The 113,110-nt window shown below is 66.4% G+C and carries 105 protein-coding genes (1 of these 105 cut by a window edge); 70 read left to right on the top strand and 35 right to left on the bottom strand.

The window, feature by feature from the left end:
• From QW863_RS19440 to QW863_RS19410, 7 genes are all read left to right on the top strand, one after another.
• Positions 1-1,085, top strand: the 3' portion of a protein-coding gene (locus tag QW863_RS19440) for an amidohydrolase (protein ID WP_315712752.1). The gene continues 793 nt to the left of window position 1, outside the view; only the last 1,085 of its 1,878 coding nucleotides appear in the window; its start codon lies off the left edge, out of view; it ends in the stop codon at positions 1,083-1,085.
• Between the two features lies 1 nt (position 1,086).
• Complete coding sequence (locus QW863_RS19435) at positions 1,087-1,512, top strand: DoxX family protein (RefSeq protein WP_315712751.1); 426 nt, start codon at positions 1,087-1,089, stop codon at positions 1,510-1,512.
• A gap of 26 nt (positions 1,513-1,538) precedes the next feature.
• Complete coding sequence (locus tag QW863_RS19430; protein ID WP_315712749.1) at positions 1,539-2,429, top strand: glyoxalase; 891 nt, start codon at positions 1,539-1,541, stop codon at positions 2,427-2,429.
• 30 nt (positions 2,430-2,459) lie between these two features.
• Entirely contained in the window at positions 2,460-3,863 is a 1,404-nt protein-coding gene (locus tag QW863_RS19425) for an alginate export family protein (protein ID WP_315712747.1), read from the top strand.
• 19 nt (positions 3,864-3,882) lie between these two features.
• Positions 3,883-4,575 (top strand): YoaK family protein, encoded by a 693-nt coding sequence (locus QW863_RS19420; RefSeq protein WP_315712745.1) that lies wholly within the window; start codon positions 3,883-3,885, stop codon positions 4,573-4,575.
• A gap of 448 nt (positions 4,576-5,023) precedes the next feature.
• Positions 5,024-6,151 (top strand): HlyD family secretion protein, encoded by a 1,128-nt coding sequence (locus QW863_RS19415; protein ID WP_409977947.1) that lies wholly within the window; start codon positions 5,024-5,026, stop codon positions 6,149-6,151.
• A 12-nt stretch (positions 6,152-6,163) separates the two neighbouring features.
• Entirely contained in the window at positions 6,164-7,747 is a 1,584-nt protein-coding gene (locus tag QW863_RS19410) for a DHA2 family efflux MFS transporter permease subunit (RefSeq protein ID WP_315712742.1), read from the top strand.
• 123 nt (positions 7,748-7,870) lie between these two features.
• Here the strand turns inward: QW863_RS19410 and QW863_RS19405 are convergent, their stop codons facing one another.
• Genes QW863_RS19405 through QW863_RS19390 form a run of 4 tightly spaced genes read right to left on the bottom strand, consistent with a single transcriptional unit; the run spans position 7,871 to position 12,563 of the window.
• Entirely contained in the window at positions 7,871-8,722 is an 852-nt protein-coding gene (locus QW863_RS19405; RefSeq protein ID WP_315712741.1) for a fumarylacetoacetate hydrolase family protein, read from the bottom strand.
• A 9-nt stretch (positions 8,723-8,731) separates the two neighbouring features.
• Positions 8,732-10,054 carry an MFS transporter gene (locus tag QW863_RS19400; protein WP_315712740.1) on the bottom strand — a complete coding sequence of 441 codons (1,323 nt, stop codon included), beginning with the start codon at positions 10,052-10,054 and terminating at the stop codon, positions 8,732-8,734.
• 27 nt (positions 10,055-10,081) lie between these two features.
• Positions 10,082-11,638 (bottom strand): bifunctional 3-(3-hydroxy-phenyl)propionate/3-hydroxycinnamic acid hydroxylase, encoded by a 1,557-nt coding sequence (locus QW863_RS19395; protein ID WP_315712738.1) that lies wholly within the window; start codon positions 11,636-11,638, stop codon positions 10,082-10,084.
• 31 nt (positions 11,639-11,669) lie between these two features.
• Positions 11,670-12,563, bottom strand: a complete 894-nt coding sequence (locus QW863_RS19390) for a VOC family protein (RefSeq protein ID WP_315712736.1) — start codon at positions 12,561-12,563, stop codon at positions 11,670-11,672.
• Between the two features lie 174 nt (positions 12,564-12,737).
• On the opposite strand from QW863_RS19390, the gene QW863_RS19385 reads away from it, so the two are divergent.
• Entirely contained in the window at positions 12,738-13,454 is a 717-nt protein-coding gene (locus QW863_RS19385) for a GntR family transcriptional regulator (RefSeq protein WP_315712735.1), read from the top strand.
• 2 nt (positions 13,455-13,456) lie between these two features.
• Here the strand turns inward: QW863_RS19385 and QW863_RS19380 are convergent, their stop codons facing one another.
• Entirely contained in the window at positions 13,457-14,113 is a 657-nt protein-coding gene (locus QW863_RS19380; protein WP_315712733.1) for a TetR/AcrR family transcriptional regulator, read from the bottom strand.
• A gap of 189 nt (positions 14,114-14,302) precedes the next feature.
• Between QW863_RS19380 and QW863_RS19375 the strand changes: the two genes are divergently transcribed.
• Positions 14,303-14,731, top strand: a complete 429-nt coding sequence (locus QW863_RS19375; RefSeq protein WP_315712732.1) for a CHRD domain-containing protein — start codon at positions 14,303-14,305, stop codon at positions 14,729-14,731.
• Between the two features lie 30 nt (positions 14,732-14,761).
• Here the strand turns inward: QW863_RS19375 and QW863_RS19370 are convergent, their stop codons facing one another.
• From QW863_RS19370 to QW863_RS19350, 5 genes are all read right to left on the bottom strand, one after another.
• Positions 14,762-16,336 (bottom strand): EAL domain-containing protein, encoded by a 1,575-nt coding sequence (locus QW863_RS19370; protein ID WP_315712731.1) that lies wholly within the window; start codon positions 16,334-16,336, stop codon positions 14,762-14,764.
• A gap of 162 nt (positions 16,337-16,498) precedes the next feature.
• Positions 16,499-17,686, bottom strand: a complete 1,188-nt coding sequence (locus tag QW863_RS19365; protein WP_315712730.1) for an MFS transporter — start codon at positions 17,684-17,686, stop codon at positions 16,499-16,501.
• Positions 17,687-17,713: 27 nt separating this feature from the next.
• On the bottom strand, positions 17,714-19,078 hold the full coding sequence (locus QW863_RS19360; RefSeq protein WP_315712728.1) for an NAD(P)-binding domain-containing protein: 1,365 nt from the start codon (positions 19,076-19,078) through the stop codon (positions 17,714-17,716).
• A gap of 48 nt (positions 19,079-19,126) precedes the next feature.
• Positions 19,127-19,444: a metalloregulator ArsR/SmtB family transcription factor gene (locus QW863_RS19355; protein ID WP_315712726.1), complete on the bottom strand. Its 318-nt coding sequence runs from the start codon at positions 19,442-19,444 to the stop codon at positions 19,127-19,129.
• A 103-nt stretch (positions 19,445-19,547) separates the two neighbouring features.
• Entirely contained in the window at positions 19,548-20,027 is a 480-nt protein-coding gene (locus QW863_RS19350) for a hypothetical protein (protein WP_315712725.1), read from the bottom strand.
• A gap of 77 nt (positions 20,028-20,104) precedes the next feature.
• Between QW863_RS19350 and QW863_RS19345 the strand changes: the two genes are divergently transcribed.
• The 4 genes from QW863_RS19345 (at position 20,105) to arsB (ending at position 22,763) form a co-directional block, all read left to right on the top strand.
• Entirely contained in the window at positions 20,105-20,755 is a 651-nt protein-coding gene (locus QW863_RS19345; protein ID WP_315712724.1) for a Crp/Fnr family transcriptional regulator, read from the top strand.
• 92 nt (positions 20,756-20,847) lie between these two features.
• Positions 20,848-21,210, top strand: coding sequence for a metalloregulator ArsR/SmtB family transcription factor (locus QW863_RS19340; protein ID WP_315712722.1), 363 nt, complete (start codon positions 20,848-20,850; stop codon positions 21,208-21,210).
• Positions 21,203-21,730: an arsenate reductase ArsC gene (locus QW863_RS19335; RefSeq protein WP_315712721.1), complete on the top strand. Its 528-nt coding sequence runs from the start codon at positions 21,203-21,205 to the stop codon at positions 21,728-21,730. Before QW863_RS19340 ends, QW863_RS19335 begins: the two co-directional genes overlap by 8 nt.
• Before the next feature lie 4 nt (positions 21,731-21,734).
• A complete protein-coding gene (arsB, locus tag QW863_RS19330; protein WP_315712719.1) occupies positions 21,735-22,763 on the top strand; it encodes an ACR3 family arsenite efflux transporter in 1,029 nt (342 codons plus the stop codon).
• Between the two features lie 33 nt (positions 22,764-22,796).
• On the opposite strand, the gene QW863_RS19325 is transcribed toward arsB, so the two are convergent.
• Entirely contained in the window at positions 22,797-23,090 is a 294-nt protein-coding gene (locus QW863_RS19325; protein ID WP_315712718.1) for a hypothetical protein, read from the bottom strand.
• A 360-nt stretch (positions 23,091-23,450) separates the two neighbouring features.
• Between QW863_RS19325 and QW863_RS19320 the strand changes: the two genes are divergently transcribed.
• The 9 genes from QW863_RS19320 (at position 23,451) to glgX (ending at position 32,285) form a co-directional block, all read left to right on the top strand.
• Positions 23,451-23,756 (top strand): PepSY domain-containing protein, encoded by a 306-nt coding sequence (locus tag QW863_RS19320; RefSeq protein ID WP_315712717.1) that lies wholly within the window; start codon positions 23,451-23,453, stop codon positions 23,754-23,756.
• The gene (locus tag QW863_RS19315; protein ID WP_315712715.1) at positions 23,757-24,422 is read left to right on the top strand and encodes a response regulator transcription factor; all 666 of its coding nucleotides are present in this window, start codon (positions 23,757-23,759) and stop codon (positions 24,420-24,422) included.
• Positions 24,419-25,837, top strand: a complete 1,419-nt coding sequence (locus tag QW863_RS19310; protein WP_315712714.1) for a sensor histidine kinase — start codon at positions 24,419-24,421, stop codon at positions 25,835-25,837. Before QW863_RS19315 ends, QW863_RS19310 begins: the two co-directional genes overlap by 4 nt.
• A 109-nt stretch (positions 25,838-25,946) precedes the next feature.
• A complete protein-coding gene (locus QW863_RS19305; protein ID WP_315712712.1) occupies positions 25,947-26,495 on the top strand; it encodes a cytochrome b in 549 nt (182 codons plus the stop codon).
• Between the two features lie 60 nt (positions 26,496-26,555).
• Positions 26,556-27,251, top strand: coding sequence for a VIT1/CCC1 transporter family protein (locus tag QW863_RS19300; protein ID WP_315712710.1), 696 nt, complete (start codon positions 26,556-26,558; stop codon positions 27,249-27,251).
• Positions 27,252-27,978: 727 nt separating this feature from the next.
• The gene (locus QW863_RS19295) at positions 27,979-28,458 is read left to right on the top strand and encodes a cysteine hydrolase family protein (RefSeq protein ID WP_315712709.1); all 480 of its coding nucleotides are present in this window, start codon (positions 27,979-27,981) and stop codon (positions 28,456-28,458) included.
• Positions 28,459-28,807: 349 nt separating this feature from the next.
• The gene (locus QW863_RS19290) at positions 28,808-29,059 is read left to right on the top strand and encodes a DUF3551 domain-containing protein (RefSeq protein WP_315712708.1); all 252 of its coding nucleotides are present in this window, start codon (positions 28,808-28,810) and stop codon (positions 29,057-29,059) included.
• 653 nt (positions 29,060-29,712) lie between these two features.
• Entirely contained in the window at positions 29,713-29,985 is a 273-nt protein-coding gene (locus QW863_RS19285; protein WP_315712707.1) for a DUF3606 domain-containing protein, read from the top strand.
• A gap of 65 nt (positions 29,986-30,050) precedes the next feature.
• A complete protein-coding gene (gene glgX, locus QW863_RS19280; RefSeq protein ID WP_315712705.1) occupies positions 30,051-32,285 on the top strand; it encodes a glycogen debranching protein GlgX in 2,235 nt (744 codons plus the stop codon).
• Between the two features lie 21 nt (positions 32,286-32,306).
• Here the strand turns inward: glgX and QW863_RS19275 are convergent, their stop codons facing one another.
• Positions 32,307-33,224 (bottom strand): LysR family transcriptional regulator, encoded by a 918-nt coding sequence (locus QW863_RS19275; RefSeq protein WP_315712703.1) that lies wholly within the window; start codon positions 33,222-33,224, stop codon positions 32,307-32,309.
• A gap of 129 nt (positions 33,225-33,353) precedes the next feature.
• Here QW863_RS19275 and QW863_RS19270 point away from each other — a divergent pair, with 129 nt between their 5' ends.
• The 5 genes from QW863_RS19270 to QW863_RS19250 all read left to right on the top strand — a co-directional run bounded on the left by QW863_RS19270 (position 33,354) and on the right by QW863_RS19250 (position 39,360).
• Complete coding sequence (locus QW863_RS19270; protein ID WP_315712701.1) at positions 33,354-34,649, top strand: D-galactonate transporter; 1,296 nt, start codon at positions 33,354-33,356, stop codon at positions 34,647-34,649.
• Between the two features lie 21 nt (positions 34,650-34,670).
• Positions 34,671-35,744, top strand: coding sequence for a tartrate dehydrogenase (locus QW863_RS19265; protein ID WP_315712700.1), 1,074 nt, complete (start codon positions 34,671-34,673; stop codon positions 35,742-35,744).
• Between the two features lie 155 nt (positions 35,745-35,899).
• Positions 35,900-37,318: a pyruvate kinase gene (pyk, locus tag QW863_RS19260; protein ID WP_315712699.1), complete on the top strand. Its 1,419-nt coding sequence runs from the start codon at positions 35,900-35,902 to the stop codon at positions 37,316-37,318.
• A gap of 192 nt (positions 37,319-37,510) precedes the next feature.
• Positions 37,511-38,323 (top strand): UDP-2,3-diacylglucosamine diphosphatase, encoded by an 813-nt coding sequence (locus QW863_RS19255; RefSeq protein ID WP_315712698.1) that lies wholly within the window; start codon positions 37,511-37,513, stop codon positions 38,321-38,323.
• 47 nt (positions 38,324-38,370) lie between these two features.
• On the top strand, positions 38,371-39,360 hold the full coding sequence (locus QW863_RS19250; protein WP_315712697.1) for a threonine/serine dehydratase: 990 nt from the start codon (positions 38,371-38,373) through the stop codon (positions 39,358-39,360).
• A gap of 10 nt (positions 39,361-39,370) precedes the next feature.
• On the opposite strand, the gene QW863_RS19245 is transcribed toward QW863_RS19250, so the two are convergent.
• Positions 39,371-41,050 (bottom strand): caspase family protein, encoded by a 1,680-nt coding sequence (locus tag QW863_RS19245; protein WP_315712696.1) that lies wholly within the window; start codon positions 41,048-41,050, stop codon positions 39,371-39,373.
• Positions 41,051-41,255: 205 nt separating this feature from the next.
• Positions 41,256-42,866, bottom strand: coding sequence for a hypothetical protein (locus QW863_RS19240; protein ID WP_315712695.1), 1,611 nt, complete (start codon positions 42,864-42,866; stop codon positions 41,256-41,258).
• A gap of 75 nt (positions 42,867-42,941) precedes the next feature.
• Here QW863_RS19240 and QW863_RS19235 point away from each other — a divergent pair, with 75 nt between their 5' ends.
• Entirely contained in the window at positions 42,942-44,129 is a 1,188-nt protein-coding gene (locus QW863_RS19235; RefSeq protein ID WP_315712694.1) for an MFS transporter, read from the top strand.
• Here the strand turns inward: QW863_RS19235 and dgcA are convergent.
• The gene (dgcA, locus tag QW863_RS19230; protein ID WP_315712693.1) at positions 44,111-45,106 is read right to left on the bottom strand and encodes an N-acetyl-D-Glu racemase DgcA; all 996 of its coding nucleotides are present in this window, start codon (positions 45,104-45,106) and stop codon (positions 44,111-44,113) included. The two genes, QW863_RS19235 and dgcA, sit on opposite strands and share 19 nt — an antisense overlap.
• A 158-nt stretch (positions 45,107-45,264) precedes the next feature.
• On the opposite strand from dgcA, the gene QW863_RS19225 reads away from it, so the two are divergent.
• The 3 genes from QW863_RS19225 to QW863_RS19215 all read left to right on the top strand — a co-directional run bounded on the left by QW863_RS19225 (position 45,265) and on the right by QW863_RS19215 (position 48,202).
• Positions 45,265-46,398: an ABC transporter permease gene (locus QW863_RS19225; RefSeq protein WP_315713623.1), complete on the top strand. Its 1,134-nt coding sequence runs from the start codon at positions 45,265-45,267 to the stop codon at positions 46,396-46,398.
• Positions 46,399-46,404: 6 nt separating this feature from the next.
• Positions 46,405-47,175: an ABC transporter ATP-binding protein gene (locus tag QW863_RS19220; protein WP_315712692.1), complete on the top strand. Its 771-nt coding sequence runs from the start codon at positions 46,405-46,407 to the stop codon at positions 47,173-47,175.
• A gap of 151 nt (positions 47,176-47,326) precedes the next feature.
• Entirely contained in the window at positions 47,327-48,202 is an 876-nt protein-coding gene (locus QW863_RS19215) for an MlaD family protein (RefSeq protein ID WP_315712691.1), read from the top strand.
• Between the two features lie 287 nt (positions 48,203-48,489).
• Here the strand turns inward: QW863_RS19215 and QW863_RS19210 are convergent, their stop codons facing one another.
• Positions 48,490-54,102 (bottom strand): methyl-accepting chemotaxis protein, encoded by a 5,613-nt coding sequence (locus tag QW863_RS19210; RefSeq protein ID WP_315712690.1) that lies wholly within the window; start codon positions 54,100-54,102, stop codon positions 48,490-48,492.
• A gap of 381 nt (positions 54,103-54,483) precedes the next feature.
• Here QW863_RS19210 and QW863_RS19205 point away from each other — a divergent pair, with 381 nt between their 5' ends.
• Together QW863_RS19205 and QW863_RS19200 are read left to right on the top strand one after the other, a co-directional pair.
• Positions 54,484-54,858: an Hpt domain-containing protein gene (locus QW863_RS19205; protein WP_315712689.1), complete on the top strand. Its 375-nt coding sequence runs from the start codon at positions 54,484-54,486 to the stop codon at positions 54,856-54,858.
• An 83-nt stretch (positions 54,859-54,941) separates the two neighbouring features.
• Positions 54,942-55,262, top strand: a complete 321-nt coding sequence (locus tag QW863_RS19200) for a 2Fe-2S iron-sulfur cluster-binding protein (RefSeq protein ID WP_315707114.1) — start codon at positions 54,942-54,944, stop codon at positions 55,260-55,262.
• A 50-nt stretch (positions 55,263-55,312) separates the two neighbouring features.
• On the opposite strand, the gene QW863_RS19195 is transcribed toward QW863_RS19200, so the two are convergent.
• Positions 55,313-55,777, bottom strand: a complete 465-nt coding sequence (locus QW863_RS19195) for a thioesterase family protein (protein ID WP_315712688.1) — start codon at positions 55,775-55,777, stop codon at positions 55,313-55,315.
• A 174-nt stretch (positions 55,778-55,951) separates the two neighbouring features.
• Between QW863_RS19195 and QW863_RS19190 the strand changes: the two genes are divergently transcribed.
• The 3 genes from QW863_RS19190 to QW863_RS19180 all read left to right on the top strand — a co-directional run bounded on the left by QW863_RS19190 (position 55,952) and on the right by QW863_RS19180 (position 58,219).
• Positions 55,952-56,980 carry an NAD(P)/FAD-dependent oxidoreductase gene (locus tag QW863_RS19190; RefSeq protein ID WP_315712687.1) on the top strand — a complete coding sequence of 343 codons (1,029 nt, stop codon included), beginning with the start codon at positions 55,952-55,954 and terminating at the stop codon, positions 56,978-56,980.
• Between the two features lie 172 nt (positions 56,981-57,152).
• Positions 57,153-57,761, top strand: a complete 609-nt coding sequence (locus QW863_RS19185; RefSeq protein WP_315713622.1) for a DUF2147 domain-containing protein — start codon at positions 57,153-57,155, stop codon at positions 57,759-57,761.
• Positions 57,762-57,838: 77 nt separating this feature from the next.
• Entirely contained in the window at positions 57,839-58,219 is a 381-nt protein-coding gene (locus tag QW863_RS19180; RefSeq protein ID WP_315712686.1) for a DUF3551 domain-containing protein, read from the top strand.
• Positions 58,220-58,422: 203 nt separating this feature from the next.
• Here QW863_RS19180 and QW863_RS19175 read toward each other — a convergent pair whose 3' ends face one another.
• Both QW863_RS19175 and QW863_RS19170 read right to left on the bottom strand, forming a co-directional pair.
• Positions 58,423-60,369: a hypothetical protein gene (locus QW863_RS19175; RefSeq protein WP_315712685.1), complete on the bottom strand. Its 1,947-nt coding sequence runs from the start codon at positions 60,367-60,369 to the stop codon at positions 58,423-58,425.
• Between the two features lie 103 nt (positions 60,370-60,472).
• Positions 60,473-61,564 (bottom strand): YbhN family protein, encoded by a 1,092-nt coding sequence (locus QW863_RS19170; protein ID WP_315712684.1) that lies wholly within the window; start codon positions 61,562-61,564, stop codon positions 60,473-60,475.
• 370 nt (positions 61,565-61,934) lie between these two features.
• On the opposite strand from QW863_RS19170, the gene QW863_RS19165 reads away from it, so the two are divergent.
• Positions 61,935-62,441 (top strand): ferritin-like domain-containing protein, encoded by a 507-nt coding sequence (locus tag QW863_RS19165; RefSeq protein WP_315712683.1) that lies wholly within the window; start codon positions 61,935-61,937, stop codon positions 62,439-62,441.
• Positions 62,442-62,608: 167 nt separating this feature from the next.
• Positions 62,609-64,015, top strand: a complete 1,407-nt coding sequence (locus QW863_RS19160) for an MFS transporter (protein ID WP_315712682.1) — start codon at positions 62,609-62,611, stop codon at positions 64,013-64,015.
• 5 nt (positions 64,016-64,020) lie between these two features.
• Here the strand turns inward: QW863_RS19160 and QW863_RS19155 are convergent, their stop codons facing one another.
• A complete protein-coding gene (locus QW863_RS19155) occupies positions 64,021-64,455 on the bottom strand; it encodes a hypothetical protein (protein WP_315712681.1) in 435 nt (144 codons plus the stop codon).
• A 108-nt stretch (positions 64,456-64,563) separates the two neighbouring features.
• Between QW863_RS19155 and QW863_RS19150 the strand changes: the two genes are divergently transcribed.
• The 3 genes from QW863_RS19150 to QW863_RS19140 all read left to right on the top strand — a co-directional run bounded on the left by QW863_RS19150 (position 64,564) and on the right by QW863_RS19140 (position 66,513).
• Positions 64,564-65,094 carry a hypothetical protein gene (locus QW863_RS19150; protein ID WP_315712680.1) on the top strand — a complete coding sequence of 177 codons (531 nt, stop codon included), beginning with the start codon at positions 64,564-64,566 and terminating at the stop codon, positions 65,092-65,094.
• A gap of 86 nt (positions 65,095-65,180) precedes the next feature.
• Positions 65,181-65,768, top strand: coding sequence for a YdcF family protein (locus QW863_RS19145; protein WP_315712678.1), 588 nt, complete (start codon positions 65,181-65,183; stop codon positions 65,766-65,768).
• 259 nt (positions 65,769-66,027) lie between these two features.
• Positions 66,028-66,513 (top strand): class I SAM-dependent methyltransferase, encoded by a 486-nt coding sequence (locus QW863_RS19140; RefSeq protein WP_315712677.1) that lies wholly within the window; start codon positions 66,028-66,030, stop codon positions 66,511-66,513.
• Positions 66,514-66,566: 53 nt separating this feature from the next.
• Here QW863_RS19140 and QW863_RS19135 read toward each other — a convergent pair whose 3' ends face one another.
• Both QW863_RS19135 and QW863_RS19130 read right to left on the bottom strand, forming a co-directional pair.
• Complete coding sequence (locus QW863_RS19135; protein WP_315712676.1) at positions 66,567-66,992, bottom strand: universal stress protein; 426 nt, start codon at positions 66,990-66,992, stop codon at positions 66,567-66,569.
• A gap of 53 nt (positions 66,993-67,045) precedes the next feature.
• Positions 67,046-67,588, bottom strand: coding sequence for a histidine phosphatase family protein (locus tag QW863_RS19130; protein ID WP_315768218.1), 543 nt, complete (start codon positions 67,586-67,588; stop codon positions 67,046-67,048).
• A 105-nt stretch (positions 67,589-67,693) separates the two neighbouring features.
• Between QW863_RS19130 and QW863_RS19125 the strand changes: the two genes are divergently transcribed.
• The 10 genes from QW863_RS19125 to QW863_RS19080 all read left to right on the top strand — a co-directional run bounded on the left by QW863_RS19125 (position 67,694) and on the right by QW863_RS19080 (position 82,797).
• Positions 67,694-69,121, top strand: a complete 1,428-nt coding sequence (locus QW863_RS19125) for an FAD-binding oxidoreductase (protein WP_315753156.1) — start codon at positions 67,694-67,696, stop codon at positions 69,119-69,121.
• A gap of 97 nt (positions 69,122-69,218) precedes the next feature.
• On the top strand, positions 69,219-69,722 hold the full coding sequence (gene msrB, locus QW863_RS19120; RefSeq protein ID WP_315753155.1) for a peptide-methionine (R)-S-oxide reductase MsrB: 504 nt from the start codon (positions 69,219-69,221) through the stop codon (positions 69,720-69,722).
• A gap of 295 nt (positions 69,723-70,017) precedes the next feature.
• Entirely contained in the window at positions 70,018-71,820 is a 1,803-nt protein-coding gene (locus QW863_RS19115) for a flagellar hook-basal body complex protein (RefSeq protein WP_315712671.1), read from the top strand.
• Positions 71,821-71,864: 44 nt separating this feature from the next.
• Positions 71,865-73,727 (top strand): flagellar hook-associated protein FlgK, encoded by a 1,863-nt coding sequence (gene flgK, locus QW863_RS19110; RefSeq protein WP_315768216.1) that lies wholly within the window; start codon positions 71,865-71,867, stop codon positions 73,725-73,727.
• A gap of 15 nt (positions 73,728-73,742) precedes the next feature.
• Entirely contained in the window at positions 73,743-75,614 is a 1,872-nt protein-coding gene (locus tag QW863_RS19105; RefSeq protein ID WP_315712668.1) for a flagellar protein, read from the top strand.
• Between the two features lie 92 nt (positions 75,615-75,706).
• Positions 75,707-76,513 carry a hypothetical protein gene (locus QW863_RS19100; RefSeq protein ID WP_315712667.1) on the top strand — a complete coding sequence of 269 codons (807 nt, stop codon included), beginning with the start codon at positions 75,707-75,709 and terminating at the stop codon, positions 76,511-76,513.
• Between the two features lie 11 nt (positions 76,514-76,524).
• Positions 76,525-78,153: a hypothetical protein gene (locus QW863_RS19095; RefSeq protein ID WP_315712666.1), complete on the top strand. Its 1,629-nt coding sequence runs from the start codon at positions 76,525-76,527 to the stop codon at positions 78,151-78,153.
• A 52-nt stretch (positions 78,154-78,205) separates the two neighbouring features.
• Positions 78,206-79,396 carry a hypothetical protein gene (locus tag QW863_RS19090; RefSeq protein ID WP_315713621.1) on the top strand — a complete coding sequence of 397 codons (1,191 nt, stop codon included), beginning with the start codon at positions 78,206-78,208 and terminating at the stop codon, positions 79,394-79,396.
• 68 nt (positions 79,397-79,464) lie between these two features.
• Complete coding sequence (locus QW863_RS19085) at positions 79,465-80,901, top strand: aspartate aminotransferase family protein (RefSeq protein WP_315713620.1); 1,437 nt, start codon at positions 79,465-79,467, stop codon at positions 80,899-80,901.
• A 345-nt stretch (positions 80,902-81,246) separates the two neighbouring features.
• Complete coding sequence (locus QW863_RS19080) at positions 81,247-82,797, top strand: flagellin (protein WP_315715995.1); 1,551 nt, start codon at positions 81,247-81,249, stop codon at positions 82,795-82,797.
• A gap of 174 nt (positions 82,798-82,971) precedes the next feature.
• Here QW863_RS19080 and flbT read toward each other — a convergent pair whose 3' ends face one another.
• Positions 82,972-83,397 (bottom strand): flagellar biosynthesis repressor FlbT, encoded by a 426-nt coding sequence (gene flbT, locus QW863_RS19075; protein WP_315715996.1) that lies wholly within the window; start codon positions 83,395-83,397, stop codon positions 82,972-82,974.
• A 388-nt stretch (positions 83,398-83,785) separates the two neighbouring features.
• On the opposite strand from flbT, the gene QW863_RS19070 reads away from it, so the two are divergent.
• The 4 genes from QW863_RS19070 to QW863_RS19055 all read left to right on the top strand — a co-directional run bounded on the left by QW863_RS19070 (position 83,786) and on the right by QW863_RS19055 (position 88,184).
• Positions 83,786-85,333: a flagellin gene (locus QW863_RS19070; protein WP_315715997.1), complete on the top strand. Its 1,548-nt coding sequence runs from the start codon at positions 83,786-83,788 to the stop codon at positions 85,331-85,333.
• A 227-nt stretch (positions 85,334-85,560) separates the two neighbouring features.
• Complete coding sequence (locus QW863_RS19065; protein WP_315715998.1) at positions 85,561-87,132, top strand: flagellin; 1,572 nt, start codon at positions 85,561-85,563, stop codon at positions 87,130-87,132.
• A 371-nt stretch (positions 87,133-87,503) separates the two neighbouring features.
• Positions 87,504-87,869 carry a flagellar biosynthesis regulator FlaF gene (gene flaF / locus QW863_RS19060; RefSeq protein ID WP_315715999.1) on the top strand — a complete coding sequence of 122 codons (366 nt, stop codon included), beginning with the start codon at positions 87,504-87,506 and terminating at the stop codon, positions 87,867-87,869.
• A gap of 156 nt (positions 87,870-88,025) precedes the next feature.
• On the top strand, positions 88,026-88,184 hold the full coding sequence (locus tag QW863_RS19055; protein WP_315716000.1) for a hypothetical protein: 159 nt from the start codon (positions 88,026-88,028) through the stop codon (positions 88,182-88,184).
• A 90-nt stretch (positions 88,185-88,274) separates the two neighbouring features.
• Here QW863_RS19055 and QW863_RS19050 read toward each other — a convergent pair whose 3' ends face one another.
• From QW863_RS19050 to QW863_RS19035, 4 genes are all read right to left on the bottom strand, one after another.
• Positions 88,275-88,661, bottom strand: coding sequence for a hypothetical protein (locus QW863_RS19050; RefSeq protein WP_315716001.1), 387 nt, complete (start codon positions 88,659-88,661; stop codon positions 88,275-88,277).
• Between the two features lie 206 nt (positions 88,662-88,867).
• Positions 88,868-89,353, bottom strand: a complete 486-nt coding sequence (locus QW863_RS19045) for a hypothetical protein (protein WP_315716002.1) — start codon at positions 89,351-89,353, stop codon at positions 88,868-88,870.
• A 56-nt stretch (positions 89,354-89,409) separates the two neighbouring features.
• The gene (gene flgJ, locus QW863_RS19040) at positions 89,410-89,796 is read right to left on the bottom strand and encodes a flagellar assembly peptidoglycan hydrolase FlgJ (protein ID WP_315716003.1); all 387 of its coding nucleotides are present in this window, start codon (positions 89,794-89,796) and stop codon (positions 89,410-89,412) included.
• A complete protein-coding gene (locus QW863_RS19035) occupies positions 89,796-90,920 on the bottom strand; it encodes a flagellar basal body P-ring protein FlgI (RefSeq protein ID WP_315716004.1) in 1,125 nt (374 codons plus the stop codon). Before QW863_RS19035 ends, flgJ begins: the two co-directional genes overlap by 1 nt.
• A gap of 269 nt (positions 90,921-91,189) precedes the next feature.
• Here QW863_RS19035 and QW863_RS19030 point away from each other — a divergent pair, with 269 nt between their 5' ends.
• Positions 91,190-91,603 (top strand): flagellar assembly protein FliX, encoded by a 414-nt coding sequence (locus QW863_RS19030; RefSeq protein WP_315716005.1) that lies wholly within the window; start codon positions 91,190-91,192, stop codon positions 91,601-91,603.
• A gap of 14 nt (positions 91,604-91,617) precedes the next feature.
• Here the strand turns inward: QW863_RS19030 and QW863_RS19025 are convergent, their stop codons facing one another.
• Positions 91,618-91,992, bottom strand: coding sequence for a helix-turn-helix domain-containing protein (locus tag QW863_RS19025; RefSeq protein ID WP_315716006.1), 375 nt, complete (start codon positions 91,990-91,992; stop codon positions 91,618-91,620).
• A 144-nt stretch (positions 91,993-92,136) separates the two neighbouring features.
• On the opposite strand from QW863_RS19025, the gene QW863_RS19020 reads away from it, so the two are divergent.
• The 4 genes from QW863_RS19020 to QW863_RS19000 all read left to right on the top strand — a co-directional run bounded on the left by QW863_RS19020 (position 92,137) and on the right by QW863_RS19000 (position 96,789).
• Positions 92,137-92,748: an NAD(P)-dependent oxidoreductase gene (locus QW863_RS19020; RefSeq protein WP_315716007.1), complete on the top strand. Its 612-nt coding sequence runs from the start codon at positions 92,137-92,139 to the stop codon at positions 92,746-92,748.
• A 228-nt stretch (positions 92,749-92,976) separates the two neighbouring features.
• Complete coding sequence (dksA, locus tag QW863_RS19015; protein WP_170323279.1) at positions 92,977-93,342, top strand: RNA polymerase-binding protein DksA; 366 nt, start codon at positions 92,977-92,979, stop codon at positions 93,340-93,342.
• Between the two features lie 272 nt (positions 93,343-93,614).
• Entirely contained in the window at positions 93,615-95,672 is a 2,058-nt protein-coding gene (locus tag QW863_RS19010) for a sensor histidine kinase (RefSeq protein WP_315716008.1), read from the top strand.
• 325 nt (positions 95,673-95,997) lie between these two features.
• Positions 95,998-96,789, top strand: a complete 792-nt coding sequence (locus tag QW863_RS19000; protein ID WP_315716009.1) for a 2-keto-4-pentenoate hydratase — start codon at positions 95,998-96,000, stop codon at positions 96,787-96,789.
• Positions 96,790-97,146: 357 nt separating this feature from the next.
• On the opposite strand, the gene flgH is transcribed toward QW863_RS19000, so the two are convergent.
• The 4 genes from flgH to flgF are packed head-to-tail and all read right to left on the bottom strand — an operon-like array spanning position 97,147 to position 100,594.
• Positions 97,147-97,926 carry a flagellar basal body L-ring protein FlgH gene (gene flgH, locus QW863_RS18995; RefSeq protein ID WP_315716010.1) on the bottom strand — a complete coding sequence of 260 codons (780 nt, stop codon included), beginning with the start codon at positions 97,924-97,926 and terminating at the stop codon, positions 97,147-97,149.
• Positions 97,927-97,931: 5 nt separating this feature from the next.
• The gene (flgA, locus tag QW863_RS18990; RefSeq protein ID WP_315716011.1) at positions 97,932-98,996 is read right to left on the bottom strand and encodes a flagellar basal body P-ring formation chaperone FlgA; all 1,065 of its coding nucleotides are present in this window, start codon (positions 98,994-98,996) and stop codon (positions 97,932-97,934) included.
• A 22-nt stretch (positions 98,997-99,018) separates the two neighbouring features.
• Positions 99,019-99,807, bottom strand: coding sequence for a flagellar basal-body rod protein FlgG (gene flgG, locus QW863_RS18985; protein ID WP_315716012.1), 789 nt, complete (start codon positions 99,805-99,807; stop codon positions 99,019-99,021).
• 22 nt (positions 99,808-99,829) lie between these two features.
• The gene (gene flgF / locus QW863_RS18980) at positions 99,830-100,594 is read right to left on the bottom strand and encodes a flagellar basal-body rod protein FlgF (protein ID WP_315716013.1); all 765 of its coding nucleotides are present in this window, start codon (positions 100,592-100,594) and stop codon (positions 99,830-99,832) included.
• A 377-nt stretch (positions 100,595-100,971) separates the two neighbouring features.
• Here flgF and fliL point away from each other — a divergent pair, with 377 nt between their 5' ends.
• The 5 genes from fliL to QW863_RS18955 all read left to right on the top strand — a co-directional run bounded on the left by fliL (position 100,972) and on the right by QW863_RS18955 (position 107,800).
• A complete protein-coding gene (fliL, locus tag QW863_RS18975; protein WP_315716014.1) occupies positions 100,972-101,466 on the top strand; it encodes a flagellar basal body-associated protein FliL in 495 nt (164 codons plus the stop codon).
• Between the two features lie 20 nt (positions 101,467-101,486).
• Positions 101,487-102,689 (top strand): flagellar motor switch protein FliM, encoded by a 1,203-nt coding sequence (gene fliM / locus QW863_RS18970; protein ID WP_315716015.1) that lies wholly within the window; start codon positions 101,487-101,489, stop codon positions 102,687-102,689.
• Positions 102,686-103,165 carry a DUF6468 domain-containing protein gene (locus tag QW863_RS18965; protein WP_315716016.1) on the top strand — a complete coding sequence of 160 codons (480 nt, stop codon included), beginning with the start codon at positions 102,686-102,688 and terminating at the stop codon, positions 103,163-103,165. Before fliM ends, QW863_RS18965 begins: the two co-directional genes overlap by 4 nt.
• The gene (locus QW863_RS18960; protein WP_315716017.1) at positions 103,162-103,932 is read left to right on the top strand and encodes a flagellar protein FlbB; all 771 of its coding nucleotides are present in this window, start codon (positions 103,162-103,164) and stop codon (positions 103,930-103,932) included. Before QW863_RS18965 ends, QW863_RS18960 begins: the two co-directional genes overlap by 4 nt.
• Positions 103,933-104,035: 103 nt before the next feature.
• Complete coding sequence (locus QW863_RS18955; RefSeq protein WP_315768211.1) at positions 104,036-107,800, top strand: tetratricopeptide repeat protein; 3,765 nt, start codon at positions 104,036-104,038, stop codon at positions 107,798-107,800.
• A 145-nt stretch (positions 107,801-107,945) separates the two neighbouring features.
• Here the strand turns inward: QW863_RS18955 and QW863_RS18950 are convergent, their stop codons facing one another.
• Positions 107,946-108,353, bottom strand: coding sequence for a helix-turn-helix domain-containing protein (locus QW863_RS18950; RefSeq protein ID WP_315768209.1), 408 nt, complete (start codon positions 108,351-108,353; stop codon positions 107,946-107,948).
• 66 nt (positions 108,354-108,419) lie between these two features.
• Here QW863_RS18950 and QW863_RS18945 point away from each other — a divergent pair, with 66 nt between their 5' ends.
• Complete coding sequence (locus QW863_RS18945) at positions 108,420-109,082, top strand: cation transporter (protein WP_315768207.1); 663 nt, start codon at positions 108,420-108,422, stop codon at positions 109,080-109,082.
• A gap of 64 nt (positions 109,083-109,146) precedes the next feature.
• On the opposite strand, the gene fliP is transcribed toward QW863_RS18945, so the two are convergent.
• Both fliP and QW863_RS18935 read right to left on the bottom strand, forming a co-directional pair.
• Entirely contained in the window at positions 109,147-109,899 is a 753-nt protein-coding gene (fliP, locus tag QW863_RS18940) for a flagellar type III secretion system pore protein FliP (RefSeq protein WP_315716020.1), read from the bottom strand.
• Positions 109,896-110,957, bottom strand: coding sequence for a flagellar biosynthetic protein FliO (locus QW863_RS18935; RefSeq protein ID WP_315768205.1), 1,062 nt, complete (start codon positions 110,955-110,957; stop codon positions 109,896-109,898). Before QW863_RS18935 ends, fliP begins: the two co-directional genes overlap by 4 nt.
• Before the next feature lie 356 nt (positions 110,958-111,313).
• Here QW863_RS18935 and flgB point away from each other — a divergent pair, with 356 nt between their 5' ends.
• From flgB to fliQ, 4 genes are all read left to right on the top strand, one after another.
• Positions 111,314-111,721, top strand: coding sequence for a flagellar basal body rod protein FlgB (flgB, locus tag QW863_RS18930; RefSeq protein WP_315716022.1), 408 nt, complete (start codon positions 111,314-111,316; stop codon positions 111,719-111,721).
• Positions 111,722-111,750: 29 nt separating this feature from the next.
• Entirely contained in the window at positions 111,751-112,176 is a 426-nt protein-coding gene (gene flgC / locus QW863_RS18925; protein ID WP_315716023.1) for a flagellar basal body rod protein FlgC, read from the top strand.
• Positions 112,177-112,192: 16 nt separating this feature from the next.
• Positions 112,193-112,549 (top strand): flagellar hook-basal body complex protein FliE, encoded by a 357-nt coding sequence (fliE, locus tag QW863_RS18920; RefSeq protein WP_315716024.1) that lies wholly within the window; start codon positions 112,193-112,195, stop codon positions 112,547-112,549.
• Between the two features lie 126 nt (positions 112,550-112,675).
• The gene (fliQ, locus tag QW863_RS18915; protein ID WP_008965881.1) at positions 112,676-112,939 is read left to right on the top strand and encodes a flagellar biosynthesis protein FliQ; all 264 of its coding nucleotides are present in this window, start codon (positions 112,676-112,678) and stop codon (positions 112,937-112,939) included.
• Positions 112,940-113,110 lie beyond the last annotated feature (171 nt).

The raw sequence follows: 113,110 nt of genomic DNA, 5'->3' as shown, positions 1-113,110 counted from the left end.
TTACCCAGAAGCCAAAGGGCGAGAGAGACGACTTCCTGCGCTGGACGCAGAGCTCGACCTACAAGCAGGGCAACGACTATTTCCGCCACAACGGCGCCGGCGAGATGCTGGTGTTCTCTGCCGCCGATTTCGAGGATTTTCGCGTACCGCGGCCGGACATGCCGGCCGAGATGGAAGGCGAGCTCGAGGAGGTCGTGCGCATCCTGGTCCAGAACAAGTGGCCGTGGCGGCTGCACGCGACCTATGACGAGACCATTTCGCGCGCGCTCGACGTGTTCGAGAAAGTCAACCAGGATACGCCGCTCAAGGGTCTGCACTGGTTCTTCGACCATGCCGAAACGATCTCGGACCAATCGATCGACCGCATCGCGGCGCTCGGCGGCGGCGTCGCCGTGCAGCACCGCATGGCCTATCAGGGCGAGTACTTCGTCGAGCGCTACGGCTTCGGCGCGGCCGAGGCGACGCCGCCGGTGAAGAAGATCCTCGACAAGGGCGTCAAGGTCTCCGCCGGCACCGACGCGACCCGCGTCGCTTCCTATAACCCCTGGGTGTCGCTGTCGTGGCTGGTGACCGGCCGCACCGTCGGTGGCCTGCGGCTGTATCCGCAGCGCAACTGCCTCGATCGCGAGACCGCGCTCAGGATGTGGACCGAGAACGTCACCTGGTTCTCCAACGAAGAAGGCAGGAAGGGCCGCATTGCGGTCGGGCAGTTCGCCGATTTGATCGTGCCGGATCGCGACTTCTTCTCCTGTGCGGAGGCCGAGATCGCCGACATCACCAGCGACCTCACCATGGTCGGTGGCCGCATCGTCTACGCCGCCGCCGCGTTCAAGCCGCTGGACGACGCGGCTCCGCCGCCGGCCATGCCGGAGTGGTCGCCGGTGCGCCGCTTCGGCGGCTACGGCGCCTGGCTGGAGAAGGACGATCACGGCGGCGTCCGCGCCCAGGCGATGCAGATGTGCGGCTGCGCCAGCGGATGCGGCGTGCACGGCCATGACCACGCGCGGGCATGGTCCTCCAGCCTGCCGGTCTCCGATCTCAAGAGCTTCTGGGGTGCGCTCGGCTGCGCCTGCTGGGCGGTCTGAGATGGCGGGGATGTCCGACACGCCACGGCCGATCGCCGCGGTGCTCGACTGGCGCTGGCTGTGGCACGCGGCGCGGGTCGCGCTGGTTTCAGCCTATCTGATCGGCGGCGTCCAGAAGTTCATGGACTTCCCAAGCGCGATTGCCGAGCAGGCGCATTTCGGCCTGCAGCCGGCGGCGCTGTGGGCGGCGGCCGCGATCGCCGTCGAGCTGATCGGCTCGGTGCTCGTCATCGCGAACCGGTTCGTCTGGCTCGGCGCCGGCGCGCTCGGCGTGCTCACGCTCGTTGCGATGCTCGCCGCCAACGATTTCTGGCACATGTCCGGCCATGACCGGTTCATGGCGCTGAACGCCTTCTTCGAGCATCTCGGCCTGATCGCCGGCCTCGTGCTCGTCTCGATCATCTCCCGGCGCACGCACCGCGCTTGATCCACATCTGCTCATTCGAGGTCGTCATGGTCCGTTCCCGTCATCTGCTCGGCGCCGTCATCGCCACCACGCTGCTCGCCGCGCCCGCTCTCGCCAAGGACGCGCCGCCGCTGATCGGCGTGGGCGCGCAATACGACACCACGCATGTCTATGTCGCGCCGGACGACGTCGAGAAGTTCGTCACCAGCTTCCTCGCCACCTTCGGCGGCCAGAGCACCAAGCAGGTGGTTGCGACGGTGACGCCTGCTCCGAGCAGCACGACCTCGCAGCTGTTGCAGACGCCAGTCGGCACGGTCTCGCTGTTCGGCTTCAAGACCGGAATTCCGTATCCGTTCGGGGCCGAACGCACCGGCTATCTGGTCACCGATCTGGACGCGGCGATCGAGGCGGCCAAGGCCGCCGGCGCCGACGTGCTGGTCGCGCCATTCCCCGATCCGATCGGACGTGATGCCGTGATCCAATGGCCGGGCGGCGTCAACATGCAGCTATACTGGCACACGACCAAGCCGTCCTATCCGGCGTTCGACACCGTTCCGGAGAATCGCGTCTATGTATCAGCCGACCGCGCCGAGACCTTCACGCGCGCCTTCCTGCGCTTCTCCAAGGGCAAGGTCATCTCCGATGACCCAAGGGCGCCGGGCGTCGAGATCGGCCGTCCGAATGATCACTATCGGCGCATCCGCATCGCGTCGGTGTTCGGCCGCATGACCGTGCTCGTCACCGACGGCCATCTGCCGTATCCGTTCGGACGCGAGACGACCGGCTACGAGGTGACTGATCTCAAGGCCACGCTCGACAAGGCAAAAGCAGCGGGCGCCACCGTGCTGGTCGAGCCGTTCAACTCGGACAGACGCGAGCAGGCACTGGTGCAGTTCCCCGGCGGCTATGTCGCGGAGATTCATGCGCCATTGAAGTAGGATGCTGCGGCGATTCCTGAGAGGTCATGGATGGCGTGGCTCCTGAGAAAGACCCTGGTCGCGAGTACGCTGCTCGGCGCGCTGTGTGCAGCCACGCCAGCTTTCGCCGAGGACAACGCCTCGCGTCCGGCGATCCGCACCAACCGCTGGCAGGAGGACTGGTCGGTGCTGGCCGATCCGGCGCTGCGCACGGCGCCATCAGATCCGATCAAGTACATCCCGCTGCAGCAGGACCATCCGCAGAGCTACGTCTCGTTCGGCATGAACCTGCGCGAGCGGTTCGAGAGCCTGGATGCCGCGAGCTTCGGCATCGGTGGAACGCGACCCTATCAGCATCTCCTGCAACGGCTGCAGATCCATGCCGACGCACATCTCAACGAGAACTGGCAGCTGTTCGTCCAGCTGGAGGACGACCGTGCCTTCGGCAAGGCCAAGATCACGTCCGTCGACCAGGACCCGCTCGACCTCCGGCTCGCCTTCCTCGCCTATGTCAATACGACGGACAGCGGCACGTTCAAGGCCCGGGTCGGGCGGCAGGATTTCGACTTCGACCTGCAGCGCTTCGTGTCGTCGCGCGACGGACCGAACGTGCGCCAGTCCTTCGATGCGCTGTGGGCCGACTGGGAAAGCGGCCCATGGCGCTTCATCGGCTTCGTCAGCCAGCCGGTGCAATATAATCTGGTGCGTCCGTTCGACGACACGTCGAACGGATCGTTCCTGTTCCACACCTTCCGCGTCGAGCGCCAGGTGCTCGGCACCAACGAGCTGTCGTCGTATTATTCCTACTATCAGCGCGACAATGCGCGCTTCCTCGACGCAGCCGGCCTCGAGCAGCGCCACGTGCTGGACATCCGCTTCGCCGGCAAGCTCGCGGGCTTCGACTGGGATCTCGAGGCGATGGGGCAGGCGGGCTCGGTCGGGGCGAAGCAGATCCGCGCCTGGGGCGCCGGCGCCCGCGCCGGCTACACCTTCGCCGACCTCGCCTGGCAGCCGCGCATCGGCCTTCAGCTCGACGGCGCCTCCGGCGACCGCCATCCCGGCGACAACAGGATCGAGACCTTCAATCCGCTGTTCCCGAACGGCTATTACTTCACGCTGGCCGGCTTCACCGGCTACACCAACCTGATCCATCTCAAGCCGTCGCTGACGGTGAATCCGACCGCCGCGCTGTCATTCATGGCCGCGATCGGCCTGCAATGGCGCGCGACCAATGCGGACGCGATCTACGTCCAGCCCAATGTCGCGGTCGCCGGCACTGCGGGGCAGGGCAGCTCGTGGTCCGGCGTCTATGCGCAGTTGCGCGCCGACTATCGCTTCAACGCCAACCTCACCGGAGCGTTGGAAGCCGTGCACTATGAGATCGGCGATACGCTGCGCCGCGCCGGCGGCCATGACTCCGACTACATCGGCATCGAATTGAAATACGCGCTCTGAGCAACGAAAGTAGGACGACATGTCGCAATTCGAGTCCCGCAACGTGGTGCCGCTGCTGCTCAGCGTCAACGCCGGCTATGTCGACACCGCCGGGTTCCTGGCGCTGCAGGGCCTGTTCACGGCGCATGTCACCGGCAACTTCGTGACGTTCGGCGCGGCGCTGGCACTCGGGACCTCGGGCGCGATCGCCAAGCTGCTGGCGCTGCCGGTGTTCTGCGTGGTCGTGATCGCGACGCGGCTGGCCGGGACCTTGCTGTCCCGGCGGTGGTCACGCGCCTTCGAGGTCCTGATCGGCGTCAAGCTGGTGCTGCTCATGCTCGGTGCCGTGCTCGCCATCCATTTCGGCCCGTTCCATGACGGCGACAGCCGCGAGGCGATCATCACCGGCATGGTGCTGGTCGCGGCGATGGCGATCCAGAATGCCGTGCACCGGATCCATCTGCCGAGTTCGCCGCCTTCGACCCTGATGACCGGCACCACGACGCAGGTGATGATCGATCTCGCCGACAGGATCTATGTCGGCGACAAGGGCCAAGCGCCGCCGCCGGCGCGGCTCATGCAGATGGCCATCAACGTGCTCGCCTTTGCGCTCGGCTGCGGCGCCGCCGCGCTGCTGTTCATGCGCCTGGGGAGCTGGTGTTTCGTCGTGCCGCCGGTCATTGCCGCGCTGGCGCTCGGCGTGCGCCTCGCGGGGCCGGAGCCGGCGCGCTGAGGACGCCGTCAGGTGCCGGTGCCGCGCCGGCCGGACGTGCGGTGCCGGCGCCGTCGGCGGCAGCCGTGTGCGCGTGTTGTATTTGCCCGAGTTCATCGAGCCATCGCGATGACGTGAGACTGCAACCGCGGCGGCGGAACGCAGTTGACGTTGCTGACGGCGGACCGCGGTGAAGGCGCAGCGGAACGCGCGCCGGCGGCCTTCAATGACGAAAAGTTTAGCCGTCCGCATCGCGGCTCGCCATTGCGTCCCACCTGCCTCACCCCCAATTCTAGAAACGAAACGGTTCCGTTCTATTCAAGGAGACGTGATGACACAGCAAGCTCTGTCATCGGCCGAGGTCCCATCGGCGGCCAACGACGATCCGGCGGTCTCGGCCCGCGATCGGGCCGTGCAGCAATGGCGCGGGCGGGCCTCCGGCGAGCCTCGGCAGCAGGTCGAGGCCAAGATGCCGGCGGCGGAGCCCGGCCCGTCGCCGACGGAGCACGGGCAGCGCCAGGAGAGGTCCCGGAGGAGCCTGATCCGGCGGCATCCGCTTGGGGCAGCGCTGGGTCTCGTGCTGCTGCTCGCCGTCGGCGCCGGCGGCTACGTCTACTACGATGCGGCCGGTCACTATGAGACCACCGACGACGCCTTCATCGCGGCCCGCCAGTTCTCCATTGCGCCGAAAGTCTCCGGCTACATCACCGCCGTCCCGGTCACCGACAACCAGCATGTCAAGGCCGGCGACGTGATCGCGCGCATCGACGATCGCGACTGCAAGACCGCGCTGGCGCAGGCCGATGCGCAGGTGAAGTCGGCGCAGGCGGCGATCCGCAACATCGATGCGCAGATCGACGTGCAGCAGGCGCAGATCATCGCGGGCCAGGCCCAGGTCGAGCAGGCCCAGGCCGGGCTGACCTTCGCAGAGCAGCAGGCCAAGCGCTATCAGGACCTCGCCCGCACCGGCTCCGGCACTGTGCAGAGCGAGCAGCAATACACATCGCAGCTTCAGCAGCAGAAGGCGGCGCTGACCTCGGCGCAGGCCAACCTCTCGGTCGCGCAACGCCAGTTGGAGTCGCTGAAGGCGCAGCACGAGAGCGCCGACGCCAATCTCGCTCAGGCGCAGGCCCAGCGCGACCAGGCCCAGCTCAATCTGTCGTACACGACCGTGACCGCGGCGCAGTCCGGCCGCATTGTCAATCTCAGCGCCGCTGATGGTCAGTTCGCGGCACAAGGGACGGCGCTTTCGATGTTCGTGCCCGATGACGTCTGGGTGACCGCCAATTTCAAGGAAACCCAGCTCGACGAGATGCGGCCCGGCCAGCCCGTGACCCTCGAGATCGACGCCTATCCGGAGCGCGAGATCCGCGGCCATGTCGCGAGCGTGCAGTCCGGCTCGGGCCCGGCGTTCTCGCTGCTGCCGCCGCAGAATGCGACCGGCAACTACGTCAAGATCGTGCAGCGCGTGCCGGTCAAGATCGACATGGACGATCCGCCGACGGACGTCGCGCTCGGCCCGGGCATGTCGGTGGTGCCGACCGTTCGCGTCGATCCCAAGCCGTCGCTCTATGAGCGGCTGAAGGCCGTGCTGTGAGAGAGGTCCGCCATGAGTGAGGCTGCTCCGCTCGCCGCGTCGCGATCCGCAGGCAGTCCGTGGATCATCGCGGTGCTGGTGGCGCTCGCGACCTTCATGGAGGTGCTGGACACCACCATCGCCAACGTCGCGCTGCCCTATGTCGCCGGCGGCATGGGCGTCAGCCAGGACGAATCCTCCTGGGTGGTGACGACCTATCTCGTCTCCAACGCCATCATCCTGACCGCATCGAGCTATCTCGCCAAGCGCTTCGGCCGCAAGACCTTCTTCCTGCTGTGCCTCGGCCTGTTCACCTTGAGCTCGGTGCTGTGCGGCTTCGCCTGGAATCTGCAGGTGTTGTTGTTGTTCCGGATCATGCAGGGCCTCGGCGGCGGCGGCATGGTGCCGGTGGCGCAATCGATCCTCGCCGACTCCTTCCCGCCGGAAAAGCGCGGCCAGGGGTTCGCGCTGTTCGGCGTCGCCGTCGTGGTCGCGCCCGTCGTCGGTCCGACGCTCGGCGGCTATCTCTCCGACAACGTCTCCTGGCACTGGTGCTTCCTGATCAACGGCCCCGTCGGCGTCGCCGCGATGATCCTGATCGGGCTCATCCTCAAGGAACCTGAAGAGGTCACGGCCGAGCGGCGCAAGCAGGCGCATGGCTTTGACGTGGTCGGCTTCGTGCTGGTCGCGACATTTCTCGGCGCGCTCGAACTGATGCTGGACCGGGGCCTGGAGGACGACTGGTTCGACTCGCGATTCATTATGGTGACCGCCGCGGTCTGCGTCGCGGCCTTCATCGCCATGATCCCCTGGGAGATGAACCAGAAAAATCCGACGGTCGATGTCCGCATGCTGGCGTCGCGCCAGTTCGGCGCCAGCTTCCTGGTGATGCTGGCGACCGGCGCGATCCTGCTCGGCACCACGCAGATGCTGCCGCAGATGGTGCAGCAGGATTTCGGCTACACCGCCACCTGGGCCGGCCTCGTGCTGTCGCCGGGCGGCCTCGTCACGATGGCGATGATGTTCGTCGTCGGACGCCTCTCGGGCAAGGTGCAGCCGAAATACATGATCATGACGGGCGCGGCCGTCGTGGCGTTCGCGATGTACGACCTCACCCGGGTCTACGCCAATGTGGATTTCTGGTTCTTCGCCGAATCCCGCATGCTGATCGGAATTGGCCTGCCGCTGATCTTCCTGTCGATCACGACCGCGTCCTACAACGGCATTCCGCCTGAGAAGACCGACCAGGCCTCGGCGCTGATCAACGCCGCGCGCAACACCGGCGGCTCGATCGGGGTGTCGCTGGCCGCCAACATCCTGGCGCATCGAGGGCAGTTCCACCAGAGCCGGCTGGTGGAGAATGCGATTCCGTCCAATCCGGCCTATCAGGACACGCTGCATCAGGTGACCAACTACTTCACCGCGCATGGCAGCTCGCTGGTCCAGGCGCAGCAGCAGGCGCTCGCCTGGATCGGGCAGACCGTGCAGATGCAGTCGTCGCTGCTCGCTTATGTCGACGTCTACTGGGCGCTGATGCTGATCTCGCTGTCGGCGATTCCGCTGGCGCTGACCTTGCGCAAGGTCAAGCTCGGCGGCGGGCCGGCGATGGCGCATTGAGTAGGCACTGTTGTTCGGCTGTCATTCCGGGGCGATGCGCAAGCATCGAACCCGGAATCTCGAGATTCCGGGTTCAGCCCTGGCGGGCTGCCCCGGAATGACGGTCAAGAACATCAGGGGCGCTCACACCGCCTCGTCGGCGATGCCGTTCCGCAACAGTCCGATCTTGTCGATCTCGACCTCGACGATGTCGCCGGGCTTCATCCACAATGGCGGCGTGCGGCGGGAGCCGACGCCGCCTGGCGTCCCCGTGGCGATCACGTCGCCGGGCTCGAGCCGGGTGAACGACGAGCAGTACTCGATCTGGCGCGGGATATCGAAGATCATCTGGCTGATCGTGGCGTCCTGCACCACCTCGCCGTTCAGTCGGGTCTGCAGCCGCAGCGGACCGAGATCGTCGATCTCGTCCGGCGTGACCAGCCACGGGCCGAACGCGCCGGTCGCGGGAAAATTCTTGCCCGGCGTGAACTGGTGGGTGTGGCGCTGGAAGTCGCGCACGCTGCCCTCGTTGTAACAGGCATAGCCGGCGATGTGCTGCCAAGCCTCGCTGCGCGGGATGTAGCGGCCGGGCTTGCCGATGACGACGGCGAGCTCGCCCTCGAAATCGAGATCGGTCGAGACGCGCGGGCGGATGATGTCGGTAAGGTGTCCGGTCTGGCTGTTGGCGAAGCGGCCGAACACCGTGGGGTTCTCGACCTCGGAGCGGCCGGTCTCCTTGCGGTGCGTCTCGTAGTTCAGGCCGATGCAGAGGATCTTGTCAGGGTTCGGGATCACCGGAAGGAAGGTGATGGCCGAGAGCGGATACCGCCTTGCGCCCGAGGCCGCTGCAGCCGCCTCCGTCAGCGCGTCCGCTGCGATCGCCGATTTCAGGTCCGGGAAGCGGTTGCGCAGGATAGCACCGAGATCGGCGATGTCAGTGCCCTCGACCAGTCCCCAGGTCGGCGCATTGTCGATGGTGAAGCTTGCAAATCTCATCCGTTGTCCTCAGGTCGAAACCGCCGCTACGGCGGAGGGAGAAGCCGGTTCTTGCGCCGATTTCGCGAAGCGCGCGATGGTGCGCTCCGGGAAGATCAGCGCGAAGGCCGAGATGGCGCCAACGATCAGCACGCCGGCGGTGAAGGTCATGGCGTGGGCGTAACCAAGCGGCGCGTTGCCGCCGGCCTCGCCGACGATCCAGCCGGTGAGCGCATTCGACACCAGCGCGGATGCCGCGTTGCCGGAATAGATCACGACGATGAGCCGGCCGCGCTGGAGCGCCGGCGCCACGGCGCCGAGCGCGACGGGGCCGAAGATCGTGGTGAGGCTCGGTGCGGCGAAGGCGATCGCGATACAGGCGAGCTGCAGCGGGCCCGAGGTGACGATGCTCAACAGCAGTGCGCAGCCGGCGGCGAGCAGCGCGAGACCGGAGGCGTGGCCGAGGCAGGCACGCAAGCTGAAGCCTTTGCGCTGCAGAACTTGCGTCAGCCAGGAGCCGCCGAGCAGCAGCGGCGACTGGAACAGATAGATCCCTGAGATGATCCAGCCGACATCGACCTGCTTGTAGCCGAGCCCGAGCTGCAGATAGGGCGGCAGCCAGGTCGCGGACATGCCGACGATCCAGTACGACGCGGTCGACATGATGATGACGCCGATCACGGTCGGATCGGCCCACAGCACGCGCGCCGGCAACGCCTTGTCCTTGGCCGCCGCAGCCTCCGGCGCATGGGCGGAGTAGGGTCCTTCGCCGCCGATGAAGAACCAGCCGAGCATCCAGGCCAGCCCGAGCAGGCCGCAGAACAGGAAGCCGGTGCGCCAGCCATAGCTCACGATGACGTAGGTCAGGATCGGACCGCCGGCCAAGAGGCCGACGCTGATGCCCTGCAGCACCACGGCGCTCGGCACGCTGCGCCGGTCGGCGGGAAACCAGTTGTAGCAGGCGTGCAGCGCGGTCGGCAGCCCAGGCCCTTCGCCGGCGCCGAGGATGATGCGGCAGATCACCAGCACGGCGATCGAGCCGGAGAAGAAGATCGGGATCTGCGTCGCCGACCAGACGCCGGCCATGATCAGGAGCAGCCATTTCACCGGGAAGCGTCCGACGACGAACATGCCGACCGCCATGCCCGACAGCGAGAACAGCAGGAAGAAGCTGCTGCCGATCAGCCCGAACTCCTTCGGGCTCAAGCCCAGCTCCTTCATCATCGGCACGGCCGAGAGGCCGAATACCAGCTTGTCGAAGAAGTTCAGCGTCTGGAACAGGAACAGCATGATGAGGACGGCGATCGCGCGTCCTCCCATACTGGATCTAGCGGTGTCCGATGATGTCGTCATGGCGTTTCCCCGTTTGATAGTCTCTTGTTATGATGAGTGCAGTCGTTGGTTCAGCTCGCTCAGCAGCGCGGCGAGCTCTGGCGCGTCCGTCGCGACGCCGTAGACATAATGGTCGGGTCGCACCAGCGCGGCGCCGCAGCCGTGGCGTTCGAACCAGCGTGCGACGACGGCGCTCTCCTCGTGCAGGCCGTGACCGCCGATGGCGATCACACTGATCCCGGCGTCGCGGGTCGCAGCGTCGATCGCGCTCGAGTTCAGCGCACCCCGCCCGTCGAGGACCAGCCGCCATCCGGTGCCGGCCACGGTATCGAGCAGGGCACGCCCGCCATCACCGGCGGTCCAGGGCTGCGGAAACAGCGTGCCATTGGCTGCGTTTGCCTTGGTTGCGAGCAATCCCTGCGTCAGCGGCGGCACGATCTCCTGCCGGGTGATGGTGCGCGGCGCGCCGCCGCCTTCGGCAAGGATACGCGCATCGCGCGCCGCTGCGGCCTCCGGATCCTGCTCGCAGATGACGCGGCCGATCGCCTTGATGCGCGTGGTCAGCTCGCGCACATGCGTGCTGCGCTCGATCTCGTAGCTGTCGAGCAGCGCCGCGGTCGATTGGCCGCGCAACACGCGCGCGAGCTTCCAACACAGATTGGCTGCATCGCGCAGGCCCTGGCACATGCCCTGGCCGATGAAGGGCGGCTGCTGATGCGCGGCGTCGCCGGCGAGCAGGACGCGCCCCTGGCGCCAGCGGCGTGCGACCAGCGCATGGAAGCGATAGCTTGCCGCGCGCCACAGCGTTGCGTCCTCGGGCCTGAGCCAGGGTGAGAGCAAACGCCAGACCTGCTCCGGCTGCTCCATCGCGTGGCGGTCTTCCCCCGCTCGCAGCATGATCTCGAAGCGGCGATGGTTGCCGGGGCCGATGATGTAGGTGGTCGGACGCGCGGGATCGCAGAATTGGGCCGCGGTGGCCGGAAGCTTGCCGACACCGCCGTCATTTACGAGAAGATCGACCACCAGCCACGGCTCGTCGAAGTCGAGATCGTCGAAGCTGATGCCGAGCTGCTGGCGCACGGTGCTGGAGGCGCCGTCACAGCCGATCACGTAGTCGGCGGTGACTTCGCGAACTGTACCGTCCGCCCGCTGCAGCACGACGGTCGCCGCCGTCGCATCCTGCCGGATCGCGACGAGGGTCGTGCCGAGCTCGACCGTGACGGAAGGACAGCGGCGAGCACGATCGCGCATCACCTGCTCGACCGGCGGCTGGGTGAACACCATGCTCGGCGTGTAGCCGAGGGGATAGGGCTCGCCGACCATGTCGATGCGGCGGATCAACTGCCCTTGGGCGCCGAAATGCTCGGACGCCGGGAAGGGCGCGACGTACCGGCTGACTTGTTCGGCGATACCGAGATTGTCGAACAGCCGCATGATCTCGTGATCGAGCGCGATCGCGCGCGGCTTGTCGTAGATCTCGACAGCGCGGTCGATCGCGAGCGTTTTGATGCCCTGCATGCCGAGCAGGCTCGCGGCGATGGCGCCGGTCGGACCGAAGCCGACGATCACGGCCTCGAAATGCTTGTGATCTGACGTGGCGGACATGGATCTGGAAACTCTGGAGTTGGAAAGCGAGTCAGGCGGCGTAGCCGACCGCGAGCTGCGCGGACTTGACGTGCTCGGCCTTGGGCGGAGCGATGCCCCATTGATCGGTGCGGCCGGGCGGCCAGACCCAATGGTCCGGCCCGCGCGCGACGTAGTCGTCGTCGACCTGCAGCACCTCGGCGGTGTATTCGATCACGGTCCCGACGGGATCGATGAAGTAGGCGAAGACATTGTCGCCGGGGCCGTGGCGTCCGACGCCCCAGGCGATCGGATGACCGGCATCGATCATGCGGCCCGCACCGCGCATCACGCCTTCCCAGGTCGGCATCAGGAAGGCGACATGGTTGAGCCCGTTGACCTTCGCCGCAGCGATCACGACGGCATGGTGGTCCGAATTGCAGCGAACGAAGGCCATCGCCGCGGAGCGGTCGGTCAGGCGGAAGCCCAGCGCCCTCTCGTAGAAGGCCGCCGAACGATCGACATCGGTGCTGTTGAGATTGACGTGGGCGAGCCGCTCCGGGAGCTCAGGCCGCGGCGGCCTGGCGTCGTGCCTGATGTCGCCATGCACGAAGCGCAGCACGCCACCTTCGGGGCCGCGCAGGCTCATGATCACGCCGCCGTCGGGGCCGGGGTTCGGCGCCGGCGCTGCGATCAGCGTCGCGCCTTCATGGATGGCGTTGCGGCTGATGGCATCGAAATCACTGGACTCGGCGAGGCGGAAAGTCACCGCCTGCAGCTCGGTGCGCTCGCTCTGGTGCAGCGCCACGACATGATGGTCGCTGCCGGTCGCGCGGAGGTAGACGATGCCGTGGGCTTCCGCGACGCGCTCCAGCCCCCAGGTCTGTCGATAGAACGCTTCCGAACGCGCGAGATCTGGCGTGCCCAGATCGACGCTGCGCAGAGCCGCGACCGGAAACCGGGTCATGAGCGTGTCCTCCTGCGCGATGCCCGGGTGAGGACGCGCGACGTTTCTGTCCCTGGCCGGCGAAACCGGCTCGTCCCTTTTATTACATAAAAAATCGAAATCAATCGGAATTTATAAATTTCATGTTCTGCAGCCTCGCTCTATACATGTCGTCTGATTCAGAGGAGATCGGGCGTGGATGCGGTTTTGGAGGCCGAGGGGCAGGGCCCGTCGACGCAGGCGAGTCATGTTTATGACCGGCTGCGCGAGGACCTGCTGTCCGGCCGGCTGGCGCCGTCGCGCAAGCTGCAGATGCGGTTTTTGACCGAGACCTATCAGACCGGGCAGACACCGCTGCGCGAGGCGCTCAACCGCCTGACTGCCGACGGACTGGTCGAGGTGCGCGAGCAGCGCGGCTTCTACGTCAAGGACATCAGCCGCGCCGAGCTCGCCGAACTGACCAAGACGCGCTGCTGGGTCGAGGCGCTGGCGCTGCGCGAGTCGATGGCGGCGGCGACGCCCGATTGGGAAGAGCAACTGGTGCTGGCGCAGCATCGGCTCAGCCGCGCGCCGCGCTCGCTCAGCGCGACGACGTTCGAGGACAATCCGGAGTGGGAGAGGCTGCACCGGATCTATCATCGGGTCCTGATCTCGAACTGCGGCTCGCAGTCGCTGATCGCGTTCTGCGGCCAGCTTGCCGACCAGCTCTATCGCTACCGCCGGCTGTCGATCCGCAAGGCGTTTCCGTCACGCCCCGTCGGCGACGAGCACGCCGACATCGTGAACGCCGTGCTCGACGCCGACACCGAACGCGCGGTTGCGCTGCTCACGGCGCACTATCAGCGCACCGCGGACGTGATCCTGCAGGACGAGACGATCTTTCCGGAGCTGCGCAAGGACAAAAAGATTTAGGATCACGTCGTCGCGGCGAGGAAGAAGTCGACGCGCTTCTCGACATGCGCCTGGGCTTCCTTCTTCAGGGCGCGCATGTCCTCGCCGAGCAGGCTGCGGATCAGCACGGCGAACACGACGAGATCGAGGAAGATCCGTGCGCTGTCCTCGATGCGGTCGGCCGAGAACGCGCCCTTGCCGGCGAGACCTTCGGCGCGCGCGAGCTCGCCGATCGCGTGGCTCACATTGCAGGTGGCGCGCTTGCGCGCCGTGTCCTGGATCTCGAGCGTCAGCTCGGGAAAGCGCGGACTTTCCGCAATCGCGGTGCGCATCAGGCCGATCGTGTCCTCGACGAAGGCGCGCTCGATCAAGGTGAGCCCGAGGCTGATCAGCCGGGCGCGGAAGGTGCGGCCCTGCGGCACCAGGTTCTCATACTGCGTGTTGCGCGCGGCCTGGCGGCCGATGACGGCCGCGAACAGCACGGCCTTGCTGGGAAATCGCGCGTAGATGGTCGGCTTGCCGGCGCGCGCGGTCTGCGCGATTTCGTCGACGCTCGCGCCTTCGAAGCCGTTTGCGAGGAACACCGTCTTTGCCGCGTCGAGAATGCGCTCCTCAACCTCGCCGGCACGTTCGAGCGGAGGCCGCCCCACCTTGCCGCGCGCCGTCCTGGAAGCAACCATTCGATCCGCCATGGCTTTCTTTCGAGGCCTTTGTGTTCCCGTCCTGTTTGGCACAGGGGTCGGGATTGTTCAATCAACGCGGCCGGGGCCGCTGCTCATGCCTGGGGTGGTAATGCGTTCCACGGAATATCAGCTTGCCCGTGGGGTCTCGAACACTGAAACTGCACATAACGATTTAGGAGGAAAACCATGGGACGGACATTCGTTCATTTGGCGTTGCTCGCCGTCGCCTGGGTCGCGGCCGCGCCGATGGCTCGTGCCGAAACCGTCGTCTTGAAGTCCGAGCTCAAGGCCGCCAACGAGGTGCCGCCGAACGCGTCCGCCGCGTCGGGCGCGGCCGAAGCGAGCTTCGACACCGCAACCAAGACGCTGAGCTGGAAGGTCACCTTCTCCGGCCTCAGCGGGCCGCCGATCGGCGCGCATTTCCACGGTCCCAGCGAGCCCGGCAAGAATGCCGGCATCGTGCTGCCGTTCAAGAGCCCGGAGCCGCCGATCACGGGCTCCGCAGTGATCACCGATGCGCAGGCGGCCGATCTGCTGGCCGGCAAATGGTACGCCAACGTCCACACCCAGGCGAACCCGGGCGGCGAGATTCGCGGACAGATGACCCGGCAGTGAGGCGCGTGCCCGACGCGCGCGGGCTCGCCGTCAGGCGGCCAGTTCCGGCTCGCCGGCCTGGCCGGGAGCGGCCGAGGCCCGGCGCACGTCGAGGAACTGCTTGAAGCGGCCGAGCGACAGCGGCGGCGCGACCAGGTAGCCCTGGCCTTCCTCGACGCCGCAGGCGATCAGCGCATCGACCTGCTCCTGATGCTCGATGCCCTCGGCGACCACGGACATGTCGAGCTCGCGCGCCAGCGCCACCAGCATCTGCACCACCACGATGGCGGACTGGTCGCGGGTGATCGCGTCGACGAAGAACTTGTCGATCTTCAGGATGCGCGCGCCGAGCCGCTGGATATAGGACAGGCCACTATGGCCGATGCCGACGTCGTCGAGCGCGACGCGGAAGCCGAGCTCGCTGAGCTCCTTTACGACATCAGTCGCCTTGGCGAGATCGGCGAGCTCCTCGCGCTCGGTGACCTCGAGCACGACCTGGCGGGTGGAGACCGATGACGACGCGACCGTCTTGCGCAGATCGTCGATGAAGCGGTCGCCGAGCAGATGGCGCGGGGTGATGTTGACGGACAGCTTGAACAGCTTGTCCTGCTTCATCTCCGGCTGCAGTTCGCGCAAGGCGGTCTTGAGAAGCTGCCAGGTCAGCTTCTCGATGCGGCCGGTGGTCTCGGCGAGCGGGATGAAGCTCATCGGCGGGATCAGCCGGCCGTCCGGCTTCTCCCAGCGCGCCAGGATCTCGCAGCCGACGATGTCGCCGGTCTTCAGTCGGAAGGTCGGCTGCACATAGGGCTTGAACTCGTTGGCCGCGAGCGCGCGGTCGAGCTCGGCGACCGGGTCCACCGGCCGGCTGAGATAGCTCGCCAGCAACAGGCCGAACATGCCGCCCAGCGTGCCGGCGGCGAGCATGGTCAGGAGATAAGCGAGGTCGCCGCGGGTGCTCAGGCTCTGCGGCCGCACATGGATCGTGGCCTGCAGCGGATAGCGGTCGGACACGGTGGTGAACGCGACGGTCTGCGCCGGAGACTTGGCGGATGCATCGGGATGATAGCCGGCCACCTGCTCGCCATCGGGCAGGGTCAGGGTGACGTTGCTCTCGGCGCGCAGGCCGACCGGCATCACGTCCAGCAGGTTGCCATCGATGCGCAGGATCGCAGCCAGAGACCGTTGCGCGTCGATGTCGCGCATCACGCCGAACGCGGCGCCGGTGAACTGCTCGACGCGGAACAGCCGCAGCTCGCCGTCGGCGGACTTGAACATCTCGTCGCGCCGCGCCCAGCCATTGTCGAATTCGAGCGTTTCGGAATAGGCCGCACACTCGACCGCGCCGTCGCGGTCGACGGTGCGGATGTCCTTGATGATGGTGCCTTGATAGACGTGAAGGCGCAGCGCCTGCAGCGCGACGGCGCTGCAGTCCATCGGACCTTTCGCGATCAGGCGGTTCAGGATCGATCCGGCCGAGTCGATGGCCGCCTCGGAGCGGCGCAGCGCCACCTTGCTGAGCTCGCTGAGCTGCCGCGCGGTCTGGTTGCCGATCAGCGCGGTCACGGCGAAATCGGCGCCGGCCAGGAAGATCCCGACGCAGGCGGCCACCGCCCCGACGCGAAGCATGTGTTTGCGCTGCAATGCCATCGTGTCGTGAATGACCCCCGTATGACCACGGGTATCCTTCAATCCAACCTTCAACTTTTCGTATATGCGCTCATGGATGCCCGTCCGTAGCGGCACGGTGAGCGGTGGGCGCAGAAAGCTGGTTAAGAAAGGGCTACCGGCTCAAGCCGCCTTGTCGGTGGTGTCGAGCGGCACCGCCGTCTCGGCGCGCTCGGCCGGCAGCAGCATCAGGGCGGCGAGCGCCGACAGGCTGAGGCTCGCCGACACGATCAGCACGCCGCGGCCGAGCCCATCGATCAGCAGGCCGAACAGCAGCGGCGCGAAGGCCTGGCAGATCCGCGACGGCGCCCCGATCAGGCCGAGCCGGTAGGCGTAGTTGACGGGGCCGAAGATGGCGAGCGGCAGGGTGCCGCGAGCGATCGTCAGGATGCCGTTGCCGGAGCCGTGCAGCAGCGCGAACGCCGCCGCGGCGCCCCCGCCGAACAGCCCGATCGTCACGGCGCCGATCGGATGGGTGATGCAGGCGAGCCGCGCCGAGGCGAGCGGATGGAAGCGGCTGAGGAAGCCGGCCTCGAACACGCGCGCGGCGACCTGCGCCGGCCCGATCATCATGCCGGCGAACAAGGCTTGCGCGGGCGTCGCGCCGAACGCCTGCATCAGCCGCGGCAGATGCACCGCCATCGCCGCGGTCACGGTCCAGGCCGCCGCCATCGCGAACGCGATCAGCACCATCGGGCGGTCGAGCGGGATGTTGGGCTTGCCCGTCGGGATATCGCCGGGCGCCATCACGGTCGCCCGCGGCAGCGACAAATTGAGCGGCAGGCCGATCACGAGATGCGCGATCGCCCAGGCGAAGCAGGTCTCGCGCCAGCCGATCGTCGCGAGCCCCAGCGTGCTCAGCGGCCAGCCGACGGTGGAGGCGAAGCCCGCGATCAGGGTGATGCCGGTGATCGCGCCGCGTGCATCCTTGCCATAGATGCGCCCGAGCGCGCCGAACGCGGCGTCATAGAGGCCGAGCCCCATGCCGACGCCGAGCCACAGCCACGCCAGCGCCATCACCCACAGCGAATGCGACAGGCCGAGCAGTGCGAGTCCGATCGCCAGCACGATGTTGGAGGCGCACAGCACCTGGCGGCCGCCGACGCGGTCGATCTGGCGGCCGATGCGCGGACCCAACAGGCCGGAGATGATCAGCGAGGCGGAAAAGGCGGCGAAGAACCAGTTGTTGGACAGGCCGAGATCCCTGGCGATCGGGTCGGCGAGGATGGCGGGAAGATAGTAGCTCGATCCCCAGGCCAGCGTCTGGGCGGTGCCGAGAGCGATGACCACGCCCAGCCGTCTTGCCTGCATTCCCGTCGACCTCTCCTTGGCTCGGCGTCATGAGCAGCCGCGGCCGCTGCGGCCAGCCAGCTTGGCTTTGGCGTCATCGGCACAGCAACTGTCTACGCCCGATGGCGCCGGTCCGCCACAGCAGCCGGGCAGGGCTGCAATGCTCTCCACTCCGCCGCGGGTGCAGACGCCGGTCTCCGGCAGTTTCAACTCGACACGATGCGCGGCGGCCTTGTCCCCGGCGATGTCGGCGGTGATCGAACGGACCTGCTCATAGCCCGTCATCATCAGGAAGTTCGGCGCGCGGCCGTAGCTCTTCATGCCGGCGAGATAGAGCCCGGGCTCATCGGCCTGCGCCAGCTCGCGCGCGCCATGCGGCCGCACCGTGCCGCAGGAATGCTCGTTCGGATCGATCAATGGCGCGAGCGCAACAGTAGCCTCGATCGCGGGATCGAGCCGCAGGCGCAGCTCCGCGAGCAGCGACAGATCGGGGCGGAAGCCGGTGGCGACGATCAGCTCGTCGGCGGTGATGCGGCGGTCGCCGTCCGCGGCGATCCGCAACCGGCCGTCCTCATCGGTGATCCCCGTGACGCCGAAGCCGGGCTCGAGCCGGATGCGGCCCGAACGTACCAGCGCGGCGAAGGCCAGGCCGAGTTCGCCGCGCGCGGCGAGCTGGTCGGCGCTGCCGCCGCCGAACGCCCTCGCGGGATCGTCGCCGCGCAACAGCCAGATCGCCTGCGTGCCCGGCGCGACCTCGGCCAATGCGGCCAGGTCGATCAGGGTGCCGATCGCCGAGTGGCCGGCGCCGAGCACCGCGACCGTCCTGCCAGCATAACGGCTGCGCTGCGCGCCGCGGACGTCCGGCATCGCGTAGGCGATGCGCGCCGCATGCGCGGCTTCGCCGAGCGCGGGCAGTCCGCTATGGCCGGCAGGGTTGGGCGAGAACCAGGCACCGGAGACATCGATGACGGCGTCGGCCTGCAGCGCCGCCTCGCCCTTGCCGTTGTGGATGCGGATCTCGAACGGCGCATCGGCGCGTCCCTTCGACGTGGCCTTGTCGAAGCCGGCCCGGCTGATCGCGGTGACGCGATGCGAGGTCCTGACGACGTCGCGCAGCGCAGTGCGCGTCGCCAGCGGCGCGAGATAGGATTCGATCAGCTCGCGCCCGGTCGGGTAGGCCTCGGGCTCGGGCGAATTCCATCCCGTCGCAGCGAGCAGCCGCGCCGCCGCGCTATCGATGTTGTACTTCCACGGCGAGAACAACTGGACGTGCTGCCATTGCCGCACCGCATGCGCGGCTTCCGGACCCGCTTCCAGCACGACCGGGGTCAGGCCGCGCGCCAGCGCATGGGCCGCTGCCGCCAGCCCGACCGGGCCGGCGCCGATGATTGCGACCGTCTTGGCGTCCGTCATGTACTCCCTCCTATATTTCTAGAAATATCGAATTAATGGGCGAAATCATCAGGCCGCCGGCCTCGCGGTGCCGCAGTCGCGCTCCTCGACGCAGCATTCGGAAACCAGAAAGCCGAGCAGGGAGCGCATCACGTCGTATTCGGCATGGCAGACCAGCGTCGTGCCCTCGCGCATTTGCGAGATCAGCCCGACCGCGACCAGCGTCTTGACGTGGTGCGACAGCGTGGAGGCCGGGACCTTCAGCCGCTCCTGCAGCCGGCCGACCGGCATCCCGGCATGCCCGGCGCGCACCAGCGCGCGGTAGATCTTCAGGCGCGTGGTATTGCCGAGGGCTTCCAGGCGGGCAGCGGCGTCATCGAGCTTCATGATGTGGAGGATGCGGCATGCGGCCCGCCGGAGTCAAACGATATTTCTAGAATATTGGAAATATCCATGAGTGCGCGCCGCGCGCGGTCGGTTGTCCGGCGCGCTATCGCAGCCGGTAGCCGGCATGGCAGCCGACGCAGGCCGCCATCGTCTCGCCGAGCGCCTTCAGCGCCGGCTTGAGGTCGCCGGTCACACCCGCATTCTGCGCTTCGATGGCGAAGCGGCTCGCCGCTTTGTGCATGGCGGTGCCGGCCTCCTGCATGCCCTGGGGCATGAACCCGGCGACCTCAGCGGCGCCGTGCAGACGCAGCGAGCTCATGCCCAGGCGTTGCTCGGCGATCTGGCCGGCTTTGTCCGGCTCGCCCGCCGCAAGCGCGTCGTTGATCTGCTGCAGCGCCAGCAGATGGTCGCGCATGTTGGCGAGGGTGTGCTCGGCGAGATCGGGCGGAAACGCCACCCGCTCGCGCTGGTCCGGCGGAAGCGCCCCATGGCTGCCGTGGTCGTGATGGCCGTGGTGCTGCGCCGCGGCGATGCCGGCGGACGCAACAAGGGCCAGCGTGATGACGGCGAGACGCAGGCGCATGAGGACCTCCATTTCAGCGAACGCGGTGGCGTCTTCCCTAGACCGCGCAGCCGGGCAGCGCATATGATCCTGATCATATGCCGAGGACCTTCCATCTCCCGCCCGAGGGCACGCGCCCGCCGCTCGACTGGCGCGCCCTTGCACGGCTGTCGCCATTGCTTGCCGCGCTGCCGGCGGCCGCGCGGTTGCAGACCCGGCGCATCCAGGTGCCGCGCCAGGGCACGGTGTTCTGCCGGGGGGATCGGCCGCGGGCGATGTTCTTCGTGCTGACCGGCGAGGTGAGGCTGGTGCGCCGCTCGCGCGCCGGCGACGACATCGTCCTGCAGCGGGCCCGCCGGGGCTTTCTCGCCGAGGCCAGCCTCGATCAGTCAACGTATCATTGCGACGCCGTCGCGACACAGGACTCAGCGCTGCTCGCGATCGACCGCAAGGCCTTCGCCGAAGCGTTGCGTCGTCCCGAGATCGGGGACCGATGGTGCGATCATCTCGCCCGCGAGTTGCGCAAGGTCCGGGCGCAGTCGGAGCGGCTCAGCCTGAAGACGGCGCGCGAGCGGATCGTGCATTTCATCGAGACCGAGGGGGAGGGCGTCGAGGTCGAGCTCGGCCGGTCGAAGAAGGACTGGGCCGCCGAGCTCGGCGTCACCCATGAGGCGCTCTATCGTGCGCTGGCACGCATGGAACGGGACGGCGAGCTCACCGTCGATGGCACCCGCCTGCGCTTGCGGTGAGCCTTCGGGCGCCTCGTCTCCCGATCGTCGACACGGACCATTCGAACTCGTCAGCCTTGACGCCGGATCATCATATCGATAGTTCTGGATATATGGAAAACGAGCAAGCCGTTCTGGCCTTGGCGGCGCTGGCGCAGCCGACGCGCCTGCAGGCCTTTCGCACCCTGGTGCAGCACGAGCCCGACGGTCTGCCGGCCGGCGAGCTCGCACGTCTGCTGGAGGTGCCGCAGAACACGCTGTCGGCGCATCTGTCCGTGCTGGCGCGCGCCGGCCTCGTCAGTTCGATCAGGCACAGCCGCTCGATCGTCTACCGGGCCGATCTCACGCAGTTTCAGAAGGTCGCGCTGTTCCTGCTGCAGGACTGCTGCGGCGGCCGGCCGGAGGTCTGCGCGCCCGTCATCGCAAGTCTCACCCCGTGCTGTCCGCCGAAGCGCAAGGAGAAGAGCCGTGTCTGACCGCATCTACAATGTATTGTTCCTCTGCACCGGAAATTCGGCACGCTCGGTGCTGGCCGAGTCGATCCTGCGCAAGGACGGCGCGGGCCGCTTCCACGCTTTTTCCGCCGGCAGCACGCCGAAGGGCGCGGTGCATCCGTTGGCGCTCGAGACGCTCGCGCGCATGGACTATCCGACCGGCGATCTGCGCTCGAAGAGCTGGAGCGAGTTCGCCGCCGCCGGCGCGCCGGCAATGGATTTCGTCTTCACGGTCTGCGACAACGCCGCCGGCGAGGCGTGTCCGATCTGGCCGGGGCAGCCGATGACTGCGCATTGGGGCATCGAGGATCCGGCGGCGGCCGAAGGCACGGAGCTGGCGAAGCTCGCGGCGTTCACGACCGCCTTCCGCTATCTGAAGAACCGGATCGACGCCTTCATCAATCTGCCGCTCGGTCGCATCGATTCGATGTCGCTGGGCACGCGGCTGCGCGAGATCGGGACGGGCGAGGGCGCAACGTCGTTCCGCTCCGACGTGGCCTGATCCGATGACGATCTTCGAGCGCTATCTGACGGTCTGGGTCCTGCTCTGCATCATCGTCGGCATCGGTCTCGGCCATCTGATGCCGGGGCTGTTCGCGGCTGTCGCGTCGGCGGAGGTGGCGCGGGTCAATCTGCCGGTCGCAGCCCTGATCTGGCTGATGATCATTCCGATGCTGCTGAAGATCGATTTCGCGGCGCTCGGCAACGTGAAGGAGCATTGGCGGGGCATCGGCGTCACCCTGGTCGTGAACTGGGCGATCAAGCCGTTTTCGATGGCTCTGCTCGGCAGCGTTTTCATCGGCCACGTGTTCGCGCCGATGCTTCCCGCAGGCCAGTTGTCGTCCTACGTGGCCGGTCTGATCCTGCTGGCGGCGGCGCCGTGCACGGCGATGGTGTTCGTCTGGTCGAATCTGTGCGACGGCGAACCGCACTACACGCTGAGCCAGGTCGCGCTCAACGACGTCATCATGGTGTTCCTGTTTGCGCCGCTGGTGGGCCTGCTGCTCGGCGTCGCCTCGATCTCGGTGCCCTGGACCACCCTGCTGCTGTCGGTGCTGCTCTATATCGTCGTGCCGGTCATCGTCTCGCAACTCTGGCGCCGGGCGTTGCTGCGTAGCACGGACGGGGCATTGGAGCGCACCTTGCGGGTACTGCAACCGGTCTCGCTCGTGGCGCTGCTCGGTACGCTCGTGCTGCTGTTCGGCTTCCAGGGCGAGCAGATCCTGAAGCAGCCGGTCGTCATCGCGATCCTGGCCGTGCCGATCCTGATCCAGGTCTATCTGAACGCGGGGATCGCCTATTGGCTGAGCCGCCGGCTCGGCGTGGCCTGGTGCGTCGCGGCTCCGGCCGCCTTGATCGGCGCCAGCAATTTCTTCGAACTGGCGGTTGCCGCCGCGATCAGCCTGTTCGGGCTCGACTCGGGGGCTGCGCTCGCGACCGTCGTCGGGGTTCTCGTCGAAGTCCCCGTGATGCTCTCGGTCGTGCGCATCGTCAGGGCGACGCGTCGCTGGTACGAAGCGGGACTGCCGGCTTAGCTCCGGTCAGTGCTTCGGCAGAGCCGGTTTGCCTCACCGCCGCGACTCGTCCTGATCGTCGTCGTCGCCTTCGCGCTCCCGGCGGGCCGGCTCGTAGCTCAGCGGCTCGCCTTCGGCCCGCGCATGCAGCGCCGCAAGATGCGGGTAGGCTCCAAGACCAGCTCCAAGACCAACTCCAAGATCAGCTCCAAGACCAGCTTCAAGACCGCCGTCAACGGCACGGGCCACCGGCACCAGCGTGGGCGCTGCGTTCCGGCTGGCTTGTGACATGGCCAAGAGGCCGCCCAGCCCCGCCAGCACGGCTGCCAATGTCATCGTCTTACGCATTCTCGTCTCCGAACTCACCGCGCCCCCGGCTCGCTCCGTCCGGACGCGATGATGTCGCAACGAGCGTGACAGCATCCTGTCAGGTTGAGTCAGCGAGACGTCAGCTTGTCTCGGGCAGGATGCCGATCCCTTGGAGTTTCCCACCCCCGCATCGGCCTGAGCGCAATTCCGACATCGGAAGTTCAAACTAAAATCCGCACCATCTCCTTAGCATTTGCGAACGCTCCGCAAGTCGACCCCCGCAAGTCGACCTCCGCAATTCGAACCCAGTGGCGAGAGCGCAACAAATCACGACGAGCTTTGAAGATCAGAGCGTCAGGCCCCGGGAAGATCATGCATTTGCCTCAAATCGGACGGTTCATGCGCATCACGGTATTTGCGATGCTGATCTCGACGGCGGCATCCGCGGCGACGGTGGCGCGCGAGGATGATCGCGAGCGCCGTGACGCCGTGCGCCGCGCCGTCGAGGCGGGCGACGTCCTGCCGCTATCGGAGATCCTGCCGCGATTGCGCGGCCGGGTCGCCGGCGACGTGATGGGAATCGATGTCGACCGCCAGCGGGGCCGCTGGCGCTATGAGTTTCGGGTGATCGGCCGCGATGGCCGCGTGCGCGAGGTCTATGTCGATGCGCGCAGCGGCGAGATCGAACGGATCGAGGAAAAATAGATGCGAGTGCTGCTGGTCGAGGATGATCCGCGGCTGGCGTCCGACCTGGCCCGGACGCTTCAGGCGGCGGGCTATCTGGTCGAAACGTCCGACAACGGCGAGCAGGCCTGGTTTCTCGGCGACACCGAGGACTATGGCGCCGTGATCCTCGATCTCGGCCTCCCCGGCATGGACGGGTTGTCGGTGCTGAAGCGCTGGCGCGGCGCCGGGCGGCACGTGCCGGTGCTGATCCTGACCGCGCGCGCGAGCTGGGCGGAGCGGGTCGATGGCATCGACGCCGGCGCCGATGACTACCTGCCGAAGCCGTTTCGCAATGAAGAGCTGTTGGCGCGGCTGCGCGCGATCGTGAGGCGCTCCGCCGGCCATGCGGCGCCGGTGCTCTCGTCCGGCGATCTGGCACTCGACGAGCGCCAGATGAAGGTCAGCCTGTCTGGCGTGCCGGTGACGCTGTCGCAGCTCGAATACCGGCTGATCGCCTATCTGCTGCGGCAGAGCGGCCGCGTCGTGCCGCAGCATGAGCTGGAGGAGAACGTCTACGGCCTCGGCCACGAGCACGACTCCAACGCGCTCGAGGTGCTGATCCGGCGCGTCCGCAAGAAGCTCGGCGCCGAGATCATCGAGACCCGCCGCGGCTTCGGCTACATGATCCCGGAGACGGCGGAATGAGGCTCGGCTCGCTGCGGCTGCGGCTGGTGGCGGCGGGCACCATCGCGCTGCTGGTCGCGCTCGGCGTCGCCGGCTTCGGCATGGTCGTGCTGTTCAAGCGCCACGTCGCGCGGACGCTCGCCTCCGATCTCGACATTCATCTGCGCCAATTGCTGAACGGCCTCGAGGTCGATGCGGAAGGGCGCATCGTGGTCGCGCGGCCGCCAGCCGATCCGCGCTTCGTGGTCCCGCTGTCGGGGCTGTACTGGCAGATCTCGGACGATCATGGCCAGTTGCTGCGCTCGCGCTCGCTGTGGGACACCATCCTGCCGCTGCCGATCGACGAGCCCGGACCGAGCGACGTGCATCAGCATGAGCTTGCCGGGCCGGATGGCGAACACGTGCTGGTCGCCGAGCGCGGCATCCTGATGAATCCGGAAAGCCAGATCCGCGTGCGCGCGGCTGTGGCCTACGACCTCGACGGCGCCACCAGCGCGGTGCGGACCTTCGCCAAGGATCTGTCGATCGCGCTCGCCGTGCTGGCCGTCATCCTCGCCGTCGGCACCTCGGTTCAGGTCACGCTCGGCCTGCGTCCGCTCGGCGTGCTGCGCCGTGGCGTCGCCGAGATCCGCAGCGGTCGGCGCCAGCATCTTCCCGTGGACGTGCCGACCGAGGTGGCGCCGCTGGTTGACGAGGTCAACGCGCTGCTCGATGCGCAGAGCCGCGAGATCATGCGCTCGCGCAGCCGTGCGGCCGATCTCGCCCACGGCTTCAAGACGCCGCTCGCCGCACTCGCGGCCGACGCCGCGCGGTTGAGGGAGCTCGGCCAGCTCGAGCTGGCGCGCAATGTCGAGGATGTCGCCGAGGCGATGAGCCGGCAGGTCGATCGCGAACTGGCGCTGGCGCGGCTGCGCGGTAAGGCCCGCGGCGGGCCGGAGGCCGCGACCGAGCTGGCGCCCCTGGTGAATGCGCTGCTCGGGACGCTCGGCCGCACGCCGGCGGCCGCCCATGTCAGCTTCGATGGCCAGGTGCCCCCAAGCCTGCGCGTCGGCATGGATCGGACGGATCTCGCCGAGGTGCTCGGCAATCTCTTGGAGAACGCCGCGCGTCATGCGGCGAGCACGGTTCGCATCGTCGCCAGTGCGACCCCTCTGATCGTCACTGTCGAGGATGACGGTCCGGGCATTCCGGACGCGAAGATCGGCCGCGTGCTCGAGCGCGGCGGCCGCCTCGACGAGCAGGGGCCGGGCAGCGGGCTGGGGCTCGCGATCGTGCAGGACGTGCTCGAAGCCTATGGCTGGCGGCTGCAGATCGGCCGTTCCCAGCTCGGCGGCGCCAGGATCACGATCGCGCCGGCCATCGTCTCGGCACTCCGCTGGCCGCAGCCCGCGACGTCCCAGGCCACCCCGGCGCCGTCCATTCTGACAGCAGGCTGACATCCCGCGTCAGCGGCGCGACGCCCCCGGTCGGCTATTGCCTCCGGCCATGCCACCCCGTGCTCCGGCGTGCCGGCGCGGGATGCCCAATGGTCGAAGGAAGCTGATCATGCGCATTCGAAACTCCGCCAAGACGTATGGCTCCGTCGCGATCGCACTGCACTGGATCGTCGCCGTGCTGGTGCCGGCGGCCTGGATCTCGGGCCATCTCGGCGACATGCTGCCGCGTCCCTCTCATGACACGGGCCTGTTCATGCACGTCTCGCTCGGGCTGGCGATGCTGGGCTTTGCGCTCGCGCGCCTGGCCTGGCGTCTGGCCGATCCGCCGCCGGCGCCTGAAGCGACCAAACTCGGCCCGTGGACGGTTCATGTCGGCGAGATCACGCATCTGCTGATCTACGGCATCATGTTCGCCATTCCGGTCCTCGGCATCGTCACCCAGTTTGCCCGCGGCTACGGCTTGCCGGTGTTCGGCCTGTTCGAGATCGCCTCACCCTGGGTCGGCGACCGCGGCTTCGCCCACGACATGAAGGAGATGCACGAGGCGCTGGCCAATGGCCTGATGATCCTGATCGGCCTGCACGCGGGCGCTGCCTTGCTGCACCATTACTGGCTGCACGATCGCACCCTGCGGCGGATGGTGCCGGGACTGCGGTGATCGCTCCTGTCATCCGGGCCTGCTAAAAGGCCTCCGTCGATCGCGCCATCGGAGGCCGCCATGCCGGCAACGCCGCATATTGAAAAGCACTTCACCGCGTCGGAGGTGGTCCGCGACGTGGTCATCGGCATGGCCGACGGGCTCACCGTGCCGTTCGCGCTCGCCGCCGGTCTTTCGGCGGCGGTCGCCAAGACCGACGTGATCGTCACGGCCGGCCTCGCCGAGGTCGTCGCCGGCGCGATCGCGATGGGGCTCGGCGGCTATCTCGCCGCCCGCTCCGACGCCGAGCATTATGCCGCCGAGGAGACGCGGGAGCACGACGAGATCGAGAAGCTTCGCGGCCGCGAGGTCGAGGAGGTCGCGGCGATCTTTCGCGGCTATGGTCTCGAAGGCCAGGCCTTGACCACCGTGGTCGACGCCATCGCGTCCGATCGCAAGCGTTGGGTCGACTTCATGATGCGCTTCGAGCTCGGTCTCGAACGCCCGGATCCGAAACGTGCGCCGGTCAGCGCCGTGACCATCGGCGGCTCCTACGTGATCGGCGGCCTGATCCCGCTGATCCCCTACATGCTGGCGCCTGACATTTCGTCCGCGCTCCGGATCTCCGTGGTCGCCACCGGCATCGCGCTCCTGATCTTCGGCGCCATCAAGGGCCACTTCACCGGCGTCAACAAGATCAAGTCCGCGCTGCAGACGGCGCTCGTCGGCGGCCTCGCCGCCGGCGCCGCGTTCTGGCTGGCGCATCTGTTCGGGTAGGGCGGGACAGGATTGCGGCTGCGATATTCGCCAGCCCGTCACGGGTCTTAGTGGTTCCGCCTGCCATGCGGCGCAACGCGTCCGCACGTTGCTTTGCCCACGGCAGCGGAGATATCTCCCGATGTCAATCCGGGGCATCGCGAAGCGATGAGCCCGGAATCCATAACCACGAACTGCTGAGGAGTGCGCGACGGCGGCGACGAGCTTCTCGGGCCCTACGGCCATCCTGAGTATGGATTCCTGGCTCGCGCAGACGCGCGCCCCGGAATGACGACGAGGAGAGAGTTGCGAAGCGCACTTGCATCCGTGCGCAGGACCATTCCACGTAGATCGTCAATCCATCGGGGACGAGGAAGCATAGGCGACAGCGCCGCGTCGCATCGCGGCCCACCACATTCGGGCGGTGGCAATGGTGGGCGCGCGCGGCCTGACGGCAGGGCGTGCCATCTCGACGCAAGCGTCAAGAGCGGTGGCACGCTGGATCAACGAGCACGGTGTCGTCGCGGCGAACGCCGGGACCCATAACCCCAGGGAGACCATTCGTCAGCCTTGAATTGGCACAGCTCAGCTTTAGGCCAGAGAGCCGATCGTCTTGGTCGGGATGCGGCGGCTTTGGCCACAAGCGGAATCCTGCTCGGCTTGATGAGACGCTTTCGCATAAGATTGACTCCTGTCAGAATGCGTGCGCGCAGGGCCGTGATGCAAACCGCCGCAAACAGGTGACGAGTTGAATCTCTCGAAGCAAGCATTGCTCGTAGTTGATGTTCAGCCGAGCTTTCATGTGCCCGATGCGATCGTCGCGGGTATCACCGAGCTCACACGGAAGGTTCCTACGATAGCCACCGTGGAACGGCATAACGAGGCCGTCACGCCCTTTCTAGGTCAGTTGGGCTGGACCCCCAGTGCAAACGACAAATGTTTGGTGCCTGCTGACAGGGTCTTTATCAAGCACGGCTATCTTCCGCCTAAGGCCGCCATTGACTATCTAAAGGACCTTGCTGTGGACCGAGTGCTCGTCTGCGGCATACAAGCCGATACCTGCTGTCTGGCTGCGGGCTTCATGCTGTTTGACGCAGGCCTAAGGCCGACGCTCCTGAAGTGGCTCAGCGTAGGGTCGTCCCTCGATCGATCAGCTACCTTAGGAGCTAAGCTCTGGAAACATCATTTTGGATGCGTGCTGAGCGAGCCTAGTGAATTGCAGATCTAGACCACCGCGTTGGAACGGACAAACCGCAAAGTGTTTGGGGGAGCGAGGTTCACTACAACTAACAATACTGAGCGGAGACCATTGCATCACAGGAATACAGGGACGCTCAGACCGACCATGTCTGATTCGGGGCGCTGTCGAGGAAGGCTGGTCGGCTTCACCCAGGACAGCCATACGTCGGCGGGCAGCCCCCCATCAGCTTCGGTCGGCGGGCGTGTGCACCGGAGCAAGAGATGGTCACCTGACAACGCGGATACCGAAACCCGCCGCGCCTGCAGATCAAGCCCGCGTGGACGTGGCCGCGCCGGCAGACCCTTTCGGATTGGTCAGCCTCATGCCATGATGTGTGATGATGCGCGCGCTTCTCCTCATGACTTCGATCATCGTGCTTGCAACCGCTCCGGCCGCAGCTCAGCGGTTCGATGGCAATGATCCGGTGTGCCTCCAGACATGGGAATGGGGCGGTTCCAGCACAATCTCGTGCCAGTATCGGTCGTGGGAGGCGTGTAGAGCGGGGGCTGCGGGCCTTTCGGCCATGTGCTTGCCGAACCCCTATGCACAACGCCCGCCGGAGCCAAGCCGCCGTCGGCCTCCCCGATAGGCGCCGGTTGCGGTCTGACAACACCCCAAGCTTCAACGGAGCTGGCACGTGCCATCCGATGCTTGCTCGGCTGATTGGATCCGGTCTTCATTCTGAGAAAAATAAATCGATTGCTAGTTTTCAGAATACGTGCTTGATTGTCGCCATCCCGTGCTCCTCGAGAGGGGCGCTTCGCGATCGTCACGGAACGTTGGGTGCGGGATGCGGTGGCTGCAGGATGCCGCAGCGTGGGGCGACCCGCGCGGACGAACGGCAGCTTGCGGACGCGAAGTCGCGTGGTCCTGGCGCCCCGATGCTGGCGCCAAGTCGTCGGGCGATGATCCCGAGGGCGACGGTGGCTACCAAGCCGGACACCGGGGAGATCGCGAAGTAAGCGTGAAAACCATCGCGCGGGGAATGCCGGGATGTCTCGGCTGAACCTGTGGTGACTGCCGCCTGCTTTTTTTCTGCAGGCGGGCCATGGGGGCGGCCAGCTCCCGGCATTCCCTGCGCCCTCTGCCTGATCAGGGGGCAACACCGATGACATCACTCGGGCGCATGGCGCCGCGAGAGCAGTGACGCACGTCTTCATGGCGATGCCCAGGGGGGGAGGGAGCCCGTCGCGGGAACCAAATTCCGCAGCCAAGGTTAGCTGGCATGCAGGAGGACTCCCGATGCGCCGTCCGAAGATTCAGCCGTCCCGCAACAAGCTCGACATGACCGATCAGGCCCAGGTCCGCGTGGTGACCAAGCGGCTGAAGATGTCGCCCGGGGAATTGACCGAGATGGTCGAACGCATTGGCAACTCCATCGCAGCCATCACCAAGGAAGTCGCGCAGCAGCGGGCCGCGAAGGCTGCGCCGGAAGGAGCTGTGATCGCCTCGGTGACGGTGACCGAGACCAAGGCGGAAGTCATCGTGCCGGATGAGACGCCAGCGGCAACCTAGCAATCGACGCTGATCATCGAGACCCCCGGCAATCGATCTGGGGAATCGGACGAAGGGGGCAAAGGATGGACCAACGCACCGACCTCGGTGACGCTTTGACGCAGGCGGCGTTCAATCTGCGCAAGACCAGGATCAGCGAAGGCCGTCCGTTTCCTCTCGGCGCGACCTGGGACGGCCTCGGCGTCAACTTTGCGATCTTTTCCGCGCATGCGACCAAGGTCGAGCTGTGCCTGTTCGACGACAGCGGCGAGACCGAGCTCGAGCGCATCGAGCTTCCCGAATACACCGACGAGGTCTGGCACGGCTACCTGCCGGCCGCGCGGCCTGGCACCGTGTATGGCTATCGCGTGCATGGGCCCTACGAGCCCGACGCCGGTCACAGGTTCAATCCCAACAAGCTCGTGATCGACCCCTACGCCAAGCAGCTCGTCGGCAACCTGCGCTGGGGGCCGGAGCTGTTCGGCTATCGGCTCGATCATGCCGACAAGGACCTGTCGTTCGACGACCGCGACAGTGCGCCCTTGATGCTGAAGTGCCGGGTCATCGATCCCGCTTTCACCTGGGGAGGCTCGCGCAAGCCGGAGATTCCGTGGGAGCGAACGATCTTCTACGAGATGCACGTCAAGGGGTTCACCAAGCTGCATCCAATGGTGCCCGAAGCCGATCGCGGCACCTTCGCCGGTCTCGCGCACCAGGACATTCCGGCCTATCTGCGTTCCCTGGGCATTACCTCGGCCGAGCTATTGCCGATCCACGCCTTCATCGATGACAGCTATCTGGTCGAAAAGGGCCTGCGCAACTACTGGGGCTACAATTCGATCGGATTCTTTGCGCCGGAGCCGCGCTATCTGAAGACGCCGTTCGCGACCGAATTCAAGACCATGGTCAACCAGTTCCACGCCAACGGCATCGAGGTCATCCTCGACGTGGTCTACAACCACACCGCCGAAGGCAACGAGCTCGGGCCGACCTTGTCGTTCAAGGGCATCGACAATGCCAGCTACTACCGGCTGATGCCGGACCAGAAGCGCTACTACATCAACGACACCGGCACCGGCAACACCGTGAACCTGTCGCACCAGCGCGTGCTGCAGCTCGTCGCGGACTCGCTGCGCTATTGGGCGACCGAGATGCGGGTGGACGGCTTCCGCTTCGACCTCGCCACCATCCTGGCGCGCGAGCCCTATGGCTTCGACGAGGGCGGCAGTTTCCTGGATGCCTGTCGTCAGGACCCGGTGCTGTCGAGCGTCAAGCTGATCGCCGAGCCCTGGGACATCGGTCCCGGCGGCTATCAGGTCGGCCAGTTTCCGCCGGGCTGGGCGGAGTGGAACGACAAGTTTCGCGACACCGCGCGGGCATTCTGGAAGGGCGACGGCGGCACGCTCGCCGATTTCGCCAAGCGCATCTCGGGCTCGGGCGACCTGTTCAACAAGCGCGGCCGAAGGCCCTGGGCGAGCGTGAACTTCATCACCGCGCATGACGGCTTCAACCTCAACGACCTCGTCTCCTACAACGACAAGCACAACGAGGCCAACGGCGAGGATAATCGCGACGGCCACAGCAACAACCACTCCTGGAATTGCGGCGTCGAAGGACCGACCGACGACCCCGAGATCACCGCGTTGCGGGAGCGGCAGAAGCGCAATCTCCTCGCCACGATGCTGCTGTCGCACGGCACGCCGATGCTGCTTGCCGGCGACGAGTTCGGCCATACCCAGAACGGCACCAACAACGCCTATGCGCAGGACAATGAGACCACCTGGCTCGACTGGATGGGCATCACGCCGCAGGGGCGGGCGTTGCGCGAATTCACGCGCAAGCTGATCGCCATGCGCAAGGCGTTTCCGATCCTCTATCGCAGCCGCTTCCTGATCGGCTCGCACAATGAGGACCTCGGCGTCAACGACGTGACCTGGCTCGACCCGTCGGGCGAGGAGATGACGACGGAGCGGTGGACCGACGATCACGCGCGTTGCTTCGGCATGCTGCTCGACGGCCGCGCCCAGGAGACCGGCGTCAAGCGGCGTGGCTCGGATGCGACGCTCCTGCTGGTCTACAACGCGCATTTCGACGTCGTGAACTTCACGCTTCCGTCCGTGCCCGAAGGCCACAATTGGCTGGCGCTGCTCGACACCAACCAGCCGGATGCTCAGCCGCAGTCGTTCCCGTTCGGCCACGTCTACGCGGTGACCGGGCGATCGCTGCTGGCCTTCGGCCTGTCGTCGGAGCAGCAGCCGATGCGCGGCCTGCGCCATGGCCTCGGCGCGCTGCTCGACGTCGCGGAGGCGCCGCTGGGGTAGGATGTTCGGCGGATCTTGCGGTCAGGCACCGCGGGCGTATTTCGCAAGCCGCGCGTCGAGCACGCCGAGCATGGCCTCGCGCGCCGGATCGCGCGAGCCGCGCAGCCAGACGGCCGCGAGCGGAAGCCGTCCGGCGGTGCTGCCGCGTGTCATCCGCAGCGGCACGAAGCGGACGCCGGAGACCGCGAGCCGCGAGGTCCAGCGCGGCACGATGGCGATGCCGAGCCGCGCGGCGACGAGATGCACGATGGTCTGCTTCTCATCGGCGAACTGCGCGATAGCCGGCGACAGCCCGGCCTGTGCGAACAGCTTCATGGTGAGGTCGTGGCTGTGCGGCCGCGACCGGCGGTCCGGGACGATCAGCGGCTGGTCGGCAATGTCGGCGAGCGAGACCACGGCACGCGAGGCCAGCCGGTGCCGTTGCGGCAGGGCCACCACGGCGCTCTCGCTGAGCAGCGCGCGGAATTCGAGCCTCATATCGGTGCGCTCGGGCGGCCTGACAAAGGCGAGGTCGAGCGCGCCGGACAGGATCCTGGGCAGCAGCCGGATCGTCTTCTCCTCCGTGAGCTGCACCGCGATGTCGGGATGCCGCGCGCGAAAATCGTGCAGCAATTGCGGCAGCAGCCCGGCGGCCGCGCTGTCGATGGCGCCGACGCGCAGCCGCTGCGCCTTCGTGCTTCGGGTACGGCGGCGGAAGCCGGTTTCGACCGCCTCGACACGGGCCAGGATCGCCCGGGCATCGCGCAGCAAGGTCGTGCCGTGCTCGGTCAGCGACACCGCGCGCGTGGTCCTCGCGAACAGCGGGGTCGCGAGATCCTCCTCCAGCAGCTTGATCTGGCGTCCGAGCGCCGAGGGCAGCATCTGCAGCCGCTGCGCCGCCTTGCCGAAATGCAGTTCCTCGGCGGCGGCCACGAAGCAGCGGAGCTGGTGCAATTCCATGGTGGGGTCCTGAAGAGGTGATGGGCCGGATTATATCATTTTTTTGTATAATGATGCGAGCATTGAAGCCGGCCTGGTTCGCCGCCTACGCTTGTCAGATCAACGACAAGACGGGACAGGGAGGTGACGATGGCCGGAGAGCTGGAAACGCGCGTGCTGCGCAGGATCACGTTGCGCATCGTGCCCTTCATCATGCTGCTCTATTTCGTAGCCTTCATCGACCGCGTCAACGTCGGCTTCGCAGCGCTGACCATGAACAAGGACATCGGGCTGTCAGCCTCGGCCTATGGGTTCGGCGCCGGCATCTTCTTCTGGGGCTATTTCCTGTTCGAGGTCCCCTCCAACCTTGCGCTGGACAAGTTCGGCGCGCGCATCTGGATCGCGCGGGTCATGATCACCTGGGGCATCGTCTCCGGCGCGATGGCGTTCGTGCAGGGACCGACGAGCTTCTATGTGCTGCGCTTCCTGCTTGGTGCTGCGGAAGCAGGCTTCTTCCCCGGCATCATCCTCTATCTCTCCTACTGGTTCCCGGCGCGCCAGCGCGCAGCCGTCACCGCGCTGTTCATGGCCGCTGCGCCGCTCTCCACGGTTCTCGGCTCTCCGGTTTCCGGCGCGCTGCTGGAGATGGACGGCATTCTCGGCTTCAAGGGCTGGCAGTGGCTGTTCCTGATCGAGGCGCTGCCGGCGGTGCTGCTCGGCTTCGTCGTGCTCGCCTACATGACCGATCGTCCGGAGCAGGCGCGCTGGCTCGCCGACGACGAGCGCGACTGGCTGGTGCGCACCATGAATGCAGAGGTGGCGAGCAAGGCCGCCACCGCGAGCCACAGCATCTGGCGCGGGCTGGCCGACATCCGCGTGCTGGCGCTCGCGCTGGTCTATTTCGGCACCTCGGCCGGCCTCTACACGCTCGGCGTCTGGGCGCCGCAGATCATCAAGCAGTTCGGCCTGTCGTCCTTCACCGTCGGCTTCCTCAACGCGGTGCCACCGACCGTGGCCGTGGTCGTCATGATCCTGTGGGCGCGCCATTCCGACCGTACCGCCGAGCGCACCTGGCACGTCGTGCTGGCCTGCGTGGCCGCAGCCGTCGGGCTCTGGTTGGCCGGGCTGTCGACCAGTGTCGCCGCCGTCCTCGCTGCGCTCACGCTCGTCAATGTCGGCATCTCCTCCTCGAAGCCTCCGCTGTGGAGCATGCCGACCATGTTCCTGTCCGGCTCGGCCGCCGCGGCGGGCATTGCAACCATCAACTCGATCGGCAATCTCGGCGGATTCGTCGGTCCCGCGATGATCGGCTGGATCAAGGACCAGACCGGCAGCTTCAATGGCGGGCTCTATTTTGTCGCCGGCCTGCTGGTGGTATCGGCGGTGCTGACGCTGTTGCTGTCACGTTCACAAAGTGCGAAGGCCCAAGCAGCCACGCCGTCCTGACCTCATCAACGGAGCTCTTTCATGCGCACCCATTCCATCGCCGCCATTCCCGCCGACGGCATCGGCCCCGAGGTCATCTCCGAAGGCGTCCGGGTGCTCGAGGCGCTCGCCAAGCGCGCGGGCGACATCAGCTTCAACGTCAAGACCTTCGACTGGGGCTCGGACTACTACAAGAAGCACGGCGTGATGATGCCGGCCGATGGACTCGCGGAGCTGAAAAAGTTCGACGCGATCTATTTCGGCGCGGTCGGCGCTCCCGACGTGCCCGACCACATCACGCTGTGGGGCCTGCGGCTGCCGATCTGCCAGGGATTTGATCAGTACGCCAACGTCCGCCCGACCAAGATCCTGCCCGGTGTGGCCTCGCCCTTGCGCAATGTCGGCGTCGGCGATCTCGACTGGGTGATCGTGCGCGAGAATTCCGAGGGCGAATATGCCGGCATGGGCGGCCGGGCGCATCGCGGCCTGCCGGAGGAGGTCGGCACCGAGGTCGCGGTCTTCACCCGCGTCGGCGTCACCCGCATCATGCGCTACGCGTTCAAGCTGGCGCAGTCGCGCCCGCGCAGGTTCCTCACCGTCGTCACCAAGTCGAATGCGCAGCGCCATGGCATGGTGATGTGGGACGAGATCGCCGCCGAGGTGGCGCGGGAATTCCCCGACGTGACCTGGGACAAGATGCTGGTCGATGCGATGACCGTGCGCATGACGCTGCAGCCGAAGAGCCTCGACACCATCGTCGCGACCAATCTGCATGCCGACATTCTGTCCGATCTCGCCGGCGCGCTGGCCGGCAGCCTCGGCGTGGCGCCGACCGGCAACATCGATCCGGAGCGGCGCTTCCCGTCGATGTTCGAGCCGATCCATGGTTCGGCGTTCGATATCACCGGAAAGGGCATCGCCAACCCGGTCGCGACGTTCTGGACCGGCGCGCAAATGCTCGAGCATCTCGGCGAGACGGACGCGGCCGCGCGGCTGATGGCTGCGGTCGAGAAAGTCTGTGCAGCGGGCATCCTGACCCCCGATGTTGGCGGCACGGCGACGACCAAGCAGGTGACCGACGCCGTCATCGACGCGATCCATGGCTCCAACGCCTGAGGCGTGCTGTTCTCTTGCACAATTCTGGCGTGTTCCGTGTCGCGCTTGCAATGGACGCTGCGGGGCGTATATCAGCGCTTCCGCTGCGTCCGCGCATGCCAATCACATGCGTGTCATAGAGACGCGAGACACGGCTTAAGGAGAAAGGACACATCATGCGTCGTCACCGTCGAGCCAAGATCGTCGCGACTGTCGGTCCCGCGAGCAATTCTCCGGAGATGCTGAAAGCGCTGTTCCTCGCCGGTGTGGACACCTTTCGTCTCAATTTCAGTCACGGCACCCAGGCCGATCACGCCAAGGTCCATGCCGCGGTCCGCGCCCTCGAGAAGGAGATGCAGCGGCCGATCGGCATCTTGATGGATCTGCAGGGTCCTAAGATTCGCGTCGGCACGCTGCGCGACAAGAAGATCCAGGTCGAAGCCGGCGAGACGATTCGATTTGTCCTCAACGGCACCGAGGGCGACAAGACATCGATTCCGTTGCCGCATCCGGAAATCTTTGCGGCGGTCGCGCCTGGTCACGATCTTCTGATCGATGACGGCCGCGTGCGCGTCCGCGTCATGGGCCTCGGCGACGACTGGATCGAGGCCAAGGTGATCGTCAGCGGCGCGATCTCCAATCACAAGGGTGTCAATCTGCCCGGCACAATTCTGGAGCTGTCGCCGCTGACGGCCAAGGACCGTTCTGATCTTGCCTTTGGGCTCGACCTCGGCGTCGACTGGGTGGCGCTGTCGTTCGTGCAGAAGCCGTCCGACGTGCTGGAGGCGAGGGGCCTGATCAATGGCCGCGCCGGCATCATGTCCAAGATCGAGAAACCGGCGGCGCTGGAGCGGATCGACGACATCATCCAGCTCTCTGATGCGATCATGGTTGCGCGCGGCGATCTCGGCGTCGAGATTCCCAACGAGGACGTGCCGGGCAAGCAGAAGGAGCTGGTGCGCGCCTGCCGGCTCGCGGTGAAGCCGGTGATCGTCGCGACGCAGATGCTGGATTCGATGGTCGCGACGCCGACGCCGACGCGCGCCGAGGTCTCCGACGTCGCAACCGCGATCTATGACGGTGCGGACGCGGTGATGCTGTCGGCGGAATCCGCCAGCGGGCAATATCCGCGCGAGGCGGTGGCGATGATGGACAGCATCATCAAGGCCACCGAAGGCCACAAGATGTACCGCTCGATCGTCGAGGCGACGCAGCCGGGCGAGGAGCAGACGCCGCCGCATGCGGTGGCGACCGCAGCGGCCGATCTCGCCTCGGCGATCCACGCCAAGGCGATCGTGGCCTATACGTCGAGCGGCACCTCGGCCTCCCGCGTTGCGCGCAAGCGGCCGAGCCTGCCGATCCTGGCGATCACGCCGAACGAGGACACCTCGCGGCGGATGTGCCTGTTGTGGGGCGCGCACAGCGTGCTGTCGCAGGACGTGCAGAGCTACGAGGAGATGGTCGAGCGCGCGACCTTCTTCGCCGTGCAGGAGGAGTTTGCGGAAGCCGGCGACCTGCTCGTCGTCGTCGCCGGCATCCCGTTCGCGCAGGCCGGCACCACCAACAATCTGCGCGTCGTCACCATGCCGAGATAGGAGGCCGATTTTCCCTGTTCGCGCCGCCCACCTGTCGCCTGATTGTCGCACCGCGCTGGTATCGCGGGGCATTGACGGGGGACATCGCGAGTCGTCGAACGAGCGGTGTCCGGTCGCGGTCCGGCAGGATGGGTTCTGCCGGTGCGGCGTTTCGTCATCGCGGTGTCATCAGGGACTGTTAGGTGGGCGCGCATGGGACTTGAGACTGCTGGTGAAGAAAGCCCGGCTCGGCGCTTTCGGACGTTGTTCATCTCGGACGTTCATCTCGGAGCCCGCGGCTCGCAGGCCAATCTCCTCGTCGATTTCCTGCGTCACCATGATGCCGACACGATCTATCTGGTCGGCGACATCATCGACGGCTGGGCGCTGAAATCGAGCTGGCATTGGCCGCAGTCGCATAACGACCTGGTGCAGAAGATGCTGCGCAAGGCGCGCAAGGGCGCCAAGATCGTCTATGTCCCCGGCAATCACGACGAGTTCCTGCGCGGCTATTACGGCACGCATTTCGGCGGCATCGACGTCGTCGAGAACATCGTGCACACCGGCACCGACGGCAAACGCTATCTGGTGATCCACGGCGACATCTTCGATCTGGTCGTGCAGAATGCGCGCTGGCTCGCCCATCTCGGCGACAAGGCCTATGACTTCGCCATCCAGATGAACCGTCTGGTCAACTTCTTCCGTCGCATGTTCGGCGTTCCCTATTGGTCGCTGTCGCAATGGGCCAAGCAGAAGGTCAAGAACGCGGTGAACTACATCGGCGCGTTCGAGACGGCGCTGGCCTCGGAGGCGCGGCGGCATGGCGCTGATGGCGTGATCTGCGGCCACATCCATTGCGCCGTCATCCGCGACCAGGACGGCATTCGCTACATGAATTGCGGCGACTGGGTCGAGAGCTGCACGGCGCTGGTCGAGCACGAAGACGGCCGTTTCGAGATCCTGACCTGGGCCGATCCGCAGCGGCAACCCGCGCCGGTTCCGCAGCTGGCCGCCCGCGCCGCCTGACACCGGCTCCCTTGCCTCTCGGCAATCGGGCGCGGTAAAATAGGGGCATGACAGCTCATTCCCCGATCCTGCCCGTGTCCGCCGCCGACATCGAGGGGGCGGCACGCGTCCTCGCGCCCGTGGCCGTGCGGACTCCGCTGCTGCCAGCCCCCGTGCTCAACGAGCGGTTCAAAGCGAACGTCTTCGTGAAGCCGGAGGTGCTGCAGCGGACCGGCTCGTTCAAGTTCCGCGGCGCCTACAACAAACTGGCGTCGATCCCGCAAGCAGCGCGCGGCAACGGCGTCGTCGCATTCTCCTCCGGCAATCATGCGCAGGGCGTCGCCCATGCCGCCACATTGCTGGGCATGGACGCCACGATCGTGATGCCCTCGGATGCGCCAGCGGCCAAGCGCGAGCGCACCAAGGCGTTCGGTGCCGAGGTCGTGCTCTATGATCGCGATCGCGAGGACCGCGAAGCGATCGCGCGCGACATCGCAGCAAAGCGCGGCTCGACGGTGGTGCCGCCCTATGACGATCCCTACGTCATCGCAGGGCAGGGCACCGTCGGTCGTGAAATCGCCGAGGACCTTGCGGCGCTCGGCCTGTCGCCGGATCTGGTGATCGTCCCGGCTTCGGGCGGTGGACTGCTTGCCGGCGTCTCGACCGCGGTCAAGGCGCGCTTTCCCAGCACCCGGATGGTCGTGGCCGAGCCAAAGGGCTTTGACGACCATGCGCGCTCGCTACGGGCCGGCCACCGCGAGGCGCACGATGCAAAGGGCCGGACCATCTGTGACGCGCTGATGGCAGCGATTCCAGGCGAGATCACCTTCGCCATCAACAGCCAACTGCTGTCGGCCGCGGTCGAGGCTTCGGACGAGGAGGTGGGGCGCGCGGTTGGCTTTGCCTTCCGGGAGCTGAAGCTCGTGGTCGAGCCCGGCGGTTCGGTCGGGCTTGCAGCATTGCTGGCCGGCCGGCTGGATGTGGCGGGCAAGACGGTGGTGATCGTTTTGTCCGGCGGCAATGTCGATGCTGAGCTCTACGCCAGGCTGATCGCCTGACGATCAAGCCTCAGTGAAAGCTGAGGCCGCCTTTTGCAAATCCCCCGCCGCCCATCCGCAGTCCGGACTGCGCGACGTGCGGCGTGCTCCGCGCCGGGCCGCCCTGCATCCCGCCTTGGCCACGCGCCATCGACGGATGCGACGCGTTGATGTTCGGCTTGAACGGTCCGGAATTGCCGGGGAAGGGACGCCGCACTTCGCGGGCGTCGAATGGCCGCCCAGGACTGCGCTTCAGTGGATCGCGCTGGATTTTCGTAGTCACGGGCGGATTTGTCGGCGGCACGATCCTGTCGCGCAACTTGGTCTGAGCGATAGGCCCGGGATCGACGACCTTGTTGGGACCCGCGTTGTTGATGGCATTGCCTTTCGTGACCACCGTTGGCGGCAGCGGTCCGTGCGGCACGGTGGCGGCCGGCAGCGTCGGTTGCGGGGCTGGATGGCTCTGGATCTGCGGACCGGGATTGAACGGTCGCGCGATCGGTGCCAGTTGCGGTGGCATCATGAGACGGCTCGGTTGCAGCACGGGGATGGGCCGAGGCTGTCCCTGCAGCCGCAGTGCGACCGGCGCATATGGGCTGTCGGCATAGGATTCTCGGAAGCTCTGATAGGCGGCCGGCGAATTCGCCAGCACGGCCTGGTGCCACGCCGCGGCCTGCACGAGGCCGGCGAGCAGTGCGCGGATGCGGTCGGCGAGCGGATCGCGCGGATACAGCTCGATGAACTCGCGATAATATTGCGGACGGTTCTCCGACAGCACGTAGTCATAGGCCTGCCGCACGGACCGGCTGGGCAGGTTGGCCGCCATCTGGATCACCGGCGCGTTCTCGGCAGGGCGCGCCGCCGCGACCAGCGTATCCCCGAAGAAGGTGAAATCACTGGTCAACGAGGAGCTTTCCCATGGCGTCTGTCGTCCGTCGGTGCTCTGGTTCACCTGTAGGCGAATGCGCTTGAACAGTTGCTCGATCGGCAGGTTCGGCTGCCGCGCCAGGTTGAGGAACGCCTGCGCGTACGGGCTGTGCTCGCCACGCCCGTCGAGCGCCTCCGCGCCGGGCGAGGTCGAGTATCCGAGGATGGAGCCGTTCGGCGCGTCGACGATGGCAAGTCCGCGTCCGGCATCGTTGATGGCAGGGAATGGATTGTTGCGGCAGGCGTCCAGCACGACGATCCGCATGCGGCTCGGGATGGCGTCGAGCGTTGCCATCAGGTCCACCAGACGGATGGTCCCCGTCGTCAGGTCGGAGGGCGCTGAGATACGGGCATCGATCGGGATCAGATAGTTCTCGCCCGCGAGCTGAACCCCGTGGCCGGCGTAGTAGACCATTGCCACGGTGTTCGGGCCGTGTGCTGCCACCCGGCTCGAGAAATCCTCGACGACCTTGAGCATCTCGTTCTGTGTCAGGTCGGTCGCCGTGATCACCTCGAAGCCGGCTGAGTTCAACAGCTTGGCAACAGCATGGGCGTCGTTGTCCGGGTTCTCCAGCGGCGGCGCGTTCTGATAGCTCGCATTGCCGATCACGAGCGCGACGCGTGGCTCGGCTCCTTGAGGGATCGCGGCGGGCGTGTTGCTCTCTTTTGCCGGTGAGGGAGCTGCCAGCGCGCGCGGTGGTGTGTGAAGGATGTCGAGCTCACTGCCGGCGGCGAACGCCGAGTCCGGGCCGACCCAGGCCATCAGGCCCAGCAGCGCGGACATGAGCAGGGATTTCCAGGCGGATGTTACAGCGCGAAATTTTGGAACGGACACGGCGTTCTCCTCGAGCATGCGCAAAGCGAATGGCTTGAGGATCAGGCTACGCAGGTCACGCAGCAGCGTAAGTGATCCGCGTCACCCATCAACGCGGCACCTTTCGGTGCTCAGTGATCGAGGTTCAACAGGAGGCGGCCGAGATGCACTCGCCCTACGAGAAGAATGCGATCTTCTCAGGCTGGGTCATGCGACGGATCGGCGCCAACGAGTCGTTGGCGGGTGCCTGCGGCCGCTGCAGAAGGCCGTTCGACAGCAGCGTCGATCCCAGCGACGGCTCGTAGGCAGGCTTGGGCATCGCGGACGCGCTGGTGCTGTGAGCCGCGGCGGCGGTCGGGCGGACCTGCTGGCTCGGCGCAACGTCGGCCTTCGGGGCCGCTGCGGGAGATTGAGCTGCGACCGCAGCCGCCACGGCGGCCAGGGTCTCGATGGTGATCGCCTCCGGAAGCGGTGGCGATACGGGCACGCTGGGGACCGGCGCCGGGGCTGCAGGCGAGGCCATGCGCGGGGCCGCCGCGGGCGGGGCCGGCATCGGAGGGGAAGACATTGGCGGAGCCGACATCGTGGGCGCAGCGGGAGCCGGCGCCGCGCTGGCAACCGGGGCTTCTGCCGTGGTCAGCACGAGATCCGGCTCCGACGGCGCTGTCTCGCTGAAGCTCGCGACGATGTCGTCGTCGACCGAGGTCGGCTCCTCAATGTCGAAGCCGAGCGTCCTGGCCCGGCTGAACTCCTCATCGTCGATCGGATCGGGGGCACCCATCTCCGCCGCGACCAATTCCAGGATGGCTTCGTCGTGGGCTTCTGCGGCGACGGCGTCATCCAGGGCCGCCGCCGCGTGCTGCTCGATCTCGAGCAGGGCTTCGTCCACCGACGGCTCGGTCGCAGCTTCCGGGGGCTGCACCACCGCCGCAGCGGCGGTGTCGACCATCCTGGCCTCAACCGCTGCAGCCGCCATGATCACAGCATCAGCGCCGGAGGATGTCTCGACCGATTCGATCGCGGCCACTGCGGCAACGAGCGGAATGGTCATCTCGAGCCCGGCTTGGGCCGCCTCCATCTGTTCCGGCACGGGCTGCGGCTCCGGAGCCACCTGTGGCTCAGCCGAGACCGTCGCCGCCGCAGTCGGACCCGATGCGACATCGGGTGTCGGCGGGGCCGCAGCCTCGGTCGCCGGTTCGATCTCGTCAGCCGCGGGCGGAATGCTTGCTTTCTCCGCGTCGAACTCCTTCAGCCGCGTCTTGATGATCTCGAAGGCCGCAAGCAGCGCGACCTTGGGGTCGGCGCACGCAAGCTGGTCGCAGGCGGCCTCGATCGACGTGACCTGTGAATCGATCAGGTCGCAGATCCGCGAGTCCGCACCGATCTCGCGCCAGCGCCAGGAGATTTCCTTGATGATTCGGATGCCCTTGCGCACCGGCGCCAGGTTCTGCTCGAGGGCCATGCTGTCGACCGCAGTGGCGGCGGCGAGTGCGGCGTCTTCGACCGTGGCGCGGATCGCGGCCAGCGCTTCGGGCAGTGCCTTGCTGTCGGCCTGCTCGAACTCCTGCTGCTGCTGACGCTGTGAGGCCAGCGCATGCTCGATGCGGGCCACCGCGTCGAGCACCATGCTGGTGTCGGCATTGCGGTTGCGCTTGGCGTATTCGCCAAGGAACCAGCGGCCTCGGGACGTCTCCATGAAGGCGTCGCGGATCGCCTCGTAATCGGCCTCGTTCGGCTGAGCCGCACGGGCGGATATCGGCGAGAGGGCGAAGACTTCATCGACCATGGCAAACCTATCGCGCACATTGCTGCGCGTTGGCATAACGATCACCATGATATTGATCGAATCGCAATTGAATTGATGCCACTGTCCCGACAAATCTCCACCACATCGCCGGTATTGTCGCGCCGATTCGCGGACAGGTTGGGGCTGTTCTATGGCGCTGTGTTCGTGCTCTCGGGCACGCATCTGCCGTTCTTTCCCGTATGGCTACGGGCGATCGGCCTGGATGCCGCATGGATTGGGGTCATCGTTGCGGTTCCCGCCGTAACCCGCTTCACCGTCCTGCCGCTGATCACCGCGGTTGCCGAGCGCCGGCAGGCCCTGCGCGCCGCGATGCGGCTGACCACCTTCGCAACGGCATCGGGCTTTGTGGCTCTTGCCTTCCAGCGCGAACCCTGGCTGGTATTCCTGGTCTACGTGGCAACCTGCTGCCTCTGGACACCCGTTGTCCCGCTGACGGACGCTTATGCGCTCCGTGGCGTGATGAGCTATGGCCTGAACTACGGTCGCCTGCGGCTGTGGGGATCGGCCGCATTCATCGCCGGAACGCTGCTGTGCGGCGGGCTGGTCGACCTCGCGCCGTCGTCCGAGCTGATCTGGATCATCGTCTCGGTCGCGCTGTGCGGTGCGGCAAGCAGCCTGCTGCTGCAGGCGCTGCCGCCGCTGCCGCATGGCGCCGGCCTGGCCCGGGACGGGCGCAGTCTGCTGGGCAATCCGAGCTTCCTCTGCATCATCGCCGCTTCGGCGCTGATCCAGGCAAGCCATGCGGCCTACTACACGTTCTCCGCCATCGAGTGGAAGGCGCAGGGCTTCAGCGGGCTGACCATCGCTTGGCTCTGGACCATGGGCGTGCTGGCCGAGATCGTCGTGTTCGCCCTGTCGCCCCGTTTCACGCTGGCGCCCGCCAGCCTGGTCATGATCGGCGCGATGGCGGCCGTGCTGCGCTGGAGCCTCACGGCCCAGGAGCCCCATGCGGCTGGGCTCGCCGCGGTCCAGATCAGTCACGGCTTCACCTTCGGGCTGACCCTGGTTGGAACCATGGGGCTGTTGGTCCGCCAAGTGCCGGCGCAACTGACGGCGCGCGGGCAGGGCTATTATGCGGCTGCGAGCGGCGTGGTCGGCTCGGCGGCATCGGCCCTCTCGGGGCCGGTCTATGCGGCCTATGGACCTGGTGTCTACTACGTGATGGCCGCGATGGCCGGAGCGGGCGGCGTCCTGATGTGGATCGCGCACCGAAGCCTGTCGTTTCAGCCCCATAACGCCTGATCGGGCGGATAGACCAGGCTGTCCTCGTAGTGCAGGCCGTGCTCGCAATCCTCGGCGAGCAGCAGCGGACCGTCCAGATCGACGAAACGGGCGAAAGGCGTCAGCAGCATGGCCGGTGCCATCGACAGCGATGTCGCCACCATGCAGCCGACCATGATGTCGAAGCCGAGAGCGCGCGCGGCTTCGGCCATCGCAAGCGCCTCGGTGAGTCCTCCGGTCTTGTCGAGCTTGATGTTCACGGCGTCATAGCGTCCGCGCAGCGCTTCGAGCGAGTCGCGGTCATGCACGCTCTCGTCGGCGCAGACGGTGAGCGGGCGCGCGATCTTTCCGAGCGCTTCGTCTTTCCCTGCGGGCAGCGGCTGCTCGACCAGCGTGACGCCGGCGGTGGCGCAGGCTGCGAGATTGGATTCCAAATTCGCTTCGGTCCAGGCCTCGTTGGCGTCGACGATCAGTTGTGACTGCGGCGCCGCCGCTCGCACGGCTGCAATCCGCGCAGGATCGCCGTCGCCGCCGAGCTTGATCTTGAGCAGCGGGCGATGCGCGGCCTTGGCCGCAGCTTTGGCCATCACATCGGGGCTCCCGAGCGAAATCGTGTAGGCCGTGACGCACGGTGCCGGTGCGCGACGTCCGAGCAGGTCCCAGATGCGCCGGCCGCTCCGCTTGGCTTCGAGGTCGAGCAGCGCGCAGTCGAGCGCATTGCGCGCCGCGCCCGGCGGCATCGCCGTCTGCAGGGCGGCGCGGTCGAGACCAGAGGCGACCGCATCGCGCATCCCGAGCAGGGCGCTCAGCGCCGCATCGGGCGTTTCGCCATAACGCGGATAGGGCACGCATTCGCCGCGGCCAACCATCGTCCCGTGTCGCAGCTCCGCGATCACTGTCACGGCTTCGGTCTTGGCGCCGCGGCTGATCGTGAAGCTGCCGGCGATCGGCCAGTGGCCGATCCGGGCGTCCAGTATTGGAAAACCGTTGGAAGTCATTTGAAAGTCTGGCGCTTTGTGAACCGGAATGAGGCGCTTGGGACTTGCGCGATCTGACCGACTATGGCTGTTGATAGTGGTCTCCGGCAAGGTGGTAGCGACGCGGTGGGATTTTTCTCGTCAAGGAGCGGACGTCCAAGGCTCCGAGGATGGCCGTCGTGAAGGGCGGCCCTGATTTGCAGCGCAGTGGCGATGGCAACGCGCTGTCGCTGCGCGCGACCGGCGCCTGGACTGCGCCCTTTGCGCCGTCGCTCGAACGGCTCGTCGCCGATGCCGAAAAACTCGCCGGCAAGAAGATCGATGTCTCCATCGACGTCTCCCAAGTCTCCAAGCTCGACACGTTCGGCGCCTGGCTGATCGAGCGGCTGCGCCGCAGCTTCACGACCGGAACCGTCGAGGTCCGGATCGATGGGCTCTCTGCGAACTACGCCAGCCTGGTCGACGAGGTTCGACGCGTCAGCACCGCGCCCAATGGCGACGCGACGATGGTGACCATCACCGGCATGCTCGGCCAGATCGGCCTCAGTGTCGCCGGCATCTTCGGCACGATCGCCGCGCTGATCGACATGCTCGGCGCCGTGATCGTCGCCAGCGGCCGGGTCCTCATTCATCCCCGCAGCTTCCGGCTGACCTCGACCATCCATCATCTCGAGCAGGTGTGCTGGCGCGCGGTGCCGATCATCGTGCTGATCACCTTCCTGATCGGCTGCATCATCGCTCAGCAGGGCATCTTCCATTTCCGAAGGTTCGGCGCCGACATCTTCGTCGTCGACATGCTCGGCGTGCTGGTGCTGCGCGAGATCGGCGTGCTGCTGGTGGCGATCATGATCGCGGGCCGGTCGGGTAGCGCCTACACGGCCGAGCTCGGCTCGATGAAGATGCGCGAGGAGATCGACGCGCTGCGCACCATGGGCTTCGATCCGATCGAGGTCCTGATCCTGCCGCGCATGCTCGCGCTGGTGATCGCGCTGCCGATCCTGGCCTTCCTCGGCGACATCGCCGCGCTCTATGGCGGCGGGCTGGTGGCCTGGTTCTATGGCGGCGTCGATCCCGAGGCCTTCCTGCTGCGCCTGCGCGATGCGATCTCGATCGATCATTTCAAGGTCGGGCTGCTCAAGGCGCCGGTGATGGCGGCGGTGATCGGGATCGTCGCCTGCGTCGAAGGACTGGCCGTGCAGGGCAGTGCCGAGTCGCTGGGGCGCCACACCACTTCGTCGGTGGTGAAGGGCATCTTCTTCGTCATCGTGATGGACGGCGTGTTCGCGATCTTCTTCGCCGCGGTCGGGATGTGAACTGAGATGATGCAGGAGGTCTCCGATCCGATCATCCGCGTGCGTGACGTCACCGTGCAGTTCGGCAAGACGCGCGTGCTCGACGGGCTCGACCTCGACGTCAAGCGCGGCGAGATCCTGGGCTTCGTCGGTCCCTCCGGCGCCGGCAAGTCGGTGCTGACGCGCACCATCATCGGCCTCGTGCCGAAGCTGTCGGGCAACATCGAGGTGTTCGGCGTCGATCTCGACGCCGCCGATCGTGCCGGCCGCCGCGCCGTCGAGCGGCGCTGGGGCGTGCTTTTCCAGCAGGGCGCGTTGTTCTCCTCGCTCACGGTGCGGCAGAACATCCAGTTCCCGGTCCGGGAGTATCTCAAGGTCTCGCAGCGTCTGCTCGACGAGATCATGATCGCAAAGCTGGTGATGGTCGGATTGCGGCCCGATGTTGCTGATCGTTTCCCGAGCGAGCTGTCGGGGGGCATGATCAAGCGCGTGGCGCTGGCACGCGCGCTCGCGCTCGATCCGGAGCTGGTGTTCCTCGACGAGCCGACCTCGGGGCTCGACCCGATCGGCGCCGGCGATTTCGACGAGCTCGTCCGGACCCTGCAGCGCACTTTGGGACTGACGGTTTTCATGGTAACCCATGATCTCGACAGCCTGTATACGGCGTGCGACCGCATCGCCGTGCTGGGCGACGGCAAGATTATCGCCGCGGGATCGATGGCCGACATGCAGGCCTCGGAACATCCGTGGCTCCGACAGTATTTCCACGGCAAGCGTGCCCGAGCCGTGATGGGGTAGCGCGACGCGCCCCAGGGACGATTTTTGTGAGCGGGAGTGGGGACTGCCGCGACAAAGTTGATGGGGTGGGTGCCGCTGTCCGGCGCCAACCGACAGTGCACGGAAGCGGGGGCCGGATGACCGCCGCGACGTGCCGGTACCGGAGTTGGTAATGGAAACGCGGGCGAATTACGTCCTGATCGGGTCGTTCACGCTGGCAGTGATTGCCGCGGCGATCGGGTTTGTCCTCTGGTTTCAGAGCCTGCACACGACCAAGCAGCGCAGCCCGCTGCGGGTCGTGTTCGAGGGGCCGGCCGCGGGTCTGCGCAACGGCGGCAGCGTCAACTTCAATGGTATCCGGGTCGGTGAGGTCATCTCGGTCAAGCTCGACAATCCGCGCCGCGTCGTCGCGCTGGCGATGGTCGAGAACAACGCGCCGATCCGCAAGGACACCCTGGTCGGGCTCGAGTTCCAGGGCCTGACCGGCGTCGCCGCGATCTCGCTGAAGGGCGGCGAGGAGGCTGCGCCGCCGCCGCCGCTCGACGAGGATGGCGTGCCGGTGCTGCGTGCCGATCCGACCCGGCTGCAGGACGTGACCGAAGCGATCCGAGCCACCTTGCAGAACATCAACAAGGTGGTCGCGGACAACCAGGACGCCGTGAAGAACTCGATCAAGAATCTCGAGGTGTTCACCCAGTCGCTGGCCCGCAATTCCGAGCGCATCGATGGCGTCATGAGCCGTGTCGACGGCATCATGGGCAAGGCCGATACCCTGATGCTCGGTCTCAACACGCTGGCCGGCGGCAAGGATGGCGGCGAGCTGTTCCTGACGGTGAAATCGATCCGGGAGCTCGCCGAGGATCTGGACAAGCGCTCCGGCGCGCTGATGGCCGATGGACGGCGCACGCTGTCCGACATCAGCCGCGCCGTGAACAATTTCGACCGCAATCCGACCCGGGTCCTGTTCGGGGCCAGCAACGCCAGCCCGAGCAACGCCCAGGCCTCGCAGCCCGCGCCCGCGGCGCCGGCGGCGACGGGGCGGCGGTGACGCGAGCGAGTTGCGAATAGGGAAGTAGCGAATAGGGGCGCGCGGCAGCGGACTGCGCTCCATCGCTGTCGCTATCCACCGCTGCTGGCTGGCTACGGAGCACGTCGCACGCCGTTGTGCCGGCGATGCGGGGCCCGAACGGCCAAAGCCGGAAGCGCCTTCATTGCATCTCTAAACGCGAAGCGGAGGCCTCGTGGCCTCCGCTTGTTCTTCTTGTCGCAGCGCTGGTTCTACTGAACCCTTCGCTACTCGCTACTCGCTACTCGCTACTCGCCCATTCGCTCCCATCACGCCAGCCTTCCGGCGGCGTGGGCGAGCAGAGTGTAGACCAGCCCGGTCTCCGAGGTGAGCTGGGCACGCAGCGCCTGCGGATTACGGTCGTCGCGTGCGACCTCGTCGAGCAGCCGCTCGAACTCGGTGATGTAGCGGTCCACCGTCTGCTTGAAGGTGCGGTCGGCGCGGTACTTGCGGGCGACCTCGTCGAACGCCTTCTGGCCGGCCGGGGTGTAGAGACGCTTGGAGAACGCCTTGGTCTCGCCGCGCTGGTAGCGGTCCCACATCTCGGCCGCGAGATTGCGGTCCATCAGCCGGGCGATGTCGAGCGACAGCGACTCCAGCGGATTGCCCGACTGCTGCGCCGGACCGCGGCCACGCGGCGGCTGGGGCTGGCCGGCGGTGCTGTTGTCGGCCCGGTTGAGCAGGTCGGACAGCCAGTTGTCGCTGCGCTGATCGGCGACCGGACCCATCGGCGGCGCCTCGACCCGGCGTGGCTGCGGCGGCGGGGCCGGCGGCTGCATGCCGAGATCCGGCGGCGGCAAGTTGGCGACGCTCGTCGCAGCCGGCTCGCGCAGGCGCATGTCCGGCCGGCCGCCGACGGCTGCGGCGACGATCGGCTCTTCCTGACGGATTACGGCCGCGGGGGCGGCGACCGCGGCGGGACGCGACGCGCTGACCACGTCGAGACCGCGGCCGTGATGCGCGACGATCCGGTTGAGCTCGGCCAGCGCCTCGATCTGGTCGACGATGACCTTGCGCATCTGCGCCGTGCTCTCGGCGGCCTCCTGCGGCATCTCCAGCACGCCGCGGCGCAGCTCGTTGCGCGTCGCCTCGAGCTCGCGATGCATCTCGGCGGTCATCTGCTTCATGCTCGACACCAGCGTGGCGAACTTCTCCGCCGACTGCTTGAACATCGCATCGGCTTCCTGCGTGCTCTGCTGGTAGATCTCCTGCATCTGCGACGTGGTGAGGCGGCGTTCCTCCTCCGCGTTGGCGCGGATGGCCTCGAACTGGCGGCTGAGCGCGGTCGAGCCGGCCCCCGCCGTTTCCGCCACGACCCGGGCGATGTCGCGGGCGCGCTCCTCGGCGGCCGCCAAGGACTCGTCGAGCAGGGTGGTGAAGCGCGTCAGACGCTGGTCGAGATCGGCGGTGCGCAGATCGATGGTGGTGACCAGCGATTCCAGCGTCGTCTTGCGATCCGAGATCGAGACGGTCGCATCGCGGTTGCTCTGCTCGACGATGGCCGCCGCCTCGATCAGCGCCTTGCCATGCGCGTCGAACTGGCCGGACAGCGAGTTGAGATCCTCCAGCGCCCGTGACGTCTTGGAGTTGAACACGTTGAGCTGGTCCTCGAGCGTCTGCGTCGCGGTGCCGTTGCGCGCGGTGACGTCGTTCATCGCGGTGACGAAGTCGGCCACCCGGGTGACCAGCGCCCGCTCCAGCGAGTTGAGGTTGTCGTGGGCGCCGGTCAGGACCTCCTGCAGCAGGATGTTGCCCTCGCGCAGACGTTCGAACAGGGCGACCGTGTCGGTGCGCAGGATCTTGCTCGTCTCCTGCATCTCGGTGACCGCAGCCACCGAGACCTGGCGCGACTGCTCGATCGCCGCGCGCGAGGCCTGCTCCAGCTCCTTGAGCGACTTGGTGATCGCGGTGGTCGCGAGCTCTCCCGCCGAGGTGATGGTGCGGGCGACCTCGGAGCCGTTGCCATTGACGCTCTGGGCGAAGTTCTGGCCGCGGACCTCGATCGCCTTCAGCGCGTCGGTGGTGACGCGATCGATCTCGATCGTGAGCTGGTTGGTCTTCGAGTTGAGTGCCTCCACAAGGGTGCCGCGCTTGCCGTCGAGCATCTGCGACAGCCGCTCGCTCTGCTGCTGCACATAGGTGACGATCTCGTCGGTCTTGCCGGTCATGGCCGAGCCGAACGAGTTGCCGGCGGCGAGCACCGAGCGCTCGATCTCGGTCGAGGTCGACTTGACCCGCGTGGAGACCTCGTTGGAGGCGGCGACGAGCGCGCTCTGCGCATTGAGCGCGCTGCTCTGGATCGCATCGGTGGTGTTCGCCGCGACGGAGTTGATGACGCGCTCGATCTCCGACGACATCGCCTTGAGCTGGCCCGCGGTGTCGGTGGAGGTGGCGGTCAGCAGGTTCTGTGCCTCGCGCGCGCCGCCGACGATCACCGCGACCGTCTCGGTCGTGGTCGTCGTCAGCACCGCCTGGGCTTCGCGTGCGCTGCCGACCAGGGTGGCCGCGGTGTCGGCCGACGTGGCGGTCAGCGACATCTGCGCCTGGCGCGCGCTGTTGAGGATCGAGGTCGCGGTGTCGGCGCCGACGGACGACAGCGTCCGCTCGACGTCGACGGCCAGCGACTTGACGTGCTCGGTTGCTTCCGTCGAGGCGGTGACGAGCTTCGACTGGACGTCGCGGGCGCTGTCGACGATCGCTGCGGCCGTGCTGGTTCCGACCGCGGCGAGCGTGCGCTCGACGTCGGCCGCCAGCGACTTGACGTGATTGGCCGCTTCGGACGAAGCGCTGATCAGCGTGCTCTGCGCTTCCCGGGCGCCGCCGGTGATCGTTTCCGCGGTGGTCGTCCCCGCGATCGACAGCGAGCGCTGGACGTCGACGGTCAGCGCCTTGACCTGTTCGGCCGCTTCGCTCGATGCCGCGAGCAGGGCATGCTGGGCATCACGGGCGCCCGCCGTGATGGCTTCGGCGGTTTCCGTCCCGGCACTGGTCAGCGAGCGCTGCACGTCGGCTGCGAGTGACTTCACGTGCTCGGCCGCGTTGGAGGAGGCGGACACCAGCGTGTTCTGGACCTCGCGTGCACCGGCGAGGATCGAGGCTGCCGTGGCCGAGCCGGCGGCCGTCAGCGCCTGCTCGACGTCGACGGCGAGCGACTTGACGTGGGTGGCGGCATCGGAGGAGGCGGACACCAGCGTGTTCTGGGCCTCGCGCGCACCGGCGAGGATCGAGGCTGCGGTGGTCGAGCCTGCCGCCGTGAGCGTGCGCTCGACGTCGGCCGACAGCGACTTGATCTGGTCGGCGGTCTCGCCGGAGGCCGCGACCAGCGTGGCCTGGGCCTCGCGCGCACTGGTCAGGACGGCCTCGGCCGCGCTGCTGCCTGCGTTCGACAGGGCACGCTCGACCTCGGCGGAGGTGTTCTTCAACTGCGATCCGACGTCGGTCGAGACGTTGAGCAGCGCCTGCTGTGCCGAGCGGGCCCCGGTCTGGATGGTCTCGCTGGTGTTGACCACGAGGTTGGTCAGCGCCCGCTCCGCATCTTCCACATGCGACTTGATGCTGGCGGACAGCAGCTCGGCGCGGGTCATCAGTTCGTCGCTCGCCTGGCGGCCGCTGCTCTCGATGCGGCCGGCCACGGCCTCGACGCGCGAGCCGAGCAGGTCCTCGAACTGCGACACGCGATGGTCGATGTCCTTGGCGATCGAGCCGACGCGGGTCTCGATGCCCTGATGGATGTCCTGGAAGCGCGCGGTGACGGCTTCGGTCAGCTCGTAGCTGCGGCCGTCGATGATGTTCGACAGGCTGTGGATGCGCTGATCGATCGCTTCGAGCGCCTTGTCGGTGCCGTCAGTCAGCGAGGAGGTCAGTATGTTGAGGCGGGAATCGATCGACTGGATCGCCTGCGCCGAGCCATCGGTCAGCGAGGAGGTCAGCACGGTCAGCCGCGAGTCGATCGCGTGCAGCACCTGGGCAGCGCCGTCGGTCAGCGAGTTGGACAGAGTGCCGAGGCGGCCTTCGATCGTCGAGGTGACCGAGGTCGCGCGGTTGTCGAAGTTCTCCTCGAGCGACTTGAGGCGGCCCTCGACGCTGTCGTCGAAGGTCTTGATCTTCGCATCGAGCGAGGTGTCGAGGGTGGTGATGCGGGCCTGCAGATTGGTCTCGAACTGGTTCAGCCGCTGATCCAGCGTCGCCGTGATCTCACCGCTGTTGGACGACAGCCGCGTATCGAACGTATCGACATAGGACTTGAGATTGTCGGAGATTTCCTGGGTCCGCTGGCCCATGCGCTCGACGATCTCGCCGCCATAGGTCTTCACCGTGCGGTCGAATTCGGTGATGTGCCGGGTGATCAGCGCGCCCAGCGTCGAGCTGTCGCGTGCGAAGCGCTCGGCGAGCTCGGTGCCCTGGTTCTTCACCAGCTCGTCGAAGGCGCTGATCTGGATCGACAGCGTGTCGTGCGTGCTCTCGGTCTGGCTGACGACCTTGGCGACCAGCGAATTGACGGTCGCATCGAGCGACTCGCTCGCCTTCTCGCCTGACGTGACGATGTGGCCGGACATGCGCTGGCTCGCCTCGTCGATCTTGGTGACGAGATCGCCGCTGCGCAGCTCGAGCTCCAGCAGGAGGGACTCGCCGGACGCCTTGAGCTGGTCGTGAACCTGCTCGGTTCGCACCGAGATGCCATCGACGATGGCCGCCGTGCGCTGCTCGAACTCGCTGGTGATGCGGTCGATGCGCTCGTTGAGCATCTCGTGGACTCGGTCCGACAGGTCGGCGAACTCGTCGTGGACGTGGCCGGTCTTGAAATTGAGGCTGGTGGTGAGCCGCTCCGAGGCGTCGAGCACGGCGCGGGTGGTCTCGGCGCTGGCCTCTTCGAGCCGGTCGAGCAGATCGCCGCCGCGCTCGCCGAGCGCGAGGATCATGTTGTCGCCGGCGTTGCCGAGCGCGGCCGTGATGTGGGCGCCGCGCTCTTCCAGCGCGCCGGTGATGCTCTTGGCGACCTCGTCGACCCGCGAGGCGATCGCGTCCGAGATCAGCGCGATGTCGTGGCGAAGGTCGATCTGGACGCCCGAGATGGCGCTCCGGACCTGCTCAGCCTGGCCCACGAGGTTGTCGCGCTGATGGGCGATGTCCTGGAGAAGGGCGCGGATGCGGACCTCGTTGTCGCTGTAGGCGCGCTCGAGCGCCGCAACCTCGTTGGCGACCAGCATCTCGAGCTCGCCGGCACGCGCGATCGCGCGCTCGACGCCGTCGCCCATCGCCGCGACCTCGCGGCGGATGGCCTGGCCGACGGTCACGATGGAATCGCTGACGGCGCCTTCCGGCTCGGAGAATCGGATCGCGACCTGCGCCATCGACTGCGCGATCATGCGCAGCTCCTGGCCGCGCCAAGCGAGGCTCGCGAGGAAATAAAACAGCAGAACCGGGGCAAAGAACACTGCGGCGAGGCCTGCCATGACCAGCACGCCGCCGCTCTGGCCGATCAGGGTCTGCAAAGCGGGCAGGAAGCCGATGGTCAGCAGGACGCAGCCGACGATCCAGATGCCTGCAAAGGCGGTTGCCAGCGTGTAGACGCCGCGTGACGGGCGGCCCTTTTGGATCGCCTGCAGCAATTGGCCGATGGTCTCGCGGTCGTCGTTGGCCGGGCGGCGCGCGGCGAGCGGCGGCGGCTCGATCTCGTCAAGGCTGCTGCGGTCGATGCCCGGACGCGAGTCGAACGAATCCAGACTGGACACGCCGTTCGGCATGACGGGCGGAGCCCCGTCGGCGTGGACCGAGCTCTGCGAGTCCGTGGGCGCGGACGAATCGCTGATGTTCAAAGCCTCCTGAATGGCGGACAGCGCAACTTCAGTCGGGTCTTTGACCTTTTTCGGAGTGTTCGCCATGTTGAGTCCGAGCCCTCGTCTTAATTTCGATCCGGCGAGCCGCGTACGAGTGCCCTCTCGCAACGCTCGAACCGGACGTCATCCCTCGCAGGCACCAGGGGTGGCAAATTCCGCCAGGTGACCCACTCCATCCGGGCATCATCCTATTGGCTGTGCCTGTTGAAAGAAATGGCCGTGGTTAAGAGATTCTTAATCATCGTTAACAGCAGCCGCCGTTAACACTCTAGAAGTTCTGCGAATTCCCGTTTCTGCCGTGATTGGGGCAGAGCCGGGCCCAAATCGCGGCAAACCCGCGGCAATTGGGCCGGTAACAATGCATTAACCATTGTCGTGCTTGGCTTACCACAGGCGCGCGCGGCGCGCCCGGACCGGATTGCCGCCATGATTCCCGACCTTTCACGGATCGAATGGATGCCCTCGCCCCCGCTGGTTCCCGACGACGGGCCGATCAGCCTGGACCTGCTGCGCCGGATGACGCTCGGCGACAGCGCGCTCGAGCGTGAGGTGCTCGCCATGTTCTCCAGCCAGGCCGTCCGCCTGCTGGAGCGGTTGCAGGTGCTGCCCGAGGATGCTGCCACCGTCGCCCACACGCTGAAGGGCTCGGCCCGCGCCGTCGGCGCGCTCGACGTCGCCGACGCGGCGGAAGGGCTCGAAGCGGCGCTGCGGGCGGGCGACCCGGCCGATGCGCTGGCCTGGCTCGGCACGGCGATCGCGCAGGCCCGCGCGGCGATTTCGGAGATGCTCGGCGCGGCCTGAGCGGCCGGCGGCAGCACTAGCGCGGAGCGGAGCGGTCCGTTATAGGACAGCCCGACCTCATTCCCTGCGCAGCACGAGCACACATGGCCAAGATCACCTTTGTCGACCATACCGGCGAATCCAGAACCGTTGAGATCGAGAACGGCGCGACCGTGATGGAAGCGGCGATCCGTAACGCCATTCCCGGCATCGAGGCCGAATGTGGCGGCGCCTGCGCCTGCGCGACTTGCCATGTCTATGTCGACGAAGCCTGGCGCGAGAAGGTCGGCCCGCCGACCCCGATGGAAGAGGACATGCTCGATTTCGGCTACGATGTCCGGCCGAATTCCCGTCTTTCCTGCCAGATCAAGGTCTCCGACGAACTCGACGGCCTCGTCGTCTCCACCCCCGAGCGTCAGGCCTGACCGTTCGCCTCGCGCCCTCATCGCCGCGCTTCGGCTGATCGCCGCCGGGCCTATGCCGGCGGCGCGATCGCCATGCCGTGGCGGACCCACGGCTGTAGCGCAGCAATGAGATTCGGCGTCAGCGGCGCCGGTTTGCGCGTCACCTCGTCGATCAGGACCATGACCGCGGTGGCCGGCGCCACGCAGCGCCCGTCCGAGAACACGACCTGCTCGCAGGTCACCGACGTGCGCCCCAGCCTCACGACCCCCAGTCCCAGCTCGATCGTGCCCGGCCAGCGCAGCTCGGCCCGGAAATGCATGTCCAGCCGCACCATGATCCAGGCCAGCCCGTCCTGGGTCAGGCCATGGCGCGGGTCTTTCATCAAGGTCACCCGGCCGGTCTCGAAGTAGGTCGCGTAGACCGCATTGTTGACGTGCTGGTTGGGATCGAGGTCGCCGAAGCGGACATTGTCCGTCAGCCGATAGGGAAAGTCCTCCAGGCGTGGCGCGTGGTCGCGGCGGGCCGTCTCTGTCACCGATTGATCTCCATCATTCATGTCCCCTTCAAACCCGGCTAAGCTCATCGCTGCAAGCCGCGCGCGAGGCAGGGGCGGCTTTTGTGCCTTCCCTGCGGCCACCCCGTTGGCTACAAATTCGGAACCGCCATCTGCCGCCATCCGTCGAGCGGCGCCTCCAACGAGAAGAGCGACATGAGCGAAGCGATCAAGACCGATGTGCTGATCATTGGCGCGGGCCCTTGCGGACTGTTTGCCGTTTTTGAACTGGGGCTGCTCGACATCAAGGCGCATCTGATCGACATCCTCGACAAGGTCGGCGGCCAATGCGCCGAGCTGTATCCGGAGAAGCCGATCTACGACATTCCCGGCGTGCCGATGGTGACGGGGCAGGGTCTCACCGATCAATTGATGGAGCAGATCAAGCCGTTCAGCCCGACCTTCCATCTCGGCGAGATGGTCGAGAAGGTCGAAAAGATCGGCGATCCCGGTTTTCGCGTCACCACCGATGCCGGCAAGGTGTTCGAGTGCAAGGTCGTGGTGATCGCGGCCGGGGGCGGCTCGTTCCAGCCCAAGCGCCCGCCGGTGCCGGGCATCGAGGCCTATGAAGGCACCTCGGTATTCTATGCCGTGCGCAAGATGGAGCAGTTCCGCGACAAGAATGTCGTCATCGTCGGCGGCGGTGACTCCGCGCTCGACTGGACGCTCAACCTGCACCCCATCGCGAAGCGCATCACGCTCGTTCATCGCCGCGACGACTTCCGTGCCGCGCCCCACAGCGTCGAGCAGATGCGCGCGCTCGTCGCCGGCGGCAAGATGGATCTGCGCATCGGCCAGGTGACGGCGCTCGAAGGCGCCAATGGCCAGCTGTCGGCTGCGACGATCAAGGGCAACGACAACGCGGTCGAGACCGTCCCCTGCGAGATGATGCTGCCATTCTTCGGACTGACGATGAAACTCGGTCCGGTTGCCGAGTGGGGCCTCGCGCTCGAGCACAATCTCATTCCGGTCGAGACCTCTGCCTTCGAGACCTCCGTGCCCGGCATCTTCGCGATCGGCGACATCAACACCTATCCCGGCAAGATCAAGCTGATCCTGTGCGGCTTCCACGAGGGCGCGCTGATGGCGCAGAAGGCGCACCGCTACGTGTATCCGGAGAAGCGGCTGGTGTTCCAGTACACGACGTCGTCGTCGAGCCTGCAGAAGAAGCTCGGCGTCAACTAATTTGTCGGCGGTATGGAACCTTCCGCCGCCGGACCAACTCAAATGTGAAGAAATGTTTCCTGCGCGTGCCGGTTTCACCGGCGCGCCAGACCTGTTATGGGGCTGGAACGATGCATGAAACGGCCGTACTGTGCGGCCATTCATTTTGTGACTTGGTCAAGGTGAGATGATGATGCGCAATGCGTTTCCCCGACTTCGGCTGGTGCCTGGTGTGACGAAGCTCGCGATCGGCGCGCTCGTCGTTGCCGGTGCTCTGCTGACGCGGCCTGCGCTCGCGGCTGAGCCGACCGCGGCCGGTCTGTGGCAGAAGGTCGAGGATGGCAGGCCCGTCGGCTGGTTTCTCTTCATCGACCACGACGGCGTGTTCGAGGGCGTGATCGCCAAGACGTTTCCGCGTCCCGGCGACAATCCGAACGAGGTCTGTTCGAAGTGCAGCGATGACCGCAAGAATGCGCCTGTGCTCGGCATCTCCTTCGTGCGCGACATGAAGCGCGAGGGCCTGAAATACGAAGGCGGCAACGTGCTCAATCCGCGCGACGGCAACATCTGGAAGGCCAATATGCGGGTCAGTCCTGACGGGCAGACGCTGATCCTGCACGGCTATCTCGGCATCTCGCTGTTTGGCAAGGACGAGACCTGGACCCGCCTGCCGGATAGCAACATGGCGCAGATTGATCCTGCGATCCTCGCCAAATATCTGCCCTCGCAGGCGACGACGGCAACCGGCCCCGCCACCAAGCAGGCGCCTCCGATGATGAAGAAGCCGGCTGCAGTCAAGTAGACTGTTTCCGAACTGCGACCGTCCTCGCTCCTGGCCGACAAGGGATCGCCATCTCGGACACCGCGTCGGCGAAGAGCTTGATCCAGATCAACCGCGTGGTCGAGGACAAGGTCTCCATGATCATCTGGGCGTTGCTTGCCGGTGATCGTGCAGACCATTGGCCGCAGCGGCCTGAATTCGACGAGGGAGCGATGCTGATGCTGCGTTGGATCATCGCGGGGAGCGCGGCCATCTCCATGATCCCGATCGCCGCTGCTCAAACCTATGATTCCAATTATCCTGTCTGCCTACAAAGGTGGGAATGGGGTGGTAGCACCTATGTCGAATGCACCTATACGTCCTGGGATCAGTGTCGAAGGGCAGGCCGGGGCCTCGCGGCCATGTGCGTGAACAACCTATATTGGGCACAAGGACAATCAGGATCGCTTGGCGGTGGTCGCCGTCGATTTGCGCGCTGAGCGTTGGGACGTCGAGGCCGACACGTTCTTTCGAGGCGGCCCGGCTCTCCATCCGCTCCGAACTCACCGTGAGGCCCGCGATCTCGCCGCCCCACAGCCTTTGTTCCTGAGCGCCCACTCACGGAGGGGCGTCCCGAAAGACGGTGTGCGGAGCGGAGCGCTTCAGGCCGTTCTTCCTCTGCGATCCCTACCCGAATGGCCGACTACTGCCTCACCACGCCCGCCGGCGGCAGCGGCTGGCTGGTGACGTTGGGCTCGGCCGCATCGAGGTTGAGCACTTGCGCCGCGGCCGGAAAGGCGGCGTCGGCCATCGCGGCATGGCCCTCCGCCGTCGGATGCACGGCGCCGCCATAGACCGCGGACAGCACGCCCCAGCTCGCATCGTGGATGTCGGAGGGCTGCATCGCCGCCGGCAGCCCTTGCGGATAGGTCATCGCCGAGAAGTAGCTGTCGTTGGCATCGCGGATCCAGCGCGCGCGCGGCAGATAGGGACGATACTCGCTGGCGCCGCGGCCGCACAGCAGCGGCTCGTTGGCGGCGCTGACGATGTTCGGATCGAAGCTGGCGCCGTCGGCCGAAAAGCATTCGCGGTCGAACGGCGGATCCTGCGTCGAGCGGGCGCAGAAGCCGTGATCGGCAAACGCGGCCTGATGCGCATCGACGAAGGTCATGCGGTCGGCCTGCGGATCGCGGCACAGGACTCCCGCGGTACATTGCGCCAGCCCGCGTAGCGACGGCAGGAACTCGTTCTCGACGAAGCCCGCGACCTTGGCGAGCCGCTGCGGATTGGCATTGAACGATGGGTGGATATCGAAACCGGCCGGACCACCGGGGCAGGGCGTGCCGGGGCCGCTCAGTGCCGGGTTGCCGTACGAAGTGTAGATGACGTGCGAGAGGTCGCCGACCAGCGGCTTCAGCGCCTCGCGCAGCTTGGCAAAACCCTGCGGCAGGTCGCGCGCCAGCTCGCTGCGCGATTCCTCGACCGAGCCGATCACGCCTGAGCGTTTGAACAGCGTGCGTTCGGTCGGCGTATCGACGATGACGTCGGCGACGAGACCGGAGAAGTTGATGTCGTTGGCGCCGATCGACAGCAGAATCAGATCGAGCTTGCGGTCCGGCTGGCGACGCTTGGCCGCGGTCAGCGCCTCGCGCAGCTCGCCGAGCTGGCCGTTGACGCTGCCGGCGCAGGTGGTCGCGGCGCGGCCCGGCGTGCATTCGCGTGCGCGCTGGCTGCCGAACAGGCCGTCGGCGATGGTGGCGCCCGTGCAGGCGAGCGGCAGGTAGGTGACCGCGACGTGCGGATAGCGCACCGCCAGCGCCAGCGCCGTCCGTGTCTGGTAGCTGTAGAGCGAGCGGTGGCAGGCGGCGTTGAGCCAGACCGCGCTGTGCTTCTGCCAGTTCTGCAGCGTGTCCGGCGCCTCGCAGGCGCGGCCGCCTTTGAAGCCGGCCCGGCTCGGCCGATAATATTGCGCGGTCGGACCGCCGAGATAGGAGCGGAAGCAGAAGCCGTCGTCGGCGAGCGCGATCGGGCGGTCCGGGTTGCCCTCGCCGGAGGCGATGCTGTCGCCGAGGCCGGCGATCAGGACGTCGCGGACCTGGATTCCGGTCGAGACCTGCTGCGTGCCTTCCGGGCTGGCGACATCGACGGATGCCACGGTCTGGCGGCCGTAGCGGACGCGCAGGTTGACCGGTTCGGCGCAGTCGAATGTCGAGGTCTGCGGCCCGTCGCCGTCGTCGAACGACCACGCGCAGGTGGCGCCGACCGGGACCGGGCCGGTCAGGCGCACGGTGACCGGATGGTCGATCGGCGTGAGATAGCTTTCCTTGACGTTGTCGCGCGTGCACGGCTCGTTGATGCGGCCGGCGAGGTCGATGCAGAGCCGGTTGACGACGTTCCGGGCCCAGCCGCGGCCGTCGCTCTGCACCGCCAACGCCTGCTCGGCGGCGAGGATGGAGCGGTCGCGCGTGCTGTCGGTATGCAGCAGGAAGTCGCGCTCCTCCCGGAAGAGACGGAAGCGGTTGCGCACCTCCCAGCTGATCTGCAGCGGCGCTGCGCCGAACTGCGCGGCCGCCTCGGTGGCGGCGAGAGGGGCGAGCAGGCCGGCCAGGACGCAGGCGGCGAGCAGCGGACGAAGGGGCATTCGGGTCATGCGCAAGGATTCACGTCAGCGATGGGGCGGAAATAAGAGGATCGCACGCGAGTTCAACCGGTCGAGGGTCGAACCGTCGCGTCATCCGCGAGACGATTGCTGCTCAGCGCTGGGAGTGGCGCTTGATGCGCTGGGGAACCGCGGCGGGCGCCGTGGCCGCGGCGCGCTTGGCGGCGACCTCGTCCTCGCAGGCTGAGTTCAGCCGGCGCCGCTCCTGCCAGGGCTTCACGACGTTCAGCCAGAGTTCCCTGATGCCCATGATGGAGATCGCCGTCGCGAACGGGATCACGAAATACAGCACGCGGAAAACGAGCAGGGTGGCCAGCAACTGCTCGCGCCCGAACTGCGGCAGCGCCACGAGCATCGCGGCATCGAACACGCCGATGCTGCCGGGCGCGTGGCTGGCGAAGCCGAGCAGGGTGGCGAGGATGAACACCACCGACAGCGACAGGAAATCGATCGGCGGAGCGGCGGGGACGAGGAGGTACATCGCCAGCGCGCAGAAGCCGAGGTCGACCACTCCGATCAGGATCTGCACGAGCGTGAGCTGCGCCGAGGGCAGCACCACCTTCCAGCCGTTCTGGCCGAGCTGGCGCCGGTTCTTGCCGGCGGTCAGCCAGCCGAGATAGGCGAAGATCGCCCCGAGGATGCCGATCGCGATCAGCTGGTTCACCGCCGGGGGCAACTGGTCCATCGCGGTGGCGGCGGCCGGATGCAAGGTCATGCCGATGCCGAGTACGAAGAGATTGCCGAGCCAGAAGGTCAGGCCTGACAGGAAGCAGATCTTGGCGACGTCGATCGCGGACAGGCCGTAGTCGGAGTAGATCCTGAACCGGATGGCGCCGCCGGTGAACACGGTGGCGCCGATGTTGTGGCCGATCGAATAGCTGGTGAAGGCGCTCATCGCCGCGATGCGATAGGGCACGTGTTTCTTGCCAATCGTTCGCAGTGCAAAATAGTCATAGAAGGTCAGCGTGCAGAACGCGCCGACCACACACAAGGCCGCGAGGGCGATGTGACCGGGCGGGATTTCGGTGAGCGCGGTCAGGATGACGCCGGCATCGACGCCCTTCAGCGTGCGCACGAGTGTCGTGATCGCGAAGGCGATGATCGCAAGGCTCGCTGCAATCCCCAGCCGCTTCCAGCCGATCCATTTCTTGAAGCCACGCCCAAGCGTGGTCAGCAGGCGCTGCATTCATCCTCCCGGCAGGGCGGTACTAGATCTTGGAAAAGAGGCGAAACCATTGATCGATAGGCGGGCAATTCGTGACAGCTTGTTCCTTATGCTAAAATGCGCGCCTTGTGCAGTCCTTGACACAGCTCAGCTCCGACCCATGCGGCGCAGGTCTGTCACACTCCGGTCACATAGCTGGCGGCCCGTCCGCCTCAATTCGGTCCAACTGGTCACCCGCGCGGTTCACGAGACCCCTCGCCCCTGCGATCGGTTCGGCAGGGCCGGTACGCCGGAACAACCGCCGTAGCCGCCGGTTAGCGCACAGCGAACATGGCGACGATCGGTCGGGGGAGGGACCTGCCATGTTCCGAACCGAGAGGACGTGAAACAAATGGGACTGTTCACCAAGGACATCAAGACGATGAACGATCTGTTCGTTCATCAGCTGCAGGACATCTATTACGCCGAGAACCAGCTCGTCAAAGCGCTGCCGAAGATGGCGGACAAGGCGACGGATCAGAAGCTCAAGCAGGGTTTTCTGACCCATCTCGACGAAACCAGGACGCATGTGAAGCGGCTCGAGCAGGTGTTCGAGATGCACGGCATTGCGCCCAAGGCGGTCGACTGTCCGGCGATCGACGGCATCATCGAGGAGGCCGAGGAGGTCGCCGGCGAGGTCGCAGACAAGACGGTGCTCGACGCCGCCCTGATCAATGCCGGCCAGGCGGCGGAGCACTATGAGATCACCCGCTATGGCAGCCTGATCGCCTGGGCCAAGCAACTCGGCCGCAGCGACTGTGCCGCCGTCCTGCAGAAGACGCTCGACGAGGAGAAGGCGACCGACATGAAGTTGACCAAGCTCGCCGAGACCAGTGTCAATCTGCGCGCCGCGAGCTGATCGCGCCATCGTTGATGAGGCAAAACGCCGCGCGGATCGCCCGCGCGGCGTTTTTGTCGTCAGAGGGGTATCTGGCAACACCATCAGCCATACTTCGATCGATATCGAAGCATGTGCGTCCCAGATGGAATAGAATCGACGCCGTTCTCCACCCCCGGAGGCCAGGCATGAGACGATCATCAACGGCAGCGCTGCACGCCCCGGTCACGCCATCGCCACCGAGCCGCATGGCGGGTGCGCTCACGCTGGCCGCGATGAGTCTCGGATTCGGCGTCGTCCAGCTCGACATCACGATCGTCAACACCGCGCTCGAGAGCATTCGCACCGCGCTCGGCGGCGATGTCGCCGCGCTGCAATGGGTGGTGAACGCCTACACGATCGCATTCGCCGCCTTCATCCTGACGGCGGGCGCGCTCGGCGATCGGTTTGGCGCGCGGCGCATCTTCATGGCGGGGTTTGCGCTGTTCACGGCGGCCTCGGTCGGCTGCGGCCTTGCGCCCGACGCCGCCAGCCTGATTGCGCTCCGGGGCATCCAGGGGCTGGCGGCGGCGCTGCTGGTGCCGAATTCGCTCGCGCTCCTGAACCACGCTTATCCCGATCCGAAGGCGCGTGGCCGCGCCGTGGGCGTCTGGGCCGCCGGGGCCAGCCTGACGTTGACCGCAGGTCCCTTCGTCGGCGGCACGCTGATCGCGCTGGTCGGCTGGCGCGCCATCTTCTTCGTCAATCTGCCGATCGGGCTGATCGGGCTCGGGCTCGCCAAGGCCAACGCCCGCGAGACGCCGGTTCGCCCCGGCCGCGCGGTCGACCTGCCGGGGCAGGTCGCAGCCGTGGTCGCGCTCGGAGCGCTGGCGGCGGCGGTCATCGAGGCCGGTGTTCGCGGCTGGGACGACGCCCTGGTGATGCTCGGCCTGGCGGTGGCGCTCATCGCCGGCGCGCTGTTCGTCTGGCAGGAGGCACGGGTCAGCCAGCCGATGCTGCCCCTGGCTCTGTTCGGCCACCCGCTGTTCGCGCGATGCGCGCTGGTCGGACTGCTCGCCAATATCGCGATCTATGGCCTGATCTTCGTGTTTAGCCTGTACTTCCAGGAGATCAACCGGATGTCCGCATTCGCAACCGGCCTGGCCTTCCTGCCCATGTTCGGCGTCGTCTTTCCGGTCAATCTGCTCGCGCCCCGCATCGCCGAGCGGCTTGGACCGCGCGCAACGATTGCGCTCGGGGCGACCATCTCGGCGGCAGCCTGCGCGGCGCTGCTGCCGATCGCGCCGGGCACGTCCTATGGGGCGATCGCGCTGCAATTGATCGGCCTGAGCTGCGGCCTCGGGCTGATGGTCCCGCCGTTGACCTCGACCTTGCTCGGCAGCGTCGACCGCTCGCGCTCGGGTGTGGCCGCCGGCGTGCTGAATGCCACCCGGCAGAGCGGCAGCGTTCTGGGCGTGGCGCTGTTCGGATCTCTGGTCGGGCCGGCCGGTGCCTTCATGCACGGCTTGCGGCTATCTCTCGTCATCTCCGCAGCCCTGATGCTGGCGGCCGCCGGCGCGATCCGCTCGGGCGCGTCCGGCTCAAGGGCGCGGTGAGGCGCTCAGGTCTTCCTCAGCGCGAAATTGGCGCCGCAGAACGCCATCAGGGCGCCGAGGCAGAGCGCGGCGAGGCCGGCCAGCACACCCGAGGCCGACGGCACCGGGCTCGGGCCGGAGATCGCCTGGCCGATGCCGGCCAGCATCAGCACGCCGACCACGACCAGGAAGTTGCGCATCCGCTGCGGGATCTCGCCCGATACCGCGCTGTGCATGATGTTGGCGATGAAATAGCCCGAGGAGAAGCCGACGGTGGCGATCAGCCACCAGGCGATCGCCGATCCCGCCGGCATGAAGGCGCCGCTCTCGGTCTGCCACAGGCCGCCGAGATCGAGACCGTAGCGGGCGCCGAGCATGTGCACGGCCAGCGCCAGCAGCACGCCGGCGGCCATCGCTCCGGCCAGGATCAGGTGGCGCGGAAAATAGATCGTTTCGCTCATGCTCCGTTTGTAGGATAAGGCGCGCGCCACACGCAACAGGACCGATCCATTTCCCAGGACATCACCCCAGAAGGCCATGACGCGATCCGCTACGCCTACAAGGCGTCGTTGATCGGGGCCGCGCAGCAGTTCGAGCTCACGGGGCAGGGCCTGTCGTGGCGGTTCGCCGGCCGCACCGGCCTGTGGCCGTATGCCGACATCGCCGCGATCCGGCTGTCCTACCGGCCGGTGTCGATGCAGGCGAAGCGTTTTCGGGCCGACATCACCCATCGCGATGGCCGCAGGCTGAGCATCATCTCGACTTCCTGGCAGACGGCGGCGCTGATGGCGCCGCAGAGCGAGGCCTATCGTGCTTTCGTCCTCGGCCTGCATGCGCGGCTCACCTCGAGCGGCAGCAACGCGCGGCTCACGGCCGGCCTCGGCCGCTTCACCTACGGCGCGGCGCTCGCCGCGGTTGCGCTGCTCACCGTGGCGATGACCGGGCTTCTGGTGCGCGCGCTCGTCATCGCCGAATGGTCGGGCGCGTTGTTCCTGATCGGCTTCGCCGCGCTGTTCGCCTGGTATGTCGGCGGCTTCATCACCCGCAACAGGCCGCGCAGCTACACGCTCACGGAGATTCCGGCCGCGCTGCTGCCGTGATCACGCGGCGTCATCGCCGGTCATCGAATGTGAGCGCGCGACAGCGCCGCGTCATGCCAGGATGAGCCGACGTTGGGAGAAGAACGATGCAGGATCGCGCGCTGCGCAAACCGGATGACGCCGAGATCGCCGCGGTCAACGCGCGGCATTTCGCCGATACGCCGCTGCGGCCGGCCGATCTCCTGTTCGTGTTCGGGACCCGCGCCGACGAGGAGCTGCGTGCCGAGACGGCGGTGAAGCTGTGGCAGCAGGGCTACTTCCGCCACGCCATCGTCAGCGGCGGAATCACGCCGGGCGCTGATCTCTCGGAGTGTACGCTGATCAAGGCCGCCATGGTGAGGCGCGGCATTCCGGCCGAGCGCATCCTCGAAGAGCACCACGCCAAGAATACCGGCGAGAACGTCGCGCTCGCGCTGCCGGTGATCGACGCCGCGCTCGGCCTCGCCAATGTCGGCAGCGTGATCTGCCTCGGCAACAGCTGGACCGCGCGGCGCTACGCGATGACCCTGCAGCGGCACTGGCCCGAAGTCGAGAAGATGCTGCTGACGGTCGATAGCTTCGGCGTACCGCGGCAGTCGTGGCACACTCATCCGGAGTTCCGCCGCCGCGTGCTGAGCGAATGGGACAAGGTCGAACCGTATAAGGCGAAGGGCTTCATCGCAGAGTGGCCGTGATCGACTCGGCGCGTGCTCGCACTTCGATGACAACAGCGATGACAACAGCGTCCATCGGGTCTCATGGCAGACTTTGGTGGTCATTCCAGATGGGGGGCATCTGGCTCCTGCGACGGAGTTTCCATGAACCAAGGTGCCGGCCGTGTTGTCGCCCACTACGAGCACCATGCGCTGTCGTGGGACGCCGACCGCCGCGCGGCCCTGGACTGACAAGCCTCCCATCGAACGCTTCCTTGCGTGTCTCCGACCGGGCGCAACCGTGCTCGATCTCGGCTGCGGGGGCGGTGTGCCGGTCGCAGCGCACATAGCGACGCAAGGATTTTTGGTCACCGGCGTGGACAGCTCGCCGACGATGATCGCACTTTGCCGAACGAGGATGCCGGATCAGGAATGGATCGTCGCCGACATGCGGTCGTTGACCTCAGGTCGGCGGTTTGACGGGGTGCTGGCCTCGGACAGCTTCTTCCATCTTGGGCACGATGACCAGCGACGCATGTTTCCAATCTTCGCGGCCTGCACGGCTCCGGGCGGCATTCTGATGTTCAACGCCGGCCCCGCGCATGGTGAAGCCATCGGGTGCTATCGCGGCGATCCGCTTTATCATGCGTCTCTCGATCCATCCGAATACGCGGCGCTGCTGCGCGACAATGGCTTCGAATTGATCGTACATTCGGTTGGCGAGCCAGCGAACGGCGAGCGTAGCTTCTGGCTTGCTCGCGCGGCTGAGGCTGGTTCGACCGTCTGACTCACGGCTCGGTCAAAGCGGTCCGACACGCGAAGATACGGTGATCTGCCGCCTCACGGCCTCACCACCAGCACCGAGCACTTCGCATAGCGCACGACATGCCCGGCATTGCTGCCGAGGAAGTAGGTGCGCATCGCCGGGCGGTGCGAGGTCATCACGATCAGGTCGGCGTTGACCTTGGCCGCCTCCTCGAGGATCTCGTGATAGATGCCGCCCTGGCGTACCGTGTAACTGATGCGCTCGGCCGGGATGCCGGATTCGCGCGCCACGATCGACAGCGCTTCCTCGGCGGTCTCGCGCTGCTGCGCATCGAAATCGGCCGGGACGTATTCGGCGAGCATCACCGGCGTCATCGGCATCACGTTGAGCAGATGCACGGTGCCGCTCCAGGTCTGCGCCAGCGTGGCCGCGGTGGCGATGGCCGGCTTGGCGAGGTCGGTGTCGGCCAGATCGATCGGCACCAGAATCGAGTTGAACATCGAAGGTCCTCCTCTCTGTCCGCCGGCATTACGCGCCGGACCCGACCTGCCTGTCAATCGACCGAGCCGTGTTTGAGCAGCTTGGGCGTGACGAACCTCAGGAGATGGCCGCGGGTGAAGCTGATGTCGCCCCAATCGTCGGTGTCGAAATCGAGCACCGCGAGTCCCGCGGTCGGCATGTTGCGCATCAGCTCGTGGCGGGCCTCCGAATCGCCCTCGCCGGTCAGTGCCAGCGCCAGCTCGTGCATGCCGGGATTGTGTCCGACGAGCAGGAGCTGCTTCGGATCATGCGCTGCCGCGAGCCGGATGTGATGCAGCATCTGCATCGGCTCGGCGCCGTAGAGCTCGGGAACGGTCTCGACCTGCGGGGCCGGGACGCGGTCCTTCATTGCCGCAAGTGCGAGGTCCCAGGTCTGCTGCGCCCGAACCGCGGTCGAGACCAGCACCAGCTCCGGCGCCGGCGGGTGGCTGGCGATGAAATCGCCGATCATGGCGGCATCCTGGTGCCCGCGCTCGTCGAGACGGCGGTCCTGGTCGCGGCCGGTCGGCGCATCAGTCTCGGTCTTGGCGTGGCGCAGCAGCATCAATCGGCGCATGGAATTCCGTCTCGAATCGTTCAGGCTGGGTCAGCCTGTACCACGTCTCTTTATCGCCATTAAAAGCGTCATGACGTCCGGCGCAGGGTTCGCTAAGAAAACGCCATGAACGAGACTTCCACAAGCGTGAACGATGACGCGGATGCCGCAGGTGCACACGGCCGCACCAGGCTGAATTTCGACCTCGATGTCGACGTCTGCGTCGTCGGGGCGGGATTGGCCGGCTTGACGGTGGCGTTGTGCGCGGCCCGGCAGGGGGCGAGCGTCGCGGTGCTGGAAGGCCGCCAGGTCGGATGGAACGCATCCGGTCACATGATCGGCACGGTCATGCCCGGGTTCGACCTGCCGCTGCCGGATCTGATCGAGCGCGTCGGGCTCGCGCATGCCCGGGCGCTATGGGCGTTGTCCTGGTCCGGTGCCGAGTTCATCCGCGCCCAGGCCACCGCGGCGATGCCGGGCATCGGGCTCAGCGAAGGCGCGCTCGAAGTCTCCAATGTCGACGCCGGCGACGCCTTGATCCGCCGCCTCCAGATGCTGCATGAGGACTTCGACACCGAGGTCGAGGGCTGGCAGGTCGAGCGCGTCAGGACCGAGCTCAAGACCGACCGCTACTTCCATGGCGTCCATTACCCCAAGGCGTTCCAACTCGACGGCCGCAGGTACGTTCACGCGCTGGCGCGGCTCGCGCACCGGGCCGGGGCAAGGATCTTCGAGGACACGCCGGTGGTCAGCATCGACGCGTCGGGCGTGCGCAAGCGCATCGTGACGCCGTCGGCGCGGATGCGCGCCTCGCACATCGTGCTCGCCGGCAACATCCATCTCGGCGCGCCGCTGCAGAAGCTGTCCGATACGCTGTTGCCGGTGTGGCGCTATGGCGGCGTCACCGCGCCGCTCGGCGAGCGGCTGGCTGATGCGATCGCCTTCCGGGGCTCGGTCAGTGACACCGACGGCATCGATCATTTCCGCGTCGTCGACGGCGACCGGCTGATGTGGGCGAGCCCGGAGACGACCTGGGACGCCCGGCCCAGCGGATTTGCCGCGGCGCTGCAGCGCCGGATCCGCACGGTGTTCCCGCAACTCGGCCGCGTCGAGATCGCCGAGACCTTCGGCGGCGTCACCGGCCAGACCGTGCACGGCATGCCGCAGATCGGCCAGCTCCGCAAAGGCCTGTGGGTTGCGAGCGGCTTCGGCCGGCAGGGGCTCAACACCTCGGCGATGGCCGGGCAGTTGATCGCGCAGGCGATCCTCGCCGGCGACGACCGCTGGAAGCTGTTCTCGCCGTTCGAATTGGTCTGGGCCGGCGGCGTCAGCGGCCGGGTCGCCGGCCATGTCGTCAATCTCTGGATCCGCGGCCGCGCCGCCGCGGCCGGGACGCTGGCGCGGCACCGCGAGCGCGTCCGCGCGCAGGAGCGTGTGCGCGAGATCAGGGCGGCCGAAGCGCGGCGCCGGGCGGCCGAACGGCCCGGCTCGCGGCTGCCGCTGCGGCCACAGCCGTCCGATCTGAACCGCCGTCCCGACGCCGGGGAGGGCTGACACCTCGCAAGAAAGTGAGCCGTCGCGCCCGCGCCCGACGTAACTTCGCGGGATCCCGTCCGTAGATCCGGTAACCCATCGCCGCACGGAGACCTCCATGATCGACCGCCGCATGATGTTCACCACCGCCGCCGGACTGTTCGGCTTCGCCGCCCTGCGCTGGCTCGGCGGTTCCGCGCCGGCCCGCGCCGCCGAGAAGTTCGAGATCGAGAAGACCGAGGCCGAGTGGCGCGCGCAATTGACGCCGCAGCAATACGAGATCCTGCGCGAGGAGGGCACCGAGCGGCCCTGGACCAGCCCGCTGCTGAAGGAGCATCGCAAGGGCACCTTCGCCTGCGCCGGCTGCGACCTGCCGCTGTTCTCCTCCGACACCAAGTTCGACAGCGGCACCGGCTGGCCGAGCTTCTTCAAGCCGCTCGACAATGCCGTGGCGACCCGCCAGGACAAGACCTACGGCATGGTCCGCACCGAGGTGCATTGCCGCCGCTGCGGCGGCCATCTCGGCCACGTGTTCGACGACGGCCCCAAGCCGACCGGCCTGCGCTACTGCATGGACGGGCTCTCGCTCACGTTCCACCCGGCAAATCCGTCGTCGACCTGACAGGAATTTGCGCCCGGATATTCCGGCTCGTCCGTTCAAGGCTCGATGGGGGTCTTCAGGACGCGCCGGCAGCCGTGACGAGCGGCCGTGCCGGAGCGCGATTTGGCGCGTCCGGCCCGGCAAGAACTGCCGGCTCGGCAATTGTTCACCAGTTTTGACGCCGGTTTTTTTACGTTGTTGTTTTCCAACACGCTGATTTCACAGCATTTTCGCATCTGGCACAGCGATTGCGACAGCTCTCCACGAAACGCGGTGCGGGCCGACCCGCCACCGGCATCACAGTGGAGAGATTGGTATGGGTATCTTCGACGCGATGAACACTTCGGTGAGCGGTCTGTCCGCTCAATCATTCGCGCTGCAGAATATTTCCGGTAACATCGCGAACGCGTCGACCGTCGGCTACAAGGGAATCGGCACCAGCTTCGAAGACCTCATTCCCAACGCGACCAACCCGACGCGCCAGAATGCCGGCGGCGTCACCGCCTTCGCCAAGGCCACCATCACCACCCAGGGCACGGTCTCGACGTCCTCGGTCGCCACCAACATGGCGATCAACGGCGACGGCTTCTTCAACGTGCAAAAGGCCTCCTCGGTCGTCGATAACGTGCCGGTCTTCACCGGCGTCACCAACTACACCCGCCGCGGCGACTTCCAGCTCAACGCCAACGGCAACCTGATCAACGGCGCCGGCTATTACCTGATGGGCGTTGCGGTCGATCCGAAGACCGGCAACGCCACCGGCAACGTGCCGACCGTGCTGCAATTCGCCAACAATTTCGTGCCGGCGCAGGCGACCACCGCAATCCAGTACGCGGCCAACCTGCCGACGCAGCCGAAGACCGCCGCCAGCGGCAACGCTGCGACCGGCACGCTGGTCGCGGCCGGCGGCCTCAACTCGGCCGACCTCTCCAACGTGCCGCTGCCGGTCGGCACCAATTTCTACGCCGACTCCACCGTCACCGGCGCCACCGCCGTGAACAAGGTGCCGGCGCAGATCACGACCTCGACATTGTTGAGCGGCGCCAGCGGCGACTCGATCTCGAGCAATTTCACCACCGGCGACACCATCACCATGACCGGCAGCGCCGGCGACGTCGTCACCTTCACCTTCGTCGCCTCCGGCGCCTCGGGTACCCAGATCAATGTCGGCGACTCCGTCGGCACGCTGCTGGCGAAGATCGCGGCCGTCACCGGCGTGCAGCCGACCATCACCGCCGGCAAGATCACGCTGCATTCCGGCAGCGGCGAGGACTGGAACTTGAGCAGTGCCTCCCCGGGTTTCACCGCGCTCGGCCTCACGTCACCCGTGGCACTGACGCGCACGGCGAGTCCCGGCACCGGCATCGTGATCGGCAACGATCTCACCAACTTCAACAACGAGACGATCTCGGGCGGCGCGGTCACGGCCTACAACTCGTCGGGCACGCCGGTGAACGTGCAGCTGCGCTGGGGCAAGGTCGACAGCTCGACGCTCGGCACGGGCCACAAGGACACCTGGAACCTGTTCTACCAGACCAACTCCAGCGCCACTGGCTCGACCGTGGCCTGGCAGAACGTCGGCACCAATTTCACGTTCGCCTCCGACGGCTCGCTGGTGTCGCCGACGACCTCCAACATCTCCATTCCCAACGTCGTTGTCGACGGCACCACGCTCGGCACCGTCAGCCTCAACATCTCCTCGGGCGCGCTGACGCAATATGCGAGCACGATCGGCTCGGCGACGATCAACCAGATCAATCAGAACGGCTTCGCCGCCGGCCAGCTGCAGTCGGTCGCCGTCAACAACAGCGGCGTCGTCACCGGCACCTTCTCCAACGGCCAGACCATCAACCTGGCGCAGGTCACGCTGTCGCATTTCAACGGCACCAACTACCTGAAGGCGCTCGACGGCGGCGCCTACGAGGCGACCGACCAGTCCGGCCAGGCCATCATCGGCGCGACCGGCAAGATCTCGGGCGGCTCGCTGGAAGGCTCCAACACCGACATCGCCGACGAGTTCACCAAGCTGATCGTGACCCAGCAGGCCTATTCGGCCAACACCAAGGTGATCACGACGGCCAATTCGATGGTGCAGGATCTTCTGAACGTGCTGCGCTGATCGCGCTGAGACGTGGCAGTTGAATTGACATAAGGCTACCGAACATGGGTTTGAGTTCTGCCCTCGCCACCGCGATGTCCGGCCTGCGCTCGACGCAGGCCGCGCTCTCGATCATCTCATCGAACGTCGCCAACGCGAACACGCCCGGCTACGTCGCGCAGAACCCGAACCAGATCGAGGTCGCCAGCGGCGGCTTCGGCTCGACGGTGACGACGACGGGCGTCAACCGTCAGCTCGACTTGTTCGTCCAGAACCAGCTCCGCACCGAGACCTCGGGTGGGACCTATGCCAATCAGATGGCCAACATACTGAGCCAGCTGCAGACCGTGTACGGTACGCCCGGCGGCAGCGGCACGCTCGAGACGGCGCTGAACAATTTCACCACGGCGCTGCAGTCGCTGTCGAACAATCCGAGCAACCAGTCGGCGCAGTCGGTGGCGCTGTCGGCGGCGCAGGGCGTGGCGCTGCAGCTCAACGCGACCACCAAGGGCATCCAGACCCTGCGCACCAATGTCGAGCAGGACATCGGCAATTCGGTCACGCAGGCCAACGCGGCGATCAAGCAGATCGCGACGCTCAACACGCAGCTGCAGGGCCTCGACAGCTCCGACCCGCTGGCGGCGACCCTGCAGGACCAGCGCGACAACGCGATCAACACGCTTGCCAAATATGTCGACATCCGCGTCGTGTCCGACCCGACCAACGGCACGAGCATATTCACCAATTCGGGCATCCAGCTGGTCGGCGCGGGCCTCAGCTCCGAGTTCACCTTCTCGTCGCCGGGGACGCTCGACGCCACCTCGCTCTACAACCGCGATCCGACCAAGACCGGCGTCGGGCAGCTCAACATCAAGCTGTCGAACGGCGTGTCGCTCGACGTCGTGTCGAACAATCTCCTGAACTCGGGTCAGATCGCGGCCGACCTCAAGCTGCGCGACCAGACCCTGGTGCAGGCGCAGACCCAGGTCGACCAGCTCGCGGCGACGATGGCCTCGGCGCTGTCCGACAAGACCACGGCGGGTACCGCGGTGGCGGGACCTCCGGCCGGCTTCGACGTCTCGACCAGCGGGCTGCTGGCGGGCAACACCATCAACCTGACCTACACGGATTCGAGCAACGTCCAGCGCCAGGTCAAGATCGTCAACGTCAACGATCCCGCGGCGCTGCCGCTGAAGAACGCCTCCGGCGCCAACCCGTCCTATGTCGGCGTCGACTTCTCGCTCGGCATGGCCTCGGTGGTGTCGCAGCTCAACAGCGCGCTCGGTGGCGCGCATCTGCAGTTTTCCAATCCCTCCGGCACCACGCTGCGGATCACCGATGACGGCACCAGCCAGGCGGCGGTCAAGGCGGCCTCGGCCACCACCACGGTGCAGACGCTCGCCAGCGGCAACGCCCAACTGCCGGTTTTCACTGACGGCGGCGCGCTCTACACCGGCGCAATCACCTCGACCGGCTCGCAGATGACGGGGCTCGCGGGAAGGCTCAACGTCAACCCGGCATTGCTGAACGATCCGACCAAGCTGTCGACCTACTCGACCTCGCCGCAGACCGCGGCCGGCGACGCGACGCGACCGGACTTCCTGTTCGCGCAGCTCACCTCGGCGACCTTCAGCTACTCGCCAACCACCGGCCTCGGCTCGGCGGCGCAGCCATTCCAGGGCACGGTGTCCGGCTATCTGCAGCAGTTCGTCAGCCAGCAGGGCAGTGCCTCGACGCTGGCGACCCAGCTCAGCCAGGGCCAGGCCGTCGTGGTCAGCACGCTGAAGGAGAAGTTCCAGGGCACGGCGGGGGTCAACATGGACAGCGAGATGTCCAACCTGATCCAGGTCCAGAACACCTATGCGGCCAACGCCCATATCATGTCGGTCGTGCAAAGCATGATGCAGAGCCTGCTCCAGGCATTTTAGTGAGGCGCGTGTAAGATGTCGATCAGCAGTGTCAACTACGGAAATTCTCTGCTCGGCCTGTCCGTGCGGAACATCTCGAACCAGCTCGCGGACCTTTCCACGCAGCTCTCGAGCGGCGTCAAGGCGAACAACTACGCCGGCATGGGCCCCGACGAGGGCTTCGCGATCGCGGCGCGGGCGCAGCTCTCGAACATCTCGGCCTTCACGCTGACGATGACCCACGTCAATACCGTGATCGGCGCGGTCAATACCTCGCTGCAGTCGCTGTCCAAGATTCATGACCAGGTCCAGAGTGGCGCCTCGGCGACGCCGCAGAACCTGACCAGCACCGGCCAGACCACGGGACAATTGACGGCGCTGTCCAACCTGTCGGCCATCACCGGCATCCTCAACACCCAGGTCGGCGATCGCTACATCTTCTCCGGCAGCGCCACCGACCGGCCGGCGATCGCATCGGCCGACGACATCCTGAACGGCACCACGACGCAGGCCGGCCTGAAGCAGGTCATCGCCGAGCGGCAGCAGGCCGATCTCGGGCTCAACGGTCTCGGGCGTCTGAACCTGTCGGCGTCGGCCACGATGCCGATCACGCTGGCGGAGGACGTCGCCGGCTCGCCGTTCGGCTTCAAGCTGAGCGGCGTCACCTCGTCGCTGACCAATGCCACGGTGACCGGACCGTCCGGCTCGCCCGCGGGCATCTCGGTCGATCTCACCGCCGGCAATCCGAATGCGGGCGACCAGATCAGCTTCACCTTCAAGCTGCCCGACGGCACCTCGGAATCGATCAAGCTGACGGCGTCCACCACGACGCCGGCGCCGACCAATACGTTCGCCATCGGTGCGACGCCAGCGGCCACCTCCGCCAATCTCAATGCGGCGCTCAACACGGCGCTGTCGACGCTGGCCAACACCTCGCTGACCGCCGCCTCGGCGGTCGTCGCCGGTGACAACTTCTTCAACACGGCGAGCTCCGTGTCGGGAACGGTGGTCAACAACAAGCTCGCAACGCCGGCGCCGATCACGGGAGCGACGCTGCTGTCGGGCGGGGCGGGCTCCGACTCGATCGCGACCAGCTTTGCGACCGGCGACACCATCACGGTCAATGGGCAGACGCTGACCTTCGTCGCCTCCGGCGCCAACGGCAACAACCAGATCAATGTCGGCGACAGCGTGCAGACGCTGCTGTCGAAGATCGATACGCTCAGCGGCACGTCGACGCCGTCGACGGTCAGCGGCGGCGTGATCACCTTGCGCACCAACGACGCCGCCGGCTTCTCGGTGTCGAGCTCGAACGCGGGTGCGTTCGGGGCGCTCGGCTTCTCCGGCACCGTGACGGCGCCGACGCCGCCGTTGCGCGTCTCCGGCTCGCCGCTGGGGTTGGCGACCAGCCTCGTCAACGGTTCGGCCAACACCGTCGCCTGGTACACCGGCAACAGCGGTCCCGGCTCGGCGCGGTCGAGCGCGACCATCCGGATCGACACGGCGCAGAGCATTCAGTTCGGCGCCCAGGGCAACGAGTTCGCGATCCGTAACCTCGTGCAGCAGACCGCGGTCTATGCCGCCGTCAACACGCCGCCAGCGGGAGCAAATGCTCCGCAGCAGATCGGTGCGCTCAGCCAGCGCATCGCCGCCAACCTGACGCCGCAGCTCGGCCAGCAGGCGATCTCGGATATCCAGACCGAGTTCGCCAACGCCCAGACCACGATGAAGGACGCCACGGCGCGCCAGACCCAGGCCAAGGCGGCGATGCAGTCCATGGTCGACCAGACCGAGGGCATCTCGCAGCAGGAGGTGGCGAGCCAGATCCTGCAGCTGCAGACCAACCTCCAGGCGTCCTACCAGACGACGGCGATGCTGGCCCAGCTGACGCTGGTGAAATATCTGTAGCGCCCCGGGGGCGGCGGTTAGGTTTTCGTTAACCACGTCTCTTTAGCTTTTGTTCAGATCTGGGGCGAGAGCCTCTTTGTCTGGAGGCGGACGTGAGTGACGGAACCGACGAGCGCATTCATCTGGTGGTCGCGACACCATGCTTCGGCGGCCAGGTGTCGAGCATCTATGCGAGCTCGATCTTCGCCCTGCAGCGCGAGTTGCGCGCCGCGTCCAACGTCGACCTCACCGTCCACATGCGCGACGGCGATGCGCTGATCACCCGTGCCAGGGCCAATCTCGTCACCCTGTTCCTCAACGATCCCTCGGCTACGCATCTGCTCTTCGTCGATGCCGACATCGGCTTCACGCCGAAGCAGGTGTTCCGGCTGATCGCGTCCGGCGGCGACATGGTCGCCGGCGTCTATCCGGTCAAGAAGGTCAACTGGAACAAGGCGCGCCGCGCCATCAATTCCAACCGCATGGACGTGCCGGCGGCATCGCTCGACTACGTGCTGGAGATCGACAATCCGGACCACGTTGCGGTGGTCAACGGCTTCACCCGCGTGCGCTATGCCGGCACCGGCTTCCTGATGGTCCGCCGCCGCGTCATCGAGACGATGATCGCGCATCCGGCCTACGCCCCGCTGCAGTTCTTCCGCGAGCATTCGCAGGATGCGCTGGCCGGCAGTCCGAACCGCTTCGCGCTGTTCGAATGCATGATCGACCCGGCGACCGGGACCTATCTCAGCGAGGATTTCGCGTTCTGCAGGCGATGGACCGATCTCGGCGGCGAGATCTGGGCCGATCTCGACAGCCGGCTCGATCACGTCGGTCCGTCCGTGTTTCACGGCAATGTCGCCTCGCAATTCGCGTCGGCGGTGGCGGTTCCCACCGCCGCCGCGGCCGACGCAGCCTGACGATCCGCGCGATGACCCCGGCGGTAACCCGGTCGCAGATATCCCAGTCATCCCGGATCGACCGGCGCGAGCAGGGCGCCGCGACCGGACTGCGCGATCTCTTTGCCTTGCTCGGCGATCTCCTGATCGATGGCGGCGATACCCGCCTGGCGCTCGATCGCCCCTGGGGCCGCAACGTCTATGGCTGCGGTCCGTCGCCCGAACCCGATGTGCTGTGCTTCGCATCGAGCACGGCTTCGCCGATTTCAGAACGCGCCTATGCGCGCGTCGAGCTGGCGCGCGAGCAGCTGATGCATGCGGCGATCTCGCTCGGCCTCGACGCCGCGCTCGACCGGCGCACCGAGGAGATGCGCTGCGAATTGCGCGGATATCTCGGCCTTGCCGACGAGATCGACATCGTGTTCTCGCCGTCCGGCACCGACTCGCAACTGCATGCGCTGGCGCTGGTGCGGGCGGTGCTGGGCGAGGCCGTCACGAGCATCGTCGTCGGCAGCGACCAGACCGGAAGCGGCACCGCCGCGAGCGCCCGGGGACACCATTTCAGCACGCGGACGGCGAACGGTCTGGCGGTGCGGACGAACACGCCGATCGAGGGGCTCTCGGGCGACGCCGTGTCGCTGCCGCTGCTCGAAGGCGCATCGATGCAGCCGCGCGTTGCTATCGATGCCGAGGTGCTCGACAGCGTCGAGGCGCTGGTGCGAAGGGGCCGTGGCGTCCTGCTGCAGGTCATGGATTCCTCCAAGCTCGGCTGGCGCGCGCCGGACATGGCCTGCCTGGACGAGGTGGCGCGGCGCTGGCCGGGGCGCGTGCAGGTTGTCGTCGATGCCTGCCAGATGCGGCTCGGCGCGGCGCGGCTGCGCGATCATCTCGAACGCGGCCATCTGGTGCTCGTCACGGGCTCGAAGTTCTTCGGCGGCCCCGCCTTCAGCGGCGCGCTGCTGGTGCCCGCGGCCGCATCGGCTGCGCTGCGCCGCGGACATCCGATCGCGCCCGGCCTGTTCGACTATGTCAATCGCAGCGATTGGCCGCTCGCCTGGACGGATCTGCGCGCGCGCACGGCGCCGCGCGCCAATATCGGCCAGTGGCTGCGCTGGGAGGCCGCGCTGGAGGAGATCGCCGCGTATCACGCCGTGCCCGAGACGTTCCGCCGGATGGCGATCCGGCAGCTCGGCGAGTCCATCGAAAGCCTGCTGATGCTGTCGCCGGTGCTGCGTCCGATCGCCGCCCGCGCGCCTGCGCCGGATGGGAGCGATGGCGAGTTCGGCTTTCCCACCATCTTCCCGTTCGCGCTCCAGCGTGACGGCGGCCCGCTCGGCCTCGGTGAGACGCAGGCGGTGTATCGCGCGCTGCAGCGCGATCTCGGCAGCCGCTTCACTGGACGCGCAGCCGAGATTGCCGCGCGCCAGTGCCTGATCGGCCAGCCGGTGCGGATTGAACGCGCGGGCGAGGCGCCGTCGGCCGCGCTGCGGCTGTGCATCGGCGCGCGCCAGGTGACAGACGCATGGTGCGACGACGTCACCGCGGCCCGGGTCAATCTCGAATCCGACATCGACCGCGTCGCCGACATCGTTGCCAAAACAGAGCTGCTCGTATCGGATCTGAGCAGCCAGGATCTCAGGGACATCTGCAATGCCGACTGATTTGCTCGCGCTGGCCGACGCCACCGACGCAGGATGTGCCGACCGGATCGGCATGGCCAAGCTCGCCAAGGCCGCCTTCGACGGCCAGGACCTGAAACCGATGTGGGCCGCCTTGCTCGCCAAGCTGCTCGACGGCCGCGCGGAGCCGGGCGAGGGGCTCGATCTCGCGCTGATCGCGCAGCTCATCGGCGAGAAATCGTCCGGGCTCGCGATCCAGCACGACGTTCTGCAGTCGCAGCAGCTCTACCGCGTTGCCTGCAACAGCGCGACGCCGCGGCTGCGCGTGCTCGCGCTCGCGGCGGCCACCGACATGGGCAGCAACACGCCGATCGAATTCCTGCTCGAGGACACCGACTTCGAGCTGCTGCTGCTCTATGTCGTTCCGGGCGCGGACCTGCTGGCGCCTTTGCCCGCTCATGACGTCGCCATCGTCATCGCGTCCGATTCCGAGGATTGTCAGCACGCGCTGCGCGAGATCGATGCCGTCGCGGCGCGCTGGCCGCGTCCGCTGCTGAATCCGCCGGAGCGGATCTGGCATCTCGATCGCGACAAGCTGCATGCGCGGCTCGCCGGCATCGACGGGCTCACCATTCCGGCGACCATTCCCGTCGACCGCGAGCGCCTGATCGGGATCGCCGACGAGCGCGAATGGATCACGGACGTCGACCACTCGCTCGTCTTCCCGGTCATCGTGCGGCCGCGCGGTTCGCATGCCGGCGTCGGCCTGGAGAAGGTCGACGAGCCGCTCGAGCTGTCGCTCTATCTCGACGAGCGCAGCGAGCAGGAGTTCTTCGTCTCGCGCTTCGTCGACTATGCCAGCGAGGACGGTCAGTTCCGCAAGTACCGCATCGTGTTCGTCGACGGCACGGCCTACGCCTGCCACATGGCGATCGCGCGACGCTGGGACATCTGGTACCTCAACGCCAACATGGCCGGCAGCGAGAGCAAGCGCCTCGAAGAGGCGACCTTCATGCAGACCTTCGACATCGGCTTCGGCCGCCGTCATCGCAGCGTGCTCGATGCGATCGCCGCGCGCGTCGGTCTCGACTATTTCATCATCGACTGCGCCGAGACCAGGGACGGCACGCTGCTGGTGTTCGAGGCCGACAATACGGCCGTCGTCCACAACATGGATTCGCCGGAGGTCTTCCCCTACAAGCCGCCGCAGATGCAGAAGATCTTCGCGGCCTTCGCGGCCATGATCGAGAAGCGCGCCACGTCGCGGGCGGAGCAGGCGGCGTGACCGTCGGGCTGCGCATCGATCCTGCGTCGCGGACGGCGGAGACGCTCGATCCGCAACATTGGGACGAGATGCGCGCGCTCGGTCATCGCATGCTCGATGACATGATCGACTATGTCGCCGATATCCGCGACCGGCCGGTGTGGCAGCCGATGTCGCCGGCGACACGGCAGAGCTTCCGCAGCGCGCTGCCGCATGCGCCGACCGATCTCGCCGAGGTCTATCGCGATTTCAGCGAGCTCGTCGTTCCCTACGCGACCGGCAACGTGCATCCTGGATTCATGGGCTGGGTGCATGGCGGCGGCACCGTGGTCGGCATGCTCGCCGAGATGCTGGCTGCCGGATTGAACGCCAATCTCGGCGGCCGCGACCACGCGCCGATCGAGGTCGAGCGGCAGGTCGTCGACTGGACGCGTCAGTTGTTCGGCTTTCCGGCAAGCGCCAGCGGCATCTTCGTCACCGGCACCTCGATGGCCAATCTGATGGCGGTGCTGGTCGCTCGCCGCAACGCGCTCGGCGCGGCGGTTCGCTCGGCGGGTCTCGGTGAGGAGGGGCGGCGCTTGCGCGCCTACACGTCGAAGGCGGCGCATGGCTGCATCGCCAAGGCGATGGACATCTGCGGACTGGGCAGCGACGCGCTCGGCTGCATCGCGGTGGATGCCGCACATCGCATCGACGTCGGCGAGCTGCGGACCGCGATCGCGCGCGATCGCGCCGCGGGACTGCATCCGTTTCTCGTCGTCGCCTCGGCGGGCACCGTCGATATCGGCGCCATCGACGACCTCGCTGATATTGCCGAGCTCTGCCGTGCCGAGGGGCTCTGGTTTCACGTCGACGGCGCCTTCGGTGCGCTCGCGATGCTGTCAGCGGAGCTCGCACCGAAGCTCGCCGGCATCGAGCAGGCGGATTCGATTGCGCTGGATTTTCACAAATGGGGGCAGGTGCCCTATGATGCGGGCTTCCTGCTGGTGCGCGATGGCACCAAGCATCGCGACGCCTTCGCCTCGCCGGCCGCCTATCTGCGCCGGGAAACCCGTGGTCTCGCGGCGGGTGCCGAGTGGCCCTGCGATCTCGGTCCTGATCTGTCGCGCGGCTTCCGGGCGCTGAAGACATGGTTCACGCTGAGGACGTTCGGCACGGATGCGCTCGGCGCCGTGATCGCGCGAAGCTGCGAGCTCGCGCGCCATCTCGAGGCGCGGGTGCGCGCCGAGCCCGAGCTCGAGCTGCTGGCGCCGGTCAATCTCAACATCGTCTGCTTCCGCTATCGTGCCGACGATGCCGATGCGCTCAACGGCGAGATCGTCGCCGACATCCACGAATCCGGCCTCGCCGCGCCGTCGACCACGATGCTCGACGGACGGCTGGCGATCCGTGCCGCGATCGTCAATCATCGTACCGGGACGAGCGACATCGGCCGGCTGATTGCGGCGGTCCTCATGTTCGGCCGCCAGCGCGCGGCCGGTCTCACGCCGTTGATCGAGGTCGATGCGCCGCCGCTGGCGCTCTGAGCGCAAACCGCATCTCGGCGTCGTCCGCTGGTCGATGACGACCGCCGGCAGAATGTCGCCGCGCGTCGAAACCTTTCCAAAGGTGGTTGACGCGTTGTGAACGACGGGCGCGTTTGTTGAATCAACGAGCCTTTTCAAAGGGCGTTCTTGCGCGATGACGCGGCAATCAGCAGCGCCGATGCGCCTGTTCCGCTGATTGAGGCGGCTGCGCACCACAACCCTTCAGCGTTTGTTAGCCACTGCCATTCACCGTGACGCCCGTCGTCCGGGGTCGTTCAAATCGACCTGGGCTGCACCCTGATCTCGAAGGGATCGGGGTTTATTTCACACCAGAAGGGTATGAAAATGTCAGGTATAGTCCTCTCGGCGTCGGTGCGCCAGAATCTGCTGTCGCTTCAGTCGACAGCTCAGCTCCTCGCCACCACCCAGAACAATCTCTCCACGGGCAAGAAGGTCAACTCGGCGCTCGACAATCCGACCAACTTCTTCACCGCCCAGGGTCTCGACAACCGCGCTTCCGACATCTCCAATCTGCTCGACGGCATCGGCAACGGCGTGCAGGTGCTGCAGGCCGCCAACACCGGCATCACCTCGCTGCAGAAGCTCGTCGACAGCGCCAAGTCGATCGCCAACCAGGTGCTGCAGAGCGCGGTGGGCTACTCCACCAAGTCGAGCGTGACCTCGGCGGCTCTGACCGGTGCGACCGCCACCGACCTGCTCGGCTCCAGCTCGACGGCTGTGACCGGCTCGGTCGTGAACAACGACAATACCTCGAGCGCGGTGGCGATCACCGGTTCGACCAAGCTGTCGGGCACGGCGGGCACCGCGTCGAACAACCTCGCCTCCGGCATCACCTCCGGTGAGACGCTGGTCGTCAACGGCACCACCTTCACCTTCATCACCGGCACGTCCTCGACGGGCACCAACATCGGCATCGGCGACAGCGTCAGCAACCTGCTGTCGGCGATCCAGACCCAGACCGGCGTGACCGCGTCGATCACCGCGGGTGCGATCACCCTGACGCCGCCGGCGGCGGGATTGACGCTCTCGGGCAGCACCGGCACCTTGGGCAAGCTCGGGCTGACTGCTGTCGGCGACGGCTTGTCAGGTCAGACCTTGACGGTCGGCGCCACAGGAGGTGGCACGGCGACAAGCATCACGTTCGGTCTAGGGACAGGACAGGTCAAGTCGCTGAACGATCTCAACGCGAAGCTCGCAGCCAACAACCTGCAGGCCTCGATCGATTCGTCGACCGGCAAGATCACCCTCAGCACGACCAACGACGCGGCGTCGGCCACGATCGGCGCGATCGGCGGTACGTCGGCTGCATCTAGCCAGGCCTTCAACGGTCTGACGGCGGCGGCTCCGGTGGCGGATGTGACCGCGCAGACGCAGCGCGCGAGCCTGGTCTCGCAGTACAACAACGTGCTGGCGCAGATCAATACGACTGCGAGCGATGCGTCGTTCAACGGTGTCAACCTGCTGAACGGCGATACGCTGAAGCTGACCTTCAACGAAAACGGCAAGTCGACGCTGTCGATCACCGGCGTGACCTTCAACTCCGCGGGGCTCGGGCTGACGACCCTGACCTCGGGCACCGACTTCCTCGACAACAACTCGGCGAACAAGGTCATCGGCGTGCTCACCACTGCCAGCTCCACGCTGCGCAACGAGGCCTCGACGCTGGGTTCGAACCTGTCGGTGGTGCAGGTTCGTCAGGACTTCAACAAGAACCTGATCAACGTGCTGCAGACCGGCTCGTCGAATCTGACGCTGGCCGACACCAACGAGGAAGCGGCCAACAGCCAGGCGCTGTCGACCCGCCAGTCGATCGCGGTGTCCGCGCTGTCGCTCGCCAACCAGTCGCAGGCGAGCGTGCTGCAGCTGCTGCGCTGATCCACAAGCATCGCATCTCGACGATCAAGGCGGCGGGGGAAACCCCGCCGCTTTTTTATCGGAGGAAAGGTCCGACATTGCTGCGGCGTAGCTTGGCGAGCGCGCAAAAATCGGAAAGCCCGGCCTCGCGACTGGCGAGCCGGGCCTTTCGATGTCGGGTGAGGAGACGAAAGCTCAGGCCGCCGAGCTCACCGGCTTGTCCTGCTGTTCGGCTTCAGCCTGCTCGATCAGCTTCTTCTCGTAGGCGACGAGCTTCTTGGCTTCCTTCAGCGCCTGGTAGAGATCGCCGTTGAGGATATGACCGTTGATCGCCTCGATAATCGGCCAGGCGCTCGGCACCGTGGTGATGATGTCGCGCAGCAGGTTGAAATAGGTGCCGTGATCCGCGTCTGCCCCCGGCGAGATGTACATCAGCTGGACCGCAAGATAGACGAGCTTGGCCGGCGTGTCGGCCGTCTCCGGCGTCAGGATGTCCTTCTCGCGCAGGATCGGAATGTTCTCGCCGTCGATCAGGAGGCGCGCGCGCTGATCGGTGTTGGTGATCACGCAGGAGCCGATGATGATGCGCTCATGCGGCTTCAGTTCGACTTTCAGGGCCATTCTCATTCTCCGTTGCCGCAATCGGCGTGGCGCCGAACCTGCTGCGTCGAGGCCGATGACGGGTCCAGCTGCCAGTCTAGATCGCGCGGGGAGTCTGCGCGCTCGATCGGTCGGTGCGCAGCAATCCTTTCCGATCATGGTTAACGGACGGTAAACGGCCGCGCCCGCCTGGCGAATATGCGGTGTTTTCAAGGTGATCCGCGGCGAATCGCCGATGCGCGGCCGTGCCGATGCCACGCATCGGGGACCGCGAGCGGTCGTGACTTCACTGTTTGTTAGCCGCTCGCATTTACCTTAACGCCCGTCGCCCGGTGGTGCAGTCACCGACGGGCTTCGCCTTGATCCTGAATGGATCGGGCCGTTTGTTTCACACCAGAAGGGTATGAAAATGTCAGGTATTGTTCTCTCGGCGTCGGTGCGTCAGAATCTGCTCTCGCTTCAGTCGACGGCTCAGCTCCTCGCCACCACCCAGAACAATCTCTCCACGGGCAAGAAGGTCAACTCGGCGCTCGACAATCCGACCAACTTCTTCACCGCCCAGGGTCTCGACAACCGCGCTTCCGACATCTCCAATCTGCTCGACGGTATCGGCAACGGCGTGCAGGTGCTGCAGGCCGCCAACACCGGCATCACCTCGTTGCAGAAGCTCGTCGACAGCGCCAAGTCGATCGCCAACCAGGTGCTGCAGAGCTCCGTGGGCTACTCGACCAAGTCCAGCGTGACCTCGGCGGCTCTGACCGGGGCGACCGCCACCGACCTGCTCGGCTCCAGCTCGACGGCTGTGACCGGCTCGGTCGTGAACAACGACAATACCTCGAGCGCGGTGGCGATCACCGGTTCGACCAAGCTGTCGGGCACGGCGGGCACCGCGTCGAACAACCTCGCCTCCGGCATCACCTCCGGTGAGACGCTGGTCGTCAACGGCACCACCTTCACCTTCATCACCGGCACGTCCTCGACGGGCACCAACATCGGCATCGGCGACAGCGTCAGCAACCTGCTGTCGGCGATCCAGACCCAGACCGGCGTGACCGCGTCGATCACCGCGGGTGCGATCACCCTGACGCCGCCGGCGGCGGGATTGACGCTCTCGGGCAGCACCGGCACCTTGGGCAAGCTCGGGCTGACTGCTGTCGGCGACGGCTTGTCAGGTCAGACCTTGACGATCGGCGCCACAGGAGGTGGCACGGCGACGAGTGTCACGTTCGGTCTAGGGACAGGGCAGGTCAAGTCGCTGAACGATCTCAACACCAAGCTCGCGGCGAACAACCTGCAAGCCTCGATCGATACCACCGGCAAGATCTCGATCACCACGACCAACGACGCGGCTTCGGCCACGATAGGTGCGATCGGCGGTACGTCGGCTGCATCCAGCCAGGCCTTCAACGGTCTGACGGCGGCGGCGCCGGTGGCGGATGCGACCGCGCAGACGCAGCGCGCGAGCCTGGTCTCGCAGTACAACAACGTGCTGGCGCAGATCAACACGACCGCGGCCGACGCCTCGTTCAACGGTGTCAACCTGCTGAACGGCGATACGCTGAAGCTGACCTTCAACGAGAACGGCAAGTCGACGCTCTCGATCACCGGTGTGACCTTCAACACTGGCGGTCTTGGCCTGTCGAACCTCACCTCGGGCACCGACTTCCTCGACAACAACTCGGCGAACAAGGTGATCACCCTGTTGAACTCGGCGAGCTCGACGCTGCGGTCGGAAGCCTCCACGCTGGGTTCGAACCTGTCGGTGGTGCAGATCCGTCAGGACTTCAACAAGAACCTGATCAACGTGCTGCAGACCGGCTCGTCGAACCTGACGCTGGCCGACACCAACGAGGAAGCGGCCAACAGCCAGGCGCTGTCGACCCGCCAGTCGATCGCGGTGTCCGCGCTGTCGCTCGCCAACCAGTCGCAGGCGAGCGTGCTGCAGCTGCTGCGCTGATCCACAAGCATCGCATCTCGACGACCAGGGCGGCGGGGGAAACCCCGCCGCTTTTTTTCGCCTGGTTTGGCCGTCCGGCCCGTATCAATACTGGTCTGGAACCGGACGCGAGTGGAGCCAAGGATCGCAACCAGTCGTTAAGCAAGAAATTTAAAGTGCCATTAACCATGTTTTAAAAGTGGGTGGACTAGAACCCCCTGGTGAATAACTAGGAAGGTTTCACACACATGTCCGGTATCGTTCTCTCGGCTTCGGTTCGCCAAAACCTGCTGGCGCTGCAAAACACCGCATCGCTGCTGGCCACGACTCAAAACAACCTGGCCACCGGCAACAAGGTCAACACGGCGCTCGATAACCCCACCGAATTCTTCACCTCGCAATCGCTCAACAACCGCGCGAGCGACATTGCGAATCTGCTCGACAGCATCGGCAACGGTGTCCAGGTTCTCCAGGCTGCGAATACCGGTCTCACCTCACTTCAGAAGCTTGTCGACAGCGCCAAATCGATCGCAAGCCAAGTGCTTCAGGCGCCGACGGGATACACTACCAAGTCGAGCGTGACCTCCGCGGTCATCTCAGGGGCGACGGCGAACAACCTGCTCGGCAGCTCCTCAAACAATTTCGTGACCGGCAGCACGGTCAACAACGACAACCTCAGCTCGGCCGTTGCAATCACCGGATCCACCAGGCTGTCGGGTACGGCGAGCTCGACCTCGAACGACCTGGCGAGCAGCGTCACCACCGGCGATACGCTCGTGGTCAACGGTGTCGTGTTCACCTTCGTGGCCGGCTCGGTCTCGGCCGGTACCAATATCGGCGTCGGCGACACCGTCAGCAACCTCTTGGCTGCCATCGATTCGGTGACCGGAGCCACCGCAACGCCGTCCACGGTGGCAGCGGGCAAGATCCAGCTGGCGACAGGCACGGCGCAGGATCTGACAGTATCGGGCACGGCCCTGGCCAAGCTCGGATTGACCGCCGGCACGACCACACGAAATCCGCCAGCCTTGACAGGACAGACGTTGACAATTGCCTCGACAGGGGGCGGCGTCGCAACGAACATAACGTTCGGCACAGGTGCTTCGCAGATCTCGACGCTGGCACAGCTCAATACGGCGCTCGCGGCCAACAACCTGCAGGCCAGCCTGAGCACGACGGGCCAGCTTACGATCCTCACCACCAACGAAGCGGCATCGTCGACGATCGGCGCGGTCGCCGGCTCTTCGACCGCGGCCAGCATGGCCTTCAACGGCGTGACGGCCTCGACCCCGGTGGCCGACACCAACTCTCAGACGACGCGTGCCGGCCTGATCGCGCAGTACAACAACGTCCTGGCGCAGATCAACACCACGGCGCAAGACGCCTCGTTCAACGGCATCAACCTGCTCAACGGCGACACGCTCAAGTTGGTGTTCAACGAGACCGGACGGTCCACGCTGAACATCACCGGCGTGACCTTCAACAGCACCGGTCTCGGCCTGTCGGCGCTGGTGGTCGGAAGCGACTTCCTCGACAGCAACTCGGCCAACAAGGTGCTCACGACCTTGAACAGTGCATCGACCGCGATCCGCTCTGAAGCGTCGTCGCTCGGTTCGAACCTCTCGATCGTGCAGATCCGTCAGGACTTCAACAAGAACCTGATCAACGTGCTGCAGACCGGCTCGTCGAACTTGACCTTGGCCGACACCAACGAGGAGGCGGCCAACAGCCAGGCGCTGTCGACGCGCCAGTCGATCGCGGTCTCCGCGCTCGCGCTGGCCAATCAGTCGCAGGCGAGCGTGCTGCAGCTGCTGCGCTGACGCGCGAACGTACCGGAATAATATCTCATCGAAGCGGCGGGCCATGCCCGCCGCTTCTGCGTTAGGCTATGCCGAGCGTGCCGGCACTGGTCTCCGTTCGATGTCGGGGCAGTGAGTCAGCTCTGTGAGAACGCCGTTGTTCGTGTAGTTCGCGCCGCTCGGGCGGGATGAACAACGTACGAGCTTCGTCCGGACATTTTGAATCACCGCGTTCGCAAGAAATTAAGAGGTGCACCAAACAAAGCGATTTCCGGTGCTCCGTGACGCTACGAAACAAATTCCGCTAACGGCCGCTAACCATATTTTAAAGGCACACAAAGTACAAAACCTGAGCAGTTTGGTCGTGTCCCTGCGTCAGTCCGGAGTAGTTGATGTCATATGCCGCTCAAGCCTATGCCCGCACGTCGCAGACGACGGCATCACCACGGGAGATCGAAGCTCAGGCTCTGTTGAAAGCGGCACGGCAGCTGCAGGAAGTCCAGGCCAATTGGAACGGCCCTGATCGCAACATGTACAAGGCTCTGCTCTTCAATCGTCGCTTGTGGACGATCTTCATGAGCGCGATGGAGGCGGACGACAATCCGAATCCGCTCGACATCCGCCAGAACATCGCAAATATCGGCGTGTTCGTGATGAAGCAGACGATCGAGATGCAGATGGACCCGGATCCGGCGAAGCTCAAGTCGCTGATCGACATCAACTGCCACATCGCCGCGGGGTTGTCCGGGCGGAGCTGACCGTCGGGGGCAGGGCGGGAGGCGCGTCGTCGTGACCGATATCGCCAGCATCCTGTCTGCGTCCTACAAGTCGAACCTGCGCAGTACGGCGCGAAGCAACAGCAGATACGTGGCCGTCTATCCGACGCTCTATATCGGGCGGCTGGAGCGGAAGACATGCCAACGGGAAGTCGTTCCCGGTCTCATGCGTTCAGGATCGGCGATTCGAAGTTCACGCCGGCCGGCAACGGCAAGGCCCAGATCAAGAACGTGGTCACCGACGCCGCCTCGGGCCAGACCTATCTCGACACCGCCTACGCGATACGGAGCCGTTGATCCGCCAAAGCTGCGCGGCTCGATACGGCAACGCCGCCCGGTGGGGCGGCGTGCGGGCGGCGGAATGAAGCGGCCCGGTTCCGCGGGGGCTCAGGCAGTGCGATCGGTCGCCACGACGCGCGGCACGTCGGCCCTCTGCATATCCTTCTGCAGGTCGAGCGTGTTGAAGTAGGCCCGGCGGCGCAGCACGGCCTCATCTGGATATTGGGTCACGACCTGGTCGGTCTTGCGGTTGACCACCTGGAACACCAGAGCGGCAGCGGCGCGATCGTAATAGGCTTGGCGTGACACGGACAGATCGTTTGCGATGTTGACCGGGATGTCGTTGCGCACGGGGACGCCGGGCTCGGCCGCGGTCACGGTCTGGCTGGGAGGAAGGTCCGTCGGAACAGCGCTCACCACCGCCTGGCTCGACGGCGGAATTATCGGAACGGACGCAGGCGTCCCTACCGGTCTTACGCTGAAATCGGAACTCATGGCAGCCTCCTCATGGCCATCGAGTCAATTCCCAACCCATCCCGCTTGCAACTATGCCGATGACCAATCAACGTTATGTTAGGAAATAGGATGAACACCGCGTTGTGATTCGCGCCGGCCTTTTAAGCTTATCCGAGCGTTAAACGGCGGCGGCCGCGCGGCCCTCGAGGCGGCGCGGCGATGCAGATGGGGGCTGGCGGTGAGGCTCAGAGCGTCCGGCTGACGGCGAGCGGGGTGAGGTGTCGCGCGCCCGGGGCGGCGCGGCGGCCGCCGGCGGTATAGGTGCTGGGGATGTTCTTGCGCTGAACCTCGGCATTGACGCCGCGCACGATCTTTTCCGAGATCGCGTGCGCCGTCGCCAGCACGGTCAGGTTCACCTGCAGCATGGCGCGAAAGGTGTCGTGGTGACGATGCAGGGTGGCGAGCAGCTCCGGCGCGGTCTGCTTCATGAAATTCTGGCTCGCCTTGAGGCGGCCCACGGTCGTGACGTAGTGGCGGGACAGCTCGGTCTTCTTGGGGCCGAACGCCATGCCTTCGCGCAGCTTGCCGGCGCGGACCAGTTCGGTCTCCTGCTCGATGACCGCGATCAGCTCGCTCATGACGCTCACCATCTCGTCGGCGAGCGCGCGTGCCTCTGCGGCGCTGGTGGCGGCCGTGTAGGTCGTCTTCTTCGCTTGTCCCTGTGCGGTCATTTCATAACTCCCTTCGGCGTGAGCGTTTGCCGCCCACGCGCTCGTCACGCGAACATCTACGCTTTGCCGTTGGCGCCGGAGCTGCTGCCGGCCTGTTGCAGGATGAGAGTGCGGAAGACGTCGTTTGAGATGCCGACGCCGCCGGCCTTGGCGAAGTTCTTGGAATATTGCTCCGTCAGCATCGAGCGCCAGACGCCGGTGCCCGGCGTGTCGCCGAACGGACCTTCGCCCTTCACGCCGCTGGTCATCTGCGAGAACATGCTGTTGAGGAACATGGCTTCGAAGTCGGTTGCCGTCGCCTTGGCCCTGGCCTGTGCCTTGGGCGAGACCTTGGTCAGAGCCGCCGCGAGATCGAGATCGGTGCGCGGCGCGGTGACGGCCGCGGCCGTCGGCATGCTGAGAGCGACGCGGCCATGATAGGAGTCGATGAAGGACGTCGCCATCACATCACCTCGATGTCGGCTTCGATCGCGCCGGCCGCCTTGATGGCCTGCAGGATGCTGATCAGGTCGCGGGGGCCGATGCCGAGGCCGTTGAGGCCGTCGACCAGTTGCTGCAATGACACGCCGTCCCTGACGACCGCGAACTTCTTGCCTTCCTCGGTGACGCCGACGCTGGTGCGCGGCGTGACCACGGTGCGGCCGCGCGACAGCGGATTGGGCTGGCTGACCTGCGGACTTTCGGAGATCGTGACGGTGAGGTTGCCCTGGGCCACGGCGACGGTCGCCACACGCACGTCGCGACCCATCACGATGATGCCGGAGCGCTCGTCGATGACGATCTTGGCGGCGAGATCCGGGTCGACCTGCAACTGCTCGATCTCGGTCAGCAAGGCGACGACGTTGCCCTTGAACTCCGGCGGGATGCTCAGCTGCACCGTCGACGGATCGATCGGCTCGGCAGTCTTGACGCCGAGGAAATCATTGACCGCGGCCGCGATGCGCTTGGCGGTGGTGAAGTCGGCGTTGCGCAGCGCAAGCCGCACGTTCGGCAGCCGGTTCAGCGCGAACTCGATCTCGCGCTCGATGATGGCGCCGTTGGCGATGCGGCCGACCGTCGGCACGCCGCGCACGATCTTGGCGGCCTCGCCCTCGGCCTGGAAACCGGAGATCGCGAGCGAGCCCTGCGCCACCGCATAGACGTTGCCGTCGGCGCCGAGCAGCGGGGTGACGAGCAGGGTGCCGCCCTGCAGGTTCTTGGCGTCGCCGAGCGCGGAGACCGTCACGTCCATGCGCGTGCCTTGCGTGGCGAATGGCGGCAGGTTTCCGGTGACCATGACAGCGGCGACGTTGCCGGTGCGGATGGTGGCGCCGCGGATGTTGACGCCCATGCGCTCGAGCATCGCCTGCAGCGACTGCTTGGTGAACGGGATGTTGTTCAGCGTATCGCCGGTGCCGTTGAGGCCGACCACGAGGCCGTAGCCGATCAGCTGGTTCTGGCGCACGCCCTCGATATTGGCGAGATCCTTGATCCGCGAGGTCGCATTCGCAGACATAATGGTAGATGCCAGCGCCAGCACCGCGGCGCAGGCGACCTGAAACAGGCGCGTAGTTCGGACGCGTCGCATCCTATGCTCCCCTCGAACTCTTCAAGTGATCACTCGGCCACTCCCATGACCGCATGATCGGCATTAACTATGCGAGGGCCGTGCCACAGCGATGCTCCGGGCTAACTCATTGAAAGAGTGTGAAATCGACTCGAAGCTTTGTCGCGGTCCAGGGTTACTCCGGGGGAACGAAGCTGCCGCCCCGGCAGAATTTGCCGGGCCGTTTACGCACCGTTAACCACGGCGGAGCCAATCTCCCGCTCGACACGCGAAGCTTGCGGGAGCCATCGATGCGCATCTACGGACCGAACGGCACGACCCTGGGCTCGTCAACCAGCAGCACGCGGAAGGCCTCGTCCAGCGGCTTCAAGCTGCCTGACGTCGGCACCACACAGGACACGCGCGCGACCCTCGCGCCGAAGCAGACGGCGAACATCGATGCGCTGCTGGCGCTGCAGGGCATCGAGGAGGAGCCGGCGGAGCGCCGCAAGCGCTCGGTCCAGCGCGGCAAGCGCGCGCTCGACGTGCTCGATGATCTCAAGCTGACGCTGCTGTCCGGCAAGCTCGACACTGCGATGGCGCTGCGGCTTCGCGATGCCGCGGCCGACCTGAAGCAGACCTCGGGCGACCCGGGACTGGATGCGATCCTCTCCGAGATCGAACTGCGCGTCGAGGTCGAGCTCGCCAAGGCCGGGCGGAGCTGAGACGCTTCGCGCGTTCAAGCCGCCTTCGACGGCTGTTGCGCGTCGTAGCGCCGCTGCGCGGCGGTGACCTCCTTGAGATGACGCTCGGCCCAGTCGCGCAGCGGATCGACCGCGGCGGCGAGCGTCAGCCCGAGCGGCGTGATCGAATATTCGACGGTGACCGGGACGGTCGCGATCGCGCGCCGCCGCACCAGGCCGTCGCGTTCCAGGCTCTTCAGCACCTGGGACAGCATCTTCTGCGAAATCCCTTCGATCGACCGCCGCAACTGATTGAAGCGCAAGGGTTCGTTGCGCAGCAGGATCAGGATCAGCACGGCCCATTTGTCGCCGACGCGGTCCAGGATCTGTCGCGTTGGGCAGTCGGCCGAATAGACGTTCGCGGCTCTCATCGGTTACTCCGGCGTGACCAGGTGATCTTAAAGTGCGCTCTTAACACCAGCATTCATTCCGTTATCTAGTCACTATCGGATACCAAGGCGGCTTCGTCCAGACCTCGGATCCGACCTCGTGATCTCGAACATAGGAGTTTCCCCATGAAGATCGCCGTCGCCGGCGCCTCCGGCCGTGCCGGGTCCCGCATCACCGCCGAGTTGGCCAGCCGCGGCCACCAGGTCACCGGCATTGCCCGCAACCCGGACAAGATCGAGAAGCACGCCAACGTCACGGCGGTGCGGGGGGACGCCAACGACCGCGCCGCGCTGGCGAAACTCTGGGCCGGCCATGACGTCGCGATCAGCGCGATCCATTTCTCGGCCAGCGATGTCGAGACCCTGATCGGGGCGGCCAAGGACTCCGGCGTATCGCGTTACCTCGTGGTCGGCGGCGCCGGCTCGCTCGAGGTCGCGCCGGGTGTGCGGCTGGTGACGACGCCCGGCTTTCCGGCCGCCTACAAGGCCGAAGCGGAGAAGGGCGCCGCGTTCCTCGACCGCCTGCGCCAGGAGAAGGAGCTCGATTGGACCTTCCTGTCGCCCTCTGCGATGATCGATTTCGGCCCCCGGACGGGCAAGTTCCGGCTCGGAACGGATCAGCTGCTGGTCGATGCCGACGGCAAGAGCTTCGTCACCTTCGAGGACTTCGCGGTCGCGATGGCCGACGAAATCGAGCGTCCAGCCCACCGGCGGGCCCGTTTCACGGTCGGTTACTGAGGCCGTCCACGGCGTCCCGCCGGCTGGGGCCGAATTTGCCTGTGCAACGGCCCGAACGGCGGGGCGCCCGTGCCGATGGAAATATTGTCTGTCACATGAGGCCGCTATATAACGCGGCCGCGAACGGGCGTATTCCGTCCGCCGGTGCCGAAACCGGCGCCAGCACGTACAGATGGGCTGACCTTGGAAAAGTTGAAGAACTACAAACCTTCCGAAAAAGAGCCTTTCATGAACGAACGCCAGCGCGACTATTTCCGCGCCAAGCTGCTGGCATGGAAGGAGGAGATCCTGCGCGAATCGAAGCTCACCCTGCAGGCTCTGCAGGAGGAGAACGTGAACCATCCGGACCTCGCCGACCGCGCGTCGTCGGAGACCGATCGGGCGATCGAGCTTCGCGCCCGTGACCGCCAGCGCAAGCTGATCTCCAAGATCGACGCGGCGCTCCAGCGCATCGAGGACAACACCTACGGCTATTGCGAGGAGACCGGCGAGCCGATTTCGCTGAAGCGGCTCGAGGCCCGTCCCATTGCGACGCTGTCGGTGGAGGCGCAGGAACGCCACGAGAAGCGTGAAAAGGTCTATCGCGACGAGTAGGTCGCGACATTGACCTGAACGAGCGGGGATTGCGGCCGCTTGCCGGGTGCGGCCGCAGCGTCTGTTGCTGAGACGGCGCCGGTGTGCGCGAGGTCGAGTGTCTCGTCACCTGAGCGGTCTGCGGGCCGGCAATGCCGGCACGACCGCGCGCGCTGTTGGTTTTCCAAGCGTCCGGAACTTTTTCGCGTCTGCTGAATTATCGGCGGTTCCATCTCGGAACGCCGCGGGGAATCATGGGCGAGCCGGACATAGCCAGGGGCGCGCTGGCAACGATGCAGCGTTCCTATGGCGCCTTGAGCATCAAGGGGCGCCTCCTTCTCCTGGCCGGCATTCTGTTCCTGCCCTGCGTCGGGCTGATCGCCTATGTCATCGTATCGATGGCGCAATCCGCCGACGCCTCGATCCGGCGCGGCCTGTCCTATGCCGCGCAGACGATCTCCGGTGCCGTCGACGCCGAATTGCGGCGCTACATCGCGCTCGCCGAGGTGCTGGGCAAGTCTCCGGATCTCAGTGCCGCCGATCTCAGCAACTTCGAGGCGGAGGCGCGCCGCGTCGGTGCGGTCAGCGGCGAAGGCTGGATCATCGTGTCGGACGCGAGCGGCCGCATCCTGCTCAACACCGGGGCGACGCCGGGCAAGCCGCTCGGCGAGCGCGCGCCCGAAGGCTGGGGCTCGCAGGAGCGCGCTTTTCAGTCCGGAAGGCCGTCGATCTCCGACATCTTCACCGGTCCCAATTCCGGCGCGTGGGTGGCGACCGTCGATGTCCCCGTCTTCAAGGACGGCAAGCCGTTCCGCTGCCTTTCGATTGCCATGCCAGCCGCGAACTACACCCGGCTGCTGGCCCAGCAGCAGCTGCCGGCCGACTGGCTGGTCGGCATCATGGACGGCCAGGGCCGCTACATTTCGCGCATCCCGAAGAACGCCACCTCGACCGGGCAGCCGGCGTCGGCCGGATGGCGGGCGACTGCCAAGGCTGAGGGGATCGCGGAGTTTCCGTCGATCGAGGGTGATCGGATCATCAACGCCAATGCGCGTCCCCAACTGAGCGACTGGACTGTCGGGGTCGGCATCAAGCAGGCGGCTTTCGCCCAGGCGATCTCCTCGACGGTGCAGACCGCAACCATCGCGGCGACGACGATCTGTGCCCTGGCGCTGCTGCTGGCGGCCGGCATCGGCCGAAGCATCGCCCGGCCGCTCGAAAGCATCGCCGTCAAGCGCGCCATCCCCGGCGAGGCCGCGCCCTCCGATCCCCCGGAGGTCCGGGCGCTCAACGCCCGACTAGCTGCGGCCGAAAAGGCGCAGGCGGAGAGTGCACGCGTCATCCAGGAGAATTTCGGGATGCTCGCCCAAGCCAGGGACGATGCGTCGCGCACGGCCGGGCAGCTCAAACTCGCCGCGAAATACGGACGGCTTGGCACCTTTACCTGGGACGGCAGATCCGGCGCCAGCCACTGGTCCGATGAGATCGAAGAGCTCTATGGACTTGCGCCGGGCACGTTCCCCGGGACCTATGACGCCTGGCTGGCGCTGGTGCATCCCGAGGACCAGGCGCGTGCCGACCGGGACAACAAGCAGGCGCTGACAACCGGGGAGCTCGATTCGGAATGGCGGGTGCCGCTGCCCGACGGCTCGATCCGCTGGATCGAGGCGCGCGCCCGCATGTTGGGTGGCGAGGGCGGCGGCGATCCGTACATGATCGGCGTCAACATCGACGTCACGGCCGCGAAGGAAGCCGACCGCAAGCGCGAACTGCTCGTGCATGAGCTGGCCCATCGCGTCAAGAACAGCCTTGCCGTGGTGCAATCGCTGGCGCATCAGCTGCTGCCGCGGCACGACGCCAAGGTCCGCGATTTCACGTCGCGCCTGCATGCGCTGGCGACGGCGCACACGAGCCTTGCCGAGAACGACTGGCAGGGCGCCGATCTCGCCGCCCTCATCAGGAGTCAGGTCGTGCCGTTCGCCAGCACACCGGATCAACTCGCCACCAGCGGCCCCGCCATCCTGGTTCCGGTCGAGCTGACGACGCAGCTGGCTCTCGTCATCCACGAGATGGCCTGCAACGCCAGCAAATATGGCGCGCTCACCACGCCCGACGGCCGGGTCGATGTCAGCTGGTCGTTGGCGCAGGACGCGCTGCATGTTCGCTGGCAGGAAAGCGGTGGCCCGCCGGCAACGGAGCCGCCAGTGGTCGGCTTCGGCAGCCGGCTGCTGACCCGCACGGTCAGGCATCTGCAGCGGACGTTTGCCGAGAGCGGGCTGACCTGCCAGTTCGAGTTGCCCTGGCTCAAGACGCCTGGCGAGAGTTCGGTGGCCGCAACGGAGGCGAGCTGAGCGCCGGCGCGCGAAACGCTGCGCGGCTGGTCCCGACATGGCCTCGCCCGAAGTCCAAGCGAGGCGGGCGTCGACAAGGCGCGGCGTCTGCGCGGCTGGAGTTCGCGCTCCAACGAGGACGCGATCGTCGCCACTGCGGAAAGTCTGCTCGAACTCGGCATCGTGAAACGTGAAATCGGTTGAACGAGCCGCTTGCGCTGCGGCCGCGCCGTCTCAAATTGTTGATGAAGCTGAGATGGGAGCCCAAAACTCGTTTATAAACAATCCGTTCACCATAGATCCTGCGATGCCGGTTCGGACCGCGGGCCAAGGGAGTTGAAGGGCCATGGGAGCAGACGAGATACTTTCCGCTGCGCGACTGATCGTAGATGCCCGCAAGCAACGGGCGCCCTTGGGGGCTCTGCCGCCTCAGCTTCAGCCGAAGGATGAAGCTGCCGGCTATGAGATCCAGCGCGAAGTCCATTGGCTGCTCGCCGAACAGGCCGGTGACTTCGCCGGCTACAAGATCGGCTGCACCAGCAAGGTGATGCAGGACTATCTTGGCATTCCGCATCCCTGTTCCGGCGGAGTGTTCGCGTCCGGTATTCACCAGACAGGTGTCGAACTGCGCACGGCCGACTTCGTCCGCGTGGGCGTCGAATGCGAGATCGCCGTGCGGCTCAAGCACGACCTGCTGCCGTTGGACGCGCCGTTCACCATGGATCGTGTCGTCGAGGCGATCGGCGACTGTCACGCGGCGATCGAGATCGTCGACGACCGTTATGTGCAATGGCAGACGCTGGGCGCGCCGACGCTCGTCGCCGACGATTTCTTTGCTGCCGGCTGTGTCCTCGGCCCGGCGCTCCCACGCGCTGCCATAGCGGACTTGGCCGCGGTGCAGGGCCGTGCCATCGTCAACGGCACCTTGGTCGGCGAGGGCACTGGCGCGGATGTGCTGGGACATCCTGTCCATGCGCTGGCCTGGCTTGCAAATCATCTCGCCGCCAGTGGTGACGGGCTCGAGGCCGGGCAGCTCGTCCTGACCGGCAGCCTGGTCAAGACGATCTGGCTCAAGGCCGGCGACCGGGTACGGATGGAGCTGGACGGCCTCGGTGTGGTCGAGGCGACGTTCGGGTGAGCCGAGGTAGGGCCGGAACGTCTTGAGCTGGGGTCTGTCAGCTCGGGTGTGACAGCCAAAACGAACGCGGCCTCCGGCAGGGGAGCTACCGGAGGCCGCGTATACATCACCCGCCGCGCCTAGGTTCGCATTGGGCAATGTGGGAGCTCGTTTTCAGAGAAGGGCGGCGGCTGCGGGGGTCATGCGCCGTGACCCATATCGCGCTCGGCCATCCCTTGTCCGACCCTCCCGCGCGGGGAGGGATTTCGGTCGTGTGTCCTGGTCCTCGGTTCGATTTGCGCCTTGCGAGGTCATCGCATGGGCGGCTTCCTGAGCGACCGGGCGGGCTCCGCCCGGTCATTGATGCTGAGGTTTGCCTCAGAACGGCAGCAGGATATCCATCACCTGCTGGCCGTAGCGCGGCTGCTGGACGTCGGAGATCTGGCCGCGGCCGCCGTAGGAGATGCGGGCCTGGGCGATCTTGGTGGAGTCGATGGTGTTGTCGCTCTGGATGTCCTCGGGCCGCACGATGCCGGCCACGATCAGCTCGCGGATCTCGTAGTTGACCCGGATCTCCTGCTTGCCTTCGACGACGAGGTTGCCGTTCGGCAGCACCTGCGTCACGACCGCGGCGACGCTGGTGGTCAAGGACTCCGACCGCTGGATCGTGCCCTTGCCGTCCGAGGACGAGGTGCCGTCGGCAGTCAGGATGCGGCCGGGCAGCACCTTCTGCGCCTGCACGCCGAGCGTCTTCGCGCCGATGAAGTCGGTGATGCCCGAATCCTCCTTGTTGGTGCGGCTGCGCTGGGTCTCGTTGGCGAAATTAGCCTTGTCGGAGATGCTGACCGTGACGGTCAGGAGGTCGCCGACCTGACGGGCGCGCTGGTCCTTGAAGAAGGCGCGCGAGCCGTTGCGCCACAGCGAGTTCGGCGCGTAGGACACGGTTTCAGGCTTCGGCATCGGCATCTGCACCGGCTTGTAGCCCGGCTGCGTGGTCGGATTGTCGATCTCCGTCAGCTTCGGCCGCTCGCCAATCTGGCTGAGACGGTCGATCGAGGAGCATCCGCCGGCGATCGACAGCACCGCGAAGGAAACCGAGATCAGCGCGACCCGGCGCAGGCTCGAGACGCCCCGATCATCAAACTTGAACTTCGACATGAAACTTACTCGGCTTTCGGGGTGGCGGAGGTGGGAAGGCGGCTGGCGACGGCGACGGGTGCGGCGATGTCGGCTTCGGAGGTCTGCGCCGGCTTGGCGACGGCGATGTCGACGGAGACCTGGCCGCGACCCGAGACGCGGCCCGTCACGGTGCGCTTGGACTGCAGATTGAGCACGCTGACGACGTCGCCTTCGGTGCCCGACTCCAGCGCCTTGCCGCGCGTGGTGAGATAGATGCCGGCGGTCTGGAAGATCAGCGTGACCGCCTGGTCGCGCTGCACGAGGTCGGGCTTGGCGAGGTCGGTGGTCTTCAGCGCCTGGCCCGCGCGCGCCGGGCGGCGCATCTGCATGCCGACTGCGAGCTCGCGCGTGGCGGGGTCGCCGCCGCCGAGCTCGGCGCGCGGCCGCCGCTCGGTCTGCAGGTCGCCTGAGCGGATCATCTCGTTGCGGTCGATGTTGCGGGTCAGCACCACGGCCTCGACGGTTTCGATCGCCGTGCCGGTGTAGCGCAGCTTGGTCGGGCTCGCGCCATTGGCATGGCCGAGCTCCAAGGTGATGTCGAAGCGGCCGCTGCGCGGGTCGAACCGGACGCTGGTCGGCGCCAGCGTGCCCGACGTCGAGGCCTCGAATTTGAGGTCCTGCACCGGCTGGTCGAAGCTGATGCTGAGGTTGGCGGCATCGCCAAGTCCGTTGCGGTGATCGAGCGCCTGGGCCACCGTCGTGCTGATCTCCTTGGCGTCGACGGCGCGCGCCAGCCGCGTGACCGCGACCTCCTTGATGTCGCGGACCTCGACGCCGATCACCTGGTGGGTGCGCAGGGTCGCGATCACCTGCGCGGCCGGCAGCACGCCGGTCGTGCCGAGGTCGGGCGCGCGGTAGACGGCGATGTTGGCCGCGACGCCCGCATTGTCGATCAGGTCGCCGACGCGAACGATGTCGCCGGTGACGTTCACGGTGGAGCGCAGCACGGGCGCCTTGATCTGGTCGTCGGCCTCGCCGGCCAGCGCCGATAGCGCAGTCGAGGCGAGCAGGGCGGCCGCAAGCAGGAAGGGACGGACGGTACGGGTCATGACGGTGATCTCCCTTCGAACCTCAGCGGAACAGCGCAGTGGTCGACTGCAGCATCTGGTCCGCGGCCGAGATGACCTTGGCGTTCATCTCGTAGGCGCGCTGCGCGGCGATCAGCTCGCTCATCTCGCTGACGACGTCGACATTGGCCTGCTCCAGGCTGCCCTGGGTGATGCTGCCGAGACCGTCCTGGTTGGCGACGCCGTCCTGCGGCGGCCCGGAGGAGGGGGTGTCGGTGAACTGGTTGTTGCCGACCGGCTGCAGGCCGGCCTTGTTGATGAAGCGGGTGACCTGGAGCTGGCCGATGATGTTCGAGGTGGTCGAGCCCGGCAGCGTCACCGAGACCTGGCCCTGCGCGTTGACGGTGATGCCCGAGGCGTTCTGCGGGATCGTGATGGTCGGCTGCACCGGGTTGCCCTGGGCGGTAACGATCCGGCCCTGATTGTCCATCTGGAAGGTGCCGTCGCGGGTGTACTGGAAGGTGCCGTCGGGCATCAGCACCTTGAAGAAGCCCTCCCCCGAGATCGCGAGGTCGAGATCGTTGCCGGTCTGCGACAGCGTGCCCTGCGTCATCGAGCGCGGCGTGCCGACGGTCTTGACGCCGCCGCCGATGTCGATGCCGACGGGCAGGATCGTGCCCTGGTCCGACGACTGCGCGCCGACGCGGCGCATGTGCTCGTAGATCAGGTCCTGGAACGCCACCGTCTGCTTCTTGAAGCCGGTGGTGCGCAGGTTGGCAATGTTGTTGGAGATCACCTGAACGTTGAGTTCCTGTGCCGCCATTCCGGTCGCAGCGGTGTGAAGCGCCTGCATGTCACGTCTCCTTCAAGATCTGTCAGGCCGGAACGTCGGCGAGTTTCTCGATCGCGTTCTTGCGCAGGTCGCTCTGGACCTGGAGCATGTTGGCGACCTGGGTGTAGGCGCGCATCACTTCGACCATCTTGCTCATCTCGCCGACCGCGCTGACGTTCGACTTCTCGATGTAGCCCTGCTGGATGGTCGACTTGGTGTCCTGCTGCGGGATGGCGCCGCCGGCGGCGGCGTAGAGGTTGTTGCCCTGCTTCTGCGCGGCCTGCGGATCGGCGAAGTTCACGATGCGCAGCTTGCCGCGGATCGAGTCGGTGCGGTTGACGCCCTCGACCACCGTCACGGTGCCGTCGGGCGAGATGTTGATGTCGTGGTCGGTCGGCTGAAACACGATCGGACCGCCGGTGCCGAGCACGAGGTCACCGGCGGCGGTGACAAGCTGGCCGAGATTGTTCATGTGCAGATTGCCGTCGCGGGTGTAGCGCTCGCCGGCCGCGGTCTGCACCGTCAGGAAGCCGTTGCCCGTGACGGCGACGTCGAGCGCGTTGCCGGTGCGCTGCATCGAGCCCTGCGAGAAGTCGCGATAGGTGCCGCGGTCCTGGACATAGGACACCCTGCGGGCGGCGCCCGGAAAATTGTCTTCATGCGCGCCGGAGGAGAGATACTCCTCGAACAGCTGCTGATCGGCCTTGAAGCCGTTGGTGTTGACGTTGGCGACGTTGTTGGCAACGACGTCGAGTTGCCGCTCCAGCACCATCTGCCGCGACAATCCGATGAGAAGCGCGTTCTCCACCGGTCGATCTCCCCTTTTGACGAATCCCGTTCGCGGCACCTCTCCCAAGGCGGTCTCGACCGGGTCTTCAACGAACCGTTCAGCTCTCCCAAGCCGGCGGGTTCGCAAGGGGTACAGCGAAAGCCGTGCCACTATGAAAATCGTATTCCTATCAATGAATTAGAGTTTCGATGGCTTCCGAAACGCCCGGCAATAACGTCTCGCTAACCATAATTGCCCGGCAAGATTTTCCCACCGCCTCGGCAAAAGAAAGCTTCCGTTAACCATTGTTACCGTAGCGTTCACTCAACAAAGCGCAGATGCGCTGGGAGCGTTGGTTTCGCGTCATTAAGCTTTCTGGCGGCATCGGCTCGATTTTCCGGAAGGATCCGAAAGCCATGGCCGAGAACGACGCCGGAGCAGGCGAAGGCGAGGAGCAAGCAGGCTCGCCGAAGAGCAAGCTCAAGCTGATCATCATGGTCGTCGGCGCGCTGGCGCTGCTCGGCGTCGGTGGTGCGGCCTATTTCTTCTTCTTCAGCCACAAGAACGACGAGCATCACGCCGAGGCGGCGCCGCCACCGAAGCCGCCGGCCTTCGTCGAGGTGCCGGACCTTCTCGTCAACCTGGTCGGCAATCCCGGTGACCGCGTCCAATATCTGAAAGTGAAGATCGTGCTGGAGGTGAAGGAGGAGAAGCAGGTCGAGTCGATCAAGCCGACGCTGCCGCGCGTCACCGACATCTTCCAGACGTACTTGCGCGAGCTCCGGCCGAGCGACCTCAACGGCTCGGCGGGCCTGTTCCGGCTCAAGGAGGAGCTCACCAAGCGGGTCAACGTCGCGCTGGCGCCCAACCAGGTCAACGCGGTGTTGTTCAAGGAAATCGTGGTCCAGTAAGGCAAAGAAGCTCAACGATCATGGCGGGCAACGATCAAGTCGACCAGGATGCGATAGCCGCGCAATGGGAAGCCTCGCTCGACTCGGAGGATCCCACGGAGGCCGCGGAAGCCGCAGCAGCCAATGAACTCACCGAATCGATGGCCCTGCAATGGGCCGCGATGGTCGAGGACGGCAGCCGCGATTTCGGCGCCACCAAGAACGGCGGCGAGCGGGTGCTGTCGCAGGAGGAGATCGACAATCTCCTCGGCTTCACCGCCGGCGAGGTCAGTCTCGACGACCATTCCGGCATTCGCGCGATCATCGATTCGGCGATGGTCTCCTACGAGCGTCTGCCGATGCTCGAAATCGTCTTCGACCGCCTGGTGCGGCTGATGACGACGTCCTTGCGCAACTTCACCTCCGACAACGTCGAGGTCTCGCTCGACCGCATCACCTCGGTGCGCTTCGGCGACTACATGAACTCGATCCCGCTGCCCGCCGTGCTCAGCGTGTTCAAGGCGGAGGAGTGGGAGAATTTCGGGCTCGCCACCGTCGACTCGACCCTGATCTATTCGATCATCGACGTGCTGCTCGGCGGCCGCCGCGGCAACACCCAGCTCCGCGTCGAGGGTCGCCCCTACACGACGATCGAGACCAACCTGGTCAAGCGCCTGATCGAGGTGGTGCTGAGCGATGCCGAGCAGGCGTTCCGGCCGCTGTCGCCGGTGCGCTTTACCATCGACCGGCTCGAGACCAATCCGCGTTTCGCCGCGATCAGCCGGCCCGCCAATGCCGCGATCCTGGTGAAGCTGCGGATCGACATGGAAGACCGCGGCGGCAACATCGAGCTGCTGCTGCCCTACGCGACGATCGAGCCGATCCGGCCCGTGCTGTTGCAGATGTTCATGGGTGAGAAGTTCGGCCGCGATCCCGTCTGGGAAGGCCACTTCGCCACCGAGATCGCCAAGGCCGAGATCGCCGTCGACGCCGTGCTCTACGAGGCCGACGTGCCGCTGAAGCAGCTCATGAAGCTGAAGGTCGGCGACACCCTGCCGCTCGACATCCGTCCCGATGCGCTGGTCGCGGTCCGCTGCGGCAGCACCATGCTGACGGAGGGGCGGATGGGGCGGGTCGGCGACCGCGTCGCGATCCGTGTCACCAAGAATTTGCGCAAGCCGAATACGACGCTTGCGATGTTCGAAGGCGCCGAAGGCCAGAACAAGTTGATGGAGGCCCAATGAACCACTCCCTCGGATTGATCATCGAAAGTCTGGTGGCGGTCTTGTTGGTGCTGACCATCGGCTATTGCATGCTGCTGAATTCCAGGCTCAAGCGGCTGAAGGCGGACGAGCATTCGCTCAAGGCCGTGATCGCGGAGCTGATCACCGCGACCGAGATCGCCGAGCGGGCGATCGGCGGCCTCAAGCTCGCGGTGCGCGACGTCAACGACAATCTCGGCAATCAGCTCGCCGCCGCGACGCAGATGTCCGACCAGTTGCGCAAGCAGCTCGCCGAGAGCGACGGCGTGGTGCGCCGGCTGTCGCGCATCGCCAGCGCCGCGCGACCCATCACCTCGCCTGAAGCCGCGCCGGAGCCGGCGCCTGCGCCGGTGCCGGCGATCACGACCGAGCCGGTGCGCGTCTCCGGTGCCAAGGCGGTTGCCGCCGCGGCCCAGGCATTCTCCGAACGTCGAAGGACTGGTGGCCTTGCCGCATGAATGCGTTTCGTAACATCCGCGTCATTCCCGTCGTCCTGATCGCGGTGGCCTGCCTTGCGGTCCTGAAGGTGGCCGGCCTCGTGATCGATGGCGGCTACGTTTTCGACTATGACCCTCACCCGACCAAGCGGTCCTGGGCCCAGGAGAACCTGGGCTATCCCGGCCGCGAGGACAACGACATCGTCACCGGCTCCACGCACGGCGCGCCGAAGGAGAAGAAGGAGGAGGCGCCCAAGCCCGCCGCTCCGGACACCAAGCCCGAGGGCGTCGTGATCAAGCCCGAGGAGAACCAGCAGCAGGTGTCGCCGGCGGAGAAGGCGATCCTCGAGCGGCTGCAGTCGCGTCGCCAGGAGCTCGACGCGCGCGCGCGCGAGATCGACATCCGCGAGAGCCTGTTGCGCGCCGCCGAGCAGCGCATCCAGTCCAAGACCGAGGAGATGAAGGCGATCGAGGGCCGCATCTCCGGCGCGCAGGCCGCCAAGACCGAGGCCGACAACGCCCGCTTCAAGAGCATCGTCACGATGTACGAGGGCATGAAGCCGAAGGATGCCGCCAAGGTGTTCGACCGGCTCGAGATGTCGGTGCTGATCGAGATCGCCTCGCAGATCGCGCCACGCAAGATGTCCGACATTCTCGGACTGATGACGCCGGAGGCGGCCGAACGGCTCACCGTCGAGCTGGCGCGCCGGGCCGGCGCCGACAGGCCCGAGACCAGCGCCGAGCTGCCGAAGATCGAGGGCAAGATCGTGCCTGTGAAGAGCAATTGAGCCGCATGTTTAATGCGCCCTTAAACGCCGGCACCTAGATTTCCGGCGTGGCGGGGCAGGCGTATCCGTCAAGTTGCGGATGTCGAACCGGAAGCTTGTGACCATGGCGCGCACGACTCCCATTGGATTGCGGTCGAAGGCCCGCGCACGGGCGCGCGCCGGTCTTGCCCTGCTGTCGGCCATCGTCATCGGCCTGGTGCTGTCCACGGTCGCGGCAGGCGCTGCGCCGGTGCCGGGCGAGGCGAGCCTGTCGGCCCAGGACGGCTATGCGCGGCTGGTGCTGAAATTCGCCGAGGACGTCAGCGCCGACGTCACCACCGCCGGCTCGATTCTGCTGATCAGGTTCGATCGCGCCGCCACCGTTCCGATCGACCGCTGGGTGGATGCGGCGCCCGACTATATCTCATCGGCCCGCGGCGACCCCGACGGCTCGGCGCTGCGGTTGTCGCTGTCGCGCAAGGTCCGCGTCAACACCATGACCGCGGGCGAACGCGTCTTCATCGACCTGTTGCCCGACAGTTGGACCGGCCCGCCGCCGCCGCTGCCGGCCGAGGTCGTGCGCGAGCTCGCCGAGCGCGCGCGCGCCGCCGAGAAGGCGCTGCGGCTGCAGCGCGCCGAGGCGGAATCGAAGAAGCGGCCGCCGATCCGCGTCCGCGCGCTGGTGCAGCCGACCTTCGTGCGCTTCGTGTTCGAGATCCCCGACGGTGTCGGCATCTCCTCGGTGCTCAACGACCAGAAGCTGTCGCTGTTTTTCACCGCGCCGCTGTCCTTCGATCTCGCCGACGCCAAGCTCGTCGCGCCGCCGAACGTCGCCGCGATCAACCAGCGCATCGACGGCAGCAGGACCGTCGTCGAGCTCGGCCTGGTCGGCGAGGTCGACGTTCGCGCCTTCCGCGAGGAGAAGAACTACAACATCGACGTCGCCTATCAGCAGCCGGACAAGAAGGTTTCCGCAGTCTCCTCGGACACGCTGCCGGGCGCCAAGGCGGCCGCGGCCGACAAACCCAACGGCAGCAAGCCCAATGGCGACAAGCCCAAGCAGGCTGCGCAGCCCGAGATCGTGCCGCCGACCTCCGACACCATCGCCAAGGAGATGAAGGCGGAGACCAAGCCGGCGCCTGCGGTCGCGGCGCCGGCCACCGAGCCCGCAGCCCAGCCGGCGCCGTCGGCAGCGGCTGTTGCCGCGCCCGCCGCCGCGAAGGCCGCAGCCGCGCCCGAGGCCGCCAAGCCTGAAGCTGCTGCGCCCGAAGCCGTCAAATCCGAACCAGCGAAGCCCGAGGCGATGAAGCCGGAGGCCGGCAAAGCCGAAGCCGCCAAGCCCGTCGAGAGCAAGTCGGTCGAAGCCAAGCCTACAGAGGCCAAGCCTGTAGAGGCCAAGCCTGCCGAAACCAAGCCGGCCGAGAAGGCAGCCAATGGAGCCGCCACCCTGGAGGCCCTGCGCGACAGTGAGGGCCTGCGGCTCACCTTCGGCTTCGGCCAGGTCACGCCGGCGGCGCTGTTCCGCCGCGGCGATACGGTATGGATGGTGTTCGATTCGACCAAGCCCGTCGACGTCGAGCCCATCCGCGCCAAGGGCGGCGCCATCATCGGCGAGGTCAACAGGATGTCGCTCGATAACGGGCAGGCCATCCGGATCCGGCTCAACCGCCCGCAGATGCATTCGCTCGGCAGCGATGACGGCGGGCGCAGCTGGATGCTGTCGTTCGCCGACAAGGGCCAGGCCAATCAGCAGCCGCTGATGGTGATGCGCAACGTCACCGATCCCGCGCTTGCCAATGTGATGGTGCCGCTCGCCAATCCCGGAGCCGGCATGCTGCACCGGGTGACCGACCCGGATGCCGGCGACACGCTGCTGGTCGTGACGGCGCCGCCGCCGATCCGCGGCTTCATCAAGCGCCAGGATTTCGTCGATCTGTCGCTGCTCGATTCCATCCACGGCATCGCGGTTCGTCCGAATTCGGATGACGTCGCCGTCGAGATCGCGCCCGACAAGGTGATCCTGGGCCGGCCGGGCGGGCTGACGCTGTCGTCGATCGGCTTCTCGCCGGAGCGGGCGCCGACCGCTGTCAGGCCGATGTTCGACATCGACGAATGGCAGCAGAACCAGACCCAGCCGTTCGTGCCGCGCGAGGATCTCCTGATCAAGGCCGCGGCCAACGCCGAGCCGGAGCGGCGGGCGCAGGCGCGGCTGGCGCTGGCGCGCTTCTACATGGCGCGAGCGATGTATCCGGAAGCGCGCGGTGTCACCAATCTGATGATCTCCGACGCCGACCCGCGCACCGACGAGACCGCCATGCTGATGATCCACGCGGTGGCGAGCATCCTGATGGGCCGGCCGGACCAGGGGCTCAAGGATCTCGCCACGCCGTCGATCGGGAACAATTTCGACTCCCAGATGTGGAAGGGCCTCGCCTTCGCCCGGCAGGGCAAGTTCGCGGACGCGCGCGAGAAGCTGAAGAACGTCGAGTTCGCCATCGCCTCGCTGCCGCTCGACCTGCAGCGCGTCGTGATCGCTGACGCGATGAAGTCGGCGCTCGAGATCAAGGATTTCGCCGGCGCCGCGAAGCGGCGCGCCGAGCTCGACGTGATCGGCGTGCCCGCGGACATGAAGCCCGACATCGCCGTGCTGCGCGGCCGGCTTGCCGAGGCGATGGCGCAGGAGAAGGATGCGCTCGACGACTATCGCTTCGCCGTCAATTCCGACGACCGCATGGCGGCCGCGGAGGCCAAGCTGCTCGAGATCAAGCTTCTGCAGAAGCGCGGCGAGATCAAGCCGCCCGACGCGTTGAAGGAGCTGGAGATCTTGCAGGCGATCTGGCGCGGCGACGCCATCGAGGTGCAGACGTTGCAGATGATGGCGCAGCTCTACGAGGAGGCCGGGCGCTACGCGGACTCGCTCGAGGCCGCGCGCCAGGCCACCCGCCTGATGCCCAACTCCGACTTGGCGCGGCAGGCCCAGGATGCAGCCTCCCGCCTGTTCTCGCAGTTGTTCCTGAGCGGCAAGGCCGACGAGCTTCCGCCGGTCGATGCGCTCAGCATCTTCTACGGGTTTCGCGAGCTGACTCCGATCGGCCGCCGCGGCGACGAGATGATCCGCAAGCTCGCCGACCGCCTGGTCGGCATCGATCTGCTCGACCAGGCCGCCGAACTTCTGCAATACCAGGTCGACCACCGCCTCGAAGGTGCGGCGCGCGCCCAGGTCGCCGCGCGTCTCGCCATGGTCTACCTCACCAACCGCAAGCCGGACCGCGCCATCGAGGCGCTGCGCACCACCCGCATCGCCGATCTCGCGGGCGAGCTGCGCCAGCAGCGGCTGCTCTTGGAGGCGCGCGCCAACAGTGACATCGGTCGTTACGACCTCGGGCTGGACATCATCAGCAACATCGGCGGCCGCGAGGCGATCCGGCTGCGCTCCGACATCTACTGGGCGTCGCGGCGCTGGCGCGAGGCGTCCGAGCAGATCGAGCTCTACTACGGCGATCGCTGGCGCGATTTCCGCCCGCTCAATCCGGCGGAGCGCGGCGACATCCTGCGCGCCGTGGTCGGCTATGCGCTCGCCGACGACGCCATCGGCCTCGCCCGCTTCCGCGAGAAATATGCGCCGCTGATGACCGGCGAGGCGGACAAGATCGCGTTCGACGTCGCCAGCAAGCCGGCGAGCGGCTCCAGCGCCGAATTCGCGCAGATCGCGAAGATGGCCGCGAGCGTCGACACGCTCGACGGCTTCCTCCGCGACATGCGCGCGCGTTTCCCGGATGCCACCGGCAAAGGACCGGACGGCGGCAAGGACGCCGCGAAGGCCCCGTCGGAAGCGACCGGCGCCTTGCCGCGCATCCAGGGCGTCAAGCAGGCGATCGCCGGCCGTTGATTTCGGCGCCACACGCAGAGCCGGAGAGCCACCAGATGAGCCGACCAGGCCGAAGCCGAGCTCATCGCGATGCTGTCCGCAATCCGCCCGACGCGCGTCCAGACGAAAGCTCGAGACTGCCTTGCGACGCCATTGTCTTGTTCGCTCAGTCAGAGCGACGCGGCGCAAGGGCTTCGATGATGCGGCAGTCGGCAACGGTGCCGTGCTTGCAGCGCCCGATGACATCGGCAAGCTCGTCGCGCAGCGCCACGAGGTCCGAGATCTTGCGTTCGATCTCTGCCAGGTGTTGGCCGGCGATGACGTCGACCGCGTCGCACGAGCGGTCTCGCTGATCGGCGAGGTCCAGCAGGTCACGGACCTGGTCGATGGAGAAGCCCAAGTCGCGGGCACGCCGGATGAAGCTCAGTCGCCCCAGTTGGTCGTTGTCATAGGCTCGGTAATTGCCCTCGGTTCTCGCCGGAAGAGGTAGCAGACCGATCCGCTCATAATAGCGGATCGTTTCGACTTTGGTGCCGGTCCGCTTCGCGAGGTCGCCGATGGTCAGTCGTGACATGGCTTGACCCTATAGTGGCTACAGGGTCCATATAGGACGTCGCATCATCTTGTAAGAGGCGACGATATGCCTGGTTGTCATGACGACTGCTGTTCCTCTTCCCCTCCGAGGGAACTGGACAGCCCCCGCTGGCGTCGTGCGCTCTGGATTGCGCTGGCTATCAACGCAGCCATGTTTTTGACGGAGATCGCAGCAGGCGTGGCGGCCGGGTCGGCCTCGCTGCAGGCGGACGCGATCGACTTCCTCGGTGATACGGCCAACTATGCGATCAGCCTCGGAGTGGCGGGACTGGCGCTGAGCTGGCGAGCGCGCGCCGCCCTTCTGAAGGGCTGGTCGCTCGTCCTGCTTGGCGTCCTTGTCCTTGCCTCCACTGTCTGGCACGCAATGACCGGCACCCTCCCGGAGGCGAAGGCGATGGGGATCGTCGGCATGCTCGCCCTTGTCGCCAATGCGGGCGTGGCCCTCATGCTCTACCGCTTCCGGATCGGCGACGCGAATATGAGGTCGGTCTGGATCTGCTCCCGGAACGATGCGATCGGCAACGTCGCCGTACTCGCGGCCGCAGCCGGTGTGTTCGGCACCGGCACGGCATGGCCGGATCTCATTGTGGCGGCGATCATGGCCGCGCTTGGTTCGAGCGGTGGCTGGCACATCATACAGCGAGCTCGCATCGAGTTGCGCGGCTCCCCCACATCGCGCCCCGTCGCGAGCCCAATCCGGGCGAACTGATCGAGGGCACGTGTCAATGGAAAGTCACGACCGACTGGCTTTCGCTCACACCGAGAGGTGAAACCTACCCGCCGTAGCTCTGCACCAGGCTGCCGGCCACCAGCGACCAGCCGTCGACCAGCACGAAGAAGATCAGCTTGAACGGCAGCGACACCACGACCGGCGGCAGCATCATCATGCCCATCGACATCAAGACCGACGCGACCACGAGGTCGATGATCAGGAAGGGCAGGAACAGCAGGAAACCGATCTCGAAGGCGCGCTTGAGCTCGGAGATCATGAAAGCCGGCACCAGGATGCGCAGCGACAGGTCGTCGGGCGTCGCCGGCGGCGGCTCGCCGGAGAGGTCCATGAACAGCTTCAGGTCCTTCTCGCGCACGTTCTTCTGCATGAAGCCGCGCAGGGGCACCGAGGCGCGCTGCAGCGCGTCCTCGACGCCGATCTGGTTTTCCACCAGGGGCCGGATGCCGTCATCATAGGATTTCTGCAGCACCGGGCCCATCACGAACGCCGTGAGGAACATCGCAAGCGCGATGATGACCGAGTTGGGCGGCGCGGTCGCTGTGCCCATCGCCGTGCGCAGCAGCGACAGCACGACCACGATGCGCGTGAACGACGTCATCATGATCAGGATCGACGGCGCGATCGACAACACCGTGAGCAGCGCGATCAGTTGGACCGCGCGTTCGGTGACGCCGCCACCGCCGGCGCCGAGATTGATGCTGATGTCCTGCGCAGCAGCACGTCCCGCCAGTAAACCGGCGGCAGTCAGAACAGCGGTGAAGACAACTCTACGCGGGGGAAGCAGCGATCTCACTGAGACGACTTCGGACGTCCGAGGAGCGAGGCCATCTCGTCCTCCAGATTCTCGAAGCTGGTCTTGACCGGCGCGGCTTGCGCCGCAGGCGGCTCGTTGCGCGCGGCCGCCCGGAGCGCCGGGGGACCCGAGGCCGGAGCAGCCGACGGATCGGCTGATGGACGCCGCAGCGCGGCCTCGAGCCGTTGCGCCATCTCGGCCAGATTGGCTTCGGCGCTCGAATCGGCCGCTGCGGGCGGCGGGGCAGCCGGGGGCGGCGGCATCTGGGCCACCGGCGGCAGCGGCGGCGCCGCCGCGCGCTCGACGCGCTCGGCTGCGCGCTCAGCGCTCCGCACCGGCGGCAGCCGGGGCCCCTCGGAAGGGCGCTGCGCCTCGGCCTGACGCTGCGGCTCGGCGGGGCGCAACGGGCGCGGCATCACTGGTTCACCGCGGGCCACCCGCTCGGGGCGCGGCTCCAGGCGGGCTTCGTCTCCGCCGCGCGGTTCTCCACGGACGTCCGCCCGGAGGTCCTGGCGGGGATCGGGACGGCGCGGAGGGAGCGGTGGTTCCGGCGGAAATGCCGGTGCCGGCTCACGCCGCTCTGCGGCAGTCGGCGCCGTGCGGCGAACCTCATCGATGAACGACGGCCGCATCGGGCGCTGCGGCGGCTCCGACATCTGCAACTCGGCATGCTCGGCGGCCTCGGTCTTCGGCTCGTTGTCGGCCCAGGACGGCGCATCCGGCAGCGGCGCGATGCGCGCCGCCGGCGGCTCGGCACTGATGCCCGGCCGCTGCGGCAATTGCTCGCGCGCCGGCATGGCCCGCACGATATTGGATTCGACCACGATGTCGGTCGGCCCGCCGATCATCAGAAGATGCTCTATGTTATCACGGCGCACGAGCACGAGACGGCGGCGGCCATCGACGGCGGCGGCATCGATCACGGCAAGCCGGGGCATGCGGCCGCGATTCGGGTTGGTCCCGAGACGATTGCCCGCGAATCGACGGACCAGCCAAGCGGCGAGGCCGATCAGCGCCAGCACCGCCACGAATGCAAAAAAGAACGTCAGTGCCTGCATCTCTGTCCCCGGCAAATACCGCGTCCTTTCGAAGTCTTTCGTCTGTCCAACGCATCGCCGGCAGCGAACGGAGCTTCAGAACCGGAACCAACCTGTTAACGCATGACGGCAGGAACTGCCGCTCCGCCTCTTAATAACCCATGAATCGGCCGGGCCAAAACGACTTCTTGGCGAGCCGCGCCGTCCCGGAATGATGCATCGGTCGGCTGGGACCCCGGCAGTTTCCTAAGAATTCGTCAAGACACCGGGATAGTCCCGGTGGGCATCGCACCCTTTCTTAACTCCCTGTTAACCATATGCACGGCAATTTCTACCTACCCAAACCGTCCGGTAGTCGGACACAACCGAGCAGCGCCATGTCCATCAACGATCTCCCCGTGTTGTCGGCGTTGCGGACCAAGATGCAATGGCATCAGGAGCGCCAGCGCGTGCTGTCCGAGAACGTGTCCAATTCGGATACGCCAAACTTCAAGCCGAAGGATCTGGTTGAGCCGAAGTTCGATTCAACCGGCCAGGCGGTCGGCGGCTTTGCGCCGCTGTCGCTGACCCGGACCAGCACCGCGCACATCGCCCCGTCGTCGGGCGAGAGCGCGAGCTTCGACCAGAACCGCAAGGTCGGATTTCAGACGAGGCCCGCCGGCAACGCGGTGAGCCTCGAAGAGGAGATGCTGAAGGTCTCCGCCAACCAGATGGACTACGCCGCGGCGACCTCGTTGTACGGCAAGAGCCTGCATCTGTTGAAGACAGCGATCGGCAAGGGCTGAGCTCGGGTTAAGGACAGAGACCGACAAGCATGGCAAACGACTCCAGCGATTTCCTCCGCTCGATGAGCATCGCGACCTCCGGCCTGCGTGCGCAGGCGGGACGTATGCGCGTCATTTCCGAGAACATCGCCAATGCCGATTCGACCGCTGCCAAGGCGGGCGGCGATCCGTATCGCCGCAAGGTCCCGACATTCACCTCGGCACTCGATCGTGCGCTCGACGCCAAGGTGGTGGCACTCGGCAAGGTGGTGCCCGATCAATCGTCGTTCCGCGTCAAATACGACCCCAGTAACCCGGCCGCGGACGCGTCCGGCAATGTCAAGTACCCCAACGTCAATCCGCTCATCGAGATGACCGACATGCGTGATGCGCAGCGGTCCTACGAGGCGAATTTGAACATCATCGGCGCCACGCGCCGCATGATCCAGCGCACGCTCGACATTCTGAAGACCTAGGACAGGAACGAAAGTCATGGCCTCCCCAATCTCCGCAGCGAATGCCTACGCGAATTCCGCGCGCGTGCTCGACACCGGCGGCTCGAGCGGTGCCTTCGGCAGCCTTGGGCGCGTGCGCGACGTGCTCGGTAGCGGCAACGGCGCCGACAAGGGTGGCCCGTCATTCAGCGCGGTGCTGAAGGACGCGATCGGCAGCGTGATGGAGGCCGGACGCAAGTCCGACAGTCAGGCGGTCGCGATGGCCGCGGGCAAGGCAAACGTCATGGATGTCGTCACGGCGGTCGCCGAAACCGACGTCGCGGTGTCGACGCTGGTGTCGGTGCGCGACCGCGTGATCCAGGCCTATGAAGACGTGATGAAGATGACGATCTAGGCGCAGCTCGTAACGCTTCAGGCCGCCACGTGCCTGATGCGCCCAGGGGATTTGCCGTTTGCCGCGACCGCGCGCGATGAGGCGGGTGCCGGACCGGAGCCGATCGACAGTGAGGAACGACAGGACATGACGGGAGCTGAAACGCTCGATGTGGCGCGCGATGCGATCTGGACCATCGTGCTGGTGTCGTCGCCGCTGATGGTGGTCGGCCTCGTGGTTGGCGTGGTCGTCTCGCTGTTCCAGGCGCTGACGCAGATCCAGGAGCAGACGCTGGTGTTCGTGCCGAAGATCATCGCGATCTTCGTGACGCTGCTGCTGGCGCTGCCGTTCATGGCCGATGCGCTGCATTCGCACATGATGCGGATCTCGTCGCGAATCATCGGCGGATGAGGCAATGTCCGGGGCGGCAGGGCAGGCCTGCGTGAGGGCGCTGCGAGCGGTCGTAAGGAGCAGTGCGGGGGGCGCTGCTGCTTTCAGGCGCGCGCGGGCAGCCTTTCGGGCAAGCTCTTCGCAGGCTGTCTCTTCAAAGACCGTCGTGCCGCACCAGCATGCGGTCGAAAG

The organism is Bradyrhizobium sp. SZCCHNR1017, assembly GCF_032381375.1.
Lineage (GTDB): Bacteria > Pseudomonadota > Alphaproteobacteria > Rhizobiales > Xanthobacteraceae > Bradyrhizobium.
Note: the sequence above shows the minus strand (reverse complement) of the source record. Positions and strands in the feature narration are given on the sequence as shown.

Coding starts and splice junctions, on each gene's coding strand:
- pyk (WP_315712699.1), top strand. CDS start 35,900: ATGCGTCGTCACCGTCGAGCCAAGATCGTCGCGACTGTCGGTCCCGCG.
- QW863_RS19020 (WP_315716007.1), top strand. CDS start 92,137: ATGAAGATCGCCGTCGCCGGCGCCTCCGGCCGTGCCGGGTCCCGCATC.
- flgG (WP_315716012.1), bottom strand. CDS start 99,807: ATGCAGGCGCTTCACACCGCTGCGACCGGAATGGCGGCACAGGAACTC.
- QW863_RS19095 (WP_315712666.1), top strand. CDS start 76,525: ATGACCCCGGCGGTAACCCGGTCGCAGATATCCCAGTCATCCCGGATC.
- QW863_RS19235 (WP_315712694.1), top strand. CDS start 42,942: ATGCCACTGTCCCGACAAATCTCCACCACATCGCCGGTATTGTCGCGC.
- flgK (WP_315768216.1), top strand. CDS start 71,865: ATGGGTTTGAGTTCTGCCCTCGCCACCGCGATGTCCGGCCTGCGCTCG.
- QW863_RS19190 (WP_315712687.1), top strand. CDS start 55,952: ATGAGCGAAGCGATCAAGACCGATGTGCTGATCATTGGCGCGGGCCCT.
- msrB (WP_315753155.1), top strand. CDS start 69,219: ATGATCGACCGCCGCATGATGTTCACCACCGCCGCCGGACTGTTCGGC.
- QW863_RS19250 (WP_315712697.1), top strand. CDS start 38,371: ATGACAGCTCATTCCCCGATCCTGCCCGTGTCCGCCGCCGACATCGAG.
- QW863_RS19350 (WP_315712725.1), bottom strand. CDS start 20,027: ATGCGCCTGCGTCTCGCCGTCATCACGCTGGCCCTTGTTGCGTCCGCC.
- QW863_RS19325 (WP_315712718.1), bottom strand. CDS start 23,090: ATGCGTAAGACGATGACATTGGCAGCCGTGCTGGCGGGGCTGGGCGGC.
- QW863_RS19055 (WP_315716000.1), top strand. CDS start 88,026: ATGCCAACGGGAAGTCGTTCCCGGTCTCATGCGTTCAGGATCGGCGAT.
- QW863_RS19160 (WP_315712682.1), top strand. CDS start 62,609: ATGAGACGATCATCAACGGCAGCGCTGCACGCCCCGGTCACGCCATCG.
- QW863_RS19085 (WP_315713620.1), top strand. CDS start 79,465: ATGCGCGCGCTCGGTCATCGCATGCTCGATGACATGATCGACTATGTC.
- QW863_RS19045 (WP_315716002.1), bottom strand. CDS start 89,353: ATGACCGCACAGGGACAAGCGAAGAAGACGACCTACACGGCCGCCACC.
- QW863_RS19340 (WP_315712722.1), top strand. CDS start 20,848: ATGGAAAACGAGCAAGCCGTTCTGGCCTTGGCGGCGCTGGCGCAGCCG.
- QW863_RS19050 (WP_315716001.1), bottom strand. CDS start 88,661: ATGAGTTCCGATTTCAGCGTAAGACCGGTAGGGACGCCTGCGTCCGTT.
- QW863_RS18965 (WP_315716016.1), top strand. CDS start 102,686: ATGAACCACTCCCTCGGATTGATCATCGAAAGTCTGGTGGCGGTCTTG.
- QW863_RS19170 (WP_315712684.1), bottom strand. CDS start 61,564: ATGCAGCGCCTGCTGACCACGCTTGGGCGTGGCTTCAAGAAATGGATC.
- QW863_RS19135 (WP_315712676.1), bottom strand. CDS start 66,992: ATGTTCAACTCGATTCTGGTGCCGATCGATCTGGCCGACACCGACCTC.
- QW863_RS19090 (WP_315713621.1), top strand. CDS start 78,206: ATGGCCAAGCTCGCCAAGGCCGCCTTCGACGGCCAGGACCTGAAACCG.
- glgX (WP_315712705.1), top strand. CDS start 30,051: ATGGACCAACGCACCGACCTCGGTGACGCTTTGACGCAGGCGGCGTTC.
- QW863_RS19315 (WP_315712715.1), top strand. CDS start 23,757: ATGCGAGTGCTGCTGGTCGAGGATGATCCGCGGCTGGCGTCCGACCTG.
- QW863_RS19410 (WP_315712742.1), top strand. CDS start 6,164: ATGAGTGAGGCTGCTCCGCTCGCCGCGTCGCGATCCGCAGGCAGTCCG.
- QW863_RS19200 (WP_315707114.1), top strand. CDS start 54,942: ATGGCCAAGATCACCTTTGTCGACCATACCGGCGAATCCAGAACCGTT.
- QW863_RS19070 (WP_315715997.1), top strand. CDS start 83,786: ATGTCAGGTATTGTTCTCTCGGCGTCGGTGCGTCAGAATCTGCTCTCG.
- QW863_RS19080 (WP_315715995.1), top strand. CDS start 81,247: ATGTCAGGTATAGTCCTCTCGGCGTCGGTGCGCCAGAATCTGCTGTCG.
- QW863_RS19175 (WP_315712685.1), bottom strand. CDS start 60,369: ATGACCCGAATGCCCCTTCGTCCGCTGCTCGCCGCCTGCGTCCTGGCC.
- flbT (WP_315715996.1), bottom strand. CDS start 83,397: ATGGCCCTGAAAGTCGAACTGAAGCCGCATGAGCGCATCATCATCGGC.
- dksA (WP_170323279.1), top strand. CDS start 92,977: ATGAACGAACGCCAGCGCGACTATTTCCGCGCCAAGCTGCTGGCATGG.
- QW863_RS19405 (WP_315712741.1), bottom strand. CDS start 8,722: ATGAGATTTGCAAGCTTCACCATCGACAATGCGCCGACCTGGGGACTG.
- QW863_RS19360 (WP_315712728.1), bottom strand. CDS start 19,078: ATGACGGACGCCAAGACGGTCGCAATCATCGGCGCCGGCCCGGTCGGG.
- flgC (WP_315716023.1), top strand. CDS start 111,751: ATGGCAAACGACTCCAGCGATTTCCTCCGCTCGATGAGCATCGCGACC.
- QW863_RS18950 (WP_315768209.1), bottom strand. CDS start 108,353: ATGTCACGACTGACCATCGGCGACCTCGCGAAGCGGACCGGCACCAAA.
- QW863_RS19285 (WP_315712707.1), top strand. CDS start 29,713: ATGCGCCGTCCGAAGATTCAGCCGTCCCGCAACAAGCTCGACATGACC.
- arsB (WP_315712719.1), top strand. CDS start 21,735: ATGACGATCTTCGAGCGCTATCTGACGGTCTGGGTCCTGCTCTGCATC.
- QW863_RS19010 (WP_315716008.1), top strand. CDS start 93,615: ATGCAGCGTTCCTATGGCGCCTTGAGCATCAAGGGGCGCCTCCTTCTC.
- fliL (WP_315716014.1), top strand. CDS start 100,972: ATGGCCGAGAACGACGCCGGAGCAGGCGAAGGCGAGGAGCAAGCAGGC.
- QW863_RS19000 (WP_315716009.1), top strand. CDS start 95,998: ATGGGAGCAGACGAGATACTTTCCGCTGCGCGACTGATCGTAGATGCC.
- QW863_RS19115 (WP_315712671.1), top strand. CDS start 70,018: ATGGGTATCTTCGACGCGATGAACACTTCGGTGAGCGGTCTGTCCGCT.
- QW863_RS19430 (WP_315712749.1), top strand. CDS start 1,539: ATGGTCCGTTCCCGTCATCTGCTCGGCGCCGTCATCGCCACCACGCTG.
- QW863_RS19265 (WP_315712700.1), top strand. CDS start 34,671: ATGCGCACCCATTCCATCGCCGCCATTCCCGCCGACGGCATCGGCCCC.
- dgcA (WP_315712693.1), bottom strand. CDS start 45,106: ATGACTTCCAACGGTTTTCCAATACTGGACGCCCGGATCGGCCACTGG.
- QW863_RS19030 (WP_315716005.1), top strand. CDS start 91,190: ATGCGCATCTACGGACCGAACGGCACGACCCTGGGCTCGTCAACCAGC.
- QW863_RS19305 (WP_315712712.1), top strand. CDS start 25,947: ATGCGCATTCGAAACTCCGCCAAGACGTATGGCTCCGTCGCGATCGCA.
- QW863_RS19145 (WP_315712678.1), top strand. CDS start 65,181: ATGCAGGATCGCGCGCTGCGCAAACCGGATGACGCCGAGATCGCCGCG.
- QW863_RS19210 (WP_315712690.1), bottom strand. CDS start 54,102: ATGGCGAACACTCCGAAAAAGGTCAAAGACCCGACTGAAGTTGCGCTG.
- QW863_RS19375 (WP_315712732.1), top strand. CDS start 14,303: ATGGGACGGACATTCGTTCATTTGGCGTTGCTCGCCGTCGCCTGGGTC.
- QW863_RS19435 (WP_315712751.1), top strand. CDS start 1,087: ATGGCGGGGATGTCCGACACGCCACGGCCGATCGCCGCGGTGCTCGAC.
- QW863_RS19155 (WP_315712681.1), bottom strand. CDS start 64,455: ATGAGCGAAACGATCTATTTTCCGCGCCACCTGATCCTGGCCGGAGCG.
- QW863_RS19240 (WP_315712695.1), bottom strand. CDS start 42,866: ATGGTCGATGAAGTCTTCGCCCTCTCGCCGATATCCGCCCGTGCGGCT.
- QW863_RS19395 (WP_315712738.1), bottom strand. CDS start 11,638: ATGTCCGCCACGTCAGATCACAAGCATTTCGAGGCCGTGATCGTCGGC.
- flgH (WP_315716010.1), bottom strand. CDS start 97,926: ATGTCGAAGTTCAAGTTTGATGATCGGGGCGTCTCGAGCCTGCGCCGG.
- QW863_RS18945 (WP_315768207.1), top strand. CDS start 108,420: ATGCCTGGTTGTCATGACGACTGCTGTTCCTCTTCCCCTCCGAGGGAA.
- QW863_RS19415 (WP_409977947.1), top strand. CDS start 5,024: ATGCCGGCGGCGGAGCCCGGCCCGTCGCCGACGGAGCACGGGCAGCGC.
- QW863_RS19275 (WP_315712703.1), bottom strand. CDS start 33,224: ATGGAATTGCACCAGCTCCGCTGCTTCGTGGCCGCCGCCGAGGAACTG.
- fliM (WP_315716015.1), top strand. CDS start 101,487: ATGGCGGGCAACGATCAAGTCGACCAGGATGCGATAGCCGCGCAATGG.
- QW863_RS19365 (WP_315712730.1), bottom strand. CDS start 17,686: ATGCAGGCAAGACGGCTGGGCGTGGTCATCGCTCTCGGCACCGCCCAG.
- fliE (WP_315716024.1), top strand. CDS start 112,193: ATGGCCTCCCCAATCTCCGCAGCGAATGCCTACGCGAATTCCGCGCGC.
- QW863_RS19105 (WP_315712668.1), top strand. CDS start 73,743: ATGTCGATCAGCAGTGTCAACTACGGAAATTCTCTGCTCGGCCTGTCC.
- QW863_RS19130 (WP_315768218.1), bottom strand. CDS start 67,588: ATGCGCCGATTGATGCTGCTGCGCCACGCCAAGACCGAGACTGATGCG.
- flgJ (WP_315716003.1), bottom strand. CDS start 89,796: ATGGCGACGTCCTTCATCGACTCCTATCATGGCCGCGTCGCTCTCAGC.
- QW863_RS19425 (WP_315712747.1), top strand. CDS start 2,460: ATGGCGTGGCTCCTGAGAAAGACCCTGGTCGCGAGTACGCTGCTCGGC.
- QW863_RS19035 (WP_315716004.1), bottom strand. CDS start 90,920: ATGCGACGCGTCCGAACTACGCGCCTGTTTCAGGTCGCCTGCGCCGCG.
- QW863_RS19380 (WP_315712733.1), bottom strand. CDS start 14,113: ATGGTTGCTTCCAGGACGGCGCGCGGCAAGGTGGGGCGGCCTCCGCTC.
- QW863_RS19245 (WP_315712696.1), bottom strand. CDS start 41,050: ATGTCCGCGCTGCTGGGCCTGATGGCCTGGGTCGGCCCGGACTCGGCG.
- QW863_RS19345 (WP_315712724.1), top strand. CDS start 20,105: ATGCCGAGGACCTTCCATCTCCCGCCCGAGGGCACGCGCCCGCCGCTC.
- QW863_RS19300 (WP_315712710.1), top strand. CDS start 26,556: ATGCCGGCAACGCCGCATATTGAAAAGCACTTCACCGCGTCGGAGGTG.
- QW863_RS19165 (WP_315712683.1), top strand. CDS start 61,935: ATGGGACTGTTCACCAAGGACATCAAGACGATGAACGATCTGTTCGTT.
- QW863_RS18935 (WP_315768205.1), bottom strand. CDS start 110,957: ATGCAGGCACTGACGTTCTTTTTTGCATTCGTGGCGGTGCTGGCGCTG.
- QW863_RS19025 (WP_315716006.1), bottom strand. CDS start 91,992: ATGAGAGCCGCGAACGTCTATTCGGCCGACTGCCCAACGCGACAGATC.
- QW863_RS19065 (WP_315715998.1), top strand. CDS start 85,561: ATGTCCGGTATCGTTCTCTCGGCTTCGGTTCGCCAAAACCTGCTGGCG.
- QW863_RS19320 (WP_315712717.1), top strand. CDS start 23,451: ATGCGCATCACGGTATTTGCGATGCTGATCTCGACGGCGGCATCCGCG.
- fliQ (WP_008965881.1), top strand. CDS start 112,676: ATGACGGGAGCTGAAACGCTCGATGTGGCGCGCGATGCGATCTGGACC.
- QW863_RS19390 (WP_315712736.1), bottom strand. CDS start 12,563: ATGACCCGGTTTCCGGTCGCGGCTCTGCGCAGCGTCGATCTGGGCACG.
- QW863_RS19215 (WP_315712691.1), top strand. CDS start 47,327: ATGGAAACGCGGGCGAATTACGTCCTGATCGGGTCGTTCACGCTGGCA.
- QW863_RS19125 (WP_315753156.1), top strand. CDS start 67,694: ATGAACGAGACTTCCACAAGCGTGAACGATGACGCGGATGCCGCAGGT.
- QW863_RS19205 (WP_315712689.1), top strand. CDS start 54,484: ATGATTCCCGACCTTTCACGGATCGAATGGATGCCCTCGCCCCCGCTG.
- QW863_RS19400 (WP_315712740.1), bottom strand. CDS start 10,054: ATGACGACATCATCGGACACCGCTAGATCCAGTATGGGAGGACGCGCG.
- QW863_RS18955 (WP_315768211.1), top strand. CDS start 104,036: ATGGCGCGCACGACTCCCATTGGATTGCGGTCGAAGGCCCGCGCACGG.
- QW863_RS19290 (WP_315712708.1), top strand. CDS start 28,808: ATGATGCGCGCGCTTCTCCTCATGACTTCGATCATCGTGCTTGCAACC.
- QW863_RS19185 (WP_315713622.1), top strand. CDS start 57,153: ATGCGCAATGCGTTTCCCCGACTTCGGCTGGTGCCTGGTGTGACGAAG.
- QW863_RS19420 (WP_315712745.1), top strand. CDS start 3,883: ATGTCGCAATTCGAGTCCCGCAACGTGGTGCCGCTGCTGCTCAGCGTC.
- flgA (WP_315716011.1), bottom strand. CDS start 98,996: ATGACCCGTACCGTCCGTCCCTTCCTGCTTGCGGCCGCCCTGCTCGCC.
- QW863_RS19370 (WP_315712731.1), bottom strand. CDS start 16,336: ATGCTTCGCGTCGGGGCGGTGGCCGCCTGCGTCGGGATCTTCCTGGCC.
- QW863_RS19310 (WP_315712714.1), top strand. CDS start 24,419: ATGAGGCTCGGCTCGCTGCGGCTGCGGCTGGTGGCGGCGGGCACCATC.
- QW863_RS19270 (WP_315712701.1), top strand. CDS start 33,354: ATGGCCGGAGAGCTGGAAACGCGCGTGCTGCGCAGGATCACGTTGCGC.
- QW863_RS19220 (WP_315712692.1), top strand. CDS start 46,405: ATGATGCAGGAGGTCTCCGATCCGATCATCCGCGTGCGTGACGTCACC.
- QW863_RS19255 (WP_315712698.1), top strand. CDS start 37,511: ATGGGACTTGAGACTGCTGGTGAAGAAAGCCCGGCTCGGCGCTTTCGG.
- QW863_RS18960 (WP_315716017.1), top strand. CDS start 103,162: ATGAATGCGTTTCGTAACATCCGCGTCATTCCCGTCGTCCTGATCGCG.
- flgB (WP_315716022.1), top strand. CDS start 111,314: ATGTCCATCAACGATCTCCCCGTGTTGTCGGCGTTGCGGACCAAGATG.
- QW863_RS19355 (WP_315712726.1), bottom strand. CDS start 19,444: ATGAAGCTCGATGACGCCGCTGCCCGCCTGGAAGCCCTCGGCAATACC.
- flaF (WP_315715999.1), top strand. CDS start 87,504: ATGTCATATGCCGCTCAAGCCTATGCCCGCACGTCGCAGACGACGGCA.